Source organism: Aeromonas aquatica, from assembly GCF_000764655.1.
Taxonomy (GTDB): Bacteria; Pseudomonadota; Gammaproteobacteria; order Enterobacterales; family Aeromonadaceae; genus Aeromonas; species Aeromonas aquatica.
Genome location: NZ_JRGL01000092.1, coordinates 1 through 110,231, shown reverse-complemented (window position 1 = coordinate 110,231; position 110,231 = coordinate 1). Strand labels below are relative to the sequence as shown.

Annotated in this window: 113 protein-coding genes, 1 pseudogene and 2 riboswitches (1 of these 116 running past the window's edge); of the genes and pseudogenes, 44 read left to right on the top strand and 70 right to left on the bottom strand. The window is 61.0% G+C overall.

Annotation, left to right across the window (positions count from 1 at the left end; all coding sequences use genetic code 11):
* Both LG30_RS0110340 and LG30_RS0110335 read left to right on the top strand, forming a co-directional pair.
* Nucleotides 1-169, top strand: partial view of a chemotaxis protein CheV gene (locus LG30_RS0110340; protein ID WP_033130614.1) — the 3' end only. The gene continues 731 nt to the left of window position 1, outside the view; the window shows 169 of its 900 coding nt (coding positions 732-900); its start codon lies off the left edge, out of view; it ends in the stop codon at nt 167-169.
* A 60-nt stretch (nt 170-229) separates the two neighbouring features.
* Nucleotides 230-1,213 carry a hydrolase gene (locus tag LG30_RS0110335; RefSeq protein WP_033130613.1) on the top strand — a complete coding sequence of 328 codons (984 nt, stop codon included), beginning with the start codon at nt 230-232 and terminating at the stop codon, nt 1,211-1,213.
* Here the strand turns inward: LG30_RS0110335 and LG30_RS0110330 are convergent.
* Nucleotides 1,195-2,346, bottom strand: coding sequence for a GGDEF domain-containing protein (locus LG30_RS0110330; protein ID WP_033130612.1), 1,152 nt, complete (start codon nt 2,344-2,346; stop codon nt 1,195-1,197). The genes LG30_RS0110335 and LG30_RS0110330 overlap by 19 nt on opposite strands.
* An 89-nt stretch (nt 2,347-2,435) precedes the next feature.
* On the opposite strand from LG30_RS0110330, the gene LG30_RS0110325 reads away from it, so the two are divergent.
* The 3 genes from LG30_RS0110325 to LG30_RS0110315 all read left to right on the top strand — a co-directional run bounded on the left by LG30_RS0110325 (nt 2,436) and on the right by LG30_RS0110315 (nt 4,362).
* Nucleotides 2,436-2,678: a YheU family protein gene (locus LG30_RS0110325; RefSeq protein ID WP_033130611.1), complete on the top strand. Its 243-nt coding sequence runs from the start codon at nt 2,436-2,438 to the stop codon at nt 2,676-2,678.
* A 265-nt stretch (nt 2,679-2,943) separates the two neighbouring features.
* Nucleotides 2,944-3,813, top strand: coding sequence for a phosphoribulokinase (locus LG30_RS0110320; protein WP_033130610.1), 870 nt, complete (start codon nt 2,944-2,946; stop codon nt 3,811-3,813).
* Nucleotides 3,814-3,828: 15 nt separating this feature from the next.
* Nucleotides 3,829-4,362 (top strand): DUF4136 domain-containing protein, encoded by a 534-nt coding sequence (locus LG30_RS0110315; protein ID WP_033130609.1) that lies wholly within the window; start codon nt 3,829-3,831, stop codon nt 4,360-4,362.
* 67 nt (nt 4,363-4,429) lie between these two features.
* Here the strand turns inward: LG30_RS0110315 and LG30_RS0110310 are convergent, their stop codons facing one another.
* Together LG30_RS0110310 and LG30_RS0110305 are read right to left on the bottom strand one after the other, a co-directional pair.
* Nucleotides 4,430-4,729 carry an MliC family protein gene (locus tag LG30_RS0110310; protein WP_033130608.1) on the bottom strand — a complete coding sequence of 100 codons (300 nt, stop codon included), beginning with the start codon at nt 4,727-4,729 and terminating at the stop codon, nt 4,430-4,432.
* Nucleotides 4,730-4,778: 49 nt separating this feature from the next.
* Nucleotides 4,779-5,183, bottom strand: coding sequence for an OsmC family protein (locus tag LG30_RS0110305; RefSeq protein ID WP_033130607.1), 405 nt, complete (start codon nt 5,181-5,183; stop codon nt 4,779-4,781).
* A 311-nt stretch (nt 5,184-5,494) separates the two neighbouring features.
* Between LG30_RS0110305 and crp the strand changes: the two genes are divergently transcribed.
* On the top strand, nt 5,495-6,133 hold the full coding sequence (gene crp, locus LG30_RS0110300; RefSeq protein ID WP_025328082.1) for a cAMP-activated global transcriptional regulator CRP: 639 nt from the start codon (nt 5,495-5,497) through the stop codon (nt 6,131-6,133).
* Nucleotides 6,134-6,277: 144 nt separating this feature from the next.
* Nucleotides 6,278-7,078, top strand: a complete 801-nt coding sequence (locus LG30_RS0110295; RefSeq protein ID WP_033130606.1) for a putative RNA methyltransferase — start codon at nt 6,278-6,280, stop codon at nt 7,076-7,078.
* Nucleotides 7,079-7,185: 107 nt separating this feature from the next.
* On the opposite strand, the gene LG30_RS0110290 is transcribed toward LG30_RS0110295, so the two are convergent.
* From LG30_RS0110290 to LG30_RS0110265, 6 genes are all read right to left on the bottom strand, one after another.
* Nucleotides 7,186-9,555, bottom strand: coding sequence for a M66 family metalloprotease (locus LG30_RS0110290; RefSeq protein WP_420796346.1), 2,370 nt, complete (start codon nt 9,553-9,555; stop codon nt 7,186-7,188).
* A gap of 203 nt (nt 9,556-9,758) precedes the next feature.
* Entirely contained in the window at nt 9,759-12,449 is a 2,691-nt protein-coding gene (locus LG30_RS22735; RefSeq protein ID WP_052100977.1) for a PKD domain-containing protein, read from the bottom strand.
* Between the two features lie 367 nt (nt 12,450-12,816).
* Nucleotides 12,817-12,902, bottom strand: a riboswitch (cyclic di-GMP riboswitch).
* A gap of 328 nt (nt 12,903-13,230) precedes the next feature.
* Complete coding sequence (locus tag LG30_RS0110280) at nt 13,231-15,831, bottom strand: glycosyl hydrolase family 18 protein (RefSeq protein ID WP_033130604.1); 2,601 nt, start codon at nt 15,829-15,831, stop codon at nt 13,231-13,233.
* Nucleotides 15,832-15,942: 111 nt separating this feature from the next.
* Nucleotides 15,943-16,029: riboswitch (cyclic di-GMP riboswitch) on the bottom strand.
* 201 nt (nt 16,030-16,230) lie between these two features.
* Entirely contained in the window at nt 16,231-19,728 is a 3,498-nt protein-coding gene (locus LG30_RS0110275) for a hybrid sensor histidine kinase/response regulator (RefSeq protein WP_033130603.1), read from the bottom strand.
* A gap of 78 nt (nt 19,729-19,806) precedes the next feature.
* On the bottom strand, nt 19,807-20,949 hold the full coding sequence (locus LG30_RS0110270) for a 3-phenylpropionate MFS transporter (protein WP_033130602.1): 1,143 nt from the start codon (nt 20,947-20,949) through the stop codon (nt 19,807-19,809).
* 251 nt (nt 20,950-21,200) lie between these two features.
* On the bottom strand, nt 21,201-23,294 hold the full coding sequence (locus LG30_RS0110265; RefSeq protein WP_033130601.1) for a TonB-dependent hemoglobin/transferrin/lactoferrin family receptor: 2,094 nt from the start codon (nt 23,292-23,294) through the stop codon (nt 21,201-21,203).
* Between the two features lie 201 nt (nt 23,295-23,495).
* On the opposite strand from LG30_RS0110265, the gene LG30_RS0110260 reads away from it, so the two are divergent.
* The 3 genes from LG30_RS0110260 to LG30_RS0110250 are packed head-to-tail and all read left to right on the top strand — an operon-like array spanning nt 23,496 to nt 25,477.
* On the top strand, nt 23,496-24,473 hold the full coding sequence (locus tag LG30_RS0110260; protein WP_033130600.1) for a ChaN family lipoprotein: 978 nt from the start codon (nt 23,496-23,498) through the stop codon (nt 24,471-24,473).
* Between the two features lie 20 nt (nt 24,474-24,493).
* Nucleotides 24,494-25,045, top strand: a complete 552-nt coding sequence (locus LG30_RS0110255) for a cysteine hydrolase family protein (RefSeq protein WP_033130599.1) — start codon at nt 24,494-24,496, stop codon at nt 25,043-25,045.
* A gap of 39 nt (nt 25,046-25,084) precedes the next feature.
* The gene (locus LG30_RS0110250) at nt 25,085-25,477 is read left to right on the top strand and encodes a hypothetical protein (RefSeq protein WP_033130598.1); all 393 of its coding nucleotides are present in this window, start codon (nt 25,085-25,087) and stop codon (nt 25,475-25,477) included.
* Nucleotides 25,478-25,548: 71 nt separating this feature from the next.
* Here the strand turns inward: LG30_RS0110250 and hutZ are convergent, their stop codons facing one another.
* Nucleotides 25,549-26,106 carry a heme utilization protein HutZ gene (hutZ, locus tag LG30_RS0110245; protein WP_033130597.1) on the bottom strand — a complete coding sequence of 186 codons (558 nt, stop codon included), beginning with the start codon at nt 26,104-26,106 and terminating at the stop codon, nt 25,549-25,551.
* Entirely contained in the window at nt 26,103-26,615 is a 513-nt protein-coding gene (gene hutX / locus LG30_RS0110240; protein ID WP_033130596.1) for a heme utilization cystosolic carrier protein HutX, read from the bottom strand. The genes hutZ and hutX overlap by 4 nt, the downstream gene beginning before the upstream one ends.
* A 170-nt stretch (nt 26,616-26,785) precedes the next feature.
* On the opposite strand from hutX, the gene LG30_RS0110235 reads away from it, so the two are divergent.
* From LG30_RS0110235 to LG30_RS0110225, 3 genes are read left to right on the top strand one after another with little or no spacing between them, the layout of a single operon-like run.
* Entirely contained in the window at nt 26,786-27,625 is an 840-nt protein-coding gene (locus LG30_RS0110235; RefSeq protein ID WP_033130595.1) for a heme/hemin ABC transporter substrate-binding protein, read from the top strand.
* Nucleotides 27,622-28,653, top strand: a complete 1,032-nt coding sequence (locus LG30_RS0110230; RefSeq protein ID WP_033130594.1) for a FecCD family ABC transporter permease — start codon at nt 27,622-27,624, stop codon at nt 28,651-28,653. Before LG30_RS0110235 ends, LG30_RS0110230 begins: the two co-directional genes overlap by 4 nt.
* Nucleotides 28,654-28,667: 14 nt before the next feature.
* On the top strand, nt 28,668-29,462 hold the full coding sequence (locus tag LG30_RS0110225; RefSeq protein WP_033130593.1) for a heme ABC transporter ATP-binding protein: 795 nt from the start codon (nt 28,668-28,670) through the stop codon (nt 29,460-29,462).
* Nucleotides 29,463-29,714: 252 nt separating this feature from the next.
* On the opposite strand, the gene LG30_RS0110220 is transcribed toward LG30_RS0110225, so the two are convergent.
* Nucleotides 29,715-30,323 carry a YitT family protein gene (locus LG30_RS0110220; RefSeq protein WP_033130592.1) on the bottom strand — a complete coding sequence of 203 codons (609 nt, stop codon included), beginning with the start codon at nt 30,321-30,323 and terminating at the stop codon, nt 29,715-29,717.
* A 294-nt stretch (nt 30,324-30,617) separates the two neighbouring features.
* On the opposite strand from LG30_RS0110220, the gene LG30_RS0110215 reads away from it, so the two are divergent.
* On the top strand, nt 30,618-31,961 hold the full coding sequence (locus LG30_RS0110215; protein ID WP_033130591.1) for a UDP-glucose dehydrogenase family protein: 1,344 nt from the start codon (nt 30,618-30,620) through the stop codon (nt 31,959-31,961).
* The gene (locus tag LG30_RS0110210) at nt 31,958-32,956 is read left to right on the top strand and encodes an NAD-dependent epimerase (RefSeq protein ID WP_033130590.1); all 999 of its coding nucleotides are present in this window, start codon (nt 31,958-31,960) and stop codon (nt 32,954-32,956) included. The genes LG30_RS0110215 and LG30_RS0110210 overlap by 4 nt, the downstream gene beginning before the upstream one ends.
* Before the next feature lie 75 nt (nt 32,957-33,031).
* Here LG30_RS0110210 and LG30_RS0110205 read toward each other — a convergent pair whose 3' ends face one another.
* The 3 genes from LG30_RS0110205 to LG30_RS0110195 all read right to left on the bottom strand — a co-directional run bounded on the left by LG30_RS0110205 (nt 33,032) and on the right by LG30_RS0110195 (nt 36,007).
* Nucleotides 33,032-34,732 (bottom strand): ArnT family glycosyltransferase, encoded by a 1,701-nt coding sequence (locus tag LG30_RS0110205; RefSeq protein ID WP_052100976.1) that lies wholly within the window; start codon nt 34,730-34,732, stop codon nt 33,032-33,034.
* An 83-nt stretch (nt 34,733-34,815) separates the two neighbouring features.
* Entirely contained in the window at nt 34,816-35,178 is a 363-nt protein-coding gene (locus LG30_RS0110200) for a lipid-A-disaccharide synthase N-terminal domain-containing protein (RefSeq protein ID WP_033130589.1), read from the bottom strand.
* A gap of 88 nt (nt 35,179-35,266) precedes the next feature.
* On the bottom strand, nt 35,267-36,007 hold the full coding sequence (locus LG30_RS0110195) for a glycosyltransferase family 2 protein (protein ID WP_033130588.1): 741 nt from the start codon (nt 36,005-36,007) through the stop codon (nt 35,267-35,269).
* A 354-nt stretch (nt 36,008-36,361) separates the two neighbouring features.
* Here LG30_RS0110195 and LG30_RS0110190 point away from each other — a divergent pair, with 354 nt between their 5' ends.
* Nucleotides 36,362-37,207 carry a lytic transglycosylase domain-containing protein gene (locus LG30_RS0110190; RefSeq protein WP_033130587.1) on the top strand — a complete coding sequence of 282 codons (846 nt, stop codon included), beginning with the start codon at nt 36,362-36,364 and terminating at the stop codon, nt 37,205-37,207.
* A gap of 666 nt (nt 37,208-37,873) precedes the next feature.
* On the opposite strand, the gene LG30_RS0110185 is transcribed toward LG30_RS0110190, so the two are convergent.
* The 10 genes from LG30_RS0110185 to LG30_RS22730 form a co-directional block, all read right to left on the bottom strand.
* Nucleotides 37,874-38,158 carry a DUF2845 domain-containing protein gene (locus LG30_RS0110185; RefSeq protein WP_033130586.1) on the bottom strand — a complete coding sequence of 95 codons (285 nt, stop codon included), beginning with the start codon at nt 38,156-38,158 and terminating at the stop codon, nt 37,874-37,876.
* A gap of 72 nt (nt 38,159-38,230) precedes the next feature.
* Nucleotides 38,231-38,455: a hypothetical protein gene (locus LG30_RS0110180; protein ID WP_033130585.1), complete on the bottom strand. Its 225-nt coding sequence runs from the start codon at nt 38,453-38,455 to the stop codon at nt 38,231-38,233.
* Nucleotides 38,452-40,401, bottom strand: a complete 1,950-nt coding sequence (locus LG30_RS0110175; protein ID WP_033130584.1) for a hypothetical protein — start codon at nt 40,399-40,401, stop codon at nt 38,452-38,454. The genes LG30_RS0110180 and LG30_RS0110175 overlap by 4 nt, the downstream gene beginning before the upstream one ends.
* Nucleotides 40,402-40,427: 26 nt before the next feature.
* The gene (locus LG30_RS22525; RefSeq protein WP_052100975.1) at nt 40,428-40,829 is read right to left on the bottom strand and encodes a hypothetical protein; all 402 of its coding nucleotides are present in this window, start codon (nt 40,827-40,829) and stop codon (nt 40,428-40,430) included.
* A gap of 1 nt (nt 40,830) precedes the next feature.
* A complete protein-coding gene (locus LG30_RS0110165) occupies nt 40,831-41,988 on the bottom strand; it encodes a LamG-like jellyroll fold domain-containing protein (RefSeq protein ID WP_052100974.1) in 1,158 nt (385 codons plus the stop codon).
* A 2-nt stretch (nt 41,989-41,990) separates the two neighbouring features.
* Nucleotides 41,991-43,190 carry a hypothetical protein gene (locus tag LG30_RS0110160; RefSeq protein WP_033130583.1) on the bottom strand — a complete coding sequence of 400 codons (1,200 nt, stop codon included), beginning with the start codon at nt 43,188-43,190 and terminating at the stop codon, nt 41,991-41,993.
* A gap of 80 nt (nt 43,191-43,270) precedes the next feature.
* Nucleotides 43,271-46,894 carry a hypothetical protein gene (locus tag LG30_RS0110155; RefSeq protein ID WP_033130582.1) on the bottom strand — a complete coding sequence of 1,208 codons (3,624 nt, stop codon included), beginning with the start codon at nt 46,892-46,894 and terminating at the stop codon, nt 43,271-43,273.
* Nucleotides 46,891-47,274: a hypothetical protein gene (locus tag LG30_RS0110150; RefSeq protein ID WP_238566420.1), complete on the bottom strand. Its 384-nt coding sequence runs from the start codon at nt 47,272-47,274 to the stop codon at nt 46,891-46,893. The genes LG30_RS0110155 and LG30_RS0110150 overlap by 4 nt, the downstream gene beginning before the upstream one ends.
* Nucleotides 47,274-50,840: a tape measure protein gene (locus LG30_RS0110145; RefSeq protein WP_033130580.1), complete on the bottom strand. Its 3,567-nt coding sequence runs from the start codon at nt 50,838-50,840 to the stop codon at nt 47,274-47,276. The genes LG30_RS0110150 and LG30_RS0110145 overlap by 1 nt, the downstream gene beginning before the upstream one ends.
* 305 nt (nt 50,841-51,145) lie before the next feature.
* Complete coding sequence (locus tag LG30_RS22730; RefSeq protein WP_238566419.1) at nt 51,146-51,382, bottom strand: hypothetical protein; 237 nt, start codon at nt 51,380-51,382, stop codon at nt 51,146-51,148.
* On the opposite strand from LG30_RS22730, the gene LG30_RS23005 reads away from it, so the two are divergent.
* Nucleotides 51,278-51,517: an HNH endonuclease gene (locus LG30_RS23005; protein WP_420796347.1), complete on the top strand. Its 240-nt coding sequence runs from the start codon at nt 51,278-51,280 to the stop codon at nt 51,515-51,517. The two genes, LG30_RS22730 and LG30_RS23005, sit on opposite strands and share 105 nt — an antisense overlap.
* Before the next feature lie 46 nt (nt 51,518-51,563).
* Here the strand turns inward: LG30_RS23005 and LG30_RS0110140 are convergent, their stop codons facing one another.
* The 16 genes from LG30_RS0110140 to LG30_RS0110070 form a co-directional block, all read right to left on the bottom strand.
* Entirely contained in the window at nt 51,564-52,313 is a 750-nt protein-coding gene (locus LG30_RS0110140; RefSeq protein WP_033130579.1) for a phage tail tube protein, read from the bottom strand.
* Nucleotides 52,314-52,352: 39 nt separating this feature from the next.
* Nucleotides 52,353-52,775 carry a gp17 family tail completion protein gene (locus LG30_RS0110135; RefSeq protein ID WP_033130578.1) on the bottom strand — a complete coding sequence of 141 codons (423 nt, stop codon included), beginning with the start codon at nt 52,773-52,775 and terminating at the stop codon, nt 52,353-52,355.
* On the bottom strand, nt 52,772-53,329 hold the full coding sequence (locus LG30_RS0110130) for a hypothetical protein (protein WP_033130577.1): 558 nt from the start codon (nt 53,327-53,329) through the stop codon (nt 52,772-52,774). The genes LG30_RS0110135 and LG30_RS0110130 overlap by 4 nt, the downstream gene beginning before the upstream one ends.
* Entirely contained in the window at nt 53,329-53,868 is a 540-nt protein-coding gene (locus tag LG30_RS0110125; protein WP_033130576.1) for a head-tail joining protein, read from the bottom strand. Before LG30_RS0110125 ends, LG30_RS0110130 begins: the two co-directional genes overlap by 1 nt.
* A gap of 8 nt (nt 53,869-53,876) precedes the next feature.
* Nucleotides 53,877-54,188 carry a head-tail connector protein gene (locus tag LG30_RS0110120; protein WP_052100972.1) on the bottom strand — a complete coding sequence of 104 codons (312 nt, stop codon included), beginning with the start codon at nt 54,186-54,188 and terminating at the stop codon, nt 53,877-53,879.
* 2 nt (nt 54,189-54,190) lie between these two features.
* Nucleotides 54,191-54,364, bottom strand: coding sequence for a hypothetical protein (locus LG30_RS22380; protein WP_156139760.1), 174 nt, complete (start codon nt 54,362-54,364; stop codon nt 54,191-54,193).
* 66 nt (nt 54,365-54,430) lie between these two features.
* Nucleotides 54,431-55,720: a phage major capsid protein gene (locus tag LG30_RS0110115; RefSeq protein WP_033130575.1), complete on the bottom strand. Its 1,290-nt coding sequence runs from the start codon at nt 55,718-55,720 to the stop codon at nt 54,431-54,433.
* 68 nt (nt 55,721-55,788) lie between these two features.
* Nucleotides 55,789-56,724: a S49 family peptidase gene (locus LG30_RS0110110; RefSeq protein ID WP_033130574.1), complete on the bottom strand. Its 936-nt coding sequence runs from the start codon at nt 56,722-56,724 to the stop codon at nt 55,789-55,791.
* Nucleotides 56,712-57,965, bottom strand: a complete 1,254-nt coding sequence (locus tag LG30_RS0110105; protein WP_033130573.1) for a phage portal protein — start codon at nt 57,963-57,965, stop codon at nt 56,712-56,714. The genes LG30_RS0110110 and LG30_RS0110105 overlap by 13 nt, the downstream gene beginning before the upstream one ends.
* Nucleotides 57,965-58,153 (bottom strand): hypothetical protein, encoded by a 189-nt coding sequence (locus LG30_RS0110100; protein WP_033130572.1) that lies wholly within the window; start codon nt 58,151-58,153, stop codon nt 57,965-57,967. Before LG30_RS0110100 ends, LG30_RS0110105 begins: the two co-directional genes overlap by 1 nt.
* Nucleotides 58,147-59,868: a terminase large subunit gene (locus LG30_RS0110095; RefSeq protein WP_033130571.1), complete on the bottom strand. Its 1,722-nt coding sequence runs from the start codon at nt 59,866-59,868 to the stop codon at nt 58,147-58,149. Before LG30_RS0110095 ends, LG30_RS0110100 begins: the two co-directional genes overlap by 7 nt.
* 9 nt (nt 59,869-59,877) lie before the next feature.
* Complete coding sequence (locus LG30_RS0110090; protein ID WP_033130570.1) at nt 59,878-60,363, bottom strand: phage terminase small subunit P27 family; 486 nt, start codon at nt 60,361-60,363, stop codon at nt 59,878-59,880.
* Nucleotides 60,364-60,458: 95 nt separating this feature from the next.
* A complete protein-coding gene (locus LG30_RS0110085; RefSeq protein WP_238566418.1) occupies nt 60,459-60,818 on the bottom strand; it encodes an HNH endonuclease in 360 nt (119 codons plus the stop codon).
* A gap of 107 nt (nt 60,819-60,925) precedes the next feature.
* Nucleotides 60,926-61,465 (bottom strand): DUF2514 domain-containing protein, encoded by a 540-nt coding sequence (locus LG30_RS0110080; RefSeq protein WP_033130568.1) that lies wholly within the window; start codon nt 61,463-61,465, stop codon nt 60,926-60,928.
* Nucleotides 61,465-61,956, bottom strand: a complete 492-nt coding sequence (locus LG30_RS0110075) for a lysozyme (protein ID WP_033130567.1) — start codon at nt 61,954-61,956, stop codon at nt 61,465-61,467. Before LG30_RS0110075 ends, LG30_RS0110080 begins: the two co-directional genes overlap by 1 nt.
* Before the next feature lie 2 nt (nt 61,957-61,958).
* Nucleotides 61,959-62,165, bottom strand: a complete 207-nt coding sequence (locus LG30_RS0110070) for a hypothetical protein (protein WP_052100983.1) — start codon at nt 62,163-62,165, stop codon at nt 61,959-61,961.
* Nucleotides 62,166-63,958: 1,793 nt separating this feature from the next.
* Here LG30_RS0110070 and umuD point away from each other — a divergent pair.
* Nucleotides 63,959-64,381, top strand: coding sequence for a translesion error-prone DNA polymerase V autoproteolytic subunit (gene umuD / locus LG30_RS0110060; RefSeq protein ID WP_033130657.1), 423 nt, complete (start codon nt 63,959-63,961; stop codon nt 64,379-64,381).
* Nucleotides 64,382-64,384: 3 nt separating this feature from the next.
* A complete protein-coding gene (umuC, locus tag LG30_RS0110055) occupies nt 64,385-65,659 on the top strand; it encodes a translesion error-prone DNA polymerase V subunit UmuC (RefSeq protein WP_033130564.1) in 1,275 nt (424 codons plus the stop codon).
* 44 nt (nt 65,660-65,703) lie between these two features.
* On the opposite strand, the gene LG30_RS0110050 is transcribed toward umuC, so the two are convergent.
* Nucleotides 65,704-66,459, bottom strand: coding sequence for a COG4705 family protein (locus LG30_RS0110050; RefSeq protein ID WP_033130563.1), 756 nt, complete (start codon nt 66,457-66,459; stop codon nt 65,704-65,706).
* Between the two features lie 327 nt (nt 66,460-66,786).
* Here LG30_RS0110050 and LG30_RS0110045 point away from each other — a divergent pair, with 327 nt between their 5' ends.
* Nucleotides 66,787-67,161, top strand: a complete 375-nt coding sequence (locus LG30_RS0110045) for a hypothetical protein (protein WP_238566417.1) — start codon at nt 66,787-66,789, stop codon at nt 67,159-67,161.
* A 119-nt stretch (nt 67,162-67,280) separates the two neighbouring features.
* Here LG30_RS0110045 and LG30_RS0110040 read toward each other — a convergent pair whose 3' ends face one another.
* Entirely contained in the window at nt 67,281-68,945 is a 1,665-nt protein-coding gene (locus LG30_RS0110040) for a phosphoethanolamine transferase (protein WP_033130562.1), read from the bottom strand.
* Nucleotides 68,946-69,357: 412 nt separating this feature from the next.
* On the opposite strand from LG30_RS0110040, the gene LG30_RS21565 reads away from it, so the two are divergent.
* Nucleotides 69,358-69,861, top strand: a complete 504-nt coding sequence (locus LG30_RS21565) for an ATP-dependent zinc protease family protein (RefSeq protein WP_081966139.1) — start codon at nt 69,358-69,360, stop codon at nt 69,859-69,861.
* A 132-nt stretch (nt 69,862-69,993) separates the two neighbouring features.
* Complete coding sequence (locus LG30_RS21560; RefSeq protein ID WP_081966138.1) at nt 69,994-70,524, top strand: phosphatase PAP2 family protein; 531 nt, start codon at nt 69,994-69,996, stop codon at nt 70,522-70,524.
* Between the two features lie 180 nt (nt 70,525-70,704).
* Here the strand turns inward: LG30_RS21560 and LG30_RS0110035 are convergent, their stop codons facing one another.
* The 16 genes from LG30_RS0110035 to LG30_RS0109955 all read right to left on the bottom strand — a co-directional run bounded on the left by LG30_RS0110035 (nt 70,705) and on the right by LG30_RS0109955 (nt 78,262).
* A complete protein-coding gene (locus LG30_RS0110035; protein WP_152599180.1) occupies nt 70,705-71,331 on the bottom strand; it encodes an antitermination protein Q in 627 nt (208 codons plus the stop codon).
* Nucleotides 71,331-71,684: a DUF1064 domain-containing protein gene (locus tag LG30_RS0110030; RefSeq protein ID WP_033130561.1), complete on the bottom strand. Its 354-nt coding sequence runs from the start codon at nt 71,682-71,684 to the stop codon at nt 71,331-71,333. Before LG30_RS0110030 ends, LG30_RS0110035 begins: the two co-directional genes overlap by 1 nt.
* Complete coding sequence (locus LG30_RS0110025) at nt 71,681-72,670, bottom strand: DUF968 domain-containing protein (RefSeq protein ID WP_033130560.1); 990 nt, start codon at nt 72,668-72,670, stop codon at nt 71,681-71,683. The genes LG30_RS0110030 and LG30_RS0110025 overlap by 4 nt, the downstream gene beginning before the upstream one ends.
* Nucleotides 72,667-72,930 (bottom strand): hypothetical protein, encoded by a 264-nt coding sequence (locus tag LG30_RS0110020; RefSeq protein WP_033130559.1) that lies wholly within the window; start codon nt 72,928-72,930, stop codon nt 72,667-72,669. The genes LG30_RS0110025 and LG30_RS0110020 overlap by 4 nt, the downstream gene beginning before the upstream one ends.
* 164 nt (nt 72,931-73,094) lie before the next feature.
* A complete protein-coding gene (locus LG30_RS0110015; RefSeq protein WP_081966137.1) occupies nt 73,095-73,319 on the bottom strand; it encodes a DUF2188 domain-containing protein in 225 nt (74 codons plus the stop codon).
* A 103-nt stretch (nt 73,320-73,422) separates the two neighbouring features.
* Nucleotides 73,423-74,232: a BRO-N domain-containing protein gene (locus LG30_RS21155; protein WP_052100971.1), complete on the bottom strand. Its 810-nt coding sequence runs from the start codon at nt 74,230-74,232 to the stop codon at nt 73,423-73,425.
* 103 nt (nt 74,233-74,335) lie between these two features.
* Nucleotides 74,336-74,725 (bottom strand): DUF4406 domain-containing protein, encoded by a 390-nt coding sequence (locus LG30_RS0110000; protein ID WP_052100969.1) that lies wholly within the window; start codon nt 74,723-74,725, stop codon nt 74,336-74,338.
* A complete protein-coding gene (locus LG30_RS0109995; RefSeq protein WP_033130557.1) occupies nt 74,715-75,020 on the bottom strand; it encodes a hypothetical protein in 306 nt (101 codons plus the stop codon). Before LG30_RS0109995 ends, LG30_RS0110000 begins: the two co-directional genes overlap by 11 nt.
* Entirely contained in the window at nt 75,013-75,222 is a 210-nt protein-coding gene (locus tag LG30_RS0109990; RefSeq protein WP_033130556.1) for a hypothetical protein, read from the bottom strand. The genes LG30_RS0109995 and LG30_RS0109990 overlap by 8 nt, the downstream gene beginning before the upstream one ends.
* A complete protein-coding gene (locus LG30_RS0109985) occupies nt 75,219-75,449 on the bottom strand; it encodes a hypothetical protein (RefSeq protein WP_238566416.1) in 231 nt (76 codons plus the stop codon). The genes LG30_RS0109990 and LG30_RS0109985 overlap by 4 nt, the downstream gene beginning before the upstream one ends.
* Nucleotides 75,446-75,706 carry a hypothetical protein gene (locus LG30_RS0109980; protein WP_033130555.1) on the bottom strand — a complete coding sequence of 87 codons (261 nt, stop codon included), beginning with the start codon at nt 75,704-75,706 and terminating at the stop codon, nt 75,446-75,448. Before LG30_RS0109980 ends, LG30_RS0109985 begins: the two co-directional genes overlap by 4 nt.
* Entirely contained in the window at nt 75,706-76,119 is a 414-nt protein-coding gene (locus LG30_RS0109975; protein ID WP_231557436.1) for a hypothetical protein, read from the bottom strand. Before LG30_RS0109975 ends, LG30_RS0109980 begins: the two co-directional genes overlap by 1 nt.
* A 49-nt stretch (nt 76,120-76,168) precedes the next feature.
* Nucleotides 76,169-77,227, bottom strand: a complete 1,059-nt coding sequence (locus LG30_RS0109970) for a conserved phage C-terminal domain-containing protein (protein ID WP_238566415.1) — start codon at nt 77,225-77,227, stop codon at nt 76,169-76,171.
* 55 nt (nt 77,228-77,282) lie between these two features.
* A complete protein-coding gene (locus LG30_RS22375; protein ID WP_156139742.1) occupies nt 77,283-77,447 on the bottom strand; it encodes a hypothetical protein in 165 nt (54 codons plus the stop codon).
* 67 nt (nt 77,448-77,514) lie between these two features.
* Complete coding sequence (locus tag LG30_RS0109960) at nt 77,515-77,961, bottom strand: phage regulatory CII family protein (RefSeq protein WP_238566414.1); 447 nt, start codon at nt 77,959-77,961, stop codon at nt 77,515-77,517.
* Nucleotides 77,962-78,043: 82 nt separating this feature from the next.
* On the bottom strand, nt 78,044-78,262 hold the full coding sequence (locus tag LG30_RS0109955) for a hypothetical protein (RefSeq protein WP_033130551.1): 219 nt from the start codon (nt 78,260-78,262) through the stop codon (nt 78,044-78,046).
* Between the two features lie 107 nt (nt 78,263-78,369).
* On the opposite strand from LG30_RS0109955, the gene LG30_RS0109950 reads away from it, so the two are divergent.
* Complete coding sequence (locus LG30_RS0109950) at nt 78,370-79,062, top strand: LexA family protein (RefSeq protein WP_081966135.1); 693 nt, start codon at nt 78,370-78,372, stop codon at nt 79,060-79,062.
* Between the two features lie 18 nt (nt 79,063-79,080).
* Here LG30_RS0109950 and LG30_RS22520 read toward each other — a convergent pair whose 3' ends face one another.
* Nucleotides 79,081-79,815, bottom strand: a complete 735-nt coding sequence (locus tag LG30_RS22520) for a hypothetical protein (protein WP_193354263.1) — start codon at nt 79,813-79,815, stop codon at nt 79,081-79,083.
* A 966-nt stretch (nt 79,816-80,781) separates the two neighbouring features.
* Between LG30_RS22520 and LG30_RS0109940 the strand changes: the two genes are divergently transcribed.
* The 13 genes from LG30_RS0109940 (at nt 80,782) to LG30_RS0109880 (ending at nt 91,685) form a co-directional block, all read left to right on the top strand.
* On the top strand, nt 80,782-80,985 hold the full coding sequence (locus LG30_RS0109940; RefSeq protein ID WP_033130550.1) for a hypothetical protein: 204 nt from the start codon (nt 80,782-80,784) through the stop codon (nt 80,983-80,985).
* 37 nt (nt 80,986-81,022) lie between these two features.
* Nucleotides 81,023-82,918: a phage N-6-adenine-methyltransferase gene (locus LG30_RS22725; RefSeq protein WP_238566413.1), complete on the top strand. Its 1,896-nt coding sequence runs from the start codon at nt 81,023-81,025 to the stop codon at nt 82,916-82,918.
* Nucleotides 82,915-84,726: a DNA cytosine methyltransferase gene (locus LG30_RS0109930; protein WP_081966133.1), complete on the top strand. Its 1,812-nt coding sequence runs from the start codon at nt 82,915-82,917 to the stop codon at nt 84,724-84,726. The genes LG30_RS22725 and LG30_RS0109930 overlap by 4 nt, the downstream gene beginning before the upstream one ends.
* A gap of 89 nt (nt 84,727-84,815) precedes the next feature.
* Nucleotides 84,816-85,010, top strand: coding sequence for a hypothetical protein (locus tag LG30_RS0109925; RefSeq protein WP_033130549.1), 195 nt, complete (start codon nt 84,816-84,818; stop codon nt 85,008-85,010).
* Nucleotides 85,007-85,444 carry a hypothetical protein gene (locus LG30_RS0109920; protein WP_033130548.1) on the top strand — a complete coding sequence of 146 codons (438 nt, stop codon included), beginning with the start codon at nt 85,007-85,009 and terminating at the stop codon, nt 85,442-85,444. Before LG30_RS0109925 ends, LG30_RS0109920 begins: the two co-directional genes overlap by 4 nt.
* Nucleotides 85,420-85,614 carry a hypothetical protein gene (locus LG30_RS0109915; RefSeq protein WP_033130547.1) on the top strand — a complete coding sequence of 65 codons (195 nt, stop codon included), beginning with the start codon at nt 85,420-85,422 and terminating at the stop codon, nt 85,612-85,614. Before LG30_RS0109920 ends, LG30_RS0109915 begins: the two co-directional genes overlap by 25 nt.
* A gap of 55 nt (nt 85,615-85,669) precedes the next feature.
* The gene (locus tag LG30_RS0109910; RefSeq protein WP_033130546.1) at nt 85,670-85,927 is read left to right on the top strand and encodes a hypothetical protein; all 258 of its coding nucleotides are present in this window, start codon (nt 85,670-85,672) and stop codon (nt 85,925-85,927) included.
* Nucleotides 85,927-86,391 carry a single-stranded DNA-binding protein gene (gene ssb / locus LG30_RS0109905; protein ID WP_033130545.1) on the top strand — a complete coding sequence of 155 codons (465 nt, stop codon included), beginning with the start codon at nt 85,927-85,929 and terminating at the stop codon, nt 86,389-86,391. The genes LG30_RS0109910 and ssb overlap by 1 nt, the downstream gene beginning before the upstream one ends.
* Before the next feature lie 66 nt (nt 86,392-86,457).
* Entirely contained in the window at nt 86,458-86,667 is a 210-nt protein-coding gene (xisR, locus tag LG30_RS0109900; protein WP_033130544.1) for an excisionase family protein, read from the top strand.
* Nucleotides 86,643-87,950 carry a site-specific integrase gene (locus LG30_RS0109895; RefSeq protein ID WP_052100967.1) on the top strand — a complete coding sequence of 436 codons (1,308 nt, stop codon included), beginning with the start codon at nt 86,643-86,645 and terminating at the stop codon, nt 87,948-87,950. The genes xisR and LG30_RS0109895 overlap by 25 nt, the downstream gene beginning before the upstream one ends.
* A gap of 28 nt (nt 87,951-87,978) precedes the next feature.
* Complete coding sequence (ettA, locus tag LG30_RS0109890) at nt 87,979-89,646, top strand: energy-dependent translational throttle protein EttA (RefSeq protein WP_033130543.1); 1,668 nt, start codon at nt 87,979-87,981, stop codon at nt 89,644-89,646.
* 97 nt (nt 89,647-89,743) lie between these two features.
* Nucleotides 89,744-90,079 carry a hypothetical protein gene (locus tag LG30_RS0109885; protein WP_033130542.1) on the top strand — a complete coding sequence of 112 codons (336 nt, stop codon included), beginning with the start codon at nt 89,744-89,746 and terminating at the stop codon, nt 90,077-90,079.
* A gap of 262 nt (nt 90,080-90,341) precedes the next feature.
* Nucleotides 90,342-91,685: an NCS2 family permease gene (locus tag LG30_RS0109880; RefSeq protein ID WP_033130541.1), complete on the top strand. Its 1,344-nt coding sequence runs from the start codon at nt 90,342-90,344 to the stop codon at nt 91,683-91,685.
* A gap of 73 nt (nt 91,686-91,758) precedes the next feature.
* Here LG30_RS0109880 and djlA read toward each other — a convergent pair whose 3' ends face one another.
* The 3 genes from djlA to LG30_RS0109865 are packed head-to-tail and all read right to left on the bottom strand — an operon-like array spanning nt 91,759 to nt 94,308.
* Nucleotides 91,759-92,571 carry a co-chaperone DjlA gene (gene djlA, locus LG30_RS0109875; RefSeq protein WP_033130540.1) on the bottom strand — a complete coding sequence of 271 codons (813 nt, stop codon included), beginning with the start codon at nt 92,569-92,571 and terminating at the stop codon, nt 91,759-91,761.
* Between the two features lie 19 nt (nt 92,572-92,590).
* Entirely contained in the window at nt 92,591-93,301 is a 711-nt protein-coding gene (murU, locus tag LG30_RS0109870; protein ID WP_033130539.1) for an N-acetylmuramate alpha-1-phosphate uridylyltransferase MurU, read from the bottom strand.
* Nucleotides 93,298-94,308, bottom strand: coding sequence for an aminoglycoside phosphotransferase family protein (locus LG30_RS0109865; protein ID WP_033130538.1), 1,011 nt, complete (start codon nt 94,306-94,308; stop codon nt 93,298-93,300). The genes murU and LG30_RS0109865 overlap by 4 nt, the downstream gene beginning before the upstream one ends.
* Before the next feature lie 174 nt (nt 94,309-94,482).
* On the opposite strand from LG30_RS0109865, the gene lptD reads away from it, so the two are divergent.
* Genes lptD through LG30_RS0109835 form a run of 6 tightly spaced genes read left to right on the top strand, consistent with a single transcriptional unit; the run spans nt 94,483 to nt 101,236 of the window.
* Nucleotides 94,483-96,891 (top strand): LPS assembly protein LptD, encoded by a 2,409-nt coding sequence (gene lptD, locus LG30_RS0109860; protein WP_033130537.1) that lies wholly within the window; start codon nt 94,483-94,485, stop codon nt 96,889-96,891.
* 30 nt (nt 96,892-96,921) lie between these two features.
* The gene (gene surA, locus LG30_RS0109855; RefSeq protein WP_033130536.1) at nt 96,922-98,214 is read left to right on the top strand and encodes a peptidylprolyl isomerase SurA; all 1,293 of its coding nucleotides are present in this window, start codon (nt 96,922-96,924) and stop codon (nt 98,212-98,214) included.
* Between the two features lie 14 nt (nt 98,215-98,228).
* Nucleotides 98,229-99,224, top strand: coding sequence for a 4-hydroxythreonine-4-phosphate dehydrogenase PdxA (pdxA, locus tag LG30_RS0109850; RefSeq protein ID WP_033130644.1), 996 nt, complete (start codon nt 98,229-98,231; stop codon nt 99,222-99,224).
* Nucleotides 99,214-100,041, top strand: coding sequence for a 16S rRNA (adenine(1518)-N(6)/adenine(1519)-N(6))-dimethyltransferase RsmA (gene rsmA / locus LG30_RS0109845; protein WP_033130535.1), 828 nt, complete (start codon nt 99,214-99,216; stop codon nt 100,039-100,041). Before pdxA ends, rsmA begins: the two co-directional genes overlap by 11 nt.
* A 4-nt stretch (nt 100,042-100,045) precedes the next feature.
* A complete protein-coding gene (gene apaG / locus LG30_RS0109840) occupies nt 100,046-100,408 on the top strand; it encodes a Co2+/Mg2+ efflux protein ApaG (RefSeq protein ID WP_033130534.1) in 363 nt (120 codons plus the stop codon).
* 6 nt (nt 100,409-100,414) lie between these two features.
* Complete coding sequence (locus tag LG30_RS0109835) at nt 100,415-101,236, top strand: symmetrical bis(5'-nucleosyl)-tetraphosphatase (protein ID WP_033130533.1); 822 nt, start codon at nt 100,415-100,417, stop codon at nt 101,234-101,236.
* Nucleotides 101,237-101,384: 148 nt separating this feature from the next.
* Here the strand turns inward: LG30_RS0109835 and LG30_RS0109830 are convergent, their stop codons facing one another.
* Both LG30_RS0109830 and LG30_RS0109825 read right to left on the bottom strand, forming a co-directional pair.
* Nucleotides 101,385-101,870, bottom strand: coding sequence for a 2TM domain-containing protein (locus LG30_RS0109830; RefSeq protein WP_033130532.1), 486 nt, complete (start codon nt 101,868-101,870; stop codon nt 101,385-101,387).
* A gap of 129 nt (nt 101,871-101,999) precedes the next feature.
* Complete coding sequence (locus tag LG30_RS0109825; RefSeq protein WP_033130531.1) at nt 102,000-102,989, bottom strand: luciferase-like monooxygenase; 990 nt, start codon at nt 102,987-102,989, stop codon at nt 102,000-102,002.
* 270 nt (nt 102,990-103,259) lie between these two features.
* Between LG30_RS0109825 and LG30_RS0109820 the strand changes: the two genes are divergently transcribed.
* Nucleotides 103,260-106,160, top strand: coding sequence for an HD domain-containing phosphohydrolase (locus LG30_RS0109820; RefSeq protein WP_033130530.1), 2,901 nt, complete (start codon nt 103,260-103,262; stop codon nt 106,158-106,160).
* 257 nt (nt 106,161-106,417) lie between these two features.
* Here LG30_RS0109820 and cgtA read toward each other — a convergent pair whose 3' ends face one another.
* From cgtA to rplU, 3 genes are all read right to left on the bottom strand, one after another.
* Nucleotides 106,418-107,623, bottom strand: a complete 1,206-nt coding sequence (gene cgtA, locus LG30_RS0109815) for an Obg family GTPase CgtA (protein WP_033130529.1) — start codon at nt 107,621-107,623, stop codon at nt 106,418-106,420.
* A gap of 189 nt (nt 107,624-107,812) precedes the next feature.
* Nucleotides 107,813-108,070, bottom strand: coding sequence for a 50S ribosomal protein L27 (rpmA, locus tag LG30_RS0109810; RefSeq protein WP_005911261.1), 258 nt, complete (start codon nt 108,068-108,070; stop codon nt 107,813-107,815).
* 19 nt (nt 108,071-108,089) lie between these two features.
* Nucleotides 108,090-108,401 carry a 50S ribosomal protein L21 gene (gene rplU, locus LG30_RS0109805; RefSeq protein WP_033130528.1) on the bottom strand — a complete coding sequence of 104 codons (312 nt, stop codon included), beginning with the start codon at nt 108,399-108,401 and terminating at the stop codon, nt 108,090-108,092.
* A gap of 242 nt (nt 108,402-108,643) precedes the next feature.
* On the opposite strand from rplU, the gene ispB reads away from it, so the two are divergent.
* A complete protein-coding gene (ispB, locus tag LG30_RS0109800) occupies nt 108,644-109,615 on the top strand; it encodes an octaprenyl diphosphate synthase (protein WP_033130527.1) in 972 nt (323 codons plus the stop codon).
* A gap of 104 nt (nt 109,616-109,719) precedes the next feature.
* On the opposite strand, the gene LG30_RS0109795 is transcribed toward ispB, so the two are convergent.
* Entirely contained in the window at nt 109,720-109,908 is a 189-nt protein-coding gene (locus tag LG30_RS0109795; RefSeq protein WP_033130526.1) for a DUF2065 domain-containing protein, read from the bottom strand.
* A 106-nt stretch (nt 109,909-110,014) separates the two neighbouring features.
* A pseudogene (locus LG30_RS0109790) lies at nt 110,015-110,231 on the bottom strand (protease modulator HflC); the annotation flags it as partial.

Sequence of the window (110,231 nt, the reverse complement as noted above, 5' to 3'; positions counted from 1 at the left end):
CAAGCTGGCGGAGGCCTACATCATCCTGCACACCTCCCTCTCCAGCGAGATCAGCGTGGAGCGCGCCCATCAGGTCGGCGCCCACGAGGCGTTGACCAAGTTCGAGGCCAACGAACTGATCCAGGCCATGTTGCGCGGGGCCGAACACCACGACCGCTTGCCCGCCTGACGAACGCGGCGAGCCTCGCTCGCCGCGCCCTTGACCCGCCCCGTTACCTCGAGCCGTTTCATGCTGACAGAGAGCCACTTCCACGCCCCCTGGTGGGCCCGCAATCCCCACCTGCAAACCATCTTGCCGAAGTGGCTGCGCCGAACGCCAGCCCGCTTCACCTCGGAGCGGTTTGAACTCGCGGACGGGGATTTCGTCGATCTCGCCTGGAGCGGTCCCATCCGCCAGGACGAACGGCCTCTGCTGGTACTATTCCACGGTCTGGAGGGGAGCATCCACTCCCACTATGCCAAGGGGCTGTTTGCCCACCTGCAGCGGCAGGGGGATGAGGCGGTGCTGATGCATTTTCGTGGTTGCAGTGGCGAGCCGAACCGGCTGCTGCGGGCCTACCACTCCGGTGCCATCGAGGATGCGCAGGCGCTGATCGCCGAGCTCGGCCGCCGTTATCCCGGCAAGCCCATGGTGGCTATCGGCTATTCGCTGGGGGGCAATATGCTGGTGAATCTGCTGGCGCGCGGCTGCCCTGCTGAATTGAAGGCCGCCGTGGTGATCTCGGCACCGCTGCAACTGGCCAGTTGCGCCGATCGGGTCAATCAGGGGTTTTCGCGGGTCTATCAGCGCTATCTGCTGCGCACCATGCGCAGCAATTTACAGAGCAAGATCCGTCATCAGGACGCCGCCCGGGCCCGCTGGCAACCGGAGCAGGTCGACCGTATCGCCACCCTGCGCGACTTTGACGAACAGGTCACGGCGCCGCTGCACGGGTTCGACAGTGCCGATCACTACTACCGGACCTGCTCCGGCCTCGATCTCTTGGCCCGGATCCCCATCCCGACCCTGGTGATCCACGCGGCCGACGATCCCTTCATGACCCGGGCGGTGATCCCGACACCGGAACAACTCTCCCCCCTGGTACGCTACGAGCTGAGCCGACGGGGCGGCCACGTGGGCTTCCTGCACGGCACTCCCTGGCGCCCCCGCTTCTGGCTGGAGGAGCGGATCAGCCTGTGGCTGCGGGAACAGACTCAGGCTGCGAGCCGGTAGCAGTTGCGCCCCTCTCCCTTGGCTTGATAGAGGGCGCCATCCACCCGTTCGAGCAGCATGACCAGGCTCTCTCCCTGACGCCATTGGGCTATGCCCTGGCTCAGGGTGAGATGAGGCGCCACCTCTGAACCCTTGTGGGGCAGGGCGCGAGCCGCCAGGGTATGGCGGATGCGTTCGGCGACCCGCTCGCCCCCCGCCAGATCCGTGTCTTGCAGCAACACCACGAACTCCTCTCCACCGTAACGGGCCACCAGATCGCCGGACTCGCGCGCGCTCTCTTCCAGACACTCGGCCACCAGGATCAGACACTCATCCCCGGCCTGATGACCGTAGTGATCGTTGTAACGCTTGAAGAAATCCACATCGAGCAGGATCACAGTGAGCGGCGTCTCCAGGGTAGTACCTTGTGCGATGGCGCTCTTGCAGATCTGATCGAAGTGACGACGGTTGGCGAGCCCGGTCAGGGGATCCCGACTGGCCATGGCATCCAGCTTACGCGCCAGCACCAGATTCTCGTGCTCACGCGACACCGCCAGTTCGAACCAGTTGTTGAGCATGCGTCGCCCGGTCTCCAGCACGATCAGCAGCACCCCGACCACAATAAAGTTGAGCATGACGAACTGTTCGGGGCTCCATGAGGCTCGCGCCAACAGAAAAGACAAGGGGGCCGCCGCCAGCGTGTAGAACAGCCGCACATCGCAATAAGAGGCGATGAGACCAGTCAGCAGCAGCAGGCTGACCATGTTGAAAATAAGGTTGAAGCCCCCCTTCAAGTCGACGATCGAGATGGTATACCCCACCGACGCCCAAGCCATACCCCAGCACAGGCCGCAGACCCACAGAGAGGGTTGCCAGACGGCATGAGGTTGTCGGGATAGCCATAGCCACCCCATTGGTAGCAGCAGACATACGCAAGCCATGGTGATGAGCTGCCACTCATAGGACCAGGGAAGAACGTTGACGAGCAACAGGTGAGCATCCCGAAAAATGTAGAAACGGGTCAGCAAAAACAGGATGGCGATCAGATTGATGACCCAGTACCAGCGCAGCCCGGCTTTCAGGGCGCGCCAGCGGGCCTCGTTCAGGTGCTGATCGAGATGACTGGAGAGGCGGCGCTGCTCAGCAGATAGCATAGACACTCCCGCTTTTGGCCACACAAATCCCTTGCGATTGCGGGTGAGACGCAGACAATATCCACACGCGCGTCACTGAAGATGAAACCATGATTATCCCCTGGCAAGAGCTGGATCCAGATACCCTCAACAACCTGCTCGAGCATTTTGTCTTGCAAGAAGGCACCGAATACGGTGAACAAGATGTCAGCCTGGCCGACAAGGTTGATGAGGTCAGACAACAATTACTACAAGGTAGTGCCGTGCTCGTCTACAGCGAGCTGCACGAGAGTGTCAACGTCGTGCCCAAGGCGACCCTGAGCGGTGCACCGCTGGACGACTACCAAGGGTAACGCCGCGGCCAGATCAGCAATATCTCCCATCAGGGCACAGATGGCCGCCGGCAGCCTATGAACGATGTCAAACGGGAAATGATACGCCAATTGGCGCCCGAGCGGGCCATGCCCGACGCGGGGTGCGACAATCCCTGGCTCCATTGGCACAGGCCCGTCAGTTGCCCGCCTCAGGAGGCCGGCACCTGCGGCAGGGTATCGAAGGGCACTTGACCGCGCTCCGGCCATGCCCTTATAACGGAACTCCCAAGGAAGAGAGAACGCTATGTCGGCCAAGCATCCCATCATTGCGGTTACCGGTTCGTCCGGTGCCGGCACCTCCACCTCCACCAACGCGTTCCGCTCCATGTTCCATCAGCTGGGCTACAAAGCCGCTGTGGTCGAGGGGGACAGTTTTCATCGCTACACCCGACCCGAGATGGACGTGGCGATCCGCAAGGCGCGCGAGCAGGGGCGCCACATCAGCTACTTCGGGCCCGAGGCCAACGACTTCGGCCTGCTGGAGTCTTTCTTCCAGGAATACGGCCAGGACGGCAACGGCCAGTACCGGCGCTACCTGCACAGCTTCGACGAGGCGGTGCCCTTCAACCAGATGCCGGGCACCTTCACCCCCTGGCAGGATCTGCCGGGGGAGACGGATCTGCTGTTCTACGAGGGGCTGCACGGCGGCGTGGTCACCGGCGAGCACAACGTGGCCCGCCACGTGGACTTTCTCATCGGGGTGGTGCCCATCGTCAACCTGGAGTGGATCCAGAAGCTGATCCGCGACACCTCGGAGCGCGGTCACTCACGCGAGGCGGTCACCGACTCCATCGTTCGCTCCATGGATGACTACATCAACTTCATCACCCCGCAGTTCTCCCGCACCCACATCAACTTCCAGCGGGTACCGACCGTCGACACCTCCAACCCCTTCAGTGCCAAGGTGATACCCAGCCTGGACGAGAGTATGCTGGTGATCCGGTTTCGCGGTATCAAGCAGGTGGACTTCCCCTACCTGCTGTCGATGATCGACGGCGCCTTCATGTCGAGGATGAACACCATAGTGGTGCCGGGGGGCAAGATGGGTTTTGCGATGGAGCTGATCCTGCGCCCCCTGATCCAGCAGCTGTTAGAAACCGGCAAGATCACCTGAGCCAAGGAGCTTATGATGCGCGGTGCACTTCTCTCATTAACCCTGGCGGCCCTGCTGGTGGGTTGCAGTACAGGCCCTGCCGCCCCCACCGTCGAGACGGGCACCATGGTGGTACGCCCGGCGGATAATTGGACCTATGGAGCGACGCCGCGCTATGCGCTGGCGGAGCAGTTCCAGTATGCGGGCAACAGCGCCGCAGGCTGGCTGGAGCCGGTGCAGCAGGCGGTCAGTCGGGATCTCAATGGCAAGGGGTGGCAGAGCGTCCCCCTCGATGAGGCCGACGTCTGGGTGGCCATCGGGGTGGCAGGCAGCAAGGACATGAGCGATGGCGAGATTTTTGCCCGTCTCGGCATGACGCCCGGGCTGCAGGCTGGCGCCGATGCCCGCAAGGGCACCCTGGCCATCATGCTGCTCGACCGCAAGACTCAGCAGACGGTGTGGAGCAGCGCCATCCAGCTCGCCAGCGACGTGCCCATCGACGACGAGACCCGTGGCCAGCTGAGCCAACAGCTCGCCGAGCAGCTACTGGGCGCTCTGCCCGCGCGCTAACCCCCATAACACAACGGCCTGCTCGAAGCAGGCCGTTGTCGATGCACGCTGTTGCACAGCATGACGATTATTTGAGCTCGCAGCTGAGCAGCGTCACGCCTTTTTGCACCAGGGTGGCATGCTTGTCCTGATGGGAGAAGGTGGTCACCCCATCGGAATAGCTGGCGGTATCTTTGGCCGACTCGATGCGGCCCAGCTTGTGATACACCCCGGCGTAAGGGAACTGCACCATGTCGGCCTGGGCATCATAGGTGATGGCCAACATCTCTTCCCCACACTGATACTGACTGTATTGATACTGGGTCGGCTGCGGCATGCTGCAGGCGGCCAGTCCGAACAGGGGAAGCAACATTATCGTCTTTTTCATCGCACTTTCCTTATGTCATGGCGTTACAGACGGGACAAATCACAAACTATCAAGCTTCAACAATTTGATAACTATGGGTAATTTCTACCGCTTTTTCCAACATCAGGGAAACCGAACAATACTTTTCCATCGACAGGTCGACCGCGCGGGCCACCTGCTTCTCGGCCAGCCCCTTGCCGGTCACGACGAAATTGAGATGGATTTTTTCAAACACCCGGGGTACGGACTCGGCCCGCGCCCCTTCCAGCTCCACGTGGCACGCAGTCACGGACTGACGGGCCTTCTCCAGGATGGAGACCACGTCGATGGAGCTGCAACCACCAACCGCCAGCAGGATCATCTCCATCGGGCTGGCACCTTCGCCCGGGTTGGCGCCGTCCAGCATCACTTGATGACCGGACTCGCTCTCGCCCACAAACTTCATGCCTTCCACCCAGCTGACCTTGGCTTTCATCTCACATTTCCTCTCAATGACGACGGTTCTGACGCCCATAGCATACCTCAAGCAGGGGCCGAGTGGCACAGTCCATTATCTTGCGCACTTCCAGCGTAAATAGATCGAAATCAACATCTTCCGACCTCTTCTTGCCTAGAATGGCCGCGATGGCGCGGCAGATCGATGCACAGAATGGACGGTACAGTCCCAAAGCCTTGTCAGCACAGACAAAGGCTCTTATTCTACTGCGACCAAAGACGAAGGAATGGCAGGCTTGGCAACTTGCCCGGACGCACGAGTCCATAAAAAGACACTACAGAGGAAGTCTCATGATCATTGGCAAACCGCAAAGCGATCCCACCCTTGAGTGGTTCTTGTCGCATTGCCACATTCATAAGTATCCCGCCAAGAGCACCCTGATCCACGCCGGCGAGAAGGCAGAAACCCTCTACTACATCGTGAAGGGAACCGTCGCCGTCCTGATCAAGGATGACGAAGGCAAGGAGATGATCCTCTCCTACCTGAATCAGGGGGATTTCCTGGGCGAGATGGGGATGTTCGAAGAGAACGAGAACCCGGAACGTTCCGCCTGGGTACGAGCCAAAGGCGCCTGTGAAGTCGCCGAGATCTCCTACAAGAAGTTCCGCCAGCTGATCCAGGTCAACCCGGACATACTGCTGCGTCTCTCCGGCCAGATGGCCAAGCGCCTGCAGCACACCAGCCAGAAGGTCGGTAACCTCGCCTTCCTGGACGTGACCGGCCGGATCGCCCAGACCCTGCTGAACCTGGCCAAGCAGCCGGATGCCATGACCCACCCGGATGGCATGCAGATCAAGATCACCCGTCAGGAGATAGGCCAGATCGTCGGCTGCTCCCGTGAAACCGTTGGCCGCATCCTCAAGATGCTGGAAGAGCAAGAGCTCATCTCCGCCCACGGCAAGACCATAGTGGTGTTTGGTACCCGCTGACCGGGGGTCTGACGGCCGCGCACAAGCCGTTTAAAGACCACCGCCTGATAAAAAGGCTGCCCCGGCAGCCTTTTTCGATCGTCTCCCCTATAATCCCGAACGCCCTTCACCGTTCCGGTCTTCGCCAAGAGAGTATCCAAGCCTATGCACCTTCAATGCCCCCTTTGCCGTGGTGCCCTGCATCTTCACGAAGCCTCTCGTGGGCTCTATTGCGACAACAAGCACCATTTCGATCCCGCCCCGGAAGGCTATCTTGACCTCATTCCCGGCAAGAAAGACCCCAAGGACAGCGACAGCCGCCTGCTGATGCGCGCCAAGCGTCACTTCCTGGAGCAGGGCCACCAGCTGCCCCTGGTCGAGGCCATGGCGGCGCTGCTGGCGCCCCTCGGTGAACAGGAGCTGATCCACCTCGGCTGCGGCGAAGGCTACTACTGCCGCGCCCTGGCCGAGCGCCTGCCCGGCTGGCGCTTCGGCGGGGTCGATCTGGCCAAGAATGCCATCTTCGCCGCCAACAAGGCGCAGCCGGAAGGCCACTTCGTCATCGCCGACCCGGCCAGGGCCCCGCTGCAAGCCGGTACGGCCCAGGTGCTGCTGGTCAACGATCTCAAGATCAAGACCGAGCAGCTGGTCGGCTGGCTGGCACCGGGCGGCTACCTGCTCCTGCTGCAACCGGGCCCCCGTCACCAGTGGCAGCTGAGAGTCAGCCTCAACCCGGTGAGCATGGAGCACCCCCTGAGCTGGCCGACCCTGGCCGGCCTCAACCCGGTTGAGCAGCAACGCTGCCAGTTCTCCATGACCATGGATCAGGGGCTGCGCAGCCACGTGCTGGAAACCAGCCGCCTCGGCTGGCGAGCCGGCGGTGAGCAGCGTCACGCCTTCACCCACCAGGGACCGGACGAGCTTGAGCAGGATGTGCTGCTGAGCCTGTGGCAGAAGCCGCTCTGATGACTCCCCTTCCATGAAAAAAGGCCCCGAGGGGCCTTTTTTTATTGCACAACTCATCGGCTTATAGCGCTATATAACACTACTAAAGCCAACAAAATTAGCGCGAATCACTGCTGTAACGGGCGTCCGTTGACGGTGTAACTGAGCGTCTCGCCCGGCTCTGAAATAGCCTGCTGACCCAACGTCCTCCCGGCGCAGATCACGCTGGCGCGGTACGGATCGCTCGCCGTCGGCACATTGACGTGGAACTTGTTCATCAGGTTGACACTTTGGCGGTGATTGGCCAGCCGGAACTGCAAGGTACCGTCGCGAGTCTCCACCTGCAGCTGGCAGTCCCCCGTCGTCATGCGAGCGGCATCATCCCCATAGCTGAAGCCATAGGCGCCGTGCAACGCCGAGTAGATGTAGCTCGGCAACTGGCCCTGGGGATCGTAATAGCCCACCAGTGTCGTCACCGGCACCCCGAACGCCTGCGGCTTGCGCGGACCCCGCAGATCCACCACAGGCCCCTCATTCCAGCGGCTACCGTCCGAGGTGTAGCTCTTCTTGAAGCCACGGGAGACGGTTATCTGCTGCCCATTGATGAAGAGCACGCTGTTGTAGCTGGCCCCGTGATCCAGGGTCAGGATGCGGCCCGCATTGGCGGCCGAGGCGGGGGGCGGCTGGATATTGCGGGTCCAGTTGCCATCCCACATGGCCACCCTGACCAGGTCATACTCCGCCAGCAAAGCCGCCAGTTTCGTCTCATCGAGGCTGTTCATCGGGGCGTTGACCTGCTCGAGCACTTCTACCCTGTGTTCATAGGGCTTCATGGCGGCGGTGGCGGCATCCCATTTGCTGAACCCCGTTGGCGAATTGGCATCGAACACCGCCTTGCTCTCGAGGAAACGCTGGATGATGGCGGCCGAGTTGGGGGTGTAGAGGGTAAAGCGGTTGAAGCCGGAAAGAGGGGCCCCCCCCGCCATGGCGTCGAAACCGAACGGCCGACCGTCGAAGGGCGCCTGGCACTGGCCATCGAGACAAGCACTCTGGCCGTTGCGGCTGGCGCCAAAATTGGGGATGAAGCGGTTCTTGTCCCCATCCCAACCCCAGCTCGAATTGGCCGCCTCGGCGCTGCGATGCACCGAGCCGGCGAAGCCCCCCACATAGTGGCCGAGGCCATAGTTGTGACCCACCTCGTGACTGAACTCGTTGCCAAGGGAACTGTCGAGGGTGACGATGCCACCCCCGCCCGAGCCACCGTGCACCTGAACCCCGTTGGCGTACTTGCCGCGGCTGTTGTGGGCCGCCAGCTGGGCCACCACATAGGGGTGGCTGCTCTCCCCCTCGCCGGCGGTGCTGTTGATGCCGTAGTTGGCGTTGTCGATGCCCAGAGAGATGAGCTCCTTGCCGATGCGCTGGCGCATGGTGCCCTCGTGCCAGCCCCCCTGGCCGGGATCGAAATCGGTGAGCAGGGTGCCATCCGGCAGCATCACCTCGGCCAAGGACAGAGGCTCGTACTGGCTGACGATCAACCGGCTGGTGGGCACCGTCTGGAAATACTCGCGGTGCGCCTCGGGATCCCCGGCAAAAGCGAACTGGTTGCGGGGGGAGGTCAGCATGCCGATGTCGATGGTGTGGATCAGCAGCTCGCTCGGAGCACCGATCTGCAAGTCCGTCAGCTCACCGCTGAGCCCGCCCTGGCTGAGTTGCAGGCTGATACCTGGCTGGATCCAGTCGGCGGGCAGCACTGCGCTCCAGGCATCGACTGCATAGCGGATGCCGTTGTTCTCAAGCTCCCCGTCCCGGATCCACTGGCCGCCCACAAACTTGAACTGCAGGGTCTGGCCACGGGAGAGCGTCACCTGACGGCCGCTGTAATAAAGGGTCGAGTTGTAACCGGCGTTGGAGACCAAGCGCACCATCTTGCCCTCCAACGCGGCGCCGCCCGGCAGATGGATATCCCTGACCCAGCGTCCATCGGCGGTCTGGATGGTCACCAGGGCATGGGGCTGCAAGCGGCTCAGCAGGAAGGCACCGGCGGGGTCACTCAGCTTTGCCAGCTCGCTGCTGCTGTTGATGAGGCCACTGCTGCCCGGCCCCGGCGTGAAGTCGACCCCCTCCTCCGGCGAGCCGTCGAGGTAATAGGCCGTCTTCGGCAACTGCTCAGGCGGTGCCAGGGCCAGGGTGCCGAGCGTTTGCCCCGCACCATCTCGCGCCGTCACCATCATCGGCACAGCGCTCTCGGCTTGCAAGGGCCTGACCAGAAGCAGGCTCTTGCGCTGGGCCGTGAGCCTTGGCTGGCTGTCTCCCTCGGCGACATGGGCCGGCAGGATCTGGCTCTGGGCAAACTGCACCTGCGCCGCCAGCGTGCCTTGCAGATCGTTGGTCGGTGGCTGGGTATTGAAGGGCAAGGAAGTGGGGGCCTGAACGACGGCCAGCAAGGGGCCACTCGCCAAGGCGGCCATGATCAGACTAGCTAACTGTGTTTTTTTCATTGTTATGGTTCTCATTTTTAGGGGCATGTCCACATGCCCTGTTGCAGGAATCATTACAAAATGGACGTCGGAGGCTCGGTCCTACACCAAGCACCCGGCCTGAGAATCGGTTCTGGTTGTCGCGCTGCGGCATGGCCGCAGGCTGAAACAGGAGTGGAAAAAGGAATGGGGCGCCAGGGCCCCATTCCATGGGGGACGGGTAATCAGTTACAGCTGGCAGTACCCTGATCCAGCCAGACATCGTGCTTGCCCGGCTCGTTGCCTTTGGTCCAGTACTTGGCTTTCCATTTGCGGCCATTGTGGGTACTGATGTCTCCCCCGTTGTAGGCCACACCGGCATTCCAGCCGAGCTGCACCTGGCTCACCAGCCGCCACTGATCGGCGCTCTGGCTTGGCTCGTTGCCCTGGGTCCAGTACTTCGCTTGCCATACCAGCTGGTTGTGGCTCACGTTGGTATCGGCGTTGTAGACGGTGCTGGCGTTCCAGGCCGGGGTATTGGCCGCTTCCGGATCGGTGACACTGCATTCACCGCCGCCACTTGCCGGGGTGACGGTGAGCCGGGTCTGACCCTCGGCATCCAAGGCGCCATCGGTCACGGTGACCGTCAGGTCATAATCCGTGTTGACCGTCACGCTCGGGGCCGTGACCACCAGGGTCGCACTGTTCTGGCCGCTGGCACTGAGGCCGGCCGGCACTGTCCACTGGTAGCTGAGTGCATCACCATTGGGGTCGGTGGCACTGGCGGTAATGCTTGTCTGCTTGCCCGCCTGCACAGAGGCTGGCGCAGACACTGTCACCACGGGGGGCAGGTTAGGAGGAGGCGCCTGGTGGGTCACCGCCACCCGATCCGAACCATCGAGTCCCTGTTCGTCGGTGACGGTCAGCTCGAACGCCAACTGAGTATCCTGAGAGACGGTCCCGAGGTTCACTCTGGCCTGCACCTTGTCGGCATCGCTCAGCGTCACCTGTGGGCCGACGACCTGGCGCCATTGGTAGCGCAAGGCACCGTTCTCCGGATCCCGGGAGGCGGCGCCATCGAGCACCAGCTCGGCCGGGCCCGTGGTGCTCATGTCGCCACCGGCGTTGGCCAGGGGCGGCAGATTGACCGCAGGTGGCGGCAGCTCTGGTTCGTCATTGCGCTCGCTCACCCCCGCATCACCAGCCGCGATCCTGGCCTCTATGGTCTGGTGCATGGTGCGCCACTGGTAACCGAAGAAGACCCCCTCAAACCGCCCTCCCGTCATGATGTTGCTCATCCGATAAGGCTCGTCTCCCGTGTGTGCCAACCCCAGGTTGTGGCCCAGCTCGTGGCTCAGGGTCAACGACTGCCCATGGACGGTGAGGTTGCCAGGGCAAGCGTATCGATAGCCCGCGCGCGGCGCACCATCTGTGGCCCCCAAACCGACAGAGAGACCATTCCCCTGGTAGCTGCATGTCTTGCTGTCATCCTTGTAGCCGCGCAGCACATAGATGTTGGAGAAGACCCGATCCGCGTTCGGGATCCAGCCCTCCTGTAGCGGCGCCGTTAGCTCCACAGCACTGGGTTCGTAGGCCTGACCATCGCCATTCTTGTCCCATTCGTGCACCAGCACGCCGTTGTCCACCCAGCTGAGGCGGATGTTGTAGGGGGCAAAACGTCGGCTCATGTCCGCCATGATGATGGCACCATCGTCCCACAGGTGACTCTGGCGCTCGCCGGGGAAGGCGATGTAGCTGTAGGAGACGCTGACCTCCTTGGGGCTGGTAACAAACAATCGCACTTGATCCACCAGACGATCATCGGCCAGGATCTCGAGGGTAGTCTCACCCTCTGCCAGCCCCTGTAGCACCAGCCGATCCTGGGTCGCTCCCGGTACCAGTTGCAGACTGACCAGTTCGGGGTTGGCGATGCGATAACTCAGGGCCACCGGCTGCGGACCCGGCACCTTGCCGATCAACAGGGCCTCTTGCTCCCCCCGGCTGCTGAGCAGCTTCTGCTTCAGGGCAGAGTTGAAACCGGGATCGAAGGCCAGCCGGTTGGCAGGATCGGGCAGCACCAAAGCATAGGGGTTTGCCTCGCGCGATTGCTGCCCCTCGGCCATCAACCAGAGTTCCCCCTCCTCGTTGGCACGAAAACCCTGTTCGAACTGGCCGGTCAGATAGGTCAGGATGAACTCGTAGTCCCGATCGGCCCGCAGCTTGATGGGGGCGGTCGGGGTCAACTGCTTGCCTGATACGAGCAAGACGCTACCTTCGTAGGCTGGCTCGCCGCTCTCGATGTCGGTGAGGCGCAGGCTGAACTGACGGTTGTTGCCGCCCCAGATCCCCTCCTGCACCTTGAAGGTCGTGATCTCCAGCTCGTCCCCACTCAGGGGGTGCTCGGTTGAGGCGATACGGATCGTTCGGCTCAGGCTCTGGCCGGGGATAAAACGCAGAAGACCGGTGGTTGTGGGGCTCTCCTGCCAGAGGCTACCCAGCTTGTTGAGCTCACTCGGCACGGCCACGGCGGGATCATAGACGGTGACGGGCAATGAGAAGGTTGTGGTGCTTGCGCCAACCTTCTGATAGCCCCCCATCTCGGGCAGGCCGTTATCCCGCACCTCGTATTTTGCCAGATAGCTGCCGACCTGCTGGGTGTTCACGCCGCTAAGCTGCTTGATGCGGCCGCTGAGATCCCCATCGTTCTCGTCCCAGGCCGTCATCTGGGGGGCGAAGGTCGCCCCAAGCGGCAGTTGCAAGACGAAGCCGTCGACCCAGGCCGCCTGGCTGTAAAGGCGTGGCTTGGTCTGATCCTTGCGCCACTCCCCGGTGATGGCGTTCTGCTGGGCCAGAGCCTGCGGCACCCACCCTGCCGCCAGCAGGGCGAGCATGCCCCCCTGCATCGCCAGATTTACCTTGTTTTTTTTCATCTGCATCGCGTTATTTCCCTATTTTTTGCGCCTGCCCGGGTGGCAGGCTCGTTGTTGTTATTGCGTTGACATGAGCACAGAGTTCAACCCCCTCCTCCTGCTGCTACTGGCGGCGATCTCCTTGACCGGCGGGGCGTGAGCGGACGGGTTGAGCTCGGTGATGGCGAGCCGGGTTTCACCCCAGCCGAGGCGGGGTCTGCCAGGAGTGGCGGCATAAAGGGGAGACAAACAGAGCGCCAACCAAAGAGGTCGGCAGCGCGGGGGATGGACTTTGCATGGCGAGTAATCCTTTTTCGTTATTAGTCAATACGATAAGGACAAGGCAACCAGTAGATGAGGCAGGATCTTCCCTTGGCAGAAGATCGATACGACCTGTGGCGGCCCCGCTGTCCTAGATCATGGATCCTTAGACCGGAAGCTTTGCGTCCCGGCTTTTCAACCGGTTTGCCCTTATACACAAATTAATCAGTAGTGCGCCGCGATTATTCTCTATCGGCGCAGTCACTGCAAATTACTGAACGGGAGCTTAACTATGTGTTATATCAACAAATGCCATACAGGCAGGGTTAAGCTCGGTGTTAGACCGGATATCAACCGTCAAAATCACTATTTGGACGGTATTTTTAAGATGAAAATATTTTTTCATCTTAATGAAAAAATGATTAATTGAGTCGACAAGATTCACGCTGATGGCCATGGCTGGCGGTTTATCCGCCCCGAGCTGAGGTCAGCCCGCAAAGCGCCACAGGAGAAAGGAATGGGGCCCAGGCCCCATTCCTGATGGCAATCAGTTGCAGCTGGCAGCCCCCTGATCGGCCCAGACCGATGCCTTGCCGGGCTCATCGCCCTTGGTCCAGTACTGGGCCTTCCACTTGCGTCCGTTGTGGTTGGTGAGATCCCCGGCGTTGTAGGCCACAGTGGCATTCCAGCCGAGCTGCACCTGGCTCACCAGCTTCCACTGATCGGCGCTCTGGCTTGGCTCGTTGCCCTGGGTCCAGTACTTGGCCTGCCACACCAACTGCTTGTGGCTCACCTTGTCATTGGTGTTGTAGACGGTGCCGGCACTCCAGGCCGGCCAGTTGGCTGCATCGGGATCGGTTGCCTCGCAGCCGCCACCTGTACTCGCTGGCTTGACGGTCAGGCGGGTGCCAGCGCTGGCGTCCAGTGCCCCGTCGGTGACCACCAGGGTCAAGTCATAGGTGGTATCGCTAGTCACGCTCGGGCCTGTGACCACCAGGGTCGCACTGTTCTGACCGGTGGCGGTGAGACCCGCTGGCAGGCTCCACTGGTAGCTCAGCACATCACCGTTCGGATCGGAGGCGGTGGCCTTGATGGTCACCTGCTTGCCGGATTCGACGCTGACGGAGGCCGGCACTGTCACCACGGGTGGCAGGTTCGGCTGCGGCGCCTTGTTGGTCACCACCACCTGATCCTTGGCCACGAGGTTGTGGTCGTCGGTGACGGTCAGCTCGAACACCAGGTTGATGTCGGCACTGACGGCATCCAGCACCACACGGGCCTTCGCCTGAGTAGCATCGAGCAGGGAAGCCTGCGGGCCCGAAACCTGCTTCCAGCTATAGCTCAGCACACCGTTCTCGGGGTCATGGGAGGCACTGCCATTGAGGGTCACCTCGGCCGGGCCGGTGACGCTCAGATCGCTACCGGCATTGGCCACCGGCGGCTTGTTGACCGGTGGCGTGGTGCCGCCGTCCCCATTGCCGAGCCCCTCGTGCATGGCGTTGAGGATGTCGCCGTTGTCCGCATCGATCTCCCAGGCGAACAGGCCGCCGAGCTGGTTGGCCAGCACGTACTGCCCCTTGGCCTTGACCGAGCGATCGTTGTCGAAGCTGATGAGCTCGCCGGTGCTGGCCTTGAAGACGTAGGGAGCCTCGGCCACCTCGTCATACCCCTGCTCCCAGCCGGCGCCCATGCGGTTGTTGACGATGTCGCGGTAATCCACCACGCCATTCTCCCAGGTGCCCTTGACGGGGCCGGTGGCGGTGCCGGTGAAGGGATTACCGGCCTGGTAGCCGTTGACCCCGGTCCAGCCACGGCCATACATGGCCGCACCGACCACTATCTTGCCCGGCGTCACCCCCTGACCGAGCAGCGCCTTGACACCCTTGTCGGTGGTGTACTTGGTGGCGGGATCCCAGCTCGATGCAAACAGGTTGGTCTGGTGAGCCAGGTTCTTCAGATCGAAGGCGCCACTGAAGTCGTAACTCATCAGGAAGATGTGATCCATGTACTGCTGGGCCGCTTGATAGTCCACCTTGGCAATCTTGTCACCACCGGCGCTGATGGCCGAGGTGAGCTCGTACTGGCGACCGGTCTCGGCTTCCAGCTCATCGAGCATGACGCGCAGCTCTTTCATCAACGCCACATAGGTGGCGCCATCGTTCGGGCCGCCCAGGTTGGGGTTGGCACCCTGTCCGCCCGGGAACTCCCAGTCGATGTCCACCCCGTCGAAGAACTTCCAGGTCTGCAGGTACTCCTTCATGGAGGCGACGAAGGTGTCGCGCTTGGCCTTGTCACTGAAGAAATAGAAAGGGTCGGACAGTGTCCAGCCCCCCACGGAGGGGAGGATCTTGAGGTCGGGGTTGGCCTTCTTGAGGGCCATCAGGTTGCCGAAGTTGCCCTTGTAGGGCTCATCGAAGGCGGTGAGATTACCCTGCCCCATCTGGACGGCGGCCCAGGGATCGTGGATGGAGACCTTGAAGTCCTCGCGACCGGCACAGGAGCGCTGCAGCGCCTCGAAGCTGCCGGAGATCTCCTTGAGGCTGTCGTTGATGCCGTTACCGCCACAGATGGGGGTGAAGCCATAGAGGATGTGAGTCAGGTTCTTGGCCGGGATCTTGTCCACGGTGAACTTGCGGCCATAGACGCCCCACTCCACGTAGTAGGCCCCCACCACCTTGCCGGACTTGTTGGTATAAGGCTTGTTGTTCTCTTGCAGCGGCGCATTGAGCGGCGCCAGGTGGCTGCCGTCCGTGTCGGCCACCACTATCTCCTTCTTGTCGGAAAGGGTACAGCCATCGGCGTTGCACAGGGCCACTTGCATCTGGTAGCGGCCGCCCTTGGTGACCTTGAAGTTGGCGGTGCCCGCGGCGGAGGCGGGACCGGACCACACCTCCTTGCCATCGAGCAGTACCTTGGCGGTCTGGCCCACATCGCCGGACCAGAGGTTCCAGGTTACGCTGACGGGAGCACCATCCTTATGGACGGTGACCAGCTTGTTGTAGGAGGTAGCGGCCTGATCGACCTGGATGATGGCAAACTTGGTCTCACCCCAACCGATGGTGGGTTTGCCGGGGGCGGCAGCGAGAGCAGAGGTAGAACAGAGCCCCCCGACCAGCAATGCCAGCAGGGAATGTTTTGGACTGAACATAGTTGAACTTCCTTATTTCGTTATTGGTATGAGCAACGAAAAAGGCAACGCAACCTGACAGGTAACGCAGACGACATCGACACCATGGCTTGGCCCATGGACGATACAACCTGTGGTGGCCCCGCTATCCTAGGTACTTTGACCCTTAGACCGGAGGCTTTGCGTCCCGGACTTTCGTCCGGTTTGCCTTTTTACACAACTTGATTTGCGATGAAAATAATCGCCGAATGACTATAGATGAGAGAAATGGCCCCGCCACCTAGTAGAAATGACAGTGAAAGGGACTCACGATTCATAGATGGCAGCGAACACGCCTGCAAAATCACGACATACGCGTCGATATCTCGAAATTAGAACTGTTGCCCCTCTGCCGAGCAATGATGGGTTCTGTGATTCCAGTCACGCAACGGGCAGCAACAAGCTGTTCATCAGCGCCCGCAGCTTGAGGGGCTTGACCGGTTTGCTGACGTAACCGAAGCCGTGCTCGCGGATCTGCGCCTGCAGCTCGCTCTTGCGATCCGCGCTGATGATGATGCCGCCGATGCCATTGCCGTGGGCCAACCGGATCATGTGCAGCGCCTGCAACCCGGTCTTGCCGTCATCCAGGTGATAATCCGACAACACCAGTTGTGGCAGGAAGCCGTCACCGATGAGTGCCTGCGCCTGCTCCAGACTCTGGGCGCACATCACCTCGCAGCCCCAGCGCCCCAGCAGGGAGTGCATGGCGGTGAGGATGTCCTCCTCGTTGTCGATGCAGAGGATCCTGATCCCCTCCAGCTGGCTGTCCCGCACCGCCGGAGCCGTCGCCTGGCTGGGCATCACGGGCCGGGTCGCGAGATTTAACGTAATGGCGAACACGGATCCCGCCTGTGGCCAGCTGCGCAATGAGAGCTGATGACCCAGCACCTGGGAGATGCCGCGGGCGATGGCGAGCCCCAGCCCCAGCCCCTGCTCCCTGGCGGTGCGGGAGTGATCGAGGCGGGAGAACTCGTCGAAGATGGTCTCCTGCTTGTCGAGGGGGATGCCGGGGCCGTTGTCCCACACCTCGATGCGCACCTTGTCCCCCAGCCGACGGCAGCCGAGCAGCACTCGGCCCCCCGGGTTGTAGCGAAACGCATTGGTGAGGAAATTCTGCAGCACCCGGCGCAGCAGGCGCACGTCGCTGTAGACCGCGAGCTTGCTCTCCACCACGGAGAACTGGATCTCCCCCGCCTGGGCCAGCACCCCGAACTCCGCCTTGAGGTTGCCCAGCACGTCGCTCAGGGCGAAGTCGAGCTTCCTGGCCTTGAACTTGCCCGCCTCGAGCCGGGAGATGTCGAGCAAGTCGGTGATGAGGTCCTCGGTCGCCCCCAGGGCATCGTCGATGTGGCGGGCGATGCGGACCTGCTCTGCCCTCTGATCCACTCCCTGCTCCCCCTCCTGGGGCAGCATCTCCAGCAGGGAGGAGGTGAACAGCTTGGCCGCGTTCAGCGGTTGGGTCAGATCGTGGCTCACCGCCGCCAGGAAGCGGCTCTTGGAGTGGTTGGCCCGCTCCACCTGCTGATTCACCAGCAGCAGCTGACGGTTGAGCTCGGACAGCTCGTGGGTGCGCTCGGCCACCCGCGCCTCCAGGTGTTCGTTGGCCTCTCGCAGCACCCGCTCCGCCGCCCGGAAGGGAGTGATGTCGGTGAAGGTCATGACGAAACCGCCGGCCGGCATGGGGTTGCCCTGCATCTCGATCACCCGCCCATCCGGTCGCTCCCGCGCCGAGACGTGGGGGCTGCCGCGCTGCATGAAGGCGACCCGGCGCGCCACATGAGCCTCCAGCTCGCCCGGACCGCAGAGCCCCTGCTCGGCGTTGTAGCGGATGATCTCCTCGATGGAGCGCCCCACCTGGATGAGACCGGGGGGATAGTGGAACAGCTCTATGTAGCGCCGGTTCCAGGCCACCAGCTTGAGTTCCCTGTCCACCACCGAGATCCCCTGCCCCATGTGTTCGATGGCCCCCTGCAGCAGGCCCCGGTTGAAGCGAAACACATCCGAGGCCTCGTCCACTATGGTGGCGATCTCCTCGAGCTGCATGTTGCGCCCCTGCAGGGCCGAGGCCAGCACCAGCCGGGCGGACGAGGCGCCAAAGACCCCGGCCAGCAGCCGCTCGGTGTGGGCGATAAGCTCCGCCGACGCCTGCATCTGGGGGGCCAGGGTTCCGCCGCGTTCACCGGCGAAGCGGCCGAAAGCGCGCTTGACCCGGCTCGAGCCGACGAAGCGGGCCGCCAGCATCTCCAGCTCCTTGACCGAGACCCGCGCCTGATAGAGCGCCGCCAGATCCCGGCTCGGCTTGCCGACGAAGTTCGCCGCCTGCAACCGCTCGCTCACCGCCGCCCGCGACAACAAGGAGCCCGCCACATAGCCGAGCAGGTTGAGCAGCAGGCTCAGGAAGATGCACCAGGCTCCCAGGCTCAGATCGCGAAAAGCGGGCCAGTCCGGCGGCGCCAGCAGCGCCTCCAGCGGCGAGCCCGCCAGCAACCCGCTCTCCGCCAGCAGGGTGAGGAACCAGAGGCTGACCCCGAGCGCGAGGCCGAGGTAGACCCCCTTGCGGTTGCCGTGTCGCCAGTAGAGACCGAGCAGCAGCGCCGGGGCGAACTGGGCCACGGCGCCGAACGACAGGTAGCCGATGCGCGACAGGCTGGTGAGATCGCCGAGCCAGAGATAGAGCGCCCAGGCCGCCAACAGGATCAGCAGGATGGCGCCACGGCGCACCTGCAGCAGCAACCGCATCAACCGCTCGTCCCGCCCCTGTTGCCAGAAGCGGCGCAGCAATACCGGCAGCACCAGATCGTTGCTGACCATGATCGCCAGGGCGATGGTGCAGACGATCACCATGCCGGTGGCCGCCGAGGTACCGCCGAGAAACGCCAGCATCGCCATGCCGTCGTAGCCCAGCGACATGGGGAGGCTGATCACATAGGTATCCGAGGCCATGTCGGCCCCCACCCACTGCTTGCCCGCCAGCGCCAGCGGCCAGATGAAGAGCCCCATCAGGAACAGGTAGAGCGGGAACAGCCAGCGCGCCCAGTGCAGATCCTGACCCTGGTTGTTCTCCACCACAGTCACGTGGAACTGGCGCGGCAGGCAGATGACGGCGCACATGGCGACCAGGGTATAGATGGCGAGCTCCAGCAGGCTGCCCGGGGTAACCGCCACCACGGCATCGAGAAAGTCGCGGGTCACCTGGGCGTGGGCCGGGCTCGGCTTGGCGATGATGAGCCAGAGCGCGAAGCCCCCCACCCCCATGAAGGCGAGCAGCTTGACCACGGATTCGAAGGCGATGGCCACCACCATACCGCGGTGGTGCTCGGTGGCATCCAGGTTGCGGGTACCGAACAAGATGCTGAACAGCGCCAGCAACAGGGCGACGCCGAGGGCCAGCCCGGCGCTGTTGCCAGCTGTCGAACCCAGGGTACCAACGGGCACAGCGTTGGCCATCAGCAGGTCCAGCCCGGTGACGATCGCCTTGAGCTGCAGCACCAGGTAGGGAAGTATGCCCATGATGGCGATCAGGCTGATCACCATGGCGAGGCGCTGGGACTTGCCATAGCGGGCGGCGATGAAGTCGGCGATGGAGGTGATGTGCTCGCGCTTGGCCACCAGGATGAGCCGGGCCAGCAGGCGCCAGCCGAACAGGAACACCAGCATGGGGCCGAGGTAGATGGGCACGGGGGACCAGGGAGATTCGCTGGCCTGGCCGACGGTACCGAAGAAGGTCCAAGAGGTGCAGTAGACCGCCAGCGACAGGCTATAGAGCAGGGGTTGCCCCTTGGGCCGGCGGCGCTTGTTCTTGTCCGCCACGAAGGCGATGAGAAACAACAAGCCCAGATAGGCGAGCGACAACCCGATCAGCAGCCATCCTTGGTGCATCTACCTTATTCCCCTGTCCAGATATGTTGAGAGCCGCGCCAGTCTAGAACCCTGACGAGGCGGTGTCATCCTGCTCGCTCAGGCCGGTGCCCCTTCGGCCGCCGTGCGCAAACGCAGGAAGAAGACCGGCAGCACCACCAGGATCATGATGAAGAAAATTCCCCCACCGAGTGGCTCGAACAACAGGCCGCACAGCGCCATCAGTGCCGCCACCGTGATGCCAAGACCCAGTGCTGCGTAGAGTGCCTGGGTGGGAATGAGCTGCTCGGGGGGCAGTTGGCGGGTCATGAAGCGGATAGCCCCCAGGTGGCTGACGCAGAAGGTGACAGCATGCAGCAACTGGCCGAGCACCAGCACCCACAGCTCGCTGGAGGCGCCGAGCAGGCTCCAGCGCACCACGCAGCCGATGGCGCCGACCAGGAACAGGGTCTGGGCCCCGAAACGCTGGAGGAAGCGCTTGTCGGCGGCAAACATGCAGATCTCCGCCACCACCCCCAGCGCCCACAGATAGCCGATAATGGTGCCGCTGTAGCCTTCGGCCTTCCAGTAGATGGCGCTGAAACCGTAGTAGGCAGCATGACTGCCTTGCAACAGGGCGGTGATCAGCAGAAAACGCCGTACCGGCGCGGATTTAAGGGTCTCCTTCAGCGAGGCCTTGGCCCGCTCCCCTTGCAACTCCTGTGGAGCGGGCCGCAGCGGTAGCGCGCTCAGCATCAACATCAGCAGTAGCCCGGCCACCATGGTGTGCAGCACCCAGTCGCTGCCAAAATTGCCGACCAGGGCGCCGACCAGGGTGGAGGCGACGATAAAGGCGAAGGAGCCACACAGCCGCACCTTGCCGTAATCGAGGTGGGCCTGCACCACCATGCGGGTGGCCAGCGCCTCCCCCATGGGCATCAGGGTCGGGTAGATGAAGTTCGCCACCAGGGTCAGCACCACCAGCCACCAGAGCTGATGGCTGACATAGAATCCGAGGAAGGCCAGCAGGCTCAGCACACAGAGCAGCCGGGTGACGGGCAACAGGTGCCCAGCGCCCTTGAGCTGTCCCATTACCACCAGGTTGCCGGCGAAACGGATCGCCATGCCCGCCCCGAGCAGCAGGCCGATCTGCTCGGCGCTCACGCCTATTCCCTCCAGCCAGAGCGACCAGAACGGCAGATAGGCGCCATAAACGAAGTAGAAGGCACCAAAGAACAGGGCTAACCAGGAGAAGGCAGGCATAAGGACTCGGCAACGGCGCAAGGGGGACAAATGATAACCGATTTTGGCGCGCCGATCCCCTCGCGCGGGAGAGAATAAACATCATAAATATCAACAGCGTTAAACCCTTGTCCCGGCCCTGCTTCATTGAGTCACGCCACCTCTGCTGGCGGCACAATCCTCCGGCTCAGATTACCTTTTGGGTCGGCGCACAATAGGCAAAACGAGAAAGGGGCCCAAGGGCCCCTTCGTCATCACAGTCAGGTTGAGTATCAGAACACGTACTTGACGCGGGCGCTCAGGTTGCGGCCCGGCTCGGTCTGGTTGGTGGTATCGCTGGTCGCACTCAGGCCGGTGATGCTCTCGTAGTTGACGTATTCCTTGTCAAACAGGTTGAAGACACCGACGTTGAGCTGCAGATCCTGCATCGGCTTGAACTGGGCGTAGATGTCCACCACACCCCAGCCGGCGCTCTTGATGTTGTCGTTGCCGCGGGAATCCTTGCCCACCTTGTCCATGTCATCGGCGAAGCGCAGGGCGGTGTTGAGGTTCCAGTTCGGCTGTTCCAGGCGCAGGCCAAGGCTGCCGTTGAGCGGGCTCAGGCTGTTGATGTAGTTGCCATCCCCATCCTTGCCTTCGATGTAGGCCAGGTTGCCCCAGATGTTGACCAGATCATTGAGCCAGTAATCGGCCTTGGCCTCGACCCCCTTGGTGGTCGCCTTGTCCAGGTTCTGATACTGATAGATGGCGGTGCGGCCTTCCATGCCGATCTGGGCCAGCTCAATGAAGTCCTCGAACTTGTTGTAGAAGGTCGCCACTTCGTAGCTGAAGCCACCGGCGCTGCCACGTACCCCCAGATCGATACCGTCGCTGCTCTCGGGCTTGAGGTCCGGGTTCGGCTCGATGCGATAACCGTACGCCTGATGGTTCAGGGTGGAGAAGGCGTTGTCATACATGGGTGCCTTGAAACCGTGGCTGTACTGGGCAAACAGGTTGGCCGCCTCGTGCGCCTTGAACACCAGCCCCAGCTTGGGTGAGAACTCCCCTTCGGAGAACTTCTTGAGCTTCTCGCCGGTGTAAGCCGGATCTTCGTCCGGGGTCATCTTGTAGTATTCGTAACGGGCACCCGGGGTCAGCACCCAGCGCTCGCCAAACTTGATCTCGTCAAAGGCCCAGAGTGCGGCGCGCTCGCTGGTGGTGGACGGGAAGCTCAGCTCGTTGTAGCCGACGAAGTCACCGGGCTTGGTCGGCGCCTTGAAACGGGTCCGCTCGTTGTCGGTGTGCTCATACTCGACGCCCCAGGCCAAACGCTGGCTGGCGAGGGCCTTGCTGAATTTCACCTGAGCCCCCAGGCTCTCCTGGTCGAAGCCGTTGCTGTCCAGGGAGTTCTTGGTCACATAAGGGTTGTTCGGGCTGACCGGATACTTGGAAGAGGCATACTGATCCAGGGTCTGCTTGGTACGAGCGTAATAGAGCTTGCTGTCGACCCGATCGGCCCAGACCTGGTTCAGGGCGAGGCCATGATCCAGCATCAGGGAGAGGTTGTCGGTGTCCTTGTCGGTGATCGGCTGCTTGAAGACGGAGCCCGCCTTGGTCAGATCGACGGCGTCCGGATCCTGTCCCTCGGTGAAGTAGTCGAGGGTCAGTTTCAGGAACTGATCGTCGCTGACATTCCACTGGCTCTTGAACAGCACGGCCTGGCTGACGATGTCGAATTCGTTCTTGTCGCTGTCGTAGTTCTGGGTCACACCGCCATCGCGCCAGGTGTAGCGCAGCAGACTCTCCACATCACCGGTACGCAGGGCGCCTGTGATGCCAGCCATGTTCTGGTGGCTGCTGGAGGCATAGCCCGTGGTCGCGTCCAGATAGCTGTCCCGGCCCTTGAGGAAATCGCTGGCGTCCTTGGTGGTGATGGCGATGACGCCACCCAGGGCATCGGAGCCGTAGGCGGCGGAGGCTGGCCCCTTGGCCACCTCAACCTGCTTGATCATGTCGGTATCGAAATAGGTCTGGCCTACCCCGCCGTTCTTGTAGGCGTCGTTCTGGCGCACCCCGTCCTGCACTATCTTGACACGGTTCTCGCCCATGCCACGAATGACGAAGGTCTGGGCATCGCCCGCCCCGCCCAACACGGAAACACCCGGCTCGTAGCGGAACAGGTCGGCGACGTTGCTGACGACCTGCTCTTCGATCTGTTCGGAGGTGATGACGGAGATGGGGCCTGAGACATCTTCCAGTTTCTGCTCCATCCGGGAGCCGCTGACGACAATGACTTCATCGGCTTTCTTGTCTGCTGCGAAGACAGGGGAAGCAAGGCCCGCCGCCACGGCGAGAGCAATCAGTGAGGGGGTGTTGTTGTGCGCCACTGCAAAATCCTTATTGAGAATTATTATCAAGCGGAAGGCATATTACCCAGCTCGCAACAAAGATCAATAATAAAGTGAATCATTCTCATTTTCTTTTGTCGTGATTCAGTTTTACACTAGCCCCTCTTTTTTCCCGCTCGCCATGCTGCCATGGTATGGCGCGACCCCGTTTCCATTCTCTGCCATTGCTAGTGAGATACCATGACTCGACGACTGCCCCTGCTCGCCCTGCCCCTGCTGCTGGCCGCCTGTGCCACCCCACCGCAGACAGAGGCACCCCGGACGCTCTATCACTACCAGCTCGGCGAAGGACAGGGCGATAAGCCACTCACCCTGACGCAGGCGCTGGACAAGGTGGCGGACGCCGACATCGTACTGGTCGGTGAGCTGCACACCCATCCGGCCGTGCACCTGTTGCAGGCTCGCCTGCTGGCGGGGCTGACCGAGCGCGCCCAGGCCGATGGCCGGGCGCAGGTACTCTCCATGGAGCAATTCAGCCGCGCCGATCAACCGACCCTGGACGCCTATCTCGCCGGCCGCATCGGCGAAGCGGCGCTCATTCGGGACGGCAACGCCTGGCCCAACTACCCGAGCGACTATCGCCCCCTGGTGGAGTTTGCCAAGGCGCAGCACCTGCCCGTTATCGCCGCCAACGCCCCCAAGCCGCTGGTCAGCTGTGTCGGCCAGGAGGGACCACAGTGGCTGGACAAGCTGCCCGCCAACCGCCGCAGCCAGCTCGCCCGAACGCTCACCCTGAGTGACGATGGCTACCGTCAGAAATTCATGGCCTCCCTGCATCACGGCGATGCCGACGGCAATGCCCGCCGCTTCGCCGCCCAGACCAGCTGGGATGACACCATGGCCGAGAGCATGGTCGACTACTTAGGCAAACACCCCGGCCAGCGCATCATGCACATCGCCGGCAACTTCCACGTGGAGGGAGGGCTTGGGATCGCGAGTCGCATCGCCAGCCGCAACCCGGCCCTCAAGGTGGCGCTGATCGTGCCAGAAACGCCCTCACAGGCGGATGACAAGGCGCCAGCCGGCCGCGCCCCCGAGGTGAGGGTCCGGATCGCGCCCCTGCCGGAGCGCTGGCTAAATGCCGATGAAATGAAGCAAGATATGGGTGCGCTGCATCAATCCCGCAGCCGTGACTGCAGCCAGTGGTTGCAGCCCTGACAATCGCCTGAGGATCTCATATGGATGTGTTACTGGTCATTGACATGCAACAGGGGTTATTCGATTCACCCCGCCATCAGGATGCGCAGGTCATCGCCAATATCAATCGACTGGCAGACGGCGTGCGCGCCAGCCAGGGGCGCGTCATCTATGTGCAGCACGACGAGCCGGGCTCGGAGCTCGAACCCCACAGCCCAGGTTGGCAACTGCATACCGACCTGACCCCGGCCCCGGGGGAGAGCCGGGTACGCAAGACCGCCTGTGACAGCTTCCTCGACACCGAACTCGGCTTCCTGCTGGCAGAGCAGGCGGTGGACAGGCTGCTCATCAGTGGCTGCGCCACCGATTTTTGTGTCGACACCACGCTGCGCAGCGCCGCCAGCAAGGGATTCGACGTGACGGTGCTGACCGACGCCCATACCACGGCGGATCGCCCCCACCTCAGTGCGGAGCAGATCATCGAGCACCATCACTGGATGTGGCAGCACCTCAGCCTGTCAAAGGGCAGAAGCGTGACCCTGCTCACCACCGATCAGTTGCTCGGCGTCACGCAACCGGTATCGGCGTGTTAAGCTGCCCGCCCCTGTCGACCTGATCTGATGGAGTCTTCCTTGCGTCTATTGCCTGCCGTCGTCTGCATGCTGTTGTTATCGCCGCTCACCGCCTGCTCCAATCTGGCGGGATCGGCACCGGATGGCCCGGCCCCCCTGTTTCGCACCCACATCAACGAAGAGGGGAGCAAGCGCTTCACCTTCGAGGCCGCCCCGCTCGAGGTGCTGCCGAGTCGGTTGCAGGATGCCAATGACAACAGCAAGGCTCTGCTGGAGCGCCGGGAGGCGCTGCAGGACGAACAGCTGACCCAGACGCTCGCCACGCGCAAGTATTGCCGCGCCGGCTACATCGTCCTCAGCCAGACCTCCTGGAAGGTCCGGGGAGAATGCAACGAGACCGCCACCCAGGCCGATCGCAGCGCCTTCCCCAACCTGGCCTCCTGGCAAGACTGAACCTCCGCAGGATAATCCCATAAAAAAACGGGCAGCCCAGGCTGCCCGTTTTGTATCTCATGGTTGCACCATCAGACCGGCGCATCTGTCTCGCTGGTCAGCTCGGCGCCGTTGTCGACACGCTTGTGCCCTTCCACCAGATGGACAAAGTCCACCAGCTCGTCACCGGAGACACGGAACGCCTGGCCGAAGCCCTTGACGAACAGACCCTGCTCCGGCTTGAGGCGGAACAGCACGAAGTCCTTGAGGTTGGACAGCCCCTTGACGATATCGCCAAAGCGCCCTTCCAGGGCCCCGATGGCCTTGCCCCAACGCTCGTCATCCCGTGCCACCACTTCGGCGACCGCATCGAAGGTGAGACGCTTGCGGGCAAACAGCTCGCGGGCGCCATTCTCGTCTTCGATCAGCATCAGCGACACCTTGGGCACCTGTTGCAGGTTGCGGGCATGGCGGGCTATCTCGGAGATCAGCACATAGTAGCCATCTTCCTGCAGCACGAAGGGGGCATAGCTGGCATTGGGATTGCCTTCACCATCCACGGTCGCGAGCTGCAGGGTACGGCAACCGTCACGAAACTCACGGATCTCCGGTTGCAGACGGTTCTGCAGACGTTCCTGACGTTCACTCATGCTTTCACTTCCTCATTATGCTGGCGGCGCAGGGCCATGAAGCGCTCCACCTGGTCCGGCAGCAGCTGACGCTGCTCGTCACGCCCCAGATAGACCTTGAAAATGCAACGCCCGCTGTGGCCAAAGAACTGGAAGGAGTGCCCCTCCTTGCCCATGAACAGCTTGCTGACCAGGGCGATGCCGACCACGTTGTCGAGCTTGAGGTGACCGTGCATCTCGCCGTCACGGCCCATCAAGTTGTAGTAACCGCGTGCGGTCTTGCCCTTGGGGAAGGGGGCCTTCACCTCGAAGATGGAGCCATCGGATTCGACTATGGTGGTCACCGGGCCCCAGCTGGCCAAGTCGGCCAGCAAGGCTTCCGCCTGCTCGGCCGGCACCAGGGTCACCAGCTCGGCGGGCAGGTGGCGCACCACTTCCCACTCGCTGACCGCCAGTTGGCTGGCGATGCTGGAGGGATGGGCGCCGGGATCTTGCTCCAGCAGCTCATGAATGCGTTGTGCAATGCTCATCGGTTCTCCCTTGGGATAATCTGGCTATTGTGCTCTGTATCGCGGCGGATACTGTAATAAAGCGGCGGCCCCAACGCAATTGATAATCGCTTTCATTATCAGTGCATTTTTTTCACGGGCTTGATATTCTCGGCGGCAATCCCACTCTCATTCATCCTTCGGAGGTTCGCATGGGCCGTCGTTTTGCCCTCGCACTCAGCCTGCTCGGCTGCGTATCCCTTTCATTGTCTGCCACGGCGCAAGAGCGCATCGTCAGCGTCGGTCCTGCCACCACAGAGCTGATCCTGGCGCTCGGCGGAGAAGCGAGCCTGGTCGCAACCGATGTCAGCAGCCCCGAGCCCAAGGCGCTGCCCAGGGTTGGTTATCACCGCGCCCTGGCCTCCGAAGGGATCCTGAGTCTGGCACCGACCCGGGTAGTCGGCAGCGACGAGATGGGCCCTCCCTCTACCCTGGAGCAGCTGCGCCGCGCCGGCGTCAAGGTCGATGTGCTGGCCACGGCGCCGACCCTCGCGAACCTTAATCAGCGCATCGATACCCTGGCCGCATTGCTGGGGGATCCCGCCTCAGGCGTCAAGCTGAAAGCCGAGATCGCCAGCCAGAGCGATCAGCTGGCGGCCCAGGCCAGCCAGAACAAACCGCTCAAGGTCGCCTTCCTGCTGCTGCACAAGGGTCAGCCCACCAGCATCGCAGGCGGCAATACCACCGCCAGCGCCCTGGTGACCCTGGCCGGCGGCATCAACCCGGTGGCCCAGTTGCACGACTACAAACCCGTCTCCACCGAATCTCTGATCGAGATGCAGCCGGACCTGGTGCTGGTGAGCGGTCGTGACTGGCAGCAATATCAGAACATCGACAGCGTGCTGGCCCAGGTGCCCGCCCTGGCCGCCACGCCGGCTGGCAAGAACAAGGCCATCCACGCCATCGACGGCCATGCCCTGCAAGGGGGGCTGAGCCTGAGATCGCTGCAACAGGCGAGCCAGATCGCCCAGTGGATCCAGCAGGGTTCATGATGCGCCTGCCGCTGCCCTGGCTGATCGCGCTTACCGGCACCACCCTGGCGTTGCTGCTGGTCGGGTCGCTCGCGACCGGCCCCATGGCACTCTCCTTTGGCGAGAGTCTGCAGGCGCTGTTCGCCGGCAAGGAGAGCGGGATCGAAGCGCACAAACTACTGATCGTGCAGGAGATCAGACTGCCTCGCACCCTGTTGTGCATCGCCGTGGGGGGCATACTCGGCCTCTGCGGCGCCGTGATGCAGGGGCTGTTTCGCAATCCCCTCGCAGATCCCGGCATCATAGGGGTGTCCGGTGGTGCAGCCCTCGGCGCGGCCCTCGCCATAGTACTGCTGGCCCCCCTGGGTCAGCAGTGGCAGAGCCTGCTCGGCATCGGCCTGCTGCCCCTGCTCGCCTTCCTCGGCGGGGCGCTGACCACCACGCTTGTATATTTGCTGGGCACCCGTGAGGGTGGCACGTCCGTCACCGTCATGCTGCTGGCCGGGGTCGCCATCACGGCCCTGTCCGGCGCCGTGATCGGGCTGCTCACCTATCTGGCCGACGATCAGATGCTGCGTAACCTCAGCCTGTGGCAGATGGGATCCCTGGCCGCCGGCAAACCGGCCGACGTGGCGCTGGCGCTGGCGACCCTGGTCACTCTGTTGCTCTTGTTCGTGCGCGACGCCAATCCCCTCAATGCCCTCTTGCTGGGCGAGGGAGAGGCCCGGCATCTGGGGGTGAACGTGCAATCCCTCAAGCGACGCCTGATCCTGCTCACCGCCGCCGGTGTCGGCGTCGCAGTGGCGGTGGCGGGCATGATCGGCTTCGTCGGACTGGTGGTGCCCCACTTGGTGCGGCTGCTGGCTGGCCCCAACCATGTCAGGCTGCTACCCCTCTCGGCCCTGCTCGGTGCCGCCCTGTTGCTCGGCGCCGACATGCTAGCCCGCACCCTGCTGGCACCGGCCGAGCTGCCGGTTGGCATCATCACCGCCCTGCTCGGTGCCCCCTTCTTCATCTGGTTGCTGGTCAAGAGCCGCCGGACGCTTTAACAGGAGAGCTGCTCTTGCCTGGATCATCCTCACCCGCCCTGCTTGACTGCCGGCACCTCAGCCTGACAAGGGGCGATCGCCTCATCCTGGACAGGCTCAACCTCTCCCTGCACTCGGGCACCCTGACCGCCCTGCTAGGCCCGAACGGGGCGGGCAAGAGCTCGCTGCTCAAGTGCCTGACCGGCGAGCTGGAATATGACGGCGAGATCGCGTTGTTTGGTCGCGAGCGGCAAGCCTGGGCTGGCAACGCGCTGGCCCATAGCGTCGGCGTGCTGCCCCAGAGCTCGTCGCTGAACTTCCCCTTCCTGTGCGAAGAGGTGGTGGCCATGGGCCGGCTGCCCCACACCGAACCCGGCAGCCGCCGTGACGAGATAGTCAAAGCCGCCATGATCCATGCCGGCGTCGAGCATCTGACCGGACGCCTCTACCCCGGCCTGTCGGGAGGAGAGCGCCAGCGGGTACAATTTGCCCGGGTGCTGGCCCAGATCTGGCAAGCACCGGAAGAGCCGCAGGCCCCCCGTCTGCTGCTGCTCGACGAACCTACCTCGGCGCTCGATCTCAAGTATCAGCATCAGCTGCTCACCATGGCCCGCGCCCTCGCCGGTCGCAACACCGCCGTGCTGGTGGTGTTGCACGATCTGAATCTGGCGGCGCGCTATGCCGACCGGCTAGTGATGCTGGAGCAGGGCAAGCTGATGGCGGACGGCACCCCGGCCGAGGTGCTGACCCCGGAGCTCATTGCGCGGCTCTACGACTACCCGGCCCAAGTACTGCATCACCCCGATACCGGCCTGCCCATGGTGGTGTGACGCCAGGCTCATCGCACTCCCGATATACACGACTACCCGGCCCAGGTGCTGCATCACCCCGATACCGGTCTGCCCATGGTGGTATGACGCTAGGCTCATCGCACTCCCGATATACACGACTACCCGGCCCAAGTGCTGCATCACCCCGACACCGGCCTACCCATGGTGGTGTGACCGCGAATTTGTCAGCGAAACGCAGATAACAACAGAGCGCCCGAGGGCGCTCTGTTGGTTTCGACTGGCGGGGCCGCATCAGGCTATCTGATAACGGCCCGGCTTGTGATTGAGTGTCAACACCAGGTTACAGATGATGGCAGCCACCACCGAGAGGCCCAGTAGCCAGGGCGATACCACGAAGAAGGAGGCGATGACGATGGCGCAATCAAGCCCCATTTGCAGCTTTCCTGCCCGGATGCCGAACTTGTCCTGGATGAAGAGCGCCAGAATATTGAAGCCACCCAGGCTCGATTTGTGGCGAAACATGATGAGCAACCCCATGCCGATCAGGGTGCCGCCGATGAGGGCCGCGTAGACGGGCTCTATCTTGCCAATCTGCAGCACCCCATTAAGGTGGTCCGTCATGAAGGAGACGACCGCGACCGAGGCGAAGGTATTGAGGGTGAAACGCGGCCCCATCCTGAGCCAGGCCAGGGCGTAGAACGGCAGGTTCATGCAGAAGAACAGCAGGCCGAAGCTCAGGCCCGTCATCTGTTGCAACAGCAGCGCCAGCCCGGCGGTGCCGCCGGTGAGCAGCCCGACCTGATGAAACAGGAAGATGCCGAGTGATACGAAACCTGCCGCGGTCAGCAGGGCGAGCACATCCTCATAGATCGGATGTGCCAGGCGGGGGGTGTTGTCCATAACCGATGTCCATAGCGAAGTGAAAAGAGTGTCTGCCCTGCGGGCATGCGAGCCCCGTGTATCGGGGCTTCGTTATGAGCACAGTGTCCGGTTTGAGTGAGCCAGATCACAAGAGTGCGGCCCAACGCCCCGAAACAGTGCGCGTCAGCCCGGCGTTACACTCCTTGCACCAAAATATGCCATTCGCACCAGCCTGCTCTTAGCCTGAACGAGTCGCAGGATCCCGCTGATCGAACACGCAAATCGTTCTAGAATGGAGGCCTTGCCACTGCCAGCACCAAGGAGCAACAGCAGATGAGAGTCACCGTATTCGGAATAGGTTACGTGGGGCTGGTCCAGGCCGCAGTGTTGGCCGAGATGGGCCACCAGGTGACCTGTGTGGATGTGGATGCCGCCAAGGTCGAGCGCCTGAAGGAGGGCATCATTCCCATCTTCGAACCCGGTCTCGCCCCCATGGTGGTGGCCAACCATCAGGGCGGTCGCCTGCACTTCACCACGGACGTGAACGAGGGGGTGAGCTTCGCCGAACTGATCTTCATCGCGGTCGGCACCCCGCCGGATGAAGATGGCTCTGCCGATCTCAAACACGTGCTGGCGGTGGCGGGCACCATAGGCCGCCTGATGCAGGGCAGCAAGGTGGTGGTCAACAAGAGCACTGTGCCGGTCGGCACGGCCACCAAGGTACGCCAGCATATCGCCACCATCCTCACCGAGCGCGGCGTCAACTTCCCGCTCGAGGTGGTCTCCAATCCGGAGTTTCTCAAGGAAGGGGCTGCCGTGGCCGACTGCCTGCGGCCGGATCGCATCATCATCGGTACCGACGCTGCCCACGCCATCGCCTTGCTGGAGGAGCTGTACGCCCCCTTCAACCGCAATCACGATCGCATCATCCAGATGGATGTGCACAGCGCCGAACTCACCAAGTACGCCGCCAACGCCATGCTGGCCACCAAGATCTCCTTCATGAACGAGATGGCCAATCTGGCGGAGAAGCTGGGGGCCGACATCGAGGCGGTGCGCAAGGGCATAGGCGCCGATCCGCGCATCGGCTACCACTTCATCTACCCCGGCTGCGGTTATGGCGGCTCCTGCTTCCCGAAAGACGTCAAGGCGCTGATCCACACCGCCAGCGAGATTGGCTGCGAGGCGCCCCTGCTGCGCTCGGTGGAGCGGGTCAACGATCGCCAGAAGCACAAGCTCATCGAGCGGCTGCACCTGCACTTCGGCGCCGATCTGCGCGGGCTCACCTTCGCGCTCTGGGGCCTCGCCTTCAAGCCCAACACCGACGACATGCGCGAGGCGCCGAGTCGGGTACTGATGGAGGCCATCTGGGCCGCTGGCGGCAAGGTGCAGGCGTTCGATCCCCAGGCCATGAGCGAGGCCCAACACCTCTACGGCCTGCGGGACGACCTGAGCCTGTGCGGCACCCAGGAGGCGGCCCTCAAGGGTGCCGACGCCCTGCTCATCTGCACCGAGTGGCAGCAGTTCCGTGCCCCCGACTTCGAGCTGATCCAGCGCACCCTGACCCAGCCCGTCATCATCGATGGCCGCAACCTCTATGATCCGGCCCGCCTGCGCCAACGCGGCTTCACCTATTACGCCATCGGTCGCGGCGACAGCCTGGAGCGCCCCCAATGAAATACCTGGTCACCGGCGCCGCCGGCTTCATCGGCTTTCACGTGGCGCAGCGGCTCTGCGCCGAAGGCCATCAGGTGGTCGGTATCGACAACCTGAATGACTACTACGAGGTGAGCCTGAAGGAGGCGCGCCTCGCGCGGCTCAGCTCCCTGCCCGGCTTTCGCTTCGAGCGTCTGGATCTCGCCGATCGCACCGCCATGGCGGCGCTGTTTGCCGGAGAGCTGTTCGAGCGGGTGATCCACCTCGGCGCCCAGGCCGGGGTGCGCTATTCCCTCGACAACCCCTTTGCCTATGCCGACAGCAACCTCACCGGCACCCTCACGGTACTGGAGGGGTGCCGCCATCACGGGGTGCAGCACCTGGTCTACGCCTCGTCGAGCTCGGTGTATGGCCTCAACGAGCAGATGCCGTTCAAGACCTCGGACGGGGTGGATCACCCCGTCTCCCTCTACGCGGCGAGCAAGAAGGCCAACGAGCTGATGGCCCACTCCTACTCCCATCTCTATGGCCTTCCCACCACGGGACTGCGTTTCTTCACCGTCTACGGCCCCTGGGGACGGCCCGACATGGCGCTGTTCAAGTTCGTGCGCGCCATCCTCAAGGAGGAGCCCATCGACATCTACAACCAGGGCCAGCTCAGCCGGGACTTCACCCATATCGACGACATAGTGGAAGGCATAGTGCGCATCGCGGACCGGCCACCGGTCGGCGATGCCAACTGGCAGGGACAGACCGACACCAGCCCGGCGCCTTATCGCCTCTACAACATCGGCAACGGCAGCCCGGTGCGATTGCTGGACTTCGTGGAGGCCATAGAGACGGCGCTCGGCAAACCGGCGGTTCGCAACCTGTTGCCGATGCAGCCCGGCGACGTGCTCGCCACCTGGGCCGACACCGGATCCTTATTCGAGGCCACCGGCTATCGCCCCCGGGTCGCCTTGAAGGAAGGGGTAGAGAGCTTCGTCGACTGGTACAAGGCGTACTACCGGATCTAAACGCACCGACCGCGCTGACAATAAAATGAAAAGGGGCTGCCACTGGCAGCCCCTTTTCTCGTTGTCGTCAGGACCTCATTGCCCGGCGTGAGGACCCGGTGCGTAGTGGAAGGGCTCGACCCTGGCGGCCAGGCCCTGGCACTCGGGCTTCAGCGCCGCGCTGTCGGCCAGCAACCAGTCGGTGCGATGGCGATTGCCGAGGTTCTCCATCCGCGCCGGATCGAAGCACACCGTCATGATGTCGGCGGCGCCCAGCACCCAGCGCTTGGGTGCGCCGGCGACCCAGGCCGCCGCCTCGCGAGCCTGCTCCCCATCGGGCATCTGATAGGAGTAGTGCCAGAGCGGTTGCTGGCTGAACAGCAGGTGCTGCTCCTTGAAGCCGGCGAGCAGCAGCTCATCCCCCGCAGGCACCCGCTCTGCCGCCAACGTCATCACGCCCTGCGGGGTGCGCATATCGTTGAGCTTCACGCAGATCCAGCTGGAGTAGATGAGCCAACCTACAGCCAGAGAGCAGAGGATGGCACTGAGCGGTGCACGGCGCAGCAGAGCATTGATGAGCAGCAGTGCCGCTCCCATGGCCAACACGGGTAACCAGGGCGCCGGACCTAGGTCACCGACCTTGCTCGCCAGCTTGGTACTGAATGCCAGCGCCCCGGCGCCCCCCACACAGAGGATCCCCAGCAGCCAACCTAGCCCTCCCAGCAGACGAGCGGGCCAGACCCGCGTCAGCAGCGCGCCGATGAAGGGAGCTGCCAGCAACGCCAGCGCCGGTGTGCCCGGCGTGACATAGACACCGCGCTTGCCCGGCGAGGCCGAGAAGAAGACGATCACCAGCACCAGATAACCGAGCAGCAGTATGATCCGCTTGTCCCGCGCCAGGATCCCCTTGTGCCATTCCCCCACCAGCCAGGGCAGCAGCAGGGAGAGCGGCAGCCAGAACGGCGGTATCACCGAGCTGAGGTAGTACCAGAAGGGTTTGACGTGGTGCCAGGCGTTGGCATAACGGGTCACCGTCTGGCGCAGCAGGATATTGTCCCGATACGCTTGCAAGATGGGGTCCCCGCTTTGAGCCACGGTGCCCAGCATGGGCACCAGCCACAGGCCGATGGCCAGCAGCATGAACAGGGGCCCGGCCAATCCCTTGAGCCAATCGGCCCGGGAGGCTGTACGGATCTTCTCCCAGTGGGTCCAGATTGCCGGGATCAGGATCAGCAGGGCCAGCAGCCCCACCCCCTTGGTGATGATGCCAAGCCCGGCGGCGAACCAGCCGAGCCAGTACCAGCGCCAGCCGCCGTCACAGAGCAGGAAGCGGATGAAGCCATAGACCCCGAGGGTGATGAAGCAGGTGACCAGCGCATCGATCTGCGCCGTCTTGGCCTGCAGGGTGAACTGGACGGTGAACAGCAGCAACAACCCGGCCAGGAAGCCGACCGACGGGCTCCACAGACGGCGACCCAGGTCCCACACCAGGGTGATGGTCAGCAGACCCGACAGCAGGGAGGGCAGCAAGAATGCCACCTTGATGGAACCCGTCAGCACATAACCGATGGCAATCCCCCACATGAACATCGGCGGCTTGTCCGGATAGATCTCGCCACCGCGCATGGGGAACAGCCATTGGCCGCTCTCCACCATCTCCTTGGCGATCAGAGCGAAGCGCGGCTCGTCGGCGGGCCAGGGATCTCGCAGGCCGAGGCCAGCCCCCAACACCACCAGCGCGATCAGCAGCAGCCAGCCGAGGGAAGTCTGATTGAGCAGGTAACGATCATTCACCATGGCAAGCCTCGTTATGGGTCAGCTTGTCCCGCTTCCAACCCCGAAACGGGATATCCAGGACGAGCCGGTTGAACCGGGAGTGATCATCTATCATGACGGGTCTCGTTATTGGCAAGCTTGTCCCGCTTCCAGCCACGATGCTGGATATCCAGATAGAGGCTGTAGAGTGCGGTAAAGGTGGGGAACAGGTTTTGCAGCACGCCGACGGAGTCCTGCTTGGGGGAGAAGACGAAGTAACTCAGGGTCATCAGGCTGCCGAGCACGCTCATGTACCAGAACATGCGAGGGATCACCGGCTTGCCAGCGCGCTTGGAGGCGACGAACTGCACCAGCCAGCGGCCGCCGAACATCAGTGCCCCCGTGTAACCGATGATCTTCCAGCCGGTCACATGCAAGCCAGTCCAGTCCAGCCAGTCGAGCGGCATCGAAAGCAAGGCATCGATCATATCGGCCACTCCTGATTCCAACCTGTCACATGCAAAGCACTCTCACGCCAGTCCAGCCAGATCAATGGCATCGAAAACAGGGCATAGATCACTCCAATGTCTCCCTGACCTCGACCACCTTGGAGCGGCGCTGCAACCACCAGACGCCGACCACGTCCACCAGCCCGACCCAGAGCCGGTTCCAGACGCCATATTTGGAGACGCCCGCCTGTCTGGGTCTGTGGTTGATCGGCCAGGGCGACATCCGCCCCCCCTGAGCCTGGATCAGCGCCGGAATGTAGCGGTGCATGTGGTTGAATGAGGGCAGACGCAGATACCAGTCACGACGAACCACCTTGAGACCACAGCCAGTATCCGGGATGCCGTCACGCAGCAACATATTGCGAAAACCGTTGGCCAGTTTGGAGGAGAGTCGCTTGACCCAATCATCGCGGCGATTGACACGGTGACCGATAAGTCCCACTTGCGTGGGATCCTGCGCGAAGCGGCGCTTGGCCTCTTCCAGCATGGCGGGAATGTCGGCCGGATCGTTCTGGCCATCGCCGTCCAACACCACCAGCCAATCACCACGGCCATGGCGTACCCCGCTCAGCACCGCCATGCTCTGGCCGACGGCACGTACGTGACGCACCACCCTCAGGCTGGCGAAGCGAGACTTCAGCTCGCCGAGGACGGCAAAGCTGTCATCCTCGCTGCCATCATCCACGTAAATCAACTCGTAGTCGTACTTCCCCGCCAACGCGGCATCGATCTCGCCGATAAGGGGAGCCAGATTGTCCCGTTCATCCTTGGCGGGCACCACGACTGATACATCGATTGAATAACCCATATGAGCTTCCCGACTATAAAAAAGGAGATAACACACTGTCAGTTGCACCATGAGTGGCGGCAGACGGCTGTTCGAACCTCATGCAAATACAAGGTGTTAAAAAAATTGATACCCGCAGTTTATCACCTCGGTAGTAACAATCGCATCATTAACAGGGTGATTGAAAGCGTCGTGTCGCTGGTCTCACCCTCATGTCTCGTGGCGCCAATTGGATTGGTTAATTTCTGATCACCAAAAGTTCCATACCGTTTTCATCTCTGATGGTCGAACACATAACCACATGTTCCATCGCCCGGCTGGCAACCGCCCCATAGAGGACCTATATCTTGCGGATACAAATATGAGGTATTCATCATGCAGCGACTCTGCACTTGGGGCTGGGGACTCCTGATACTGCTCGCCACCACATCGTCCCATGCCGAGTCATTTCGCCAGGCGCCCAAGGCCATGAGCGCCTTGCGTCAGGGCGCCGCCATCGAGCGCAGCAACCCGCGGCAAGCCATCGCCCATTACTGCAACGCGGCCAGCCTCGGCAACCCGGAAGCCTATTTTCGCATCGGTCGCCTGCTGGCTCGCGGGCCACAAGGGATCCGCAGTGCCAGCCATGCCAACGCCTATCTCGCCATGGCCATGCGCCTTGGCAACCAGCAGGCCACCCGCTACTACAACGCACGGGTGGGCAATGCGCCCCTCGGCACCTGCGGCATCGGTGGCGGCTCCGGCGGAGCGCCCTGGATACGCCCCGGTGTCCCCTTCGATCAGGATAGCTACCTGGCCCGCCAGTCCCTCACCAAACAGAAGCTGGCTGTCCTGATCCGCCAGGCGGCTCACCGCCACAAGGTCAACCCGCAGTTGGCGCTGGCCATTGCCATCGCCGAGTCGAACCTCAACAGCTTCGCCGTCTCGCCCAAACAGGCGCAGGGCGTCATGCAACTCATCCCCGAAACGCAGCAGCGATTCGGAGTGACCCGCCCGTTCGATCCGGAGCAGAACATCCGTGGCGCCATGATCTATCTGAAGTGGCTGGAGAAGCAGTTCGGTCCAGACTGGGTCAGGATCAGTGCCGCCTACAACGCCGGTGAACAGGCCGTGGTCCGCTACGGGGGCGTGCCACCCTATCAGGAGACCCAAGAGTACGTGCAACGGGTGCTCTACTACTCGGGGCACGACCAACCCAAGGCGGTGCGACGGCCACGGTGACCATGCCCACCGGTACCAGATTGCCGAACCCGCCATCCAGGGGGCAGACCGAATCCTATCGGATCAGGCTTAAGGAAAAATTAAGCTTTCTCCCCCGATGACGTTGCCCCCTGGCTTTCACTATCCCGCGCCCTGCTCAGAGGTGCGTCGGCCCGCAATAACCAATCTGTTGTCCACTTTGCCGCCCCCTGCCCATTGGTTTACAATCGACGGGTTTTTTGGAACCGGGTTGGCCTCTGCCGACCAGGCCCACCACGACCTCAGTCTGTTAATGCCAAGACATTAAGCTGCTGAAAAGGAAGAGAATTAGCCAATGGCTCAATTTATTTACACCATGAATCATTGGAATTTATCAAAAGCCATTCAGAGCTAACGCGAGCCGCATAAAGCTAGACAAAACAGCATATTAATTTAATTCTTCTTTGGCTTTTCATAGCTTAACTTAGCTCTTAATGTGGCCCCAATTTGGCCCCAAACGCTAAATTTATCTCTTCGATGGCCCCAGAATGGCCCCAAATTTACGGCGCTAATATTGGGGGATCGTCGTGCTCATCACCAAGAGTTATAATACTGTCAGATCTCACAGTAGCAATGATGCGCAAGGGAAAAACGTCCAACAGGCGTGATAAGTCGCGCAATCAATGACCACGTTTGGCCGGTAACGTCTCAACGAGTAAGGTCCTCTATGGATACAACCTTGCTATCCATGATGGTCACCACTTGCGGGATATCTTGCTCACTCTTCTGGTAGGTCCAGCGCTCCCCCACTTTCGGTGCATCGAGCAGGCGAGTGTCGATGATGTCTTCTTTCATCTGGGGTTGGCCGCACTTCTTTTGTACGTTAAAGGCGGCATCACCTGCGCTGATCAGCGCACTCTTACATCTCATCGCACCAGCCTCAGCGGTTAGCGGAAGCAACGCGGCCAAGCCAAGCAATATCCAGTGTTTCATTCCGACTCCTTGTCCGTCATTCACAGGCTAATTGATGGCATCAATTGTAGCTCTACTGATCCACCTGAAGGTTCAGACTTCGATCTCATAGGTAGGCAATTCCGGCGCGTCACCTACCAATTCTCCACCCCGGTAAAAGGCCTTCTGGCCGATGGCCACCCCTCCCCCTCGCACCACCACCACGCCACCACCCAGTGCCTCCAACGTGGTGCTAGTGCCGGTCGTCGCCGTGACGGTACCGACCAGCAATGGATCGGCGCCGGGCACCAGCTCCATGAATCGCTTAAACAGGTTCATACAAAACGCTCCACGCTCAACTGCTGGCGTACCGTCATGGCTTTGTTCTGCAGTGCAGCAGAGACCCTGACGCCCCGGTTATAGCCCTTCCAGCCATCCACCGCGAGCAGTGCCCCCGGAAGAATCAGACCCGTATCTGCCGACAGTGGCAGCTCGATGGTCTGGGTGCGCCTCGGCAGGGTCTTGGCCAGGGCCACCACGCCCTGGGCACGGGCCGCCAGCACATCGCACACCAGCGGGTGGGTGATGGTCGGTGCCTGCCGCTCGCCCGCCGTCCCCTGACGCAGCACCCGCGCACTGATGCCCTGATGGCCACCGCTAACCCATATCCCGTTGGCTGCCTGCCCCGGTTGGAAGTCGCTGCCCAGGGTCGTGATGATGGCCCGAGGGATGGCCACATCGGCCAGGGCGGTGTCGAGCTGCCAGGGCACGGTCGGATAGCGCGGCATGATGACCAGGTGCTGACTGCGCTGGTGCGGCAGCACAAAGCCCCCGGCTGCCTCGGCCAGGTACTTGATCGCCTCAATCGGGGTCTGGCTATCCAGGCTGAAGAACCCGGCCGGTACCAGCCAATCCGGCGCCTGCCAGTCCAGTGTCCAGCCAAACGGCAGCAGAGCCGCCGCCAGCTGGGCCATGGTGGCCGCCGCACTCTCGCTCACCGCGTGTGGCAAGAGATGGGTTGGCGACAGGTAGGCGGTGCGAGAACGGCCGGACAGGGTGGCGGATTCGCGGGCAAAGCTCTGGCTCGACTGCCAGCCATCGCACACACAATCCCATTGCTGACCATTGATGTGGATGCTCACCTCCTCCTCATCAGTCAGGGCAGCCGCCGCGATGCGCGGGATCTGGGCACTGAACTGCCAGGCCCAGGAGTCGGTGTCGAGCTCGATGCTTAACGAGGTAGCGGGAATGTCGAGGCCATCGCGCACCCGTACAATGCTTGCTGTGTTACTCACCAGGTAAACCCTCCGGGTCGGAATCACGATCTGGGCGTCTTGCCCGTACCAAACGAACTCAAGGCTGGCGTCACCGCGCAAGCGGTTAAAGGCCAGCTGGAGCTTGCGCCGTTCCGGCTTGGCGGGCTCCACCGGCTTCTCGGGGTAGGGGCTGGTGCCGGGCGGTGGCTGGATTGCCTCATCCCAGCCATCCCGCCAGCCTTTGTGAAGCGGGTCACCGAGCTGCCAGTCTCCCCCCAGCACCTGGCCCAGCGGGGCGCCTTGCTGCCAGGTGTCGGCCTGCCATGCCCGGTCCAATCTGGGCGGGTAGCGGTAGCCCGACAGGTGCCAGCTGTCGACCTTGGCCGCCTCCACCCAGAGGGTGCCCACCACGGTATGGCCAGGGGGCAGGCTGTCGAACGAGTGGCCAGCCTGGGCACCGAGGGGCTGCCCCTCGTCAAAGCGGCCCTGATGCACCTGGTAGCGCTTGGGCATGATGCCGCTGTGCTCGGTGACCCCATCGGTCAGCACGGCCCCCTCCTGCCAGTCGTTCCCCCTCGCCACCGCCATCACGGCGGGCGTCTGCCAGTCACTGGCCACGGCCTCGGTGAGCAGGGCGGCGCGCTGCCAGTCGTCTTGGCTGGTGTGGCTTGCCCCCCGAAATACGTTGATGTCATAACCCGCTTGCAGGTGATGGCTCACCGGCTGAGCGGTACTGGACCAGGCGCATTCGATAATGATGGTCGCCACCAGGTCGGCAACCGGCGCCGCCGGGGTGCTGGCAAGGCTGCCCTGGTGGATGAGCCCCGCCACCACCTCGGCCTGCGGGTTGGCCAGCACCGGGTGCAGCGCCGCAGGCAGCACCAACCCCGGCGAGCAGGCGAGCACGGGCGGCAGGCTGGTGCCGCGCAGCACCGCCGCATAACGCTGGATGGCGCTGGGGTTCAGCTCCATCGCGCCGGTGTTCTGGCGGGCCTTGCGCAGCTCCAGGGCGGGATCGGTTCTGGCCATGCTTGCCTCGGTGGGTCAGGGGTGGATTAGGGCTCGGTGATGGTGGCGCTGTTGATGCGCAGCATGGCGCCGCTAAACAGCTCGTCGGCGGGGATCTCAATGTCGGCGCCACTGCCTGGCGGCCCCACATCGAGATCCGCCACAAAGCTGCCGTCCCGGTCGCTGATGCGCCCCCAGCTCGGGATCCCGTTGCCGCTGACCAGCTGCTCGGCCAGGGGCTTGAGCGCCAGCATGCCCCCGGTGACGGTCTGGGCGCAGGGGTGGGCAAACTGGAGGGTCGCCAGCAACGAACCGGTGATGGCAGCACCTGGGGCAGGCCGGGGGCCAACGTAGATCTTGAGGGTCGCCGGGCCGGTGCTGCCGGCGTCGATGGCCGTGGCCAACAGCTGGACGCGACTGGTGCGCAAGGGGTCCGAAAATGTCAGCATGTCATGCTCCTGTCAGGCCGATCCCCTCACCGGGGGCGTAGGGTTTGGGCAGCTGGAAGTCGGCGGCCACGGCGTTGTAATCGGCGGGGCCGAACGCCGGATCATCCTGGGCGACCAGCATGTAACGGCGGTTCAGCCACAGCAGATCGAACCGATATTTTCCATCACTGGCCCGGCTCGTGGTCTCGGCTACCAGCTCGCCGGACTGGGTGAAGCAGAGCACCCGCCGGGCCACCCCCTCGCCGTCGATGGTCACCGTGCTCTCGATGTAGCCCTGCTCCACATTGCGCACCCCATCCCGTAGCCAGAAATAGTCCCGCCCCTTGATCATCGGGAACTGGGTCAACTCCTGAGCCAGCACCGGCCCGGCAAACAATGGCGGGCTGCCGCGCCAGGCCACGTCCTGCGGCTGGAATTGGCTACGGGGCTCCTGGTTGGCGAGGGTGGCGGTGAGGTGATGAACTTCCCAGCCCATGGCCCCAAAAAACAGGGCAGAGCGGGCCAGGATCTCGTCGCTGGTTAGGATTCGGTTGTAGATAGCAAGGTGGGCCATGTACCCATTAGATGGCCCTGCCGTTCCACCCCGAGAAAACAGATGCAGCGGCACCGCCGTCTGAATGGCTTGTGAACCAGAACCAGTGTTGATGCTGGTTTGACTCACTGTTCCATTGACCGCTGTCGATAATTTAGCGCCATCCATTACCAACACGATATGAGCAAGCCCTGGCAGGTTGCTGGCCGCGCCTTGAAAAACGCTAGGAGTAGTGGGCACCCCCAGAAAGGAACCAAACGCAGGCACCTGGCCAGGTGCTTGCGCTGAGGTGTAGGATTGCACCGACCAGTTATTGTTGGCTCCCCCCCGCTCCAGCCATACCACGTTTTCGTCAGCCACCCCGGCCACCACCAGTTCGATGGTCAGCTTGTTACCCCGAAATTCGGCCCGGTCTGGTACTGTGACCAGTGGCGAACTGACCCCCTTGGTCATGGTCAGATCCATACCAAACAGTGTCTTTATCTGCTGGCTGAAGGTGCCGCTCTGGCTGCCGTGATGGGCATTGGCCGACAGGTCAAGCCCGAGGTTGCTGGGGTTGTTCAAGGGGTAATATACCACCGGATTACTGGCCAGGATCAGGTCTCGTAGCGCTTGATCGCTTGCCATGATTACCTCCAGGGCCCGGTCAGATCGAACCCCATCAGGGAAGCGGGGGCAGCCACGCTGTTTTCGTTGTAGGTGGATTGAATAAACCGCACGATCTTGCCTGGCAAGGCCGGCATGTTGGCAAAGTTTTTACGGGTGAAGGCAGCGACATTGGCATAGGGGACCACCAAACCCGGCAGATAGCCGCGCAAATGGTTGTTGGTCTCCATCACCATGATGGGATCGGTGCTCATGTAGAACGCATTATCCGGCCCGTTGGGAATATTCATCCCATTGCCGAAGCGGCCGAACAACCCCTTTAACCACCACCCTGTCACCCCGAACAATTGATGATAGGGACGTGCCATCGCCCTATGATTGCTGTCATCGAAGGCCAGCAGGCTGTTATAGACGTAAGCGTAATTCTGCGAAAGACCGGTCTGATCCCAGCGGCGACTAGAATCATCCGCCGTAGTCGTCGAGTAGGTGCTCAGCACCGCATGATAGCGGTCACCGGGGCGAACCGACTTGATATAGCCGAACATCAACACCGGCTGGCAACTGTGCTGAGCATAAGCGGGCAGGAAGTAGATCAGCTGGCTGTCGCCAATCAAATCCCAGCGCTTATCGGAGTAGCGCCCCGTGCAGGGCCAGCGGTGGTCATAGATCAGGGTGTAGGTGTTGATATCAACGACATCCTCCACAAGCTGAGCCTTGGCTAAATAAGCCCTGTAGGTCGCGCCAGTCCACCCCGAGAACGCCGTGTTGTCGATGCGCAGAGAGACGTTGCCCGACTCGCTGACGTTGGTCGGCCGGTAGATGGCCACCATGCCGTCCCCACTCTCATGGGTCAGGGTCCAGCCGAGCGGGGCCACCTTCATGGTCATGGTTGCGCCGCTGCCGGCCATGCCGGGGTTGCCGGCGTCCAGCTCGAACCAGACCTCGGTGCTGCTCACCTTCTTGATGCGGTGCTCGCCGTTATAGCCGCCGGGGCTGACGCCGGTCACCTCGATCACCGAGTCTTGCAGATAGGCATGGCCCCCCGAGAAGGTGGCCTTGGCGGCGCCCTCGGTCGCATCCCACACCAGGGCGTTGATGGTCAGGTTGCCAAAGCCGGTCACCAGCACCGCCTTGAGCAGCGCCGTCAGTGCGCCGGCAGTGGTATCCCCCAGGCTCGGCGCCCCCTGCATATTGCTCGCAAACCACTTCACCGGAAAAGCCATAGCATTCTCTCCATGGGTGGGGCGTCATGCCCCACTTGAATAAGGGGGTGGGGCACGTTGCCCCACCCTGTCATTGCCTATCAGCGGTTGATGTTGCCGCGCAGTTGCAGCTCGAACTTGTCCGACTCCATCGCTGCCACCGACTGCAAGATGGTCCTGATCGCCCACACCGGGTAACTGGCCGCCTGAGTGGTGAAGCGCAGCACGTTGCCCGAGGACCAGCCCGCCCCCCAGCCTCGTTTGTCGATGAAGAAATAGGGCTGGTTGCTGTTGGGGTTGAGCGGCGCAAAGTCGCTGTTAATGTCCCCCAGCGCGATCTGGCCCACATGCTCCCCGACCAGCACGAAGCTGGTGCTGGACTGGAAGATGATGGCCCAGCGCTCTTGCAGGGTGGCCCGGTTGGTCACCAGCAGCGGGTAAGCGGTGTCGTTGTACTGCGCCGTGCAGGGGTCGCCTATCAGGAAGTCAGACCAGGTGTTGGTCCAGACCTTCTGATCGAACAACCCGGTATAGCGCGCCCACAGGTCCCCCATGATCAGCGCGCTCGATACCAGGGTGTCGGCGGCGTCGTAGTCGTGAGACAGCGGCCGCGCCAGCACCAGGCGGCCCGAGATCTCCACGTCGGAGACCAGGCTCATGTCCTCGATGCGATGCACCGCCACCAGGGGCTCCACGTAGCCGGTCAGGTTCAGCGGGCTGGCCAGGGTGACGATCCCGCTGTCCAGGTTGACGCTGTAGAGCGCCGGGGCGAGTTGCTTGCCGTTCTTGTCCTCCACATGGGCATACGCCAGCCGCTGGCGGGTGGTGTTGAGCTGCTGCCCCGCCGTGACCCCCATCGGGAAGGCGCTGCGCTGGGTGCTATGCACCACCACGATGTTGCCCTTGCGGATGAACGGCACCCGCCCGTCAGACGGCAGCCGCACCGGATCCAACCCGATGAGATCCGCATCCAGCGGCAGGTAACTGAACACCACGCAACTAAAGCGGATGGTGTCGGCCACCACGCTGACAGGGCGCCAGATCTTGCCATCCTCCCCCACCTGCTCGGCGTCGTACCAGGGTTGGGCCTCGTTGCCGGCGGCCGTGACCTTGCGGCCAAAGCGCACCGAGACGATGCCGGTCTGGTAGTCCACCCGCCCGTCCATGTCGAGGGTGGTAAAGTAGCCGTCGCCGTCGGCCGTGGCCTCGATGCGGCGGCCGCTGGCGGTGTTGGCGCTGATGTAGAGGCTACCGGGTGCCAACGGGGCGCCAGGCGTCCTGAACGTCACCGCATCCACCGACTGGGCGCTGAACGAGGTGGCCAGGGAGTGCAACTGCGGTTGGGCAGTCTGCCCCGCCGACCAGTCGGCCAGCACCGCCACCCCGTTGGAGTAGTCGATGGTGCCCGCCTGAATGCCGGCGCCGGTCTCCGGGTCGGGATTGCGGTAGATCAGCCCTTGGCGATCCACGTAGGTGCTGCCCCCTAGGGTGAAGCGCAGCGAGCCCTCCAGGATCGCCTCAGCAAAGCCGGGGGTCACGTCGATGCGCAGCGCCTGGGCGGTCAGGGTGGCGTTTTGTGCCTGGGCCGAGTTGTTGTTGCGGTAGGTCACATCTACCCACCCCTGCTGGCCATCGGGGAAGGTGTAGGCGGTGTTGTGGTACTGGATCCCGGTCATGGTCCAGCGCTGCACCGCGAGCTGTTGGTTGCCCTCCCAGCGGGTGCCCACGGTGACCCAGGCATAGGTTGGCTTGGGCAAGGGGGCGCTGCCGTCCGGCATGAAATGCAGGGTGCCGGCGGCGTAGTCGATGGCCCCCAGCTCAAAGCCGCTGGCATCGCGCAGCTTGCCGAGCCCGTCATCCTGCAAGGTGATGATGGGGTCACGGGTCTGGATCACCAGCTCCTGATCGTCCACATCAAAGGTGTGATAGAGCGCGTTGAACTTCACCCGCAGACTGCCGGGGGTGAGGTTGTGGGCGCCGCCGCCGTCCAAGCCGTCCAGCGTGATGGAGAGGTGCCCCACCATGCCGGGCGTACTCAGGCGGCCCGGTTCGACATGATGCTCGGTCACCGGCTCACCATACTGATACTGGGCCACGTACTCCTGGCCCAGGGCGGGCAAGGTGATGTGCTCCAGATCGATGATGCCCTCGGCATAGTTGATGATGCCGGTAATGTCCCCCCGGATCTTGCCATCCCCCACCGAGTCGTTGGCGGTCTTGTCTGTGCCCCAGGTCAGGATCAGGCTCTTGGGCGTGATGCCGGTGTGGGGCAGCTGCCAGGCACTCTTGCCGATGCTGATCGGCTGGCCTGACCGGTTGGTGTAGTTCACCGGGGTGGCCCAGCTGAACATGATGCTGGTGTCCACGTCCGGCAGGGCGCCCAGGGTCAACAGCACCGAGCCGGTGGCGAAGTTCAGCAGACCAGATCCATAGGAGCTGTCTTGCCCCAGCAGTTCGCCCCGGCCGTTGTCCTTCAAGTCGTACCATTTGCCTTGCGCCATAAAGCTGATGGTCAAGCTGCCTGGCGCGGGGGTCGGGTGCAGGGTGTTGGTGAACGCATAGCCCCGGTTGTTGGCCTTGATCTCGATGCTGGCGGTATCGGCGATGCGGGCCGGGCGGGCCGCCGGCCAGAAGCTGACGGTTTTGCTCTGGCTGCCGTAGTTCGGGCACTGGGCGTTGAACTCACACTGCCCCCGGCCGTAGTCGATAGACCCGATCACGGACCCACCCACCACCAGGGAGCCGCCACGGTCGGTGATCAGCGCCGCGCCTATGGTGATGCTCACCGTGCCGGGCAGCGCGCCCGTGCCGAGGAACAGGCCCCGGCTGGGGGCGATGCTGGCCACGGTACTGAACGACACCTGCCCCTTGCCCGAATCCACCAGGCTGGCCAGCTCGCCGGCAGCGGTCAGATCCACGGCCGGGGTTTCAGAGCGGGCCGCCGGCACCAGCTGGGTAAAGATGGTTTTGGCCTTCACCTGGAGCGCGCCAAAGTGGGCATCCTCGGCCAGCTTGGTGGTGGCGAAGTAGTTGGCCGCATCGGCCACCACCGTCTCGCGCAGGGCTGTCTTGGGGTTGGTCACCACGTCATAGGGGGTGGGCTGCTCCCCCTCGAAGGTGTAGCGCAGGGGATCGGCCAGGGTGCAGGTCACCACGTTGCGGGTGAACTCCGGCACCCCTGGGATCTGGAACTTGGCCAACTGCTGGCCTACGTCCAGCACCCTGACGTACTGCTCGAACTCCCCCGCCTTGCCCTCGTTGCCGACCAGCACCAGGGTCTCGCCGATCTCCGGCAGACGCACCTCGACCCGCTGGAAGAAGCGGATCGCCCGCTGACCCTGCAACTGGGTGTCGTAGAGGAAGCCGCGCCACTTAGGCCCCCGTGCCAGATAGCGCTCCAGCAAGTCGCGGGCCTCGGTGCGAGTGTCGTGATGATCCTTGCTGCTCATCAGGCACAGGCCGACGTTGGGATCGGCCGGCGGCAACAGCACGGTGGCATTGGCGCCATAGTAGGTGGCCGTGTCGTCGGTCTGCACCGCCAGAAACACCTTGCGCAGGTTGACCACGCCATAGGCGCGATCCAGATCGGAAATGTCGGGAAAGACGCTGTTATGCTCCCCGCTCACGATCTCGTGACCGGTAACCCGGCCACCACCATCGGGTGTGTCAGTCAGCCGCTGGCTGGCCATCAGCCGAATGTCGCTGGCTAAAATTCCAGTTGTCATGGGGTTACCTCGAGAAGGCGAAGCGTGATTTCATAGGGGGTTTGGCCATCCGGGTCGGCGATCCGATAGAGTTGCTTTGCCTCGAATCCCCCACCGCTTTCACGACGCCAGAGCACCGTGAAGGTGCGACCGTTAAGGTGGAGCGGCATTCGAGTAGATGGCCCTGCGGCCAGCGCCTGCAGATCCAAGACGGTTGAACGTCTCACCCATGCCTCACCATCTGAGCGAAGAGTGATAGGGCGTCCCTCAGATTGGACGGACTCTTCGACGAGAATGGCTCCGGATAACGTTGGGGTGATGACCTGCCCGACAGGTTCCCACCCGAACTCATCTTCCCAATCCAGGTCATCTGGCAATTCGATTCCGGCTAATGTGATCATCAGCTTCTGAGTCCTTGCTGTTTCAACAGGCGCAGTAAGGCCTCCAGGTTTTCCTCATCGGACTGGACTTCTGCGCTGTCGGTGGCGGATTTGAGGTAAATGGTGACCGTTTTATTGCTGCCTGATGGCGTCGGCACACTTTGCTGTTGCTGGGGCTGTGTGGGCCCTGCAGTTGGCTGAGGCGTCGTTTTCTCTGCTTCCTTCTGCTGCGCCTTATTCAACTCCTTCTGGAGCTGAGCACGCATGGCCTCCATTTCCTTCTGGAACTTCTCGCCGTAGAACTTGCTCCACTCGCTGTAGGCGGGAATGTCTTTGACCTTCTGGCTGTAGCGGGCCAGCTCCTCCTCCACCCCGGCGAGGGTGTTGGCCAACGCATCGGCGTTGCCACGCAGGTTATTGATATCCACTGTTTTGTAGAAGAAGGAGCCCGCGGCCACCGAACGCGTATTCGTGGGGCCGGCGCCGGTATTGCTGGATCCACTGCTGCTGATAGCATCTTCAACATCGGACTTGGTTTTCTTGGCCTCTTCCTGCACCCCTTTGAGGTTCTCCCTCATGGTGTCGGTCGCACTCTTCGACTTGTCCGCCGCGGTGTTGAAGCCATCACCAATCTCGGCCGCCTTCACCTTGGTCTGGCGGATCTGGTCATTCAGATACCCAAGCCCGCGCCCTTGCTCCTGTGCCGAGATTTTCCCGGCCTGTCCCAGCGACAACCAGATCCGGCGTAGCTCCTCCAGCTCTTGCGCCGTGTCTGCCTTGTTGACGGCCGCCTTCATGGCGGCGGCAATGTCTTGGGAGGTGGCATTCACATCGGTAGCGACCGCGCGGAAGGTATCGATTGTCTGGCGGCCCACCGCATCAATGCCGGTGTGGAGCGCCTGATAATCAACGCCGAGGCGGCGCAGCTTTTCAGACAATACCGACTCGGTGATCTGGGCCGTGCTGATGGCACCATTTTTCATGGTGTCGAAGGCCGCCATTGACTGGACTTTCAACACCTCGAGATCCTGCAGGCTCATGTCCTGCAGGCTCTTGCGCAGTCCTGCGTCGATCTCGGTCTGGGTGACCTTGCCTTGTTCGCGCAGGGTATCGAGTGCCAAGGTGATATTCTGCAAGGAGGTCGGGTCCCCCATTTGCAGTCCCTTGAACATCTCGTTGATCCCGGTGGTCGTCTCCTTTCCTTTGGCTTTGAGCATGTCGAAGTCGGCCACCAGCTTAAGCACCGCCGGGCGGGTCTTGGCGTCGATGGCCTGACCGGCCAAGTCCGCTCCAGCCGCCAGATCGAGAAACCCCTGTCGCATGCTGGCCAGCGCCGCATCGGCCTGGTACTGCATGGCCTCGGCTTTGAGGCCGGAGGCTTCCAGCGCCTTTTGTACCTGCAGTTGACCGGTCAGATATTCGCGGTGACCCTGCAGGCGTTGTTCATAGGCCGCCCGCTCGGTGGCCGAGAGGTTGACCACCTCCTGTGCAGTGAGGATCTGTACATTCTTGAACTCTTCAAACTGCGCCATGGTGGTCATCCCCTGGCGCTGCAGCTGGGCAAAGAAGGCGCGTGACTGCTCGGCCACCCGTTGCTCAACTTCCCCTGCCTCGCCCATCCTGGCCGCCCAGACCCCGGCGTCTTCGGCCAGCTTGGCCAACCCCTTGCCCCCCTCATAGACCAGTACGGAAAGACCAGCGGCAACCGCACCATTGCCCAAGGTCAGCGCCGCCAGCACCCCGTTCAGCTTGACCGCTTTTTTGCTCGTCTTGTCGAGCTCCTTGCCGGCCTCTGCTGTCGGCTGTACAACCCCTGTTTTCATCGCCTGCCCGAAGCCGAGCAGCTGGGAACTCCACTGGATCACCTTCATGGTGCCCCAGACCTTCACCACCAATCCGATCCCGTCTCTCATCTCGACAAGGGTTTCGGTGATCCCACGAATGGCGATGGCGCCTGACTTCATGCCATCCGACACGCCTTGCGCCCAGTCAGCCAGACTGCCATCTGCCGCTGCCGCTTTGATCTGGGCAGTGACCTCTGCCAACTCGGATTTGATGAAGGCAAATATCCCCGCATCGGCTACAGCCAGTTCGACCTGGTTCAGCTGCTCCAGGAAGTTCGACCAGATACCTCCGAAGGTCTGCGCCATTTCCTCTGACGCGCCGGCCGCATCCTCGCCCATCGCCTTGATCAACAACTCGATCTCGTTACGCCCCAGCTTGCCTGCCGTGGCCATGGCGATGATCTCGTCAGTGGTCTTGCCCATGGCTTTCGCCAGCAGTTTGGCCGCAGCTACCGAGCGCTCATTGAGCTGGTTCATCTCCTCGGCTTGCAGCTTGCCTTTGACATAGGCTTGCCCGAGGGCGGTGATGATCCCTTCCAGATCCTGATAAGTGCCTGCCGTCTTGGCGGTGTAGTTGGCCGTTGCCTGCAGCACCCCGTTATAGGGATCCAATCCGAAGTTCTTGGCCTTGATAAAGGCGGTGGTGATCTCGTTGAGTTGGAACGGGGTCTTCTCGTTGAACTCCCGCAACCAGGCCAGTGCCTTCTCGCCACCAGCCGCACTGCCTTCCACACTCTTGAGCGATACGCCCAAACGCTCGATCTCGTCAGCCGTTCTGACCATCCCGGTAGTGCGGGCAACCAGTTGGTCAAAGCTGAGATAGGCTGCAGCAACACCGGTGATCTTACCCGCCAGGGCAGCCCATCCTTGCTCACCGCTCTGAACTGCTTCATGCAGTTGCTCGGTGTTCTGCTCTGCCTGCTTGGCTTTCTTGCTGTATGCCTCCATGCCGGCGGCAGTGGAGCGCAATTGCCCTGCCTGTCCGGCAAGCTGGCTCTTCAGGTACGCCACTTGAGCCCCAGCCTGCTGACTGGCCGTTTCAACCCGTCTCTGCTCACTGGCCAGCTTACGGGTATCGACCCCAGCCTCACTCAGGGCACGGCGCAGCCCGTTAAGCGTGGTGTTCTGCCGCTGATACTGGCCATCAAGGGATTGCACTTCACGGCGAGCGGCATTGAACTCCCGAGCCTGTTGGCGCAGCGCCTTCTCCGTCGAGTCGAGCCCACGCTTGAGCTCATTGGTGTGGCTCGCGCTCTCTTTGTACTGGTCGCCCAGCAGGCGGACCTGATCACGCACATCCTTGAGCGCCTGACGCTGCTCCTTGGTGACGCTGTTCGCCTCGCTGTTCGCTTGGCGGAGCAGATCCACCTTGGCCTTGGCTTCGGCATGGGCACTCGCCAGCCGCTCGGTCTCCTGCCGACTGGCACCGTAAGCCGCATTGGAGGCAGTCAGTTGTTGTTTGGCATCAGCCAACGCCTTGCCCATGCCGGTGGCCCGGGTGCGAGCAGCCTCCAGCCCCTCCCCCAGATCGGCAGTGCTGCGCTTGAGGTTGGCAAACTGGGACAGGGTCGCGTTCTGCTCACCAAGCCGCTGCAGCTCGTCGCCAAGGGAGCCAACCTGCTCGCTGCTGGATTCTGTTTCTCCCCCCAGCGCCCCCACCTCGGTGATGAGTTTACTTACCTCGGCCAGCCCCTCAACGGCGGCACGGATCCGCAGCTGGATATCGGTATCGTTGCTGGCCATGGGGATTCCTCAGAAATGAAAAAACCCGCCGGAGCGGGTTTATAGATGTCGTTATTTTGAAGAAGGCATACGGTAACGCATTGCATCATTAATTTATTTGTACGATATTTGGCCTGCCACATTCAAACGAATGGGGTGCCAGTCGGTTGAGCCGCTGGTGTAGTGCTGTGGGGAGATGTCCTTCCAGTACCCGCATTCCTATACATAGGTTGACGGGACTTCAACTTCAACATTGAAGCCCGTTATGGCCTGTCTGTATTACCGCCCGGGTTTCAAAACATTTTTTGGAGCCCTATATGGCAAGTTCAATTCAAAGGCAGCGTCACCGTGCTGCCGTCAATCAAGCCCATCGTTGCTATTACTGCAATATGCCGATGTGGGAAACAAACCCAGCACAGTTTTCTGACCGACACCGTATCAGTGAGCAGCAGGTAAACCTGCTCCAATGCACCGGTGAACACCTCCATCCTAAGAGCGAAGGAGGCTCCAATTCGACAGAAAATATTGTTGCTGCCTGCAAGTTTTGCAATCAGTCCCGACATAGAGAGAAGTCCCCTTTGACTGCCCCCGAATACAAAAGGAAGGTTCGTTCTCTCTCCAAAAAGGGAGAGTGGCACACATCAAAGATCCTAAAAATTGCCCAACCCTCGAAGATCATACCGGGGAAAAAAGGGTAGAAACTCATTGATGAATCGTGATGGCATCTATTGATGCCATCTTTTTTCAGTTGAGGATTTCCATCCGGTATGGCTCGGACTTGCCGGGCTGGGTCACCAGCGACCCCTCCAGCTCCCCTTCCATAAACTCGCCACTCATCAGCGCCAGTGCGCCCTGGGCGGCCAGCATGGCCTGGTCGATGGTGACGCGCACCCGCTGGCCGGGGTTGGCCAGGTTCTCGCCGTCGATCAGGAAGTAGCGTGGCTTGAGGGTCTCGGTGGTGCCGGTGTAGGTTGTGCCGGTCACGGCCGCCTTGGTGTAGCTGACCTTGCAGGCCGCAGCAGCCTGATCGCTGATGGCCATGATCATGTTGCCGTTTACCTGGTAATCGGTGTCGAGTACCAGCGCGGTACTGCCAGCACTGAGTTTTACGGTAATGGTGCCCGGCTTGATAAAAGCAGTGGCAAGCTCGACCCAACCCAGCTTGCTGAGAGTTACCAGCTCATCCACCACCGGAGTCTCGGCCTGGGTGAAAGCCACCTGCTTGCCGGCGATGGCATCGGCCAGCAGCTGTTTGGTCATGGAGTCCCATTTCAGGGAGAGCTTGGCCGGGTCTTTCGGCAGTTGGACCGAGTCCAGCGCCTGTCCGAAGGTACTGCGCTTCTTGGAGATGCGCGACTTCTCCTCGGTGGTCGGCGGGGTGACGGTGATCTCGTTGACGTTGATGGGGCCAATCAGGGGCCCTTTCACGCCGTTGTTGATTTCGGCGATGTAGACATCACCGGCCAGCAGCAGGCCTTTGTCGGTAAATGACATGCTTGGATGCTCCTATGGTATCCAGATGGTGGTGCCAACCTAGAGGCTGGCGGTATAGGTGAGGCTAAATTGGATGGAGGTCAGCAAGGTGTCGCTGCCGATTTCTTCGGGTTCCAGATTGATGGTGCCCACCGAGATAGTGAGCAACGTCGTGCCCGGCAGGGGGATCCCCGCCGTCGAGGGCACCAGCGCCGCCAGCACCTCTGACAGCAACCGGTCACGCCCTGGCCGCCCGTCACTCGCGGGCTGGTAGAGGTCCACCTGAATGTTGCGGGTGCGCTTCCACTCCCGCCCCCGCCGCTCCGGTTTGACCTCGGTCAGCTCCCGAAAATGGGCCAGCGGCAGTGGGGTATGCTGGTCGATCTGCGGGTCGCTGTCGCACACCCTGTCTTCTGGAGACAGTGCTGGCACACTGCGCAACTTGGCCAGCAACGCATCGATGATGACGGTCGCTTCGGTCATGTCACTCTCCTGCTGAAGGTGCTGGCAAGGTTGGCTTGCAGCTCGTCGAGAAACTGCTCTGTGATGATGTCGTTCCACCAGCCCCGCAGGCCCACACCACCCGCCATCACCAGCCGAGGCTTACCGGCTTTCGCATAGCGGATCATCGGGCGGCGCTTCTTGCCGTAAGGGTTGATAAAACCGTAGACCTGCACACGCTTGCCGCCCCGCAGCACCCAGACGCTGGCCCGGGTACCGGTGCCATCGGTACGCTGGCTGGCAAATTTGACTCGGCTGAACGGGATCTTCTTCAGGTCCAGGCTGATGGTGGCAACGTCGTTGCTGGCGTTCGCCTTGTCGAGCCGTATCCGCGCCCTGACCGAGGCCGTATTGAACCCATCGGCGGCGATCCGGTTCACGATGTCACTCCGGGTGTTGGCGGCCACTTCATTGACCACGGCCACCAGCTGCTTGCGGATCGTGGCAGGGAGCGCCTTGAATGCATCGACGCTATCGCTCAGGCCGGTGACGTTGATCGCCCTGGCCCTGCGCTTGCGGCTAAGTCCGCCCGGCATCAGACCACCATCACTCGCAGCGTGGTGCCGTTGTCACTGCCCTCAATCAGCCCATCGATACGGTATTGCCGGCCACGTAAGGTGACCTGGTCACCCTGGCGTGCAAAGGGGGGGACGAGCTCAGGCAGGATCAGGTCTATCTGGTGTCGCGGTTCGCTGCGGGCCCCCACCATCACGTTCTCAGCCGCCAAGAAGGCGGTGACCGGATAAGGTTCGCCCTGCTTCGGGGTGTAGGTCGCTGGCTCACCGGAGAGTTTGCGGGCGGAGATCTGCAAGGCGCCAGGCTCGCTGGCGGTGTCTTCGATCAAGTACCAGCAGGCATTCCCCTTCAGCAACTGCCCGGGCAGGATATCGCCCCGAACCCGCACCGTGATTAGGGTCGAGCCGGTCGCATAGATACTGGCTTGGGCCTCGCGCCCTGCCGCCTTCGGATCAATGATCTTCGCCCACAGTTTGCCAAGCAGCGGCCATTCTGGGGGGGTGCCGGTTGCGGCGCCAAAGCGCGTCAGCCGGGTGTCGAGTTCGCCACTTTTAAGCATGCATCCCCCTAGCCCACCACGATGTCACGATAGGGATGGATCAGTGAGTCATACGCCAGCGGCAGAGTCGTTGCGATGGTGCCCGTCACCACGGCCTCCCGGTTGGTGTACCAATGGCCGATCAGCAGCAAGGCCGCCAGCTTGAGCGCTGGGGTGAGAGGCTGCCCCTCCTCCCCTGTCGCCACCAGCGGCTTGTTGATGTCGGACTGGATGTGGCTGATCGCCGCTTCAATCAAACCGGTCAGCAGCGCATCTTCGTCGGTCATCTCCGGTTCAATACGGCACTGCGCCTTGGCCTCTGCCACGGTGATCAGCAACATGCTTACTCCTCACCCTCGGCTGCGGTGTAGGCCTCTGCCACGCCACCGTCGATCAAGGCCTGTGCCTTGGCTGCATCAAATCCGGTGATATCGCCGGGGCTGTAGTTCTTGAAGGGGCGGATGACCTTGATAAGCGTCACGACGGGATCGCTCCCCGCCTTGTCTGGTTTGGCCATGATGGCTCTCCTGAACGGTCTTGATAGTGAAATGGAAGGGGCCACGAAGTAGCCCCATGGCAGGGTTTACCAGGTAACGGCGGTCCCCAGTACCAGCCCTTCAGGATGGCGGAAGCCCACATCGTGGTTGCCGACCAGCCGGATCAGGGATTGGTTGCGGGCATAGGCGCTGACCAGCTCGCCAGCGGCATCCACATAGGTGGCCTCGCGACTGAAGTCGATGGTCATGTTGTCCTGCTCGCCGATCACCACATCGTTCCAGTCGGCGAAGTAGATCTCGGTCTGATTGGTACCCGCGCCGAGGTTCACCGGGATGGTGTTGGTATGGGCAATCGGGTAGCCCTTAAGCAGGCCTTGGGCCATCTCCGGATAGAGCTTGTTGCCGTTGCCATCGCGCAGACCGAACAGCTTCATCCAGGAACGCGGGCTCATGCCCCAGCCCGGATTGATCATCATGGAGTCGGAGCTCATCAGCTTCAGGATGAGCGAGTCGAGGTAGGCATCAATGGTGGCCAGATCCGCCGTGCCAGTCCAGGCGATGGTGCGGCCCGCATCGGTGGCCACCTTCTTGAAACCGGTCGGGGTGTTGTTGGAACCGTCGTCGCGCAGAAACGCCTTGTCCTCGCGGCTACCCATGGCCGCGATCATGTCACCCAGCACCAGTTGCTCCACGTTGTACCCGGCGCTCCCGATCAACTGATTGCTCATCGGGACCAGGGTGATGATGGTCTTGGCCGAGAGCTTCACATCATCGAAGCTACCGCCGGTGGCCTTGGCATCAATCCCTTCCCCTACGTAGCTGGAGGTCGCGCCGCCGGACATGCGCGGCATAGAGAGGTTGCCGTTGGGCAGCGGCACCGGGCGAGCGCCGAGCTTGCGCACGATGGTGCGCGGGCGCAGCAGCTCGATCAGCTCGGAGTGCAGGTTCTCGGGGATGAGTGCGCCACCGGAGCCGGCCGCGGTGCCGATCACCATGGCGATCCCGGCATCGCCGATCTCTTTGGCGGCGAATTGCTCGGCCAACTTCATATCCCCCTTGCCAGCGGCAACGGCCATGGCGAGGCGAGCCATGCCAGCACCAGGGTACTGCTTAAGCTCGGCCTTAACGTGGATGGCCGAGGCACCAATGACTGCGACAGAGGCAGCTACCGGTACCGCTTGTTGAGCAGCCAGCCGCTCTGCAGTTTCCAGACGGGTGATCTGGGCACTGATTTCCGCGACTTTGCTCTCGAGTGAAGTGAATTCGGACAACTGCTCTGCACTCAGAGCCCCGCCCTGCTTCTCAATGTCAGCCAGGGCGGTAATCTGGGCGACGATTTCGCCACGCTCGCGGCGGAGGGTTTCGATAGTTTTCATCGAGTGGTTTCCTTTGGGTATAAAAAAAGCCCCTGATGGGGCTTATTGGGATGGGCTCCGCCGCAGGGCTAGAGCTGGTTCTGCAATTCGATGGCCTTGGCCCGAAAGCCGACGGACTGTTGAGGTTTGCCCTGATTGGCCACGCTGGCGGCAAGGGCGTTGAGATAATCCTGGGGATTGGCCAGCTCGTCAGCCATGCCATTGGCCACGGCTTCACTGCCGCTAAAGAGGGCTGCTTCGGTGGCCTTCACCTGCTCGATGGGAAGGTCGCGATAGCGAGCGACGGAGTTCACGAACAGCTCGTAGGCCTGATCCATCCGGTGGTTGATGGAAGCCATCGCCCCCTCGGATAGGGGTTCGTGAGGGGAGCCGTCCTTCTTGCGCTCGCCGCGGTAGAAGGTGGTGAAGGTTAGACCCACCTCCTGCTCCCACTTGCTCACCTCCATGTGCTCCATGATGACGCCCACCGAGCCGCAGCCGCCGGTCTCGCTCACCACCACCCTGGTGCAAGCGGATGCGATGAAGTAAGCGGCCGAGTAGGCGGCAAAGTTGACCAGGGCGGTGATCGGTTTGACGCTGCGCTTGGAATAGATGTATTCCGCCAACTCCTTGCAGCCCACCGCCATGCCACCGCCGGAGTTGATGTCGAGCACGATCTCCTTGACCCGTTCGTCGGCCAGCGCAGTGGCGATCTGCATCCTCACCCACTCGTAGCTGGTCAGCTCGGTGCAGGTAGCATCGATGTGACCACGCCGCGCCATCAGGATGCCGTGCACAGGGATGACTGCCAGCCCGCCGATCCGGTTCTTGAACTCGCCCTTGGCCTCCAGCGGAGCAGGCTCGAACCCGTCCGGCAATTCATCGGCAGCCATGATGTCTCGCTGGTTGCCCAGCATGCGTGGTAGCAGCAAGCTCTTCACCCCAGCCAGTACATCCTGGGTGGCATAGAGTGGTTGGCCAAACGCCATGCTGGCCAGATGGGGATAATTGATCAGCTTCGGCATAGGATGGCCTCGATCTCGTTGAGTTGTTCGGTGCTGGCTTTGGTGATGCCTGGTGGGAGTGAGCCGGTGCTCACCATGTTGAGCGGAGTCAGGTAGATATCTCCACCTGCTACCGGCGGCAGGTTCTCCAACCGGCGAATATCGTTGACACTCATCCAGCCCCATTGGCGACCGAGGGCATAAGCCTCATAGCGGGACTTCTGATCTGCCCGTAACAACCCGGAGACGTTGAACTCGATGTAAAGGTTCTTGCGCTCCGCAGGCAACAACAGGTCACGCATCATCGCGCCTTCGATCCGCTTGACCCAAGCCAGCAAGGTGTAGATGACAAACTGCAGCCCCTGGTGCTCGATGTTGTTGTTGGTCGCCCGCTCCAGTTCGCCGATCATGTGCGGCGGTACCTTGTAGAGACGGCAGATCTCGTTGGCCCCGTACTTGCGGGACTCCAGCAACTGCGCCTGCTCGTTGTTCATGGCGAGCTGTTTGTACTGCATCCCCTCCTGCAGTAATGCGACCGAAAAGGCGTTGCGCAGTCCGGAATGGCGCTCTACAAACTTGCCGAGGAACGCATCCACCTTGGCCTGGGTATCGAACTTGGCGCCATCCTTCGGGCTCTCGATGACACCCGAGAGGGTCGTGCCGTTAGCAAACACCCGTCCCGCATGCTCATCCACCGCCATGGCGAGCCCGATGGTGTCCGGGTTGGTCTGGATCGGTGACAGCCCCAGGTAGCCATCAAGACTGAACGCCTTGACGTGGTGCACCATCCGCATCGGCAAGATCTGGTTGCTGCCATCCAGCAACTGGTAATAGGGCAACCCATCCGGCCCTTTGAGCACCGCTACCTTGTCCGGGTTGATGGGAATGAGCTCTGTGATGAAGCCTCGCCCATCCCGGTCGATCAAGCTGTAACTGTTACCACGCAGGCCCAGGTGACCCATGCGCTGCTCATTGAATTCAAACGCTGTGTCTTTCTGGTTAGGCTGGTTGTGGATGAGGTCGTACAGCGGGTGGTCAGTTGCACGCAGCCGCTGGTCATCATCTCGACGGTAGAGCTCACAGGGGAGCTGCGCCACGGACTCGGCCAGCAGGGTGACACAGGCACGCACTACCCCTTGCGCCAGGGCAGTCTCCGGCGTTACCAGCACACCGGCCTTGGTCGTCTTACCCGCCATGCTGCTGATCCACTGACTGAAGTTGCCGCCCTTGCGCCCGCTGCCGAACATCATTGGCAGGAACATTAGCTATCCCCCTTGTGGCGTTTGGCGAACTCGGCGGCAGCCACTGCTCGACTCATCATTAATGACCAGATCAGGCAGAGCAGACCGCCCACTATCCAGCCGAGCGGCGGGGCGTAGAGGCTGGCGCCATAGGCCAGCGCCGCAGCCCCCAGCAGGCCCACGATGAAAATGAAAAGTTGTGTCAGCATAAAACGTCCGAGGTTTCGTAGATGGAGCGGTCATCGCCGCGATCCGGCACCATGGCGCGGGCGATGGTCATGATCAGCGCCACCGCGCCGTCTATCTTCTGATCCGCGCTCTCCTTGACCGGGCGCACCATGTCATCGTTTCCGGGTAGGTTCTTGCCGATCACATTGCCGATACACCAGGTCATCAGGCTGTTGCCGTCGTGGTGGAAGCGGCCGGCCTGGATCGCAGCCTCCAGCTCCTTCATTCCGGCGGACATGTTCTGATAGTTCTGGGTGATGGTGATGGGGGTCATCCCCTCATCTGCCAGCGAGTGAGACAGGGCAATTGCCCCTGCCGGATCGAGTGGAGTCTCCAGCACCTTGTTGGCCAGGTTGGCCTCTTTGGCCTCTTCGAAGATCTCGCGATAGTCGATCTCTGCCCCATCGGTGGTGCTGAGCTCGCCCAGGTTGACCCACTTCTGGTATCGCTCCGCCAGACGCCGGTTATCGTTATCGAACACGGTATCTTCCGGCACCCAGAACCTGGGGGCGACCGAGTAGTAGTGGCGCTTGCCGTCGATATCGCGCCAGAACAGCCGCGCCATGGAGTTCATGTCGAGCTTGCGGGCCAGGTCGAAACCGAGGATGCACTCGTCACCGTCGAACTGCTCCAGGGTGAGGCTCTTGTCTTCGCAGGCCGCCCAGCGCTGCATGTTGTAGAACGCCGTCTTGGCCGAGACCCAGACGTTGAGGTGTTTGGTTTTGAAGATGTTGGCAAAGCGGGCCGACTTGATGGCCTTGGCCTGCTGCGCCAGCAGATGCTCGGAGTAAACCGAGATGCCCATGTTCGGATTAGCCTTAGCTAACACCTTGGGATCCGCCCAGTCATCACCCTCGTCAATGGTGTAGATGATCCCGAACAGCTCATCGTCCGGCACCGTGCCAGCCAGCATCTCGATTACTTCCCGCCGCTTGTCGTAGCAGGGGCCGTCGATGTTGTAGCCGGCAGTGGTGATGACCCACATCAGCGGTTGGCGGCGGGCGCCCATACCGGTGATCATGGTGGTGTAGAGGTCGTCGCTGTCATGCTCGTGGTATTCGTCCACGATGGCGCAGGATGGCGACTGACCGTCACCCGGATTGCCAATCAGCGGCTCAAAGCGAGCACCGTCAGCAGGGATATTCAGGTTGCTGGCGTTGACCTCGATGCCGTAGTGATCGAGCAGCGCTGGGGTACGCTTGGCCATCAGGCGGGCGGGGCGGAATACCTCCCACGCCTGTTTTTCAGTGGTGGCGCCGGAGTAGACCTCGGCACCGAATTCGTTATCTGCCGCGAAGCAGTAGAGGCCAACCGGAGCGGAGAGCGCCGACTTGCCATTCTTGCGGGGGATCTCGTTGTAGACCTCGCGAAAGCGACGCAGCCCGCTGCCCTTGCGCACCCAGCCAAACACGCAGCAGATGATGAACAGTTGCCACGGCTCGAGGTTCAAGGTCTGGCGCTTGAAGGCCCACTCCCCTTTGGTGTGGGGCATGAGCTGAACGAACTTGGCAGCCCGTTCGGCTTTGTCCTTGTCGAAACGAAACCGGAACTTGGCCGACTTCTCTTTGGCCAGATCATCGAGATGCCGCTGGCAGGCCTGGATCACGTAGCGGCAGGCGGGGATGTTGCCGCGCACCACATCGCGGGCGTAGCCATTGGCCACGTTGACGTAGGGATAGCTTTTGCGTGCGGCCATAGTCCATCCCTACAAAGCAGCGAACGGGTTGCCTCCTCCCTTCTTCTTGTTGCCGCCGATCAGGCGCGAGCGGCTGGAAGGGTCCAGCCCGAGCAGGGCCCCGTATGTGGTCATTTGCTTGAGTGATTCGTTGGCGACGGTACAGGCCGGATTTTTGACTGGACCACCAGTGGCCCCTTCAACCACCAGGCCGTGCCTGGTGATCTCGATCTCGGCTCTGCGCCAGCGGGAGTAAGCGGCGCAGAATGCCTCCAGGTTGTGCAGATCGGTGATGCACAGTACCTCGGCGGCGCACAGCTCTTTGATCACCATGTCCCATAACGTGGGGGCCCACTGGTCTTCTGCCAGCCACTCTGGGCAAGCGACCCCGATCAAAGGGGTGAAGGTAGGTTCGTTTTTGTTCAGCGCCCGCTTGCCGGCATTGCCCCCTAAGCGCTTCAAGGCCGTCGGCTTGGGCTTCCTACCGCGCCCGGGCACGGTAGCTGCACCGCCCATCGCGCCCTCCATTTAAATTTTTAATTTCGCGGGTATAAAAATTTCACGGGGCGGAGCAGTGGTGAGGTCGAAAAGCTGGGAGGATTTGATCCCCCCTACCCCCTCCCCAGCCCCGCCCGGCGGGCTGCCAGCGCCTCTGCCCGCGTCTTGGTGGCGTGGCAAGGGTCGCAGATGCTCTGCAAGTTATCGTCATCATCGGTGCCGTCAGCGGCCTTGTTGACGATGTGATCGACTTGAGTCGCTGGCGTCACAATGCCAAGAGCAAGGCACACCTGGCACAGGTAGCTATCCCTCACCAGGATCCGCTTGCGCCGCTTGCGCCACGCCCAGTCATAGCCGCGATCATCGGCGCTGACCTTGGCGACCTTCTTCCACCCATCGAGCAGATGTATGTGGGCTGGGCAGTAGCCATGCCGCTCGATAGTCAACTGATGGCAGGTACGATCTCTGCACACCTTGGGAACTCGTGGAGGCATGGCTGCTACCTGGTTGGTGCCGCACCGGCACACATTAACGCGGGACGACCCGCCAGATGGTAGAGTGACCCGGTGCGGCGATTCGGTTACTGCCGGGTAATCAAGGAGTCGTAGGCTCTTTCGCAGGCCAGACCGGATGCTCGAGCTCGGTCATACGCTGCTGCCAGCTCACCCGCTCTTTCGTCAGCCCTGCCGAGCAGGTCGGCGAGCACCATGGCAGGTTGCCCGGCTGCCGGGCCTCCCTGGGAAGCGCCGGAACCGCTGGTGCACTGACTTGCTCTGGCTGCCAGGCGGCGGGCTTGCTCACGCAACCGACCAGACTCAAGGCCAGCAGCAACAGCATCAGCTTGTGCTTGGGCGATTTGTTCTTGTGCATGGTCTCTCACCTCATCGATTTTTGCCTGACGGCGCTGTTCTTCCTTCCGAGCCTCCAGCTCTGCCTTGGTCCTGGCAGTAGCGAGGCTGGTAGCCTCTTCATTCCACTTCACCTGCCAGGTCTTGCGCTCCCCCTCCTCCCCAGCAGCATGACCAGATCGATAGAGCGCCACCCCACCGCCGGCCAGGGCGGCTATCACCAAGGCGCCGGCCAGAAATGGCACAGCCTTACTCTGTGGAGTCACTCCCATCATGCCCCCTTGCACTTAGTATTGAGGCGCAGCCGGTCTTTCCAGAGCCCCGGGCATACCCGGTTCCCTGGCGCTGAACAGTCCTGATTACCGGATCGCTTGAACAGCAGGATCGCCTCACAGGCCCCGGAGTAGTCGCCAGAGTTCAGGCGCTTCACGATGGTGGAGCGACAGAAGGCACCGGGGCCAATGTTGTGGGAGAGCTCGACATAGGCGTCGAACTCATACTGGTGGAGTGGCACCTTGATGCAGGCCTTGAGGGAATCCTCGAATACCCGTACCTCCCGAAGGCTCCGGTTCACCGCGGCGACGGGAGTGATGGTGTCCCCCATCTTGACCCCTTCGGTGCTTCCAAAGCCGATAGTGGGGAGCTTGGTACCGTGTACCGGATCGGGGTAAGCCATCGGCTCAAACCCCTCCCGATTCAGGAGCCCCACAAAGCCCGCAGCACTGAGAGTGAGCGCCGCTATGGCAATTCGCACTTTTGTCATGCCTACCCCACCTGCTTGGCGCGTGGCTTGATGATGTTCGACCAGATAAACCAGCCGATTTGCACTGAAAGCCATACTAGCGTCGCGATCAGCACCCAATCGTTCAGCGAGACACCAGCCCACGACATACTCACCACTGCGACAGGAGGGGCTGATTTCGCAGTTTCACCGACCACTGTGGTAGCGAGCTGCTCATGTCCTTGGTTCATGAATCCCCCAGAAACGAAAAACCCCGGCAAGGCCGAGGTTTGGAAAGGGAAATAAAAAAGGACTGAACCCTTTCGGGTGCAGTCCTCCATCATTGGCTTTCACTCTACACAAAATTGCTTTTGACTGTCAACGGCCACCCGTTGGCAAGTTACTCCACCACACATCGAATGGCGCCACGCTAGTCATACTTTCTGGCGCACTATCCATCACAGCCTTATGGATCATGCTCAGGTCATAACGGCTAATCTGGAAGCTACCAAGGAGAACGTCGCCACTGCTCGTCCGCTTCACATATACTCCAGGTTTAGTAAACAATACTGCGCACTGCTCAGCCTCCCAGCTTGGTAAGCTGCCAACCCATCCTTGCACACACAGCTCAGCCTGCTTTCGCGAAATATAGCTGTCACCGAACAGCAAAACGACGCACCCAACGACCAGTGTCACCATCAAAACGCCAACTACCCAAACCCGTTCCAGATCCACTTTCCCTCCTAGGGCCAATCCCTGCTGTAGATATAAGCACCTCACTAAAACCACTCATACACGCAATTTGTTGCAGTGCCGCCAGCTCCGCCCAGCATGCCCCCATATCGCAACCTGCCCGCTCATGAGCCTGGATCACCATCTTGAGCACAGAGTTCCCAGTCCCGAGGAGCTGGGATACCTTGAACTCCATAAGCTCATCCCCATTAACTTCAGCTGTGAAAACCCCTTTCCCCTGCCAATAACGGAGCGGATATTCAGTCATTAACATAATAGCGAGCCTCCGGCATTATCTGCTCGGATGAAAATTAAGTGCATGAGTTATTTGGCATGGGCTGCCAGTGGGGATAATTTACAGACCTGTAATTCTGTCTGTCAATGACAATTTGATAAAAGACAGGTTTTCAAGGTTCAGCCTAGAAAATCTGTTCAGATGCTACAAACCACTCTCGGTCTCACGAAACGTGGATTTCGCTACATTCTGTAAATTATAGTTTAGAAAGCAGTCAACTAGAGTTGACTCATATTAAAAATGCCATATGTGAAATATGGAGCAATGTCTTGCTACGACATTGACGATTATAAGCAAACGATAGTTTATTTATTTTTAGTTGAAGCCAATATTTTTAATTTCATATTGTCATTATTACTATTTAGCCGCTCTCACATCGGTGAACCCCAGACCAAGACAAGAACCAAATCTTTGTCGTATCACTACAGCTCGCTTGCACAACACCAACGCAGACCGCGTTTTACATCAAGATTGCAATCTTGATGAGTGGCGGTGCCGGACAATGACGGACCCTCTCGAACCCCTCCATGGTAACGGATGGCGACTGAGCCCGCATGCGGCCTGATATTGTCGACGTATCTACTTTTGTGCTCCCCTCATGATTATATAATCACAGAATCAAATAATCATTGACGGTTGTCCATCATCAGAATTTCAATATTGATTGTTAGGATGTTCCCACATGGATATAAACAATTGACTGCCCGATAAAATATTGATTCCAAGAAAAGCATTAACAAACACATCTTGTGTGCTCTATGCGACCAAAAGCCGACCAAAGAAAATCATTCATATGGTTTATCCATATAGGCAAACGAAAGTTATTAATAATTGTCCTGCTGCGACATAGTTCGTGCTGAAATTATAAAATGTCTCACCACGACATTTTAGCCGCTAAAATGATTTTAATTGGCAGAGCTGGCGCCAGAGTCAACTGAAGTACATCCCAACTGGCACCTGATGCGGACAGCAAAGGCCCTTGCTATACTGTATAAAAACACAGTAAGAGCCAGAACCATGCTTGCTATCACGCATCCATCACCCGACAGCCTTGAGCTGCCGCTGTTCCTTTCGCCTGTCGCCTGTGGCTTCCCCAGCCCGGCCCAAGACTATGTGGAGCAGACCATCGACCTGAACCAGATCTGCATCGAGCATCCGGCCGCCACATTCTACGTGCGCGCCAGTGGACACAGCATGGTCAGGAAGGGGATCCATGACGGCGACCTGCTGGTTGTCGACAGGGCGGTAGAGGCCCGCCATGGCGCCATTGTGCTGGCCTGCCTGGATGGCGAGTTCACCGTCAAGGAACTGCAGGAAACGCCACGGCCCGCCCTACTCCCGGCCAACCCCGATTTTCCTCCTATTTATCCGCAAGAAGGGCAGGAGCTGGAGATATTCGGGGTCGTCACCTTCGTGCTCCACAAGACCAAGCAGGGGTAAACCATGCCCACCGCCATTGCCCTGGTCGATGTGAACAACTTCTACGCCTCCTGCGAACGCCTGTTTCGGCCTGATCTGAAGGGGCGGCCCATCGTGGTGCTCTCCAACAACGATGGCTGCGTTGTGTCTCGCAGCCCAGAGGCCAAAGCACTGGGGATCAAGATGGCGGTGCCCTACTTCCAGATCCGCGAGCTCTACGAGGAGCAGGGAGGCATCTGGTTCAGCTCCAACTACGCCCTCTACGGCGACATGTCGAACCGGGTGATGACGACCCTGGAGAGCATGGCGCCGGCGGTGGAGGTCTACAGTATCGATGAAGCGTTCATCGAGCTCGGGGAGTTCTGGGCTGGCGACCTGATGGCCTATGGCCGCCAAGTTCGCGAGCGAGTGCAGCAATGGACCGGTCTCACCGTCGGAGTCGGCATCGGGCCCACCAAGACTCTCGCCAAGCTGGCGAACTACGCCGCCAAGAAGTGGCCGGCCACCGGCGGTGTGGTGGATCTGCGTGATGAGGGGCGCCGCGCCAAGCTGATGGCCATCACCCCGGTTGAGGAAGTCTGGGGGATCGGGCGCAAACTGACAGCCAAACTGACGGCCCAGGGCATCAACACTGTGGCTGACCTGGTAGTGGCCGACCCCAAGAGCCTGCGCCGTCAGTATGGCGTCGTCGTCGAGCGCACCGTGCAGGAGCTGCGGGGGATCCCCTGTGCCGAGCTGGAGCAATTGGTCCAGGCCAAGCAGCAGATCATCTGCAGCCGGAGCTTCGGCGAGCGCATCACCGACTTTGTCCCCATGCGGGAGGCACTGGCCGGCTACATGGAGCGGGCTGCCGAGAAGCTGCGGGCCGAGGGGCAACGGTGCCGCCACGTCACCCTCTTTATAAGGAGCAGCCCCTTATCGGAGCGGGAGACCTACTACGGCAACCAGATATCGACCCGGTTGCAGACCCCCACCTCAGATACCCGTGACCTGCTGGCACTGGTTGAACCGCTGCTGCGCCGGATCTGGCGGGATGATGTCCGCTATATGAAGGGGGGCGTCATGCTGGCCGATTTCACCCCGGTCAGCATGCACCAGGGAGATCTTTTCGCTGACCCGCAGCAGGATCCCCGCAGCGAGGCACTGATGCAGGTGATCGACAAGATTAACCAGGGGCGGCTGGGGAAAGTCTACTTTGCAGCAAGAGGGAGAGACCCCAGGGAATTGACGATGAAACGGGAGCAACTCAGCCCCCGCTATACCACCGATCTTGGGGAACTACCGGTGGTAAGGCGATAGTCCAAGCAGACATGGGCAGGCCTCTCTTTGCCTGTCCAGATCCATTATTGCCGCTGCCGTGTCGGTACGGATTGGTAAGCGACCAGTAGGAAGATGCACACAAAGAATACGAGGCTGGTGCTGGTAACGCCGAAGCCAAGGCCGCCATGTTTTTCGGATTGTGATAACCAGTCTCCGATGGAGGCGCCTAATGGGCGAGTCAAAACATAGACGATCCAAAATGACAGCACAGTGTTCATTTTTAACCGGTAATGGGCGAACGCCGTGGCGGCAATCAAGGAGCCAAATAGCACAGTGGTATTCATATAGCCGATATCCATCCCCTCAGAGACCCAATCCCCCGCCGCAGTCCCCAGGGCAAAGGTAACAAGGATGGCTGCCCAGTAAAAAAGCTCGCGTTTACGGCTATCAATGGCGCGGATAGACAATGTTTTTTCCTGTGCATACCAGATGCCGAAGGTGATCAATAGCACCACCGTAAAAACGCTGGTTGAAAGTGCCAATGGCACTCCCATTTGGTCGGTCAAATTATCTGTCACAAGAGTGCCAAAAATGCTTACCAGCACCACCGCCAACCAGTACTTCCAGGGAACGTAGTGCGCTGACGTCAGTTGTATCAGCAAAGTGGCGATCAGCATGCCCCCCATCAATACGGATGTCGTCGTTAGCCCCAGATGCAGGTTGAAGATCAGATAATCGGCCGCTGTTTCCCCCACGGTCGTCGACATCATCTTTATCAACCAAAAAATCAATGTGATCTCGGGTACCTTGTTGGCTGGATTATTGGTGTTGGTATACATAGTTCACCTGATCCTACGGTTAGACAAATAGCCCTTCATCACAGAGTGGGGGATATTCCTTAAGAGAGGATTAAGGCCCCAGATGAAAATCATATCTTGCTGATAACAGGGAATAATTGCGGAATGTGCGGAAGTTCTAATGGGTGTGAAATGAGTTACGTCCCCGCTATCCGAGGAACGATTGATATAGGGTGATAAGATCACACCGAGCACTCAATGAGGTCCGCCTAGTCCATCAGGATTCGGGAATCAATGCCGTGCCTGGCTTACACTGGATTAGGACGCTGTGGACGAAAACAGGCGACACTAGAGCAGTGCATGGAGAGCATGATGAAAGCGATACATACCGGCGTCATATTGTTCCTGTTGAGCACAGGGGCGCAGGCGAATGACAGCTTCAACAGCGAACTGAGCCACGCTATTGGGGGGGCCGCAATGGGGGCGGGGTTCACCGCCTTGTCCAATTACTATGGCTATTCGGCACATCGGGGATGGATCGGGTTTGGCATCTCAACCGGCATTGGGGTAGCCGGGGAGTTAATTGAACGCGCAACGGGAAAGGGGGACTTCTCTGCCCTTGATGCAGGGTCCAATGCGCTGGGGGCCGCGATAGGCGCCTTTATCACCGATCGCTGGATCCTGGCGCCCGTCCTGTTACCCGAGGAGCACTATGCGGGACTGATGACCAGCTACCGTTTCTGATGGGGGGTCAATTCAGACAGCAAAATAGGATGCCCCCCCTTCATACTCAGTCAGTGGTTACTGCTGTCAGCGATAGACCTCAACTGCCAGCAGTACCAAAACTCTTTGTGATAGTTGTGTCACGGCGCTATGGATGCTTGTGTGGTGGTGTTCTGCACACTCTGGGCGCGGCAGGGTTTGAACAGATCCAGCCCCCCCTCATAGACCTTGGTCTGCACATCCATAATGCCAAGCATGGAGTGGAACAAGTTATCGTGAGAGAAGCGCTTGCTGCCCGCCTCCTGCTGCAGACAATCCATGTTCAGCTGGCGATCTGCCTGAAACTGGGGAGAGAACCAGGTCAGCAGTGGCACCTTGGTTTGATCATCCGGTGCAAACTTGTAGGGGGTGCCGTGCAGATAGAGCCCCAGAGCGCCGAGTGATTCGCCATGATCCGACAGATAGACCAGCCCCACGTTGTACTGGCTCTCGAGCGTCTTGAGTTTGGCAATGAGCTGGGACAGCACCTTGTCAGTGTAACGGATGGTGTTGTCGTAAGTGTTGACCAGCTCCGCGTTGCTGCAGTTCTCGATATCACTACGCTGGCAGTCCGGAACAAAGAAGCGATCGGTGGTGGGGTAGCGGCGATAGTAGGTGGGCCCATGGCTACCTATCAGGTGAAACGCTACCAGCTTGTCGCCCTGCTTGCTCTTCATGTCGGCGATCTGCTGATCCAACCCCTGTAACAGCACCTCGTCGTAGCATGTGTCCCCGTCACAAAGAGCAGGGAATTGCTTGGGTTCGATTACGATGGTGGGCACATTCTTACAAGCCCCCTTGCAACCACTATTGTTATCCTTCCACAGCACGGACACCCCGGCATGTTGCAGCACATCCAGCACCCCATCCCGCGACTTGGCCAAGGTTTCATCATAGTCTCGTCGGGTCATGTTGGAGAACATGCAAGGCACGGAAACCGCAGTGGCGGTGCCACAAGCGCGGACGTCTTTGAAAGAGACCAGCCCCTGCTCTTGCGCAGTGAAATAGTTAGTCGGCTTCTCGTAACCGTTGAGAGAATAGTTCTTGCTACGTGCCGTCTCACCCAGCACCAGGAACATCAGAGTCGGCTTGTCACTCATGCTAACCACATGGGCATCGGTACCGAGTTGCAAATAGGGAGTCGGTGTCGTGAACAGGTTCCTCTTGACGTATTTGAAGAGGCCACTCACATAGTTGGCTGGCACGATTTCCTTGGAGAGAACGTTGTTGTTACGCCCGACAGAGGCGTAGTCCTGATAATAGAGTGCGGCAACTCCCATCAGAAACAACAGAGACATGGCGATCCCGCCAAGCCGCATGCCCAATCCCTTGTACCAAGGGCGCGGATATTCGATCTTTACCCACAACAGACACAGCGTTGGTAGCAAGCCGGTCAACAGGAACCAGGTCACCACGGAGAAATTGAGGTAGGAACTCGCCTCACTATGATTGGTCTCGAAGATGTTCTGCATCATGCCAGCATCGAAGATGACGCCATATCTCATCATTGCGTAGCTGACGATAGAGCCTGACAAGATTAACAGACAGAAAAAAGGTTTGAGCAGATAGCGAAAGGTGAACGGCAGAAACACGGCATTAAGCGCGGCCAGCAACACAAACGGAATCGAGAGAGCAAAGCCCACCTTGACATGCTCAAGCGCATGCAAAATCGTGTAGAAATGCAAGAAGATAGTACCGTTGAATACAAGTGCAAACAGCAATACCAACAACAGGTTAACCTTCATCACATCCAATGTGGGACGCATCCGTTTACTCCAAAAGCAATATTGAAATGGCAGCCCTGCATAGGAGCTCAGTTTTTGGCGCCCGGAATCGCCATCTTTTTCCGTAAAGACAAGCGCTTTTACATCAATAACCGGACATATCGTGATTCTATTCAGGTAACCTTAAGGAAGAATTAAGCCAAGGCTCAATCAGGACAACCGCTGGAACACTCTAAAAAAGACCTCGATGAGTCGCCATCATAGGCTTCGTTGGAAGCCTGTCAAGCGGATACTACTGGCCCCCATTAAGCTGCTACCCCCTCCTATTGCCGACATGATTGTCGCAGCCTCCTCTTTAACACTTCAAATACATGCATGTTATTTTTATGAATCACCTTAAGCGTTCCTTAATAAACACGCCCTATAGTCAAAATTAATTAGGGGGTAGACGCACATGTCAAAACTAATACTTTCAGCTCTGCTGCTAATGGCTGCATCATTATCAGCGGCGGATAACATACAAGCTATCTACGGTTGGGTCGAACACGGTATCATTTTGCCTAATTCAACCCCGCTAGAAATGAAGTTCGATACCGGAGCGAAATCATCCTCTGTTGATGCTAATGGCATCGAGCTGTATGAAAAAGACAATACACAATGGGTTAGATTTAACATTGACATAGAAGGTGGAAATTCAGATAAACCTAAGTCAGTTCCATATGACCTGCCCGTTATACGCAAAGTGAAGATCAGCGGTGCAGGTGGTGAGGTTCACAGAGTGGTTGTCTTAATGGATATCTGCATCGGCGGCCATTCCCTGAAGAAGGAAGAATTCACACTCGCCAACCGTAGCAACAAGAAATATCCCGTACTGATTGGACGCAGTACCTTGCAACACCTGGGAGCATTGGTTGATTCATCCAAAAAATTTATTCGAAATGGCAAGTGCAGCATCTGATGCACCCAAGCACCACCATTGAATAATATCCATAAAAATCAAATTCATTATTAATGATCACCCCCATGCCACATCACTTCCTGATATCGACCGAGGGGCTTGATCAATAAAAATAATAAAAGGGAGCTTTCTATGAAAAGGACATTGATATACGTCGCCATGATGGTAAGTCATGTCGGTTCCACACACGCAGCCAGTACGTTTGAAACTTATGGCGACATTGCACAATTTGCCATCCCCGCTATTGCAACAGGTATCTCCTGGTATAAAGGTGACTACGAGGGGATGAAAGAGCTAGGATTTGGCGTGCTCTCCACCACCGCAACGGTTGAAATATTAAAATTTAGCGTTGATGCTACTCGTCCAAATGGTTCCCCCCATAGTTTCCCCTCTGGACACACGGCATTAGCATTCAGTGGTGCCAGTTACTTGCAAATGCGTTATGGATGGAGTTATGGACTTCCAGCATATATTGCGGCGGGTGCAGTGGGCTGGTCGAGGGTAACATCGGATAATCATTATTGGCGTGATGTCATCGCCAGCGCAGTGATTGCCACTGGCTTTAGTTATGCTTTCACCAGCCCCTATGAGCAAAAGTTAGCCATATATCCCGGCTTGTTGGAAGACGGAGCCCAAGGAGTTTTAGTGAGCTTCCGATATTGAATGCCGATCAGAGATGCATAGAAACTACTGTTAAATACATTTCAATCCATCTGCTGATATCGTCGGAGCCCTCATCAGGAACAACCAGACCGCTTTTGCCAATCGATAACGTCTTAATTGATATATTGGCAGAGGCTCAAATGGCAGTGGAGGCCTCCCCCAGCACTGCCGGTGTCTGTGCTACTTCGTCACCTTCCTGTAGAACACCGCCACCTCGCTCTCCTGCACATGGCACCAGGCCAGCACCCCTTGATAGAGCGGGTACCACTGCCGCTCCCATTCCCCGCGGCTAAGCGTCCCAAGCAAGGGTTCGATAGCACGGCGCACCTGAGTGCCGGGGATGGGGCGCAGCCCGGTACCGCCACAGCGCAGGCATACCTTGTCGACGGCCTTGCCGTGCAGGCGGCTCAGCTCCAGATCGCGGATCACCCCGCGCCCATGACAGAACTGCGGGTGGCAGGCCGCCCCGGGCGTGTCCACCGTGCGGCAATAGTGCTGCACCACCAGGACGGCGATCGCCTTCAGGGCCATCCCTTGGCCACGTGTCTTGATGGCCCCCACATGCGTGGGCGCCAGCTTGCTGCACTCGGCCATCACCCCAATCACCGCCTTGTGGTGGGAGGCCTTATCCTTGGTGTAACGAGCCATCATCAGCGCCAACCCCACCCCTTCATATTTTTGCACCAACCCCAGCGCCCCCAGCACATCCGCCTGGGTCAGATGAGAAGGACCTGTGGAGCGTGACTGGATAGCCTGGAGCATTGCCGAACGGGGAGCACCGATAGTAAGCGCGTATTCGAGTCGCATCAGAATGCCTCCAGTGACCAGTGAGCGCCCTTGCGCTGAACCCCAACGAAGGTGAACATCCAGTGGTGCTTGGCTGCCACCTTGATCTTTACCCTGGCGTCATCCTCCCAGAACCCCTTCACCTCGTGCAGTTCAATCAGGCCATCCCGGCGCACCACCATAAAATCCGGGGTGTAGAAGGTCTTGTCGGCTAGCCGCAGCTTGAGCGGTTCAAACTCGTAGTGCAGCACCTCGCCCGCCAGCATCAGTTGACGCAGATGGCCGGCATAGGCCTCCTCGGTCTTGTTCATGGTGCCCGGTATCGGCTGCGGGCGGGCCCTCGCCTTCACTACTCTCCCAAGATATGGCGTCATCCAAACACTCCCAGGCCGGCGGCCTTGTTCAACGTCATCACGACGTGATCCAGCTGGCTGCCGTGGGTCTGCTCCCACTGCTGCCAGCCCTTGTTGTGCAATTCCATGTGTACCTGGTGGCAGAGCGGAAAGGTCATCAGGTCATGGGTCTTGCTGCCCATCACACTGAGCCCGTGCCCCACCACGTGGTGCGCCTCGATGCCCTCGGTCTCCCCGGTCACCACGCACGGCAACTGGCGGACGAACGCCAGATAGTTGGCTGACTCCCAGCGCCGCATCTTGGGGCGTGGGATATGCAGCATCGGCGGCTCCGGGTCGATGGCCTTCACCGCTGGCTTGATACGCAGCCGGCCGCGCAGCTCGGCCAGCGGATCCTGCTCCAGAAGTTCGGTGCGATTCACCCGATAGCGGGCATCGGTCTCCCGATAGCCGCGCCCTGGCACCAGCACCCGCTCAGGTTCCAGCGGCGGCAAGCGACAGGCGTGGCGCACCACGGCGATCGGCAGATGCTGCTGCACCTTGTAAACGCTGGCCCACCAGCAGAGATCCCGTGCTTGCAACTGGGTAAGGGCAACCCCACACCAGCCAGCCACCCGGGTCAGCAGTGCCCGGGCGATCGCCGCTGCGTGCTCCGCCGGGTTGAACGGCAACTGGCCATCCCGGTATGCGTTGTCATGGTGCCAGCACAGGGGGAGCGGTAGGCCCCCCATCTCGGTAGTGACCGATTCCCCGATGCAGCCATGGCCGATCAGGCACTGGCCCACGCTGCGCAAGGCCAGCTCGCCGCCGGCAGCGTTGACGATGGAAGGGTTGAGCAGGGCACTGACCAGCTCCGGGAACTGGGTCAGCAGGTCGCCACCATCTGGGGCAGGAACCAGTACCGCCGGGCGGTTGGCAAGGGAGGTGCGCAGCGCAGCCAGACCCTCCCCCACCTTCAGCAGCACCATCCCTATCTCTGGCACAAAGACCGGATGGGTCGGCATCATCCCAGCTTCTCCACCATCTCCAGCTTGTCGAGCAGCGGGCCCAGGCGGGTCAATAGCTGATAGCTGGCGGTGCGGCGCACGGCGAGGGACTCAGAGGCAATGATCCGGCGGGCAGCCTCAGCGGCGGTCAGGCCCGGGCAGGCGGTGTCGATGGAACGGAACAGCTCGGCGCTGGCATTGATGGCAGCCCCGGCCGGGTTGCTGGCCTGCTGCTGTAAATGGTGTGATCTGGCCGCACTGCGGCTAGTAAACTTGCTCATGTGACCCCTTTACCTCACGGTAATAGTTCAGCCGATCGCGAAAATATTCCTGATACTCCGCTGGCGGTTTGGCAATGGACGACTCAACCAATGAACGACATAAAAACTCTACTTAGAATCAGTTTCCAAGCACAAAACAAAGGGGACTTACGTCCCCAAATTTATTAGCCCTTAGGAGGATAGGGGTCGTTTCCGTAAGAGTTTTTCTCACGGATTTGCCCTTTCTCATTGTGAACAAGAACTTCACTGCGCTGATTCCGAGCAATATCACGAGCAGCCTCAAACGCTTCTTGTTGAGTTCCGTGGTGAGAGGTATCTTTCGAATTCCCTGCACCTCGAACTGCCCACTGATCACCTCTTGGTACAACATGTTGATTTTTACCTGACATAGATCACCTCCATTTGTGTTTATGTCAAAGATGACGATACGCTCAATAAACAACCAACACAATATGTAGATCAGAATTATCTACAAAGCACCATATATGGTATTCATGCCGCCACTTTCCCCAGCCCGACCTTGGCGAGCAACTCGGCGAAGCGGCTTTGATACCAGTGCGGCTGGGTCTCGCGCTGGCAGCGCGGATCCACGATGTTCTTGCCGAACAGCAGCCCCTTGGGCGTGATCGCCCAGAATTCTTTCTGCTTATCCGGTGACTTGGTGGAGGGGCGGCGCATCTTGGTCAGCAACCCGTTCGACTCGAGCAGGGCGTTGAAGTAGCGCACCCCCATGCTCACGCCGTGCTGCTTCAACCCCTCGGTGGCCGAGAAGGTCGGCCGCGAACTGCCATCGGTGGCATCGCTCGGCGCATCGATGGCGTAAGAGGGCAGAAGATTCGGCAGGCCATGCTGGCGCTGGATGGTCTGCAGCATGCCCAGCTTGCCGGAGTTGCTCACGTTCAGCATCCTGGCCGCCGTCTCGACGAACAGCAGTTCGACCTGCACTGCCTCAACGTTGATGGTTGGGAAATGGCCGATCGCGTACTGCCCGGTCTTGCGAATGCTGGGCAGCACCTCACCGGTGACCCACTGCTTGAACCCCTTTGCCGCGGGCAGCTTGCTGCCGAAGATCAAGGCATAGACCCCGCTCTCACACAGGAAGCTGACCTCCTGCACCCCGCTGGTCGTTGGGGTGTCGCGTTTCACGACATCCCCTTCATCCACATGGCGCTTCACCGCATCCCGCGGATTGCTGTAGCCCAGCGCCTTGCACACATCGACGGCACAGAACAGCACGCGCCCGGCTTCATCAATCAGGCGCACCTTGCCAAACTCCATACTGTCGAAACTCATCACCTGCATGTCACTCTCCCGATTGTCATGTCCTTGGTATAGCCCCAAAAGATACTGTGTATTTATACAGCCATCAATCACCGTTTGTTAGGTTCTCACTGCGGGATATGACCTACACCATCAACGGCAGATGCTGCCTGACCAGCAACCCCAGGGGGATCTCCTCGACGTCCAACTGCAGCAGCACCAGGCCGAAGGCGTGCGCCCGAGTAAACTCCTGCCGTGCCACTTTGCTCTGCTGCCAGCCGGGCAGAAACGCCACCGCCTCGCACTCCATCAACATGGGGATGGCGATCCGCATATAGGCGTCATGCTCCCAGCCATCCGGCAGCACGGCAGGGTTCATCACCCAGGCCCCTTGCCCTTGCAGGTAGGCCTCGGCAGCGAAGAATGCGGGCCGGTTGAACTGCGGCAGGCCAGTCATGGGCCCCGCCACATACACCTTCACCCCCGCCAGATCGATTAAGCCACGTTCATTCAATTCCTTCGGTTTAACGGTCATGATGGGCCTCCCCGGCCAGATCGCGATTCACACGGTTGAGCGCCACCAGCATCAGCTTGGTGATCGCCAGCAGCAGCGTGCCCAGCCACACCATCAGCAACAGGATGGCCCGTAGCGGTGCCAGCAACAGGCGCACGACAGGACGCGGGAACATCACCAGCACCCAGCCCGCCAGGATCACCCACACCACCGGCGCCTGCAGCATCTGCCAGCCCATGCCCCCCTCATAGGGCACCATCGCCAACACAAACAGCGCCACGAAGAGGTACATCAGCACGAAGAACGCCTTAGCCATGGCTGGCCTCCTTGGTCTTCGCGGCCAGCTCGGAGAGCTCACGGCAGGCTGACACCAGCCGCGGCTCGTCCAGTAACTCCGCCTCGTCCTCTTGCACCTCTTCCCGCCAAGCCCGCAGCGCTACCCATATCAGCACCAGCAACACGGCCAGCAGCAGCGCCCAGCCGACGATCAACACCCCAAACAGCATGTCTATGTTCATCCCTTCCTCCCCCTCCCGGTGGTGGCTTGATGGGCTGCCTTGTTCATGGCAGTCCCGACGATCTCTCCTATCTCGGTGCTCCAGGCACCAAACCCGATATCGTGGATCACCCACACCCCTATCGACACACAGATACCGGCCTCCTGCGCTTTCACCAGCTCCTCGATGCCCAGCAGCGGCGCTTGCCAATCCCGGGTCGGGGTGTGCTGGGCATAGTAGTGCATCATGCCCCGACCCTCACCAGCTCCACCGCTTTGCCCCGGATCCGCGCAGCCTCTGCCCGTGCCTCCTCGGCCCCATCCCACACCAGGTAATACCCGGCGCCGGTGGAGGCATCGGTTTGGCCCAGGGTTTCCAGAGAGTTCGACACCTCCAGGTGCACCCGCTCCCCCACCCAGCCCCGCACCGGCGGATAGATGACCACCCGGCAGAACTGAGCCTCACGCACATCGCGCTCGACGTTCGCGTTGAATTGACCAGCCATCACCGAATCCTCCCCGTGATCGTCACACCCTCACTGCGCAGCTCGGCCAGCAGTTGCTGCAACTCGGCCTGCACCGCTTCATCGGTCACCTGGCGGTCACGCACATAGACCCGGGCCTCCGCCTGCATCTCGCAGGCACGGATGGAGATCTGGCGACCAGCCGGGGCACACTTCGGTACCGGATTACGCTGCAAGATGGCGGCTTTGACCTCGGCCGGGCGCGGGGCAAACTGACGGCTGGTATCGCCTGCCAGCTCCAGCACCGCTTCGGTGATTTGGTCAGGGGTCAGCCCGCTCAACTGAAGACCCCACGCCATCGCAACCCCGCGAACGTTGCTGTCGAGCTGGTTGGCACTGGCAGGCCAGAGACCGGCCATCAGCGGCAGCAGCTCATCGGCCAGAAATACCGACATGTTTACACTCAGCTGCATGACTTCAGGCACGGCAGGCAGAGCAGCTGATTTACAGAGGTGTGTTGCGGTCATAGCCGACCCCTCCCGTTGCGGCCATGATGGCCTGGGCCTGCTGCTGGGCCTGCGCCAGATTGGACAAGGGGCGCTTGCGCTCGAAGCCCTCCCACTCCCCGTTCACGCAGCGCGGGCGGCCGATGGCATCCCATCGCTTAGCCGCGGCCAGATACCCGTCAAACTTCTGCGGGGCGAATACCGTCATCGGGCGCAGGTACTCGCTCATCTTGAGGTCCGCCGCCCAGTGCGCGGTCTTGAAGTCCACCACGAGCTGCAGGTCTGCAACCGAGTAGCCGTCTGCCAGACGGGCGTTGATGTTCTGCAGGGCGGTGGGCTTGGCCTGATAACGGCGATCGGCTACCGCGTTGAAGTGTGCCAACACGGCCTTGGCATCCACGCTGACGGCCAGCGAGGCCGTGCCCTTCCGGTCTCGTTCGGTTTCGTCAGAAACCGGACAAGAGATCTGTTTAAGATCCTCTGTAGTTTCCTTTTCTTTTACTTCTTGTTCTGTTGTCGCGACGGTCGGGGCCCCGATGGGCGGGACAGTGGGCGCCCCATCACCACCATTCAAAGCCGCGTCAGACAAGGGGTTGGGCGGGACACTCAGCACCCCGGTCGGCACCCCTATGGGTGCCCCATTTGTCGCGCCCTCAAACTGCTCTGTTGCGAACGATTCGCAATTATTTGTGACCGGCTGCACGGCAGCCTGATAATCGTCGTAGTTGCAGATCTCGATGATGGTTCCCCAGGGGGTGCCACGCAGCTCAATCATCCCCTCCTTGGCAAACCAGGCCAGCATGCGCTCGGTTCCCTTCTTGTCGAGCCCACGGCCCCGCTCATCACGAAGCTGCATACCCAGCTCGGTGGCGCTGATCACCAACTGGCCCCGCAGCAGATGCCAGTCACGCCCCTTGTAGTGCACCGGGCCAGCCTCATAGGCTGCCATGCCGATCAACCGCATCCAGGCCGCTAGCTTGGTGGCATTGCGGGCCCACTCTGCTTGCAGCAACGAGCGCCAGCACACCACATAGCCGCTGCGACGGTTGTCACTCATGTTGCACACCTTCTTTCGGGCCGGGGCGGCTACCTGGGCCAAAAGCCTCACAACTTCACCCATGGTGACCTCCCATGTGTTTCAGTTGGGCAAACACCATCCTGGCCTGTTCAGCGCTGATGGGTAACGCCAGTCCCATCACCACCAGCCGGTACCCATTGACGAACTGCAACCTCGGCATTGCTTGCCGGACAGCTCCCAGTTGGATAAGATCTTTCATGTTCACATCCTCTTGCGATGTTTGAACCATGGCCCCGACTGTTAGCGCAGTGCGGGGCCGCTCTTTTCTACTTGCTGGATGTCGTCGGCAGCTGTCGCACATTGGCACCGGTGCTGCTGATCAGTGCCATCACATGCTCGGCGGCCTGGGTGCCGATGCGCTCGATTTGCCCCTGTTCAATCCTGTCGATAAACCCGTCCGCCCGAGCATCGTGAATGGCCTGCATCAGCTTGCCGAACACCGCCTGAGCCAGCAGCACCTGCTCAACCAGGTCGTCATCGCTCACGACACCGATCGGCAAGTCCACCAGCACCTTGCCCCGACTGACCGCCCAGGCGTCGAGGATGGCGTTGTCACCGGTGATCTCGGTGACGGCGACCGCCTCGGCCAGGGTGAGATGGCGGTCGTCGCAATCCGGGTTGAGCTTCTTGCAAAACTCAGCCGGCTTGCGCCCCATCAGTCGCGCCAGCTCACTGGCGTTGAACCGGTGGCCAATGCCATAAGCCGCAGCCATCACGTCCGATGACCGGAAAACCGCCCTGACTTTTGCCGTGGTGTCATTCCGTTGCTCTGTCATAGTGATCCCTAACGGTTGGTTATAATTGCTCGGTGAATGCTGATACAATCGCCCGCCCTTCGTCGGTCAGAGGCAATTCAGCGAGTTCAGATTGGCTCAAACCTTGCTGCTTGAGCTTGGCCACCCAGGTGCTTGGCACCTTGCCACGCCTGAAGGCGTTGCTGACGCCCTCCGGGGTGATGCCGAGTGCAGCCGCGATGGCACTCTTGGTACCGAATCGAGTTAACAGGGTATGCATGGCGTCCTCTGGCGTTTAACACACACAGAATCATAACTCTTGGTTAGCAAAGATCGCAATAGGTTAAAGTTGGGTCAAATTGACAAACAATAACTGGACGTTAGGAAATGGATGAGAAACAGACACCAATGGCGCGTTATGAAGCCGACAAGATGGCATTCTCGGAGCGACTCAATGCCGCTCTCGATGAAATGGGCTGGCCCGTCAGAGGCCGGATAGCTCGGCTGAAACGCACGTTGCGGGAAGACCTGTCTGAGGTCTCGGTAGGGAAATGGCTGAAAGGCGAAGGGCTGCCAGAGGTCAAACGGCTGGGAGAACTCTCGCGCATCACCGGCAAGAGCGTGCAGTGGTTGCTGACAGGCACCGATGCGGGTGACGGTAATGTCGAGCCGCAGCCGTTCCCTGTCTACCAGGTGCCCTTGATCTCCTGGGTCAGTGCTGGGGAGTTCAAAGATTGCGGCGATATACCAAGTCTGGAAGAGGCTGAAGAGGTCACCATCAGCCCAGTACGCGTCAGCACCCGGGCCTATGCCGTGCGGGTGAAGGGCGACTCCATGGTCGCGCCCATGGGGGGCAAGTCATACCCTGACGGCACTATCATCATCGTGGATCCTGAAGTGGAACCCGCTCCGGGGAAGAAGGTGATCGCCCGCTATGGCAGCGACATGACCTTCAAAGAGCTGGTGATGGATTCCGGTACCTGGTGGTTAAAGCCCCTCAACCCGCAATACCCCCTGCTGCCGGTCAATGAAGACGTGCAGATCTGCGCCGTACTGGTCTGCTCGGTGATGGTCGAGTAACGCCAATCCGCAATCGGGTTATGAATCTGCATCGCGATTTGCAAGCAACTGCCGCTTGAGCAGGTCGAACTCCTGCATGGTGATCTCCCCGTGCTCACGCAGCCACACCAGCTTGCCCAGCTCATCTGCCACACTGCTGCCGTGCTCAGGCCTCACCGCCTGAGCGGCGCACTGATGGATCAACCCCTCGACCCGCGCTGCCCACACCTCTGCTGACCGCCTGGCCTGCGCCACTGCAGCCGAATCCGCCCGATACTCCCCGGCCAGCAGGGTGATGCTCAGCAGTTGATAATCGGGCTCCTTGGTGGTGATCAACACCTGCACCAACGAAACGGTCCCCGTGCTGGTTTGCTTGGCGCTCAGCCCGCCCAGCAATGCGCCGACACCGCCCATCAACACACCGCCCACCAGCGCCCGGCCGAGCTGACTGCCGCCCTGCGTCTTGGTGTGCGTGGCACCGGCCGTCTCCCTGATCTTGACCCCGATCACCTGCGTGCCCTGGATGATCTTGCGGGCACGGATACGCCCATCGAAATAGCGCACCGCCAGCCGGTTGCGGATCATGTCTATCCCCACCCCCTCCCAGCCCCCATCAGACCAGGTATGGTACGTGGCCACGAACGCCTCTTGCTGTTGCTTCACCGCCAACTGGTGGGCCAGGTCGGCACCTACCCCGCCAAGCAGCGTGGACCCGCATTGCGGGCACAGGCTCTCACCTTCCTCGATCAGCGCATGACACGCTCGACACTCCATCAAAATGCTCACTCGGAATCCCTCCCTTCAGCACGCCCCAGTTTTGCACCAAATGAGCCTGAATGAAAAAAAACCTGAAAAACTAACTTTCGGGTATTGACCGAAAACAAACCTGATATATGCTAACCAAAAGTTAGCAATCAAATTCAGTGCGAAAGACGACCCCAGCCGGAGGGCCAGCACAACACTGGCAGCGGTGGCAACAAACCGCTTGGGGACATAACACCGGCAACCGGGCTGATTCACCTCCCCGCGCTCCCTTGGCAAGGCTGGAATGCGTGCCGACCAAGGTGAACGGAAATTCAAATCAGTGACCGGCTGGCAGCTGGAAAGACAGCACAGTTGAAGTGATAGCGAACGAAGCGAGTGGCGGGTCTGACTCCCCAGCCACCCACCCGGTGAAAGGCCGGGACACAACTCAGTTGGCTTTGCAGGGGACTTACGAGGCTACGCGCCCACGGACGAGCGAACCGGCGACCAGGGTCAACTGAGTTGTGGTGAATGGGAAGGTCTTTGCGCCAACCGGCATTCGTAGGGATGCCCCCTAGACCTCGGCCGGTGTCAGACCCGGCCACCACAGCAAACCCGTCAGTTGGGTAAGTCGAAAGGCCTCAGCACTGACGCCGGATAGGGTAACCGGCAACCAACCCACCGCAGGGTTAAGCGGATGCCTAGTCACGCTGTGAAGCGCCGTCCAGGCCCTCGCCGAGAGGCGACTATTTCGAATGGTAGGTCTGTCCGTGAGGACGCACCGGTACCGACAGCAAGAACGGCTGACTCACTGTGAAGTGCTCAAGCCACCACCACAGGTGCAACGCATGTGGTTACTGCTCTCTCCTGGCCCCGGCAACGGGGCCCTTATCCCACAAGCGATAGCGGCCCAACAGCGGGTCACGGCCTCCTATCGCCTGTCGCTTGTGTGATGAGTAGCTGATGAGACCTGTTTCAGAAAGAACGGAGGCCGCCATGCACCCACGCGAGTTCATTGCCAAGCACATCAAGGCAACGCTGGAGATGGAGGAATTCCCCCCTCATGCGGTCTCGCTGGGGGTGAAAGAAGCCACCTTCTATTTCGACCGGACCCCCAGCTTCGCCAAGGGGAAGGTGTTCGATGAGTGCCTCAAGGCGGCCCGTTCAGTAGCCAGGGTTGCAAAGAAGGCCAAGCCCTGATCCGGGGAGCGGGTCATATCTCAACGAAGAGGCAACGATGAACCACTACGCCCAAGCGCTGGCCGAGCTACAGATCCAGCCTGACCACGAGCTAAAGCAGATAGGCGACCAATGGCAGACCCCCAAGGCACTGGCCTGGGGTCTGTTCCACCAGTTCGCACCCACCTTGGGGCCGGTGGTGCTCGACATGTTCGCCGACGACTGCAACGCCCTCGTGCCGAACTACTACGACGCCGAAGACAATGCCCTCACCCAGGAGCTGGCCGCAGACCTGCGCCGCCTGGGTGGCGCAGCCTACGCCAACCCGCCCTACTCCCGCCCCTGCGTGGATGGAGACGGCAACCCCATCACCGGTATGGAGGCCATTCTCAACTATTGCCGCGAGCAGCGGGCGCTTGGCGCCAAGATCATGCTGCTCATCAAGGCCGCCACCAGCGAAACCTGGTGGCCGGAAGATGCCGACTTCATCCAGTTCATCAGCGGACGCATTGGCTTTGAGGTGCCGAGCTGGTACGTGCCTCGCGACTCGAAGAAAGACAAACCCAGCGCTTCCGGCTTTGCCTCTGCCGTGGTGATCTTCGATGCAAGCTGGCAGGGGGAACGCCGCCCCGAGGCACGACTGCGCCGTGACGACCTTATCACCACCGGCCAGATCATTCTCAACATGATCCACCGCCAGGCGGTGGAGCTAACCCTGGCGGCCAAGCGGGTCATTGACGCCGGGGATATGGTTGCGCAGGAGCTGTTGCCAAGCGCCGAACCATATCGGGAGATCATCGTAGCCAAAACCCAGTCAGGGCAATGGTCTGTGAGCCATCTGGTCGGCGGTGAAGAGATTGGCGGGATCGGCGGTTGTGGATCCTGTGCCGAGGCCATCAGCGCCGCCGCCGAGTGTGGCTGGAAGTTGGACAGGCTGACAGTCATCGAGTCAGAGCATGCCCAGGCTGCAGCGAGCTCCACACATAGCACCGAGCTCCACACACAGCAGCCTGCCAGCTCCATACATAACTGCCATCACCCTGAATACGCCGAGCCGGGTTTCTATCTGGCAAGATATGTCGATGAGGTCGCGATGCTCAGCGATGCAGACCAGCAGACCGTGCGCGACTACCTCACCAACTGGTTTACCGAAGGCGAGCCGCCGTCCGAGATCTGCTATCGACTAGTGCTGGCCGCCGACAATCTGCAGGTGGGTCGCCAGATCCACCACGGCTTTGTCATGGATGGCCGCACCCCCACCCTACCCCATTGGCAGCGCCACCCTGCGGTAAAGGGGGTCATATACCAGATCGACGATGCCGACATCCTGACCCCGGCCAAGACCGCCGAGCTGGCCGCCTGGATCATCGACAACCTTACTGCCCCCGGCGACCTGCTGGCGCTGGCCACTACCAAGGCAGCCGAACTGCTGGCGCAGAGTGTCGCACCGGCCAGTGCCGAACCAGTGCAGAGCGAACTGCAGCTCGAGCTGTTGGCTGGGTCTGATCCAGAACCGGATACCCTCCAGCAAGACGAGGCCCCCAACAGCAAGCCGCTGGAAGACTGGGCCTTCGACTACCAGAACGACGAGCTCAATCTGGGCGGCGCCGAGTGGTCGTGCTTTGTCGCCGTGCTGACCGTGCTCTACGGCGCCAAGGAGCACTACACCGCCCGGGAGGTTGCGATCGCCATCTCGGTCAGCGACGAGCAGCTCATGGACGAATACACCACTCTAGACGAGGAAGCCAAGGTGCTGCTGCGCAAGACTGTCTCCACTCTGAAGCAGGTTGAGGGATACAACTTCACAGAGGCCTTCACCATGCTCGACCTGCACCGCCAGGAGGCCGTCATCGCCTTGCTGAACGCCCTGCATAACGAGCCGACCCTCAGCCCCGTCACGCAAAAGAGCGTGATGATCAACGCCATTACCCGAGTGAATGAGGTGATGGCATGAGCAAATCACTTCGCCGCTCCCGCGCCGTCAGGGCCAAGGTGACCGGGGCCCCGCTCAATTTGAAGTCGGCCATCAACGTGGACCTGTTCGCCGGCGGCGGTGGCGCCAGCACGGGGATAGAGCGTGGGCTGGGGCGCCCGGTGCACATCGCCATCAACCACAACCCCAAGGCGCTCTCCATGCACCAGGCGAACCACCCGGAAGCCCTGCACCTGCAGGAAGATATCTGGGCCGTGGATCCGGTTACGGTGCTGGCGGGGCGCTCGGTCGGTTGGCTGCATGCCAGCCCTGATTGCACCCACCACTCCCAGGCAGCCGGCGGCCAGCCACGCAAGCAGGAGATCCGCAGCCTGGCTTGGGTGATCACCAAGTGGCTGGCCCTGGGCAAACCTGCCGTGCTCTCAATGGAAAACGTCAAGCAGATGCGCACCTGGGGGCCCCTCGTCGCCAAGCGGGACAAGGCCACCGGCCGGGTGATCAAGCTGGTCGAGGTTCAGCACGGCAAGAAGACCAAGATCGAACAGCATATCGCCGAACCCGGGGAGCGGGTGCCACGCCAGCAGCAGTATCTGGTACCGGATCCCAAGCGGGCGGGCCAGACTTGGCGCCGCTTTCTGGCCAGCATCGAGCGCATGGGCTATGAGCTGGACCATACCGTCAAGAATGCAGCCGATTACGGTGCGGCCACCAGCCGCCAGCGCCTCTACCTCGTTGCCCGCCGGGACGGGGAGCCCGTTTGCTGGCCCGCCCCGACTCATTGCAAGGCCCCGGCACCAGGCAGCCACCTCAAGCCGTACCGAGTGACGGCGGATCACATCGACTGGTCGATCCCCACCCCCAGCATTTTCCTCACCAAGGAAGAAGCCCGGGCGCAGGGGCTCAACGTCAAACGCCCGCTTGCCGATGCCACCCTGGAGCGCGTGGCGATCGGGGTGATCCGCGAGGTGCTGACCAATCCCAAGCCCTTCATCATTGAGCTGGCCAACTGGTCAGGACGAGGTGTCGATCCGATTGATGCCCCGCTGCGCACCATCACCGGCTGGCCCAAGGGTGGTGCGTTTGCCGTCTGCAACCCGAGTCTGGCCCCTCTGGTGGTGCGCCACTTCGGTAAAGGCGGCGAGCACGGGGTGGATGAACCTGCTGCGGCCATCATGACCGGCGGCGGTGGCAAGTCCATGTTGGCGGCTCCCTTGATGGTGCAGGCCAACGGCGGATTCAACACCGTGCCAGCCAGATCCGTGACTGACCCATGCAGCGTCATCACTTCGAGCGGCAGCCAGCAACAGCTGGTCTCCGCCTTCATGGTGCATCTGCGTAAGAACCTGCCGCCAAGCACACCGGATAGCTTGCTGCCCACCATCGTCTCAGCGGGCCAGCATCACGCCCAGGTACAGACCGTGATAGCGAGCCCGGGTGAGTTTGGCCTGACACCGGAGCAAGAGGCCGGGGCCCTGCGGGTCAGCGCCTTCCTGATGCGCTACTACTCGAGCGGCGGGCAGTGGGGTGCTGTCACCGACCCGATGCACACCATCACCACCAAAGACCGGCTGGCGCTGGTAACCGTGACCTGGTGCGGCAACACCTGGGTGATCGTGGATATCGGCCTGCGCATGCTGGTACCGAAGGAGCTCTATGGCTGTCAGGGCATGCCACGCCACTACATCCATGACCGCGGCCACGACGGCACCCCGCTCTCCATCACCGATCAGGTGCTGATGGTTGGCAACAGCGTCAGCCCGCCGCCGATGGCGGCCATTGCCAGAGCCAACAATCCGTACAAGCACCTGCAAGCCAGGAGGGCAGCATGACCAAGCAGCAAGCCGCCGGGATCACCATCCTGGTGCTGAACACAATGGCCGCGATCATTGCGTTGGCGCTGATGTAAGGAGGCCGCAGCATGATCACGGTCACCGATACCAAAGGACAAAAACACCACTTGGCGCCGGACGCCATAGCCAAGGTGAGCGAGGCCTCTCTCAGCTCACGTTGGCATGGGATCCACGCCTACATCAAGACGTTCGACGGCGATGAGCTGGGTGTGCGGGAGGAAGCCGAGCAGGTACTGGCGCAAATCGAGGCGAGAAGCGTATGAGCATCGTACAGGACATTGCCGAGTGGATTCATGCCCGAACCGGCGGCACCATCAGTGCAGAGGTGTCCGCCAAGTTCTCCCTCACTGTCAGTGAGGCCAGCATCGTGATGGGCCAGATCCACAGAGAGTCCCGCTTCACCACCCGGATTGAACACTTCTGCATGGTTGGGGATAACGGTCGTGGGCGCCATACCCGCCGCCTCTTCGTTGACGCAGTCAAACCGCCGCAGTGGCGCAAGACCCCGGTGGTCGGCATCAATGGGGATCAGGTCGTCCGGTTCGACAGTGTCACGGATGCCGAGACCAAGGGCGGCTTTGTCAGGGTCGGCATCACCCGCTGCCTTGCTGGCCAGCAGGAAAAACACGGCGGCTACCGCTGGCAGATCGACACCACCAAAGGAGCAGGCCAATGCACCGCTATAGCTACACCCTGAATGCGGCCACCGAAATGGGGGCAGCACCGGATCGCCTGACCGGGACCATCGAGGCGCACCACCCGATGACCCACCAACAGATCCGGCTGGCCGCCATCGACAGGGCTCCGGCTCAGTATCTGAACTTCAACGAACTGGAGTACCAGGAGATTGAATCACCCCTGAATTGAATGCCCGGCCATTCTGGCTTGGGTGTAACGAACCACGACTGTCCGGGAGGACACGATGCATATCAAACTTTACCAGCGCAATTATCGGGATGATCTCAAGCAGGCCATCCAGCAGGAGCATGCCGGCAACCACCATGATGCCGCCCTCTCCTACAAGAAAGCGCAGCACCACGCCACCAGCGCCAACATGCAGGAGAAGGCCAAGTTCGCGATGGCTCGCCGCATCCACTGCCTCAAGCAGGCAAAGGACCCCCAATGGAGGCAGGTCAACACCAAGTTCCAACAGCTCTATCAAGCCTTGGAGCATCGCTGATGGCCAGCCGCGGTATCAACAAGGTCATCCTGATCGGCAACCTGGGCCAGGATCCGGAAGTGCGCTACATGCCCGGCGGAAACGCTGTCACCAACATCACCTTGGCGACCTCCGACACCTGGCGCGATAAGCAGACAGGGGAGCATAGGGAGCGCACTGAGTGGCACCGTGTGGTGTTCATGGGAGTGCTGGCTGAAGTGGCAGGGAAGCACCTGAAGAAGGGCTCCCAGGTCTACGTGGAGGGAAAACTGCAGACTCGCAAATGGCAGGACCAGAGCGGACAGGAGCGCTACACCACCGAGGTGCTCGTAGACAGCTTCACCGGTGTGATGCAAATGTTGGGAGGGAATGGAGGAGGGAAACAGCAGGGAGCTAGCAGCCAGCCAAGGCCAATTCCACATCCGGCCCCCGCGCCGGCCAGCAACGAACCACCAATCGATTATGACGACGATCTGCCATTCTAGGCCAACGAAAGACAGTGGTCCCATGGGGCCGCTCTTCTCGCCGTGAGGCGTAAAGGAGACAGGAATATGCATCAGAAAGTGGTTGTGATGGAACGCCCCAGCTGGGTTCTGCCTAGGGTTTTGGGGGAGATGTTCGGGTACACTGAGAAGGCCATCAGCGAGAAGCGGAAGAAGGGCCAGCTTATTGAGGGGGTCCACTACAAATTGGCCCCGGATGGGAAGTATGTCTATCACTGGCGGAGATATGAGGATTGGCTGACCGGAACCAAGAACTGATCGACATCGTTGCGGTAACACCAGGTGTCGAACTGCACGGCAAGAGCCTGCGCATCGACTTCCGATTCCACGGTAAGCGATGCCGGGAAACGCTCAACATGCCGGCCACCAAATCCAACATCAAGCACGCCTCCCGCAAGCGGGAGGCCATCCTGCATGAAATCGCCATCGGTGTCTTCGACTACGCCAAGCACTTCCCAGACAGCAAGAACGCCCACCGGTTCGCCGGCACGACCGCCAGCCGGGACATCTCTCTGGGCGACCTGGTAGAGCACTACCTGAAGATCAAGGATGTGGACATAGGCGATAACGCCCGTGGCCGATATCGCTCAATCCTGGGGATGATGGCATCTGACCTGGACCACACCCGGGTCGTCAGCACCTTCCGGACCGAAGACCTGCAGCAATGGCGTCGGTACCTGATGACCGAGCCGCGTAACAGAACCAGCAAGCCCTTGGCTCCGAGATCGGTCAACTACTACATGATGGTCGCCGCTGGGCTGTTCAACTTCGCCAAGCAGAACGGCTACACCCATCAGGACCTTTCTTCAGTGCTGACCAAGGTGGAAGTGATCCGGGATAAACCAGACCCATTTGATCAAGATGAGTTTCGTCGCTTGCAGGAGTCTGCCAGGCACGACATGGACGCAATGTGGGTCCAGCTCGCCTGCTGGACAGGCATGCGCACTGGGGAGCTCTGCTCCCTGGCATGGGAGGATGTTGACCTGGAGCGCGGGGAATTGCAGATACGCCGAAACATCACCCAGGCCCGCAACTTCAAGGTGCCGAAGACAGGTCATGAGCGCACGATTGTGCTCCTCCCACCGGCAATTGAGGCACTCAGACGCATGCGGCCAATGACAGCCATGCGCCAATCCCACTACATCAAAAAGACGCTGCGGGACCGCCGGCAGGTAGATGAAAAGGTCACGTTCGTGTTCAGCCCCGATGTAACCAGCAAGACACCCGGGCTCAGCATCTGCTACACGGCCTTCACCTTGGGCGACAAATGGGACAGGTTGATAAAGAGGGCTGGCATTCGCCGCCGAACCCAATACCATATGCGCCATACATTTGCTTGCTGGATGCTGACCGCTGGCGCAAACCCTGAATGGGTTGCGTCTTACCTTGGGCACGAGGACAGCACCATGGTGCGAACAGTCTATGGCAAATGGATCCCCGAACAAGACCGCGACGAAGCGGACAGGGTTTGGGGCAGGCTTGGGGCCAGCTTTTCAGATTTGGCCCCAATACAGCCCCAAGATTTCACAGCAACACAATAACAACCTGTAAATTAAAGAGAATTAGCCAATGGCTCAATTTATTTACACCATGAACCGGGTCGGCAAGGTAGTGCCGCCCAAGCGTCATATTCTCAAGAACATCTCCCTCTCCTTCTTCCCGGGCGCCAAGATAGGCGTATTGGGCCTGAACGGAGCCGGCAAATCCACCCTGCTGCGCATCATGGCCGGGATCGACACCGACATCGAAGGGGAAGCCCGCCCGCAACCCGGCATCAAGATCGGCTACCTGCCCCAGGAGCCGAAGCTGGATCCGGAGCAGACAGTGCGTGAAGCGGTCGAAGAGGCGGTCGGCGACGTCAAGCGCGCCATGGCACGGCTGGATGAGGTCTATGCCCTCTACGCCGAACCGGATGCGGATTTTGACAAGCTGGCCCGCGAACAGGGTGAGCTGGAAGCCATCATCGCCGCCCAGGGCGGCCATAACATGGAAAACCAGCTGGAGCGCGCGGCCGATGCCCTGCGTCTGCCGGCCTGGGATGCCCAGATCAAGCATCTCTCCGGTGGTGAGCGCCGCCGCGTGGCCCTGTGCCGCCTGCTGCTGGAAAAGCCGGACATGCTGCTGCTGGACGAGCCGACCAACCACTTGGATGCAGAATCCGTGGCCTGGCTCGAGCGCTTCCTGCACGATTACGAGGGCACTGTGGTGGCCATCACTCACGATCGCTACTTCCTCGACAACGTGGCGGGTTGGATCCTGGAGCTGGACCGCGGCGAGGGTATCCCCTGGGAAGGCAACTACTCCTCCTGGCTGGAGCAGAAAGATGCGCGTCTGGCTCAAGAAGCCAGCTCCGAAGCCGCCCGTCGCAAGTCCATCGAGAAAGAGCTGGAGTGGGTTCGTCAGAATCCGAAGGGCCGTCAGGCCAAATCCAAAGCTCGTATGGCGCGCTTCGAGGAGCTCAACACCAACGACTACCAGAAGCGCAACGAGACCAACGAGCTGTTCATTCCGCCCGGACCCCGCCTCGGCGACAAGGTGCTGGAGGTGGCAAACCTCTGCAAGTCCTACGGTGACAGGCAGCTGATCGACGATCTCTCCTTCTCCATTCCGAAGGGGGCCATCGTCGGCATCATAGGACCTAACGGGGCCGGTAAATCCACCCTGTTCCGCATGATGTCCGGTCAAGAGCAGCCGGATTCCGGTGCCATCACCCTCGGTGATACCGTGGTGCTGGCCTCGGTGGATCAGTTCCGCGACAGCATGAACGACAAGAAGACGGTGTTCGAAGAAGTCGCCGACGGCCAGGATATCCTGCGCATCGGCACCTACGAGTTCCCGAGTCGCGCTTACATCGGCCGCTTCAACTTCAAGGGCGCCGATCAGCAGAAGCGAGTCGGTGAGCTGTCCGGTGGTGAGCGAGGCCGCCTGCATCTGGCCAAACTGCTGCAAACCGGCGGCAACGTGCTGCTGCTCGATGAACCGACCAACGATCTGGACATCGAAACCCTGCGCGCCCTCGAGAACGCCCTGCTGGAGTTCCCGGGTTGCGCCATGGTCATCTCCCACGATCGCTGGTTCCTCGACCGCATCGCCACCCACATCCTGGACTACCAGGACGAGGGCAAGATCGCCTTCTTCGAAGGCAACTTCACCGAATACGAAGAGTGGAAGAAGAAGACCTATGGTGCCGATGCCGTCCAGCCGCACCGTGCCAAGTACAAGCGCATCGCCAAGTAAGGCGAGTCACTGCATGTACGGACAAGGGGAGCAGAGGCTCCCCTTTTTATTGCCTTTTGGCATACAATCTCCCGGTCCTTCCCAACCGATATCCATCATGGTCCACACCACAGGCAGTGCGAAGAAACTCACCATCCAGATCCGGATCGAACCCGGCTGCCTCGGGCCGGATGGCAAGCGCCATATCGAGACCTTCTGCGCCGCCGCCAGCCGGATCTTTGCCACCATGGAGCCGGAGCGGGTGAACTGGGTGCTGATCCCGCGCCATGACAAGCTGTTGCCGGAGCAGGAGTTTCTCATCGAGGGGCGCAAGCTGAGCGAGGAGCAGGCCAACCTGCTATTGCAACGCATGGGGCTGACGCTCGCCCCATTGCAGGAGCGCAGCGATGCCGTGCTGGCCCAGCTGGTCGAGCGTTACTTCAAGACTCTCTGAGGTCATCTCCCTGATAAAAAGCCCCTATCGAGGCTCGTTTTTCCCGCCTCGATAGCAAACGTTTGAATTTTTGCTCTATTCATTGATCCGCTTCGCAGATCCGGGGTTTGTAAACGCCGCCGCCTGTGTAAAAATGTGCGCGCTGTCACGGTATCAGGACGAGTCTGGTCATTTGGTCACCAGACACAGGGCCATTTACCCCGCATGGATGGGATTGGCCGTTCGCCTGCTGCTTATTTCACGTCACCCATTGGAATCCAACATGAATCAACCACATCAAGCTGCCAGCCAGGCCGCCGGGCAAGGATTGCTCGAGCGTCTGTTTGCCCTGAAAGGCCACGGCACCACGGCCCGCACCGAGGTCATCGCCGGCATCACCACCTTCCTGACCATGGTCTACATCGTGTTCGTCAATCCGCAGATCCTCTCTGCTGCGGGCATGGACACCCAGGCCGTGTTCGTCACCACCTGCCTCATCGCCGGCATCGGCAGCATTTTGATGGGGTTGCTGGCCAACCTGCCCATCGCCCTGGCCCCCGCCATGGGCCTGAACGCCTTCTTCGCCTTCGTGGTCGTAGCCGGCATGGGCTACTCCTGGCAGGTCGGCATGGGCACCATCTTCTGGGGTGCCCTGGGGCTGCTGATCCTCACCCTGTTGCGGGTACGCTATTGGCTGATCGCCAACATCCCGCTCACCCTGCGGGTTGGCATCACCGCCGGCATCGGCCTGCTCATCGCCCTGCTCGGCCTGCACAATGCCGGCATAGTCGTCGCGAGCCCGGCCACCATGGTGACGGTGGGCAACCTCACCTCCCTGCCCTGCCTGCTGGGCTTCCTCGGTTTCTTCCTGATCTGCATCTTCTCCGCCCGCGGCGTGCACTCCGCCGTGCTGATCGCCATAGTCGTCACCACCACACTGGGCTGGCTGTTTGGGGACGTGACCTTCAAGGGCTTCATCTCCATGCCGCCGAGCATCACGCCTGTATTCGGTCAGCTGGACTTGATGGGGTCGCTGGATATCAGTCTCGCGGGGATCATCTTCTCCTTCATGCTGGTCAACCTGTTCGACTCCTCAGGCACCCTGATCGGGGTCACCACCCGCGCCAAGCTGGCGGATGACCAAGGCCGCTTCCCGCGCATGAAGCAGGCGCTGGTGGTCGACAGCATCAGCTCGGTGGGTGGCGCCTTCATGGGCACCTCCTCAGTCACCGCCTATATCGAGAGCAGCTCGGGCGTCGCGGTCGGTGGTCGCACCGGCCTGACCGCCATCGTCGTCGGCGTCTTGTTCCTGCTGGCGATCTTCTTCTCCCCCGTCGCCGCCATGGTGCCGGCCTATGCCGCCGCCGGCGCCCTCATCTACGTGGGCGTGCTGATGTGCTCCGAGCTGACCAAGGTGAAGTGGGAAGACTTGACCGAGGCGGTGCCGGCCTTCATGACCGCTGTCATGATGCCGTTCAGCTTCTCCATCACCGAGGGGATCGCCGTGGGTTTCATCTCCTACTGCGTGATGAAGGCGGGCACCGGCCGCTGGCGCGAGATCAACCCCTGCGTACTGGTGGTCGCCCTGCTGTTCGTGCTCAAGTTCGTCTGGGTCGACAGCCACTAAGCCTGACTTTCGCACACAAAAATGCCCGTCATCGACGGGCATTTTTTATGGATGTTCCACGGCAATCTGAGGCTCAGCGGATGCCGCGCGCCTCGCGGATCCACTCCCAGGCCTGCTGGATCTCCTGGGTCTTCTCCTTGGCCATCTCCATCATCTCCGGCGGCAGGCCCTTGGCGGCCAGCTTGTCGGGGTGGTGCTTGCTCATCTCCTTGCGATAGGCACGCTTGATGTCCTGATCGCTGTCACTCTCGCTCACCCCGAGCAGTTGATAGGCATCCTTGAGGCGATCCGCCGAGGGGGCCTCCTGCCGGTATTGCTGCTGACCACCGCCCTGCTGCTGGCGATGGAAGAAGTTCATCTGGGCCTCGGCCATGGCCAGGATCCGAGCCAGCTCGATGCGGCTGATCCCCAGCTCATCGGCGATGGTCTGCAGGATGGCGCGCTCATCGGCCTCGACCCTGCCATCGGCGAAGGCGGCCTGCAGCTGGACTTCCAGGAAGAAACGCAAGATATCGCGCTGGCCCAGGCTCGCGCGGCGAAACTCGGCCAGGGTCTCACGCAGCGGGAAGCCGCTCTCCTTGCCCTGGCGGAACGACTCCTGGGCCCGCACCCGCTGCGCGCCGGAGAGGTGCATCCTGTCCATCAGGTTGGAGGCGACCCGGATCTCCTGCTCGGTGACCTGGCCGCTCGCCTTGGCGATGTGGCCCATGACGGCGAAGGTGGCGTGGAAGAAGACAGCCTGTTGTTGCTGGGTGGGCGCACGCCGGAAGGACATGCCCATGCCCCGATCGAAACGATGGCCTATCCAGAGGCCGAGCAGGGCACCGAAGATGTTGCCGAGCAGAAAACCGAAGAAGGCGCCAAGCACCTTACCCCAAATACGCATGGTTCAAGACCTCGTGAAATTAATGAGTACGTCCTTGCAACTGATCGTCCAGCTCGCGCAACCGATCGACGGTGCCGATGTCCCGCCATTCGCCGGCCAGCAAGGTACCACCGACCCGGCCTTGCGCCATCCAGTCGCGCAGCAGGGGCGCCAGTTTGCGCGCCCCGGGCGACAAGTAGGCAAAGGCGGCGGGATGATAGATGCCGACACCGCTAAAGGTAAAGACGGCGAGGCCAGGGTGTTCGGTCTCGCCGTCGAGGGCCTGGGCTGGCACATCCAGCACCCGTCCGGCCTGCAGGGCAAAATCCCCCTGCGGGTGCTGGGGCGGGTTGGGCACCAGCCAGAGGCGGGCCAGATCGTCCCCCAGTGGTTGCTGCATCAAGACGCCATAGTCCATGTCAATCCAGGTATCGCCGTTGATCACCAGGAAAGGCGCGTCCCCCAGCAGCGGCAGCGCCTGCACTATGCCACCGCCGGTCTCGAGGGCGCTCTCCTCCGCCGACCACTGGATGCTGACGCCGAACCGGCTGCCGTCACCGAGCGCCTCCACCAGCTTGTGGCCAAGCCAGGCGTGGTTGATGACCAGTTCGGTCACCCCGGCCGCCGCGAGCTTCTCGATATGGTGCACGATGAGCGGCTTGCCGCCCACCGCCAGCAGCGGCTTGGGCAGCAGATCGGTCAGCGGGCGCATCCGCTCGCCGCGCCCGGCCGCCAGGATCATCGCCTTCATGCCGACTCTCCCACCCGCGCCAGAGCTGGCAGAATATTCTGCTCCAACCAGACACCGAAACGAGACAACACAGGGTATTCCTCCCCGTGCAGGCGACACACATCCACCACATAGCTCAGGGTACGGGGGATATCCTTGAGGTAACCTGACTTGCCATCCCGATGGTAGAGTCGGGTGAAGAGCCCCGCCGCCTTCAGATGACGCTGCATGCCGGTGAGATCGGCGTGACGGCGGAAACTGGCATAATCGAGCCCGCCGAGCAGCCTGGCCTGGCTCAGGATGTCATAACCCTGGCGCATGCCCTGCTCGATCACCTCATCCGGCCAGCGCACGTAGCAATCCTTGAGCAGCGAGACCAGGTCATAGCTCAAAGGTCCTATGACCATGTCCTGGAAATCGATGATGGCAAGCTCGCTGCTGTCGGGCGTATCACCACCGCACACCATCAGGTTGCGGCTGTGGAAGTCACGGTGCATCACGCCCTGGGGCTGAGCCAGGTTGTTGGCGGTGAGGCAAGCGAAGGTGTCGTCCAGCAACTGTTGCTCGGCCTCGTTCAGGGCAAGTTGCAGGTGATGGCCCAGCAACCACTCGGGGAAGATGGCATCTTCACGGGCCATGAAAGTGGCATCGAACGGCTCGAGCGTCAGCGCAACTGCCCCCAGCCTCGGCAACAGTGCGATGGCCTTGCCATACCAGGCCAGCACGTTGTGCGCGTCCAGGCAGCTTATCAGCTGGGTATCGCCGAGATCCGTCACCGCCAGCAGGCCCTGTTCATAGTCCACGGCCCTGACCTCGGGTGCCAGCAGCCCCATGGCATTCAGCGCCGCGGCATTACGAACAAATTCATGATTTTTTTCGGTTTTCGGATTAGCATCCACCCACACCAGACCACCGCCACGGAAGTAGCGGCGAAAACTGGCGTCACCGGAGATCAGGGTCAATTGAAGGTTGGCATCACCGGAGATCCGGCGCGCCCATTGCTGTAACAGGGAATCGCGATCGTGCATGAGTCAGGGACCAAATTGGAAAGCAGCACTTGGCTGTTAGCCCTGGCCGCAATAATGCTTTATCATTGCCGGCTAACATAAAGCAATGACATGCAATGTCAACTCGATGGATCCTGACATAAAATGCATGCCCTGAATCAACCGTTTTTACCACGGATTGCGCGAGCCTTTCACATGACAAAATGGACACTGGGAGCCTCTGCTCCCATCGCCCTGACCATCAGCCTTGTCCCAGCCTTGAGTCCGATCACGGTCCAGGCCGCGCCATTCAACGCGCCACCGGCTACCGGGATCCTGGACAGTCTCTGCTATGACTATGTCCCCAAGGTAGAAAAACCCAAAGCGGATCAGGACGCCAACGCGCTGCCCGTCGAGGTCGATGCGGATCGCCTCGAGGCCAAGCAGGGTGAGACCGCCGTCTATGAGGGTGACGTCAAGGTTCGTCAGGGGGTGCGCAAATTCGACTCCGACTACGCTCAGGTCGATCAGCAGAGCCGGGATGTCATCGCCATCGGCAACATCTATTACAACGATGGCCAGATTACTGTCACCAGCGACAAGACCCTCAAATCCAACCTAGATACCAAGGATTCCGAGCTGGAAGAGGGCAAGTACCAGGTTCACGGCTCACCGGTGCGCGGCTTCGCCGAGAAGGTGACCATGACCAACAACAACCAGAACATCACCCTGGAAGGGGCTCAGTACACCACCTGCCCACCGGGCCAGGAGGCCTGGACCCTGAAGGCAGGCAGCATCGACATCGATCAGGCCGAGGTGTTCGGGGAAGCTTATAACGCCACCCTCTGGCTCTACGATTACCCGGTGTTCTACACCCCTTATATCAACTTCCCGATCAAGGATGAGCGCAAGACGGGCCTGCTCTATCCCTACTACAAGCAAAGCTCCGACAATGGCATGGAGATCACCCAGCCATTTTACTGGAACATAGCCCCGAACTACGACGCCACCATCACTCCCCGCTTCATGGACAGACGCGGCCTGATGAACCAGGTCGAGTTCCGCTACATGCCGGATCCGGCCCACGTCGGCAGCCTTTACTTCGAGAACCTGGCGGATGACAAGCAGTACGACGAGACGGCCAGTCTCAAAGACTATCTGGCCGATGGCCACCGCTACCTGATCAATGCCCGCCATACCTCTCTGTTCATGGACAACGCGCTGCAGGTATCGTTGGACTACACCAAGGTGCGGGACAATGACTTCAACTACTTCAACGACTTCGACCCCAAGGTGGGCACCCAGGTCGACAACCAGTTGCAGCAATCCCTGACGGCCGGCTACTTCCAGCAGAACTGGAACCTCAAGACCGAGGTGCGTACCTACCAGATCCTGCTGGCCGGCGCCCAACAGCCCCACTCCATGCTGCCGCGCATCGACCACAACTACTATCATCAGGGCAGTTGGTACGATCTCGCCTGGAACAGCGAACTGACCAAGTTCGGCTACGACAACGACGAATCCACCATAGGCGAGGTCTACACCGGCACCCGTCTGCACAGCGCGCCCACCCTGACGGTGCCGATCGTGACCTCTGCGGCTTACTACCTCGATAGCCAGTACAAGCTGATGTACACCCAGTACAATCAGGACGTGCCGGATGCCAGCAAGCTCACCGCCTACTACCGTGACCGGGGCTTGACCGAGCTCGATGAGAACGTCACCCGGGTGCTGCCGTCGTTCCGCCTCAAGGGTGGTCTCACCTTCGATCGCCAGCAACAGTGGTTCGGCGAGGGGGCCAACCAGACCCTGGAGCCGGAGTTCCAGTACCTCTATGTGCCCTACAAGGATCAGGACAACATCGGGATCTATGACTCCACCACCATGCGTCAGGACTACTACAGCCTGTTCAGCGATCAGCGTTATGCCGGTCTCGACCGCATCAGCGACTCCAACCGCCTGACCCTCGGCCTCACCAGTCGCGTCTATGATCCGGCCGGGGATGAACGAATTCGGCTGGCCGTTGCCCAAGCATTCGACTTCGTCGCCCCCAGAGTCACCCTCTACCCCAACGACGAGCTGACCAACAACACCCGCTCCCCGCTCTCGTTCGAGGGGGATGCCAAGATCAACGAACAGTGGTTCGCCCATGCGGGCGCGCAATATGACATGGAGCAGAACCGTATCAGCTCGGCCAACAGCGCCCTGGAATACCGCCACGAGAAGCTGATCAGCCAGTTGAACTACCGCTTCATCCGGGACGCCAACTACGACCTGAACAACAAAGGCCAGGTCACCGATCTCAACCAGATCGGCATGTTGCTGACCACCCCGCTCAACGATCAGTGGCACCTCTATGGCGGTTACTATTACGAGCTGGATCAAGGGGTCAAGGTTGACCGCAAGGTGGGCCTGAAATATGACTCCTGCTGCTGGAGCATCAACTTCAACATGGAGTGGGTCAACGACCCGGATAACGTCAATTACCAGCCCAGCGCAGAGCGCAGCCTGGGCATTCAATTTGAAATGAAAGGATTGGGTAGCGTGGGGACGGGTCCAAAGGGGACGTCTCTGGATACCGAAGCCCTGCCTTACATTCGTCCGTTTAACCTGCGAGACCAATAACGGGTCTGGCGAACGCCTTGAGAGATGGATATGAAGAAGACGTTGATTTCCCTGCTGACCGCAGGCCTGTTAGGAGTCATGAGCCAGGGTGCCTTCGCCGCCCCCGAGCTGATGGACAAGGTGCTTGCCGTGGTCAACAAGGACGTGGTGCTGGTCAGCCAGCAGGAAGCGCTGGTACAGAAGGTGAAGGCCTCCGCTCGGGAGAGCGGACAATCTCTGCCCGATGACGTCACCCTGCGCAAGCAGGCGCTGGATCGCCTGATCCAGGAGAGCCTGCAATTGCAGCTGGCGGATCGCCAGGGCCTGAAGATCAGCGACACCCAGCTGGAACAGGCTATCCAGAGTATCGCCGCCGACAACAAGATGACCCTGGAGCAGCTGCGTGCCCAGCTGGAGCGTGAAGGCCTGACCTATGCCCAGTACCGGGAAGAGGTCCGCCGCGAGATCCTGATGAACGAGGTGCGTCGCAGCCAGGTTCGCCGCCGCATCAACATCTCCGAGCAGGAGGTGAAGCAGGTGGTCGAGGCGCTGGGCAAGCAGGGTCAGCAGCAGACCGAATACCACGTCGGCCACATTCAGGTTGCCCTGCCGGACAATCCGAACGCCGAGCAGCTCAATGCCGCCAAGGCCAAGATCGAACGCATCCTGGCCGCCCTGAAGGATGGCGCCGATTTCCGCAAGCTGGCCATCGCCGAGAGTAATGGTCCCAAGGCTCTGGAAGGGGGAGACTGGGGCTGGATGAGCCCGCAGGAGATGCCAACCCTGATGGCGGAGGCGGTGCAAGGCGCCAGCAAGGGTGACATCGTCGGCCCGCTGCGTTCCGGCGCCGGTCTGCACATCATCAAGGTCTTCGACACCAAGGGTCAGCAGCAAGTCATGCAGACCGAGGTCAAGGCCCGCCACATCCTGATCAAGCCCTCCATCATCCTGAGTGAGGAGAAGGCCAAGGGGACCCTGGACGGTATCTTGCACGACATCAAGAGCGGCAAGGCCAGCTTCGCCAGCATGGCGGAGAAATATTCCGAGGATCCGGGCTCTGCGGTGCAGGGTGGTGAACTGGGCTGGTCCGATCCCGGCGTCTATGTGCCGGAGTTCCGTGACATGGTCAATCGTCTGCAACCGGGCCAGATCAGCGAGCCGTTCCGCACCAGCCACGGCTGGCACATAGTGCAGTTGGAAGACCGCCGCAGTCAGGACGCCACCGGCAAGGCACAGGAGCAGCGCGCCTATCAGCTGATCTTCAACCGCCGCTTCACCGAAGAGTCCCAAGCCTGGCTGGACGAGCTGCGCGATGAGGCCTACATCCAGATCGAACCGAACTGATGGAAGATAAGCTGATGAGCTGCCAACGTCTCGCCATCACGCCGGGTGAACCGGCGGGCATAGGCCCGGACCTGGTGCTGCAGATAGCCCAGCAGGGCTGGCCCCATCAGCTGGTGGTGATCGCCGATCCCGCCCTGCTGCAAGACAGGGCGGCCCTGCTGGGGCTGTCCATCGCACTGGAACCCTATGACGCCAGCGTCCCTGCCCGCCCCCAGCGGGCGGGGACGCTCACGATCTGCCCCATCCCGCTCGGCGCACCAGTGACACCGGGTGAGCTCGATGAGGCTAACGGCGCCTACGTGCTGGCGACCCTGCAGCGTGCCTGTGACGGCAACATGAACGGCGAGTTTGCCGCCGTGGTGACCGGGCCGGTACACAAGGGGATCATCAATCAGGCCGGCGTCTCGTTCAGCGGCCACACCGAGTTCTTCGCCCAGCAGTCCGGCACCGCCGACGTGGTGATGCTGCTGGCGACCGAAGGCTTGCGGGTGGCGCTGGCGACCACCCATATTCCCCTCGCCTACGTGGCCATGGCCATCACCGAAGATCGCCTCGGCAAGGTGATCCGCATCCTGGATGCGGATCTCAGGGCCAAGTTCGGCATCGCCAGGCCCCGGATTTACGTCTGTGGCCTCAATCCCCATGCCGGGGAAGGGGGGCACCTCGGCCGGGAAGAGATCGAGGTGATCGAACCCGCCCTGGCTGGCTTGCGCCAGGAAGGCATCGATCTGGTCGGCCCGCTGCCGGCCGACACCCTGTTCCAGGACAAATACCTCAAGGATGCGGATGCGGTACTCGCCATGTACCACGACCAGGGGCTGCCCGTGCTCAAGTACAAGGGCTTTGGCAACTCGGTCAATATCACCCTCGGACTCCCATTCATCCGCACTTCGGTGGATCACGGCACCGCGCTGGATCTGGCAGGCAAGGGCCTGGCCGATCCGGGCAGCCTCACCACCGCGATTAACCACGCCATCCAGATGGTAGAGAAAAAAAGATATGAGCAGTAAGGTGCAGAACAATAAAGTGCACATGGGTCACACGGCCCGTAAGCGTTTCGGTCAGAACTTCTTGCACGACCGTTATGTGATCGACCAGATAGTCGCCGCCATCAACCCGCAACCGGGTCAGAATCTGGTGGAGATAGGTCCGGGTCTGGCCGCGCTGACCGAGCCGGTCGCCTCCCAGATGGACAAGATGACCGTCGTCGAGCTGGATCGGGATCTGGCCGCGCGCCTGCGCGAGCACCCCATCCTCAAGGACAAGCTCACCGTGATCGAGGCCGATGCCATGCGCTTCGACTTCGGCACCCTGATGGGCGAAGGCAAGGGGCCGCTGCGCATCTTCGGTAACCTGCCCTACAACATCTCCACCCCGCTCATCTTCCACCTGTGCGAGTTCGCGGATCGGGTGGAGGACATGCACTTCATGCTGCAAAAGGAAGTGGTATTGCGGATGTGCGCCGGCCCTGGCAGCAAGGCCTATGGTCGCCTGAGCGTCATGGTCCAGTACTACTGCCAGGTGATCCCGGTGCTGGAAGTGGGCCCAGGCGCCTTCAAACCGGCTCCCAAGGTCGATTCTGCCGTGGTGCGCCTGATGCCGCACAAGAACCCGACCATAGTCGCGAAAGACATGCGCTGCCTGAGCCGCGTCTGTACCGAAGGTTTTGGCCAGCGCCGCAAGACCATTCGCAACAGCTTCGCCAACTTCATCACCGAGGCTCAGCTGACCGAGCTTGGCATCGATGGCAGCCTGCGTCCGGAGAACCTCTCCCTCGAGCAGTTCGTCCTGATCGCCAACTGGCTGGCCGATCAGCAGCAGGCCTGATCCCATGGCACATCCCCGGATACTGATCCGCCCCCATCCCAGTTATGTGGCAGGCACCGAGGATCCTTACCATTTTCTCTATCTCATCGAGATAGAGAATCTGGGACCGGGGACGGTACAGCTGCTGCATCGACGCTGGCTCATCACCGATGCCAATGGCAAGATGCAGGAAGTGGAAGGCCCCGGCGTGGTCGGCGAACAGCCCTTGATCGCTCCCGGTGAGACCTTCAGCTACCAGAGTGGCGTTCCCCTCGCCACTCCGTTCGGCGTGATGGAAGGCAGCTACATCCTGCAAGATGAGTCGGGGCAGCAATTTGAAGCCCCCATAGCGCCCTTCACGCTGGCCATTCCCAACATTATCAACTGAGGTTTCATGGCGAACTGTTTCGTCGGTGATATCCAGGGCTGCTACGACGACTTGCGCCGCCTGCTGGATCTCGCCGAGTTCGACTTCGATAACGACACCCTCTGGCTGTGCGGCGATCTCGTCGCCCGCGGTCCGGACTCTCTCAATACCCTGCGTTTCGTCAAATCCCTGGGACAGCGGGCCGTCAGCGTGCTCGGCAACCACGATCTGCACCTGCTGGCGGTGGCTCACGGCGTGGCACCGCTCAAGAAGAAAGACAAGCTGCAGGCCCTGATGGAGGCCCCGGATCGGGACGAACTGCTGGAGTGGCTGCGTCACCGCCCCCTGCTGGCGGAGCACCCTGAGCTGCCCATCATGATGATCCACGCCGGTCTCTCTCCGGCCTGGGATGCCCACACGGCACGCAGCTGCGCCCGCGAGGTGGAGACGCTGCTGCGCGGCGATCAGTACAACTGGCTGCTGCACAACATGTATGGCGACCAGCCCGATAGCTGGGACGAAAATCTGCTGGGGATAGAGCGCTACCGCTACATCATCAACAGCTTCACCCGGATGCGCTTCTGCTACTTCGATGGCCGACTCGACTTCAAGTGCAAGAAGGGCCCCACGGAGTCCACCCCTGGCCTGCGCCCCTGGTTCGAGCAGCGGGAGCACCATGTGGATGACCCCATTCTGGTGTTCGGCCACTGGGCGGCGCTGATGGGCGCCACCGGCAAGGACGACATCAAGGGACTGGATACCGGTTGCGTCTGGGGCAATAGCCTCACTCTGTGGCGGTATGAAGACGACGCCATGATAGCGACCCCCTGCCCTGCTTACGCCAAATAAGCCGTCGCGGCAGCCGGTGCAGGACAAGCAACCTCACCCTTTGGTGACGGATGATGATCTGGTTCTACCCGTGCCAGGTGAAGGGAGAGGCGGACAATAAAACGGGCCCGGCAATGCCGGGCCCGTTTCTTATGGATGCACTCCTGGCCTACAGCTTGCGCCCCAGCCGTTTCTCGACCTGACGTCGCTCCCATTCCGGCCCGAACAACTTGAACGGCTGGAACAGATTGATGGCGTGGGACATCAGACCCAATCCCCAACCCAGCATGGGCCACCAGGCCCAGATGTAATCCGGGTTGCTCAGGTAGTTGATGACAAACAGGCCCGTCATCACCAGCACATAGCTGGTGAGGTGACCATAGAAGCCCTTGAGCCCCTCGACAAACTTCATCGCCTCCCGTTCATCCCGCGCCACATGCACGCTTCTCTGGCTGTCTAACTCATTGCCTTTCATCTCGCTCTCCTGCAGTTGAGTCACATCGAGTTCAAAGACGGAGGCCAGGGCCTTGAGGGATTCCAGTCCGGGTTGCTGCCCCTGCTCGATCCGCTGTATGGTGCGCACACTCAGACCGGACAGGGTCGCCAACTGCTCCTGTGACCAACCCCGCTGCAATCTCAATTTCCTGACTATCATCATCGGCTCCTTGTGATTTTGGACAGGACCAGCATAGGGCCGGACGGATGCTCGGCGACACGACAAAGGCCTGACATCAACCTGACTGTCGTGTTAAATCAACACGTTAAATCTCATTCGCCCCATGATTCAGAGGCTCTGCATCAGCTCGGCGGCGATCTCGAACGAGCGCAGCCTGGCCTCATGAGAGACGATTGGGCCGTTGAACATCAGCTCATCGGCGCCGGTTTCCGCCAGCAATGCCTGCAAACCGTGACGGACCCTGTCCCTGTCTCCCACCAGAGAGCGCGCCAAGGTTTGCTCCATCGCCATCAGTTCCCGCGGCGACCACTCCTCCCCCAGCTCCTGCACCGGTAGCGGCAACTTGCCCGCATCGCCACGATAGAGCCGCAGGAACTGCTGCTGCAGGGTGGTGAACAGGAAGCGGGCCTCGCGCTCGGTGTCGGCGGCTACCACGTTGATGCAGACCACCGCATAGGGTTTCGGCCAGCGAGCGGAAGGCTGGAACTGGGCGCGGTAGAGTTCCAGCGCCTGCAACAGCAGGCCGGGCGCGAAGTGGGAGGCAAAGCCGAACGGCAACCCCATGGCGGCGGCCAGCTGAGCGCTGTAGAGACTGGACCCCAGCAGCCAGACCGGCACCTCCAGCCCCTGACCGGGCACCGCCTGCACGGCGCCCGGTTGGTCGCCGAAGTAGCGTATCAGCTCCCGTACATCCGCCGGGAAGTCGTCCACCTCGCCGCTGCGCTGACGACGCAGCGCCTGCATGGTGCGTTGATCGGTGCCGGGGGCGCGCCCCAGTCCCAGATCGATCCTGCCCGGATAGAGAGACGCCAGGGTGCCAAACTGCTCGGCGATCACCAGGGGCGAGTGATTCGGCAACATGATGCCGCCGGCCCCCAGCCGCAGGGTGCTGGTGCCACCGGCCAAGTGGCCGATGAGCACCGAGGTGGCGGCGCTGGCGATGCCCGGCATGTTGTGGTGTTCCGCCAGCCAGTAGCGGTGGTAGCCCCACTGCTCGGCGTGACGGGCCAGATCCAGCGAGTGGCGAAATGATTCGGCGGGGACCGAGCCTTCGGGAACAGGTACAAGATCGAGGACGGAATAGGGGATGGCGGACATGGGACACTCCATTGATTCACGGGCAACTCATCAGCGGGCACTGTAGCACGAGATATCTGAATGAATCACGCTGCCCGCCCATGGAGAGATACTGGGGTCACCGGCTCCCGGAGAAACGAATCCGGCCACCGCCAGCTTAAATCTTGAAGATCCTCGAAAGGGTCTGCTTTTTCTCTGATATTCCCGCCAGATGGCTGTGTTTTTTGTCATCTTGCGAGCACACTGTTAGCTGATCATCGCGGGGAGCGCCCGTAGGACAAGGATAGGTCCATGACAAAAGCAAGCCTCGGCAGCAAGCCCTTTTACGTACACATTGCCACCCTCTTCATACTGCTGTTCTCCGTGCTGGGGGGCGCCCTCATCATGCTGCAGTTTCAACAGGGCATGCAGCAGGGGCTGGAGCACGAACGGCAAAACTTCCAGCAGTACAGGGAACAGCTGGCGCTCGCCATCAAGCTGAACCAGCGCCCGGCCCGCATGTCCCTGAGCCTGCTGCGCAGTGGCCAGCTGGCCGCCATGACCAGCCTGGAGTCCCGCCTCGGCTATCTACCCCAGCTGGCCGAGGTGCTGGCCAACAGCGCCAGCTATGGCGCCATCTATGCCGGTTACGAGAACGGCGACTTCTTCCTGGTACGCAAGTTGACCGAGCGGGCCAAGGAGCGGCTGGAGCAGGCTCCTCCCACCAGTTATCTGCTGGTGCAGAGCCTGAGTCAGGGCCGGGGAGAGTTCCTCTATTTCAACCAGCGCCTGCGGCTGCTGGAGCGGCGGCCCATGCCGGACTACCAATTCGATCCCCGCGACCGCGGCTGGTACAAGGAGGCTCGCTGGGGTACGGGCATCATAGTGACCCACCCCTATCTCTTCTTCACCACCAAGGAGCCGGGCATGACGCTGGCGGTGGAGAGCGACGATCGCCGGGCGGTGATAGGACTGGATGCCGGCGTGGAGGGGCTCTCCTCCCTCATCGGCGAGCTGCCCCTGCCCAGCCACTGCCAGCTGGTGCTGTTCGACGAGTTCGGTACCCTGCTGGCGACGGATCCCAAGCGGCTGCCCAGCTTCGAACAGCTGAGTCGCCTGCCCATGCTGTCGGCGCTCAAGCACCCCATACTGGCCAAGCTGCAGCAGGAGATGGCATCCAGACCCACCCTGCTGCACGCGCCGACCGAGCTGACCCTGGCCGCCAAGGATGGCAGCGACTGGCTGGTCAACCTCTCCTCCCTTGACGAGAGTTCCCCCTTCTACCTGGCCCTGCTGGTGCCGGCGGACGTGCTCACCGCACCGGCCCGCCACGACGCCCTGCGCAACCTGGCCTGGGCCCTGGCCGGCCTGCTGCTGCTGCTGCCCGTCATCTGGCTGGTGGCGAGGCGCACCGCCGCCCCCTTGCTGGCACTGACGCAAGAGGCCGAGCGGATCCAGCACTTCGACTTCGGCGAGAGCGAGCGGCCGGACTCGGCGATCCGCGAGATAGACGATCTCGCCCGCGCCATGTCCAGCATGCGGCTGACCCTGGGCAACTTCATGAGCATGGGTCTGGCGCTGGCGGCGGAGCACCGCTTCGATTCCCTGCTCAGCCGCATACTGCACGAGACGGTGGCGGCGGCCCAGGCGGAGGGCGGCTGCCTCTATCTGGCTCAGGACAAGCAGATGAAGGCGGTTCAGGCCATCTGGCAACGGCAGCCCCTGGATTGTGAGCGGGTGCACTGGCAGGAGTCCCTGCTCGGCGGCCTCTATCATTCCGAGCGGCTCAGCCTGCCCCTCAATGCCGAGCAGTGGTCGCACTACCTCGCCGACTGGGGCCCCTTCCCCGGCCCCCGCCAGTTGCTGGCCGAGCCCCTCTACAACCACCGCCAGGAGTTGATCGGCTGCCTGTTGCTGATCCTGCCGGACTGCGCACCACGAGAGCTGGCATCGCGTATCAGCCTCATAGAGGCGCTGGCGGGCATGTCCGCCTCCGCCATCGAGAATCAGCGCCTGCTGGAGGAGCAAAAGCAGTTGCTGGAGGCCTTCATCGAGCTCATCGCCGGCGCCATCGACGCCAAGAGCCCCTACACCGGAGGTCACTGCCAGCGCGTGCCCGAACTGACCCGTATGCTGACGGAGGCGGCCTGCGCCCAGCAGCAGGGCCCCTTTGGCGACTTCACCCTCAGCGACGAGGAGTGGGAGGCTATCCATATCGCGAGCTGGCTGCACGACTGCGGCAAGGTCACCACACCTGAGTTCGTGGTGGACAAGGCCACCAAGCTGGAGACCATCTACGACAGGATCCACGAGATCCGCACCCGCTTCGAGGTGCTCAAGCGCGATGCCCATATAGAAGCGCTGGCGGCCCGGCAGCCCGCCTCCGAGCAGCAGGCAGCCCTCGAGGCCGTGGCCCCGACCTGGCAGATGCTGGATCAGGAGTTCGCCTTCGTCGCCGAGTGCAACCTGGGGGGCGAGTGGATGGCACCGGAAAAACTGGCGCGGCTCGATGCCATCGCCAGCCGCACCTGGCTGCGCACCCTGGATGATCGCCTCGGCGTCAGCCCGGAGGAGCTCAGGCGCCATCCCGGCGAGGCGGCTCCGCTGCCCTGCCTCGAGCCACTGCTGGCCGACAAGCCGCAGCACCTGGTCCCCCGGCCAGACCACGACAACCTGACCGACCACAATCCCTGGGGCTTCAAGGTCAAGGTCCCCACCCATCTCTACAACCGGGGGGAGCATTACAACCTCGCCATCGGCCGTGGCACCCTCACCGAGGAGGAGCGCTACAAGATCAACGATCACATCATCCAGACCATCCGCATGCTGGAGCGGCTCCCCTTCCCCCGCCACCTGCGCAAGGTGCCCGAGATCGCAGGGGGCCATCACGAGCGGATGAATGGCAAGGGCTATCCACGCCAGCTGCTGGGTGAGCAGATGAGCATTCCCGCCCGCATCATGGCCATCGCCGACATCTTCGAGGCGCTGACCGCGAGCGATCGCCCCTACAAGTCGGGCAAGACGGTCTCCCAATCCCTGACCATCATGCGGCACATGGTGCAGGAACAGCACCTGGATCCGGCGCTGTTTGACCTGTTCGTCACCAGCGGAGTCTGGCGGGATTATGCCCTGCGTTTCCTGGCGCCGGAGCAGCTGGACAAGGTCGATGAAGAGGAACTGCGCGGCAGCAAGGCGGCTCACAAGGCAGGCTAGCAGTGTTGTGGCTTGATTGGCTGTTTGGGATGGGCTGACTCTGGCAGCCACTTCCCACTGGGGGTATGGATGCCTGCATATTGCTTTCTGAGCAGGATGCCGACGCTGCCATCCCCTAGCCAGGCGGTGAAACCATCCACAGCTGGCGCTTCCGGCAGATTTAACCACTAATTCGCCATAAAAAAACCGGAGCCTGTTGCCAGGCTCCGGTTTCTCTCAGGGATGGGCTCGAAAGCCGCACCGCTCAGGCAGGACTATCAGTCGCGAACGTAGATGACTTCGACACCATCATCATCGTCGTCATCGAAGTCGTCGTCATCATCCAGTGCGTCATCGAAGGCTCTGGACGCCGCCAGCGCCTCGGCTTCCGCCTGAGCCAGCTGGTTCTTGTGGTAATCATCCCACTTGAACTCCACCTTCTCGATGGCGGCCTTGGCATCGGCTTCCAGCTGACGGGGCATGGTGTCCAGCAGATCCAGGATGTCGTAGCAGACCTTCTTGGTGCCTTCCTTGCTGATGGCGGTGATCTGATAGACGGGACCTTCGTAGGCCAGCGCGGCCTTGACGCGATCCATCACCTCACCCGCTTCCTCTTCCAGGATGAGATCCATCTTGTTGAACACCAACCAGCGCGGTTTGCCTGCCAGCTCGGGGCTGTACTTCTCCAGCTCCCGGACTATGGTCACGGCATTCTCAGCCGGATCGGAACCGTCAACCGGGCAGATGTCCACCAGGTGGAGCAGCACGCGGCAACGCTCGAGGTGCTTCAGGAAGCGGATGCCGAGACCAGCCCCTTCGGCGGCGCCTTCGATCAGACCCGGAATATCGGCGATGACGAAGGAGCGGGAGTTCTCACCACGCACCACACCAAGGTTCGGCACCAGAGTGGTGAAGGGATAATCGGCCACTTTCGGACGGGCTGCGGATACGGCGCGAATGAAGGTGGACTTGCCCGCATTGGGCAGACCCAGCATGCCGACGTCCGCCAGCAACAGCAGCTCCAGCTTCAGGGTGCGCACTTCACCCGGCGTGCCGTTACTCTTCTGATAGGGGGTACGGTTGACCGAACTCTTGAAACGGGTGTTTCCGAGGCCGTGGAAGCCGCCTTTGGCGACCAGCAGCTTCTGACCGTGGCTGGTCAGATCCCCCAGCAATTCACCGGTATCTTCATCGCTGGCACGAGTACCGACGGGCACACGCAGGACGCGATCTTTACCGCGACGACCGGTACAGTTGGCACTTCTGCCATTCTCACCACGCTCGGCGGCGTGAAAACGTTCGAAACGGTAATCGATCAGGGTGTTCAGGTTCTCGTCGGCAAGCAGGTACACATCGCCGCCGTCGCCACCGTCACCACCGTCCGGGCCACCGTTGGGAATATACAATTCCCGACGGAAGCTCACACAACCGTTACCACCGTCACCGGCATCGACTCGAATCTGGACTTCATCAACAAACTTCATAGGTAACCGTCACCCTTAATTCGAAAAACCGATACGCAATTATAGTGGTACAGACCCCTGCGGGCGAGACGCATCTGGCCGATGGGCCCGTCTACGCCGGCTCATCCGCGTGCCGTTTTTTCGTCAAACTCATCAGAAAAACAAAAGCCCCGCCAGGTTGGCGGGGCTTCGGATCCTTGCGGTCCGTAATTACTCAGCAACGATGCTGACGTACTTACGATTCTGCGGACCTTTAACTTCGAACAACACTTTACCGGTCGCGGTAGCGAACAGAGTGTGGTCGGTACCCAGGCCAACGTTGGTGCCAGGGTGGAACTTGGTGCCACGCTGACGAACGATGATGCTGCCTGCCAGTACAGTTTCGCCGCCGAAGCGCTTGACGCCGAGGCGTTTGGCTTCTGAGTCGCGACCGTTGCGGGATGAACCGCCAGCTTTCTTATGTGCCATTTTTCAGATTCCTCTCGAATTAAGCGCTGATGCCAGTGATTTTGACTTCAGTGAACCACTGACGGTGGCCAGCTTGCTTGCGATGGTGCTTACGACGACGGAACTTGACGATAGTCACTTTCTCGCCACGGCCGTGAGCCACAACTTCAGCAATAACCTTGCCACCTTCAACGAAAGGAGCACCTACTTTAAAAGTGTCGCCTGCAGCAACCATCAGAACTTCGTTGAAGTCGATAGTAGCGCCAGTCTCAACGTTCAGCTTTTCCAGACGAACGATTTGACCTTCGGCCACACGGTGTTGTTTTCCGCCGCTTTGGAATACCGCGTACATTTGATTAACTCCGTAAAGGCGTGTCTTTTGCTCAAGGCTAGACACGCGCAAAAACCTATAACAATGGGCCGGCATTCTACGCAAATCGATCTGCTCAGGCAAGGCCAAATTAGCAAAAAGTTTACTTTGTGCGCATATCCGCCGCCGTGAATAAACGCTTAACTGTAACCCATTGTGAAATCGTGTAGAATCCCCGCCATTGCTAAAAACGCAGTAATTGCTGCCGTCACGTTACGAGACTTATGGACCAACAGACTATCCGTGCGCTCTGTGCCGCCGACATGACGGCGGTCAATGAACTGATCCTGGCGAGACTCCAGTCCGATGTCAGCCTGATCAATCAGCTGGGTTTCTACATTGTCAGTGCAGGCGGAAAACGGATGCGCCCCATGCTGACAGTCATGGCCGCCCGCGCACTGGGTTATGAAGGTGAAGATCACCTGAAACTGGCCGCCATCATCGAATTTATCCACACCTCCACCCTGCTGCACGACGACGTTGTCGACGAATCCGACCTGCGCCGCGGCCGAGAGACCGCCAATGCGCTGTTTGGCAATGCCGCCAGCGTGCTGGTCGGTGACTACCTCTACAGCCGCTCCTTCCAGATGATGAGCGAGCTCTCCAACCTGAAGGTGATGGAAATCCTGTCGGATGCCACCAACACCATCGCCGAGGGGGAAGTGTTGCAGCTGATGAACTGCAACGATCCGGACACCACGGAACAGAGCTACATGACGGTCATCTACTGCAAGACCGCCAAGCTGTTCGAAGCAGCCACCCGACTCGCCGCCGTGCTGACCCATCAGCCCGCGTCCGTCGAGCAGGCCATGACGAATTACGGCAAGTATCTGGGCACCGCCTTCCAGATCATCGACGACGTCATGGACTACTGCTCCCAGAGCGATGAGATGGGCAAGAACGTCGGCGACGATCTGGCCGAGGGCAAGCCGACCCTGCCGCTGCTGCGGGCCATGGCGGTGGGCTCAGCCGAAGAGCGTCAACTCATCCGCGATGCCATCGAGCATCGCAACGGCATGGACCACCTCGACCGGATCCTGGCCATCCTGGACAGCACCGGTGCCCTCGAGTACTCCCGCCAGCGCGCCCGGGAAGAGGCCGACAAGGCGATTGCCGCCCTCGCCATCCTGCCCGACTCCGAACACAAGCAGGCGCTGGCCACCCTGGCCGAGATGGCGGTACAACGCAGCGCCTGATCGGGCCATCTGCATCCATGAAAAAGAGGCCCTAGGGCCTCTTTTTTGATCTGCGCCTTTGATCTGCACCAAGCGGCACTATCGCCAGACAGTACCCACACCGCTCAGTGAGCCAACGCCCAGAGGATAAGGGCGCCCGCCACCACCAGGCAGCCACCGATACGGCGCAACGACTCGGGTGGCTGATCGCTCATCAGCCGCAGCATCTGCTGCCAGGCTCTCGGCATCAGCAGCGGCCCTAAGCCTTCAAACAGCAACAGCAGCCCCAATCCCATAAGGATGGATGTCAGCATCCTGTCTCCTCCCATGAAAAAAGCCACCCGCCTCGGCAGGTGGCTCTCTGTCCTCATGCAAGAAGGGCCTGAATATTCAGGCCCTTCGCTCTTACCGCTTGGCTTGTTACTGCTTGTCGCCGTGAGGAGACTTGAGGTAACGGAAGAACTCGCTGTCCGGCTTCAGGACCATGAGGTCGTTGCCACCGGCGAAGCTCTTGCGATAGGCCTCCATGCTACGCACGAAGCTGAAAAACTCGGGGTCTTTCTTGTAGCTGTCGGCATAGATCCTGGCGGCTTCGGCATCCCCTTCACCACGCAGCTGACGCGCATTACTCTCGGCG

What these genes read in the sequence shown, in the direction of transcription:
- LG30_RS0110335 (WP_033130613.1), top strand. Translation starts at nt 230, where the DNA reads ATGCTGACAGAGAGCCACTTCCACGCCCCCTGGTGGGCCCGCAATCCC.
- LG30_RS0110330 (WP_033130612.1), bottom strand. Translation starts at nt 2,346, where the DNA reads ATGCTATCTGCTGAGCAGCGCCGCCTCTCCAGTCATCTCGATCAGCAC.
- LG30_RS0110325 (WP_033130611.1), top strand. Translation starts at nt 2,436, where the DNA reads ATGATTATCCCCTGGCAAGAGCTGGATCCAGATACCCTCAACAACCTG.
- LG30_RS0110320 (WP_033130610.1), top strand. Translation starts at nt 2,944, where the DNA reads ATGTCGGCCAAGCATCCCATCATTGCGGTTACCGGTTCGTCCGGTGCC.
- LG30_RS0110315 (WP_033130609.1), top strand. Translation starts at nt 3,829, where the DNA reads ATGCGCGGTGCACTTCTCTCATTAACCCTGGCGGCCCTGCTGGTGGGT.
- LG30_RS0110310 (WP_033130608.1), bottom strand. Translation starts at nt 4,729, where the DNA reads ATGAAAAAGACGATAATGTTGCTTCCCCTGTTCGGACTGGCCGCCTGC.
- LG30_RS0110305 (WP_033130607.1), bottom strand. Translation starts at nt 5,183, where the DNA reads ATGAAAGCCAAGGTCAGCTGGGTGGAAGGCATGAAGTTTGTGGGCGAG.
- crp (WP_025328082.1), top strand. Translation starts at nt 5,495, where the DNA reads ATGATCATTGGCAAACCGCAAAGCGATCCCACCCTTGAGTGGTTCTTG.
- LG30_RS0110295 (WP_033130606.1), top strand. Translation starts at nt 6,278, where the DNA reads ATGCACCTTCAATGCCCCCTTTGCCGTGGTGCCCTGCATCTTCACGAA.
- LG30_RS0110290 (WP_420796346.1), bottom strand. Translation starts at nt 9,555, where the DNA reads ATGAAAAAAACACAGTTAGCTAGTCTGATCATGGCCGCCTTGGCGAGT.
- LG30_RS22735 (WP_052100977.1), bottom strand. Translation starts at nt 12,449, where the DNA reads ATGCAGATGAAAAAAAACAAGGTAAATCTGGCGATGCAGGGGGGCATG.
- LG30_RS0110280 (WP_033130604.1), bottom strand. Translation starts at nt 15,831, where the DNA reads ATGTTCAGTCCAAAACATTCCCTGCTGGCATTGCTGGTCGGGGGGCTC.
- LG30_RS0110275 (WP_033130603.1), bottom strand. Translation starts at nt 19,728, where the DNA reads ATGCACCAAGGATGGCTGCTGATCGGGTTGTCGCTCGCCTATCTGGGC.
- LG30_RS0110270 (WP_033130602.1), bottom strand. Translation starts at nt 20,949, where the DNA reads ATGCCTGCCTTCTCCTGGTTAGCCCTGTTCTTTGGTGCCTTCTACTTC.
- LG30_RS0110260 (WP_033130600.1), top strand. Translation starts at nt 23,496, where the DNA reads ATGACTCGACGACTGCCCCTGCTCGCCCTGCCCCTGCTGCTGGCCGCC.
- LG30_RS0110255 (WP_033130599.1), top strand. Translation starts at nt 24,494, where the DNA reads ATGGATGTGTTACTGGTCATTGACATGCAACAGGGGTTATTCGATTCA.
- hutZ (WP_033130597.1), bottom strand. Translation starts at nt 26,106, where the DNA reads ATGAGTGAACGTCAGGAACGTCTGCAGAACCGTCTGCAACCGGAGATC.
- hutX (WP_033130596.1), bottom strand. Translation starts at nt 26,615, where the DNA reads ATGAGCATTGCACAACGCATTCATGAGCTGCTGGAGCAAGATCCCGGC.
- LG30_RS0110235 (WP_033130595.1), top strand. Translation starts at nt 26,786, where the DNA reads ATGGGCCGTCGTTTTGCCCTCGCACTCAGCCTGCTCGGCTGCGTATCC.
- LG30_RS0110230 (WP_033130594.1), top strand. Translation starts at nt 27,622, where the DNA reads ATGATGCGCCTGCCGCTGCCCTGGCTGATCGCGCTTACCGGCACCACC.
- LG30_RS0110220 (WP_033130592.1), bottom strand. Translation starts at nt 30,323, where the DNA reads ATGGACAACACCCCCCGCCTGGCACATCCGATCTATGAGGATGTGCTC.
- LG30_RS0110215 (WP_033130591.1), top strand. Translation starts at nt 30,618, where the DNA reads ATGAGAGTCACCGTATTCGGAATAGGTTACGTGGGGCTGGTCCAGGCC.
- LG30_RS0110210 (WP_033130590.1), top strand. Translation starts at nt 31,958, where the DNA reads ATGAAATACCTGGTCACCGGCGCCGCCGGCTTCATCGGCTTTCACGTG.
- LG30_RS0110205 (WP_052100976.1), bottom strand. Translation starts at nt 34,732, where the DNA reads ATGGTGAATGATCGTTACCTGCTCAATCAGACTTCCCTCGGCTGGCTG.
- LG30_RS0110200 (WP_033130589.1), bottom strand. Translation starts at nt 35,178, where the DNA reads ATGATCGATGCCTTGCTTTCGATGCCGCTCGACTGGCTGGACTGGACT.
- LG30_RS0110195 (WP_033130588.1), bottom strand. Translation starts at nt 36,007, where the DNA reads ATGGGTTATTCAATCGATGTATCAGTCGTGGTGCCCGCCAAGGATGAA.
- LG30_RS0110190 (WP_033130587.1), top strand. Translation starts at nt 36,362, where the DNA reads ATGCAGCGACTCTGCACTTGGGGCTGGGGACTCCTGATACTGCTCGCC.
- LG30_RS0110185 (WP_033130586.1), bottom strand. Translation starts at nt 38,158, where the DNA reads ATGAAACACTGGATATTGCTTGGCTTGGCCGCGTTGCTTCCGCTAACC.
- LG30_RS0110180 (WP_033130585.1), bottom strand. Translation starts at nt 38,455, where the DNA reads ATGAACCTGTTTAAGCGATTCATGGAGCTGGTGCCCGGCGCCGATCCA.
- LG30_RS0110175 (WP_033130584.1), bottom strand. Translation starts at nt 40,401, where the DNA reads ATGGCCAGAACCGATCCCGCCCTGGAGCTGCGCAAGGCCCGCCAGAAC.
- LG30_RS22525 (WP_052100975.1), bottom strand. Translation starts at nt 40,829, where the DNA reads ATGCTGACATTTTCGGACCCCTTGCGCACCAGTCGCGTCCAGCTGTTG.
- LG30_RS0110165 (WP_052100974.1), bottom strand. Translation starts at nt 41,988, where the DNA reads ATGGCAAGCGATCAAGCGCTACGAGACCTGATCCTGGCCAGTAATCCG.
- LG30_RS0110160 (WP_033130583.1), bottom strand. Translation starts at nt 43,190, where the DNA reads ATGGCTTTTCCGGTGAAGTGGTTTGCGAGCAATATGCAGGGGGCGCCG.
- LG30_RS0110155 (WP_033130582.1), bottom strand. Translation starts at nt 46,894, where the DNA reads ATGACAACTGGAATTTTAGCCAGCGACATTCGGCTGATGGCCAGCCAG.
- LG30_RS0110150 (WP_238566420.1), bottom strand. Translation starts at nt 47,274, where the DNA reads ATGATCACATTAGCCGGAATCGAATTGCCAGATGACCTGGATTGGGAA.
- LG30_RS0110145 (WP_033130580.1), bottom strand. Translation starts at nt 50,840, where the DNA reads ATGGCCAGCAACGATACCGATATCCAGCTGCGGATCCGTGCCGCCGTT.
- LG30_RS22730 (WP_238566419.1), bottom strand. Translation starts at nt 51,382, where the DNA reads ATGTCGGGACTGATTGCAAAACTTGCAGGCAGCAACAATATTTTCTGT.
- LG30_RS0110140 (WP_033130579.1), bottom strand. Translation starts at nt 52,313, where the DNA reads ATGTCATTTACCGACAAAGGCCTGCTGCTGGCCGGTGATGTCTACATC.
- LG30_RS0110135 (WP_033130578.1), bottom strand. Translation starts at nt 52,775, where the DNA reads ATGACCGAAGCGACCGTCATCATCGATGCGTTGCTGGCCAAGTTGCGC.
- LG30_RS0110130 (WP_033130577.1), bottom strand. Translation starts at nt 53,329, where the DNA reads ATGCCGGGCGGACTTAGCCGCAAGCGCAGGGCCAGGGCGATCAACGTC.
- LG30_RS0110125 (WP_033130576.1), bottom strand. Translation starts at nt 53,868, where the DNA reads ATGCTTAAAAGTGGCGAACTCGACACCCGGCTGACGCGCTTTGGCGCC.
- LG30_RS0110120 (WP_052100972.1), bottom strand. Translation starts at nt 54,188, where the DNA reads ATGTTGCTGATCACCGTGGCAGAGGCCAAGGCGCAGTGCCGTATTGAA.
- LG30_RS22380 (WP_156139760.1), bottom strand. Translation starts at nt 54,364, where the DNA reads ATGGCCAAACCAGACAAGGCGGGGAGCGATCCCGTCGTGACGCTTATC.
- LG30_RS0110115 (WP_033130575.1), bottom strand. Translation starts at nt 55,720, where the DNA reads ATGAAAACTATCGAAACCCTCCGCCGCGAGCGTGGCGAAATCGTCGCC.
- LG30_RS0110110 (WP_033130574.1), bottom strand. Translation starts at nt 56,724, where the DNA reads ATGCCGAAGCTGATCAATTATCCCCATCTGGCCAGCATGGCGTTTGGC.
- LG30_RS0110105 (WP_033130573.1), bottom strand. Translation starts at nt 57,965, where the DNA reads ATGTTCCTGCCAATGATGTTCGGCAGCGGGCGCAAGGGCGGCAACTTC.
- LG30_RS0110100 (WP_033130572.1), bottom strand. Translation starts at nt 58,153, where the DNA reads ATGCTGACACAACTTTTCATTTTCATCGTGGGCCTGCTGGGGGCTGCG.
- LG30_RS0110095 (WP_033130571.1), bottom strand. Translation starts at nt 59,868, where the DNA reads ATGGCCGCACGCAAAAGCTATCCCTACGTCAACGTGGCCAATGGCTAC.
- LG30_RS0110090 (WP_033130570.1), bottom strand. Translation starts at nt 60,363, where the DNA reads ATGGGCGGTGCAGCTACCGTGCCCGGGCGCGGTAGGAAGCCCAAGCCG.
- LG30_RS0110080 (WP_033130568.1), bottom strand. Translation starts at nt 61,465, where the DNA reads ATGGGAGTGACTCCACAGAGTAAGGCTGTGCCATTTCTGGCCGGCGCC.
- LG30_RS0110075 (WP_033130567.1), bottom strand. Translation starts at nt 61,956, where the DNA reads ATGACAAAAGTGCGAATTGCCATAGCGGCGCTCACTCTCAGTGCTGCG.
- LG30_RS0110070 (WP_052100983.1), bottom strand. Translation starts at nt 62,165, where the DNA reads ATGAACCAAGGACATGAGCAGCTCGCTACCACAGTGGTCGGTGAAACT.
- umuD (WP_033130657.1), top strand. Translation starts at nt 63,959, where the DNA reads ATGCTTGCTATCACGCATCCATCACCCGACAGCCTTGAGCTGCCGCTG.
- umuC (WP_033130564.1), top strand. Translation starts at nt 64,385, where the DNA reads ATGCCCACCGCCATTGCCCTGGTCGATGTGAACAACTTCTACGCCTCC.
- LG30_RS0110050 (WP_033130563.1), bottom strand. Translation starts at nt 66,459, where the DNA reads ATGTATACCAACACCAATAATCCAGCCAACAAGGTACCCGAGATCACA.
- LG30_RS0110045 (WP_238566417.1), top strand. Translation starts at nt 66,787, where the DNA reads ATGATGAAAGCGATACATACCGGCGTCATATTGTTCCTGTTGAGCACA.
- LG30_RS0110040 (WP_033130562.1), bottom strand. Translation starts at nt 68,945, where the DNA reads ATGCGTCCCACATTGGATGTGATGAAGGTTAACCTGTTGTTGGTATTG.
- LG30_RS21565 (WP_081966139.1), top strand. Translation starts at nt 69,358, where the DNA reads ATGTCAAAACTAATACTTTCAGCTCTGCTGCTAATGGCTGCATCATTA.
- LG30_RS21560 (WP_081966138.1), top strand. Translation starts at nt 69,994, where the DNA reads ATGAAAAGGACATTGATATACGTCGCCATGATGGTAAGTCATGTCGGT.
- LG30_RS0110035 (WP_152599180.1), bottom strand. Translation starts at nt 71,331, where the DNA reads ATGCGACTCGAATACGCGCTTACTATCGGTGCTCCCCGTTCGGCAATG.
- LG30_RS0110030 (WP_033130561.1), bottom strand. Translation starts at nt 71,684, where the DNA reads ATGACGCCATATCTTGGGAGAGTAGTGAAGGCGAGGGCCCGCCCGCAG.
- LG30_RS0110025 (WP_033130560.1), bottom strand. Translation starts at nt 72,670, where the DNA reads ATGATGCCGACCCATCCGGTCTTTGTGCCAGAGATAGGGATGGTGCTG.
- LG30_RS0110020 (WP_033130559.1), bottom strand. Translation starts at nt 72,930, where the DNA reads ATGAGCAAGTTTACTAGCCGCAGTGCGGCCAGATCACACCATTTACAG.
- LG30_RS0110015 (WP_081966137.1), bottom strand. Translation starts at nt 73,319, where the DNA reads ATGTCAGGTAAAAATCAACATGTTGTACCAAGAGGTGATCAGTGGGCA.
- LG30_RS21155 (WP_052100971.1), bottom strand. Translation starts at nt 74,232, where the DNA reads ATGCAGGTGATGAGTTTCGACAGTATGGAGTTTGGCAAGGTGCGCCTG.
- LG30_RS0110000 (WP_052100969.1), bottom strand. Translation starts at nt 74,725, where the DNA reads ATGACCGTTAAACCGAAGGAATTGAATGAACGTGGCTTAATCGATCTG.
- LG30_RS0109995 (WP_033130557.1), bottom strand. Translation starts at nt 75,020, where the DNA reads ATGGCTAAGGCGTTCTTCGTGCTGATGTACCTCTTCGTGGCGCTGTTT.
- LG30_RS0109990 (WP_033130556.1), bottom strand. Translation starts at nt 75,222, where the DNA reads ATGAACATAGACATGCTGTTTGGGGTGTTGATCGTCGGCTGGGCGCTG.
- LG30_RS0109985 (WP_238566416.1), bottom strand. Translation starts at nt 75,449, where the DNA reads ATGATGCACTACTATGCCCAGCACACCCCGACCCGGGATTGGCAAGCG.
- LG30_RS0109980 (WP_033130555.1), bottom strand. Translation starts at nt 75,706, where the DNA reads ATGGCTGGTCAATTCAACGCGAACGTCGAGCGCGATGTGCGTGAGGCT.
- LG30_RS0109975 (WP_231557436.1), bottom strand. Translation starts at nt 76,119, where the DNA reads ATGTCGGTATTTCTGGCCGATGAGCTGCTGCCGCTGATGGCCGGTCTC.
- LG30_RS0109970 (WP_238566415.1), bottom strand. Translation starts at nt 77,227, where the DNA reads ATGAGTGACAACCGTCGCAGCGGCTATGTGGTGTGCTGGCGCTCGTTG.
- LG30_RS22375 (WP_156139742.1), bottom strand. Translation starts at nt 77,447, where the DNA reads ATGAAAGATCTTATCCAACTGGGAGCTGTCCGGCAAGCAATGCCGAGG.
- LG30_RS0109960 (WP_238566414.1), bottom strand. Translation starts at nt 77,961, where the DNA reads ATGGCTGCGGCTTATGGCATTGGCCACCGGTTCAACGCCAGTGAGCTG.
- LG30_RS0109955 (WP_033130551.1), bottom strand. Translation starts at nt 78,262, where the DNA reads ATGCATACCCTGTTAACTCGATTCGGTACCAAGAGTGCCATCGCGGCT.
- LG30_RS0109950 (WP_081966135.1), top strand. Translation starts at nt 78,370, where the DNA reads ATGGATGAGAAACAGACACCAATGGCGCGTTATGAAGCCGACAAGATG.
- LG30_RS22520 (WP_193354263.1), bottom strand. Translation starts at nt 79,815, where the DNA reads ATGGAGTGTCGAGCGTGTCATGCGCTGATCGAGGAAGGTGAGAGCCTG.
- LG30_RS0109940 (WP_033130550.1), top strand. Translation starts at nt 80,782, where the DNA reads ATGCACCCACGCGAGTTCATTGCCAAGCACATCAAGGCAACGCTGGAG.
- LG30_RS22725 (WP_238566413.1), top strand. Translation starts at nt 81,023, where the DNA reads ATGAACCACTACGCCCAAGCGCTGGCCGAGCTACAGATCCAGCCTGAC.
- LG30_RS0109930 (WP_081966133.1), top strand. Translation starts at nt 82,915, where the DNA reads ATGAGCAAATCACTTCGCCGCTCCCGCGCCGTCAGGGCCAAGGTGACC.
- LG30_RS0109925 (WP_033130549.1), top strand. Translation starts at nt 84,816, where the DNA reads ATGATCACGGTCACCGATACCAAAGGACAAAAACACCACTTGGCGCCG.
- LG30_RS0109920 (WP_033130548.1), top strand. Translation starts at nt 85,007, where the DNA reads ATGAGCATCGTACAGGACATTGCCGAGTGGATTCATGCCCGAACCGGC.
- LG30_RS0109915 (WP_033130547.1), top strand. Translation starts at nt 85,420, where the DNA reads ATGCACCGCTATAGCTACACCCTGAATGCGGCCACCGAAATGGGGGCA.
- LG30_RS0109910 (WP_033130546.1), top strand. Translation starts at nt 85,670, where the DNA reads ATGCATATCAAACTTTACCAGCGCAATTATCGGGATGATCTCAAGCAG.
- ssb (WP_033130545.1), top strand. Translation starts at nt 85,927, where the DNA reads ATGGCCAGCCGCGGTATCAACAAGGTCATCCTGATCGGCAACCTGGGC.
- xisR (WP_033130544.1), top strand. Translation starts at nt 86,458, where the DNA reads ATGCATCAGAAAGTGGTTGTGATGGAACGCCCCAGCTGGGTTCTGCCT.
- ettA (WP_033130543.1), top strand. Translation starts at nt 87,979, where the DNA reads ATGGCTCAATTTATTTACACCATGAACCGGGTCGGCAAGGTAGTGCCG.
- LG30_RS0109885 (WP_033130542.1), top strand. Translation starts at nt 89,744, where the DNA reads ATGGTCCACACCACAGGCAGTGCGAAGAAACTCACCATCCAGATCCGG.
- LG30_RS0109880 (WP_033130541.1), top strand. Translation starts at nt 90,342, where the DNA reads ATGAATCAACCACATCAAGCTGCCAGCCAGGCCGCCGGGCAAGGATTG.
- djlA (WP_033130540.1), bottom strand. Translation starts at nt 92,571, where the DNA reads ATGCGTATTTGGGGTAAGGTGCTTGGCGCCTTCTTCGGTTTTCTGCTC.
- murU (WP_033130539.1), bottom strand. Translation starts at nt 93,301, where the DNA reads ATGAAGGCGATGATCCTGGCGGCCGGGCGCGGCGAGCGGATGCGCCCG.
- LG30_RS0109865 (WP_033130538.1), bottom strand. Translation starts at nt 94,308, where the DNA reads ATGCACGATCGCGATTCCCTGTTACAGCAATGGGCGCGCCGGATCTCC.
- lptD (WP_033130537.1), top strand. Translation starts at nt 94,483, where the DNA reads ATGACAAAATGGACACTGGGAGCCTCTGCTCCCATCGCCCTGACCATC.
- surA (WP_033130536.1), top strand. Translation starts at nt 96,922, where the DNA reads ATGAAGAAGACGTTGATTTCCCTGCTGACCGCAGGCCTGTTAGGAGTC.
- pdxA (WP_033130644.1), top strand. Translation starts at nt 98,229, where the DNA reads ATGAGCTGCCAACGTCTCGCCATCACGCCGGGTGAACCGGCGGGCATA.
- rsmA (WP_033130535.1), top strand. Translation starts at nt 99,214, where the DNA reads ATGAGCAGTAAGGTGCAGAACAATAAAGTGCACATGGGTCACACGGCC.
- apaG (WP_033130534.1), top strand. Translation starts at nt 100,046, where the DNA reads ATGGCACATCCCCGGATACTGATCCGCCCCCATCCCAGTTATGTGGCA.
- LG30_RS0109835 (WP_033130533.1), top strand. Translation starts at nt 100,415, where the DNA reads ATGGCGAACTGTTTCGTCGGTGATATCCAGGGCTGCTACGACGACTTG.
- LG30_RS0109830 (WP_033130532.1), bottom strand. Translation starts at nt 101,870, where the DNA reads ATGATAGTCAGGAAATTGAGATTGCAGCGGGGTTGGTCACAGGAGCAG.
- LG30_RS0109825 (WP_033130531.1), bottom strand. Translation starts at nt 102,989, where the DNA reads ATGTCCGCCATCCCCTATTCCGTCCTCGATCTTGTACCTGTTCCCGAA.
- LG30_RS0109820 (WP_033130530.1), top strand. Translation starts at nt 103,260, where the DNA reads ATGACAAAAGCAAGCCTCGGCAGCAAGCCCTTTTACGTACACATTGCC.
- cgtA (WP_033130529.1), bottom strand. Translation starts at nt 107,623, where the DNA reads ATGAAGTTTGTTGATGAAGTCCAGATTCGAGTCGATGCCGGTGACGGT.
- rpmA (WP_005911261.1), bottom strand. Translation starts at nt 108,070, where the DNA reads ATGGCACATAAGAAAGCTGGCGGTTCATCCCGCAACGGTCGCGACTCA.
- rplU (WP_033130528.1), bottom strand. Translation starts at nt 108,401, where the DNA reads ATGTACGCGGTATTCCAAAGCGGCGGAAAACAACACCGTGTGGCCGAA.
- ispB (WP_033130527.1), top strand. Translation starts at nt 108,644, where the DNA reads ATGGACCAACAGACTATCCGTGCGCTCTGTGCCGCCGACATGACGGCG.
- LG30_RS0109795 (WP_033130526.1), bottom strand. Translation starts at nt 109,908, where the DNA reads ATGCTGACATCCATCCTTATGGGATTGGGGCTGCTGTTGCTGTTTGAA.